Annotated in this window: 123 protein-coding genes, 2 tRNA genes and 3 pseudogenes (2 of these 128 only partly in view); 26 read left to right on the top strand and 102 right to left on the bottom strand. The window is 41.9% G+C overall.

Annotation, left to right across the window (positions count from 1 at the left end; genetic code table 11):
- From NST85_RS14125 to NST85_RS14100, 6 genes and pseudogenes are all read right to left on the bottom strand, one after another.
- A protein-coding gene (locus NST85_RS14125; RefSeq protein ID WP_341189615.1) for an LLM class flavin-dependent oxidoreductase crosses the window boundary here: on the bottom strand, window positions 1-380 show its start. 979 nt of this gene lie to the left of the window's left edge; only the first 380 of its 1,359 coding nucleotides appear in the window; the start codon lies at window positions 378-380; its stop codon lies off the left edge, out of view.
- 22 nt (window positions 381-402) lie between these two features.
- Window positions 403-1,338, bottom strand: a complete 936-nt coding sequence (locus NST85_RS14120) for an ABC transporter substrate-binding protein (protein WP_127191316.1) — start codon at window positions 1,336-1,338, stop codon at window positions 403-405.
- Between the two features lie 28 nt (window positions 1,339-1,366).
- On the bottom strand, window positions 1,367-2,017 hold the full coding sequence (locus NST85_RS14115; protein ID WP_127191317.1) for an ABC transporter permease: 651 nt from the start codon (window positions 2,015-2,017) through the stop codon (window positions 1,367-1,369).
- A gap of 48 nt (window positions 2,018-2,065) precedes the next feature.
- Window positions 2,066-2,803 (bottom strand): annotated as a pseudogene (locus NST85_RS14110) (ABC transporter ATP-binding protein); the annotation flags it as partial.
- Between the two features lie 255 nt (window positions 2,804-3,058).
- The gene (locus tag NST85_RS14105) at window positions 3,059-3,796 is read right to left on the bottom strand and encodes an IclR family transcriptional regulator (RefSeq protein WP_127191319.1); all 738 of its coding nucleotides are present in this window, start codon (window positions 3,794-3,796) and stop codon (window positions 3,059-3,061) included.
- Between the two features lie 151 nt (window positions 3,797-3,947).
- On the bottom strand, window positions 3,948-4,754 hold the full coding sequence (locus NST85_RS14100) for a DUF427 domain-containing protein (RefSeq protein WP_341189614.1): 807 nt from the start codon (window positions 4,752-4,754) through the stop codon (window positions 3,948-3,950).
- Window positions 4,755-4,972: 218 nt separating this feature from the next.
- Here NST85_RS14100 and NST85_RS14095 point away from each other — a divergent pair, with 218 nt between their 5' ends.
- Entirely contained in the window at window positions 4,973-5,335 is a 363-nt protein-coding gene (locus tag NST85_RS14095; protein WP_341189613.1) for an iron-sulfur cluster biosynthesis family protein, read from the top strand.
- Between the two features lie 125 nt (window positions 5,336-5,460).
- Here NST85_RS14095 and NST85_RS14090 read toward each other — a convergent pair whose 3' ends face one another.
- Window positions 5,461-6,489: a LacI family DNA-binding transcriptional regulator gene (locus tag NST85_RS14090; protein WP_341189612.1), complete on the bottom strand. Its 1,029-nt coding sequence runs from the start codon at window positions 6,487-6,489 to the stop codon at window positions 5,461-5,463.
- 284 nt (window positions 6,490-6,773) lie between these two features.
- Between NST85_RS14090 and NST85_RS14085 the strand changes: the two genes are divergently transcribed.
- Window positions 6,774-7,826 (top strand): 2,3-butanediol dehydrogenase, encoded by a 1,053-nt coding sequence (locus tag NST85_RS14085; protein ID WP_341189611.1) that lies wholly within the window; start codon window positions 6,774-6,776, stop codon window positions 7,824-7,826.
- Window positions 7,827-7,966: 140 nt separating this feature from the next.
- On the opposite strand, the gene NST85_RS14080 is transcribed toward NST85_RS14085, so the two are convergent.
- The 11 genes from NST85_RS14080 to NST85_RS14030 all read right to left on the bottom strand — a co-directional run bounded on the left by NST85_RS14080 (window position 7,967) and on the right by NST85_RS14030 (window position 19,198).
- Window positions 7,967-9,493, bottom strand: coding sequence for a prenyltransferase (locus tag NST85_RS14080; RefSeq protein ID WP_341189610.1), 1,527 nt, complete (start codon window positions 9,491-9,493; stop codon window positions 7,967-7,969).
- Complete coding sequence (locus NST85_RS14075; protein ID WP_246054002.1) at window positions 9,477-10,166, bottom strand: HAD family hydrolase; 690 nt, start codon at window positions 10,164-10,166, stop codon at window positions 9,477-9,479. Before NST85_RS14075 ends, NST85_RS14080 begins: the two co-directional genes overlap by 17 nt.
- Window positions 10,167-10,208: 42 nt before the next feature.
- The gene (gene msrA / locus NST85_RS14070) at window positions 10,209-10,721 is read right to left on the bottom strand and encodes a peptide-methionine (S)-S-oxide reductase MsrA (RefSeq protein ID WP_307396957.1); all 513 of its coding nucleotides are present in this window, start codon (window positions 10,719-10,721) and stop codon (window positions 10,209-10,211) included.
- A gap of 205 nt (window positions 10,722-10,926) precedes the next feature.
- Window positions 10,927-12,030: an ABC transporter permease gene (locus NST85_RS14065; protein WP_341189609.1), complete on the bottom strand. Its 1,104-nt coding sequence runs from the start codon at window positions 12,028-12,030 to the stop codon at window positions 10,927-10,929.
- The gene (locus NST85_RS14060) at window positions 12,030-13,298 is read right to left on the bottom strand and encodes an ABC transporter permease (RefSeq protein WP_341189608.1); all 1,269 of its coding nucleotides are present in this window, start codon (window positions 13,296-13,298) and stop codon (window positions 12,030-12,032) included. The genes NST85_RS14065 and NST85_RS14060 overlap by 1 nt, the downstream gene beginning before the upstream one ends.
- A 52-nt stretch (window positions 13,299-13,350) precedes the next feature.
- Window positions 13,351-14,283: an ABC transporter ATP-binding protein gene (locus NST85_RS14055; RefSeq protein WP_127191329.1), complete on the bottom strand. Its 933-nt coding sequence runs from the start codon at window positions 14,281-14,283 to the stop codon at window positions 13,351-13,353.
- Between the two features lie 118 nt (window positions 14,284-14,401).
- On the bottom strand, window positions 14,402-15,034 hold the full coding sequence (locus NST85_RS14050) for a response regulator transcription factor (protein WP_341189607.1): 633 nt from the start codon (window positions 15,032-15,034) through the stop codon (window positions 14,402-14,404).
- Window positions 15,031-16,173, bottom strand: a complete 1,143-nt coding sequence (locus tag NST85_RS14045; RefSeq protein WP_341189606.1) for a sensor histidine kinase — start codon at window positions 16,171-16,173, stop codon at window positions 15,031-15,033. The genes NST85_RS14050 and NST85_RS14045 overlap by 4 nt, the downstream gene beginning before the upstream one ends.
- Window positions 16,174-16,311: 138 nt before the next feature.
- On the bottom strand, window positions 16,312-17,151 hold the full coding sequence (locus NST85_RS14040; protein WP_127191332.1) for a DegV family protein: 840 nt from the start codon (window positions 17,149-17,151) through the stop codon (window positions 16,312-16,314).
- Window positions 17,152-17,254: 103 nt separating this feature from the next.
- Window positions 17,255-18,358 carry a hypothetical protein gene (locus tag NST85_RS14035; RefSeq protein ID WP_341189605.1) on the bottom strand — a complete coding sequence of 368 codons (1,104 nt, stop codon included), beginning with the start codon at window positions 18,356-18,358 and terminating at the stop codon, window positions 17,255-17,257.
- Window positions 18,359-18,448: 90 nt separating this feature from the next.
- Window positions 18,449-19,198: a GTP pyrophosphokinase gene (locus NST85_RS14030; RefSeq protein WP_341189604.1), complete on the bottom strand. Its 750-nt coding sequence runs from the start codon at window positions 19,196-19,198 to the stop codon at window positions 18,449-18,451.
- 195 nt (window positions 19,199-19,393) lie between these two features.
- Between NST85_RS14030 and NST85_RS14025 the strand changes: the two genes are divergently transcribed.
- From NST85_RS14025 to NST85_RS14015, 3 genes are all read left to right on the top strand, one after another.
- Window positions 19,394-19,843 (top strand): MarR family winged helix-turn-helix transcriptional regulator, encoded by a 450-nt coding sequence (locus NST85_RS14025; protein ID WP_341189603.1) that lies wholly within the window; start codon window positions 19,394-19,396, stop codon window positions 19,841-19,843.
- 76 nt (window positions 19,844-19,919) lie between these two features.
- The gene (locus NST85_RS14020; RefSeq protein ID WP_341189602.1) at window positions 19,920-20,729 is read left to right on the top strand and encodes an arsenite methyltransferase; all 810 of its coding nucleotides are present in this window, start codon (window positions 19,920-19,922) and stop codon (window positions 20,727-20,729) included.
- Window positions 20,730-20,757: 28 nt separating this feature from the next.
- On the top strand, window positions 20,758-21,258 hold the full coding sequence (locus tag NST85_RS14015) for an arsinothricin resistance N-acetyltransferase ArsN1 family A (protein WP_341189601.1): 501 nt from the start codon (window positions 20,758-20,760) through the stop codon (window positions 21,256-21,258).
- Between the two features lie 88 nt (window positions 21,259-21,346).
- Here the strand turns inward: NST85_RS14015 and NST85_RS14010 are convergent, their stop codons facing one another.
- Window positions 21,347-21,850, bottom strand: a complete 504-nt coding sequence (locus tag NST85_RS14010) for a ferritin (RefSeq protein ID WP_341189600.1) — start codon at window positions 21,848-21,850, stop codon at window positions 21,347-21,349.
- Window positions 21,851-22,043: 193 nt separating this feature from the next.
- On the opposite strand from NST85_RS14010, the gene NST85_RS14005 reads away from it, so the two are divergent.
- Complete coding sequence (locus tag NST85_RS14005; protein ID WP_341189599.1) at window positions 22,044-22,865, top strand: class I SAM-dependent methyltransferase; 822 nt, start codon at window positions 22,044-22,046, stop codon at window positions 22,863-22,865.
- A gap of 95 nt (window positions 22,866-22,960) precedes the next feature.
- On the opposite strand, the gene NST85_RS14000 is transcribed toward NST85_RS14005, so the two are convergent.
- The 9 genes from NST85_RS14000 to NST85_RS13960 form a co-directional block, all read right to left on the bottom strand.
- Window positions 22,961-24,238, bottom strand: a complete 1,278-nt coding sequence (locus NST85_RS14000; protein ID WP_341189598.1) for an ABC transporter substrate-binding protein — start codon at window positions 24,236-24,238, stop codon at window positions 22,961-22,963.
- A gap of 40 nt (window positions 24,239-24,278) precedes the next feature.
- Window positions 24,279-25,433 (bottom strand): efflux RND transporter periplasmic adaptor subunit, encoded by a 1,155-nt coding sequence (locus NST85_RS13995; RefSeq protein WP_341189597.1) that lies wholly within the window; start codon window positions 25,431-25,433, stop codon window positions 24,279-24,281.
- Between the two features lie 65 nt (window positions 25,434-25,498).
- Window positions 25,499-26,404, bottom strand: a complete 906-nt coding sequence (locus tag NST85_RS13990) for a carbohydrate ABC transporter permease (protein ID WP_445671154.1) — start codon at window positions 26,402-26,404, stop codon at window positions 25,499-25,501.
- 29 nt (window positions 26,405-26,433) lie between these two features.
- Window positions 26,434-27,300: a carbohydrate ABC transporter permease gene (locus NST85_RS13985; RefSeq protein WP_341191110.1), complete on the bottom strand. Its 867-nt coding sequence runs from the start codon at window positions 27,298-27,300 to the stop codon at window positions 26,434-26,436.
- A gap of 165 nt (window positions 27,301-27,465) precedes the next feature.
- Window positions 27,466-28,410 (bottom strand): alpha/beta hydrolase, encoded by a 945-nt coding sequence (locus tag NST85_RS13980; protein ID WP_341189596.1) that lies wholly within the window; start codon window positions 28,408-28,410, stop codon window positions 27,466-27,468.
- Between the two features lie 72 nt (window positions 28,411-28,482).
- Window positions 28,483-28,890: a MerR family transcriptional regulator gene (locus NST85_RS13975; RefSeq protein WP_127191342.1), complete on the bottom strand. Its 408-nt coding sequence runs from the start codon at window positions 28,888-28,890 to the stop codon at window positions 28,483-28,485.
- A 17-nt stretch (window positions 28,891-28,907) separates the two neighbouring features.
- Window positions 28,908-29,531: a hypothetical protein gene (locus NST85_RS13970; protein ID WP_127191343.1), complete on the bottom strand. Its 624-nt coding sequence runs from the start codon at window positions 29,529-29,531 to the stop codon at window positions 28,908-28,910.
- A 38-nt stretch (window positions 29,532-29,569) separates the two neighbouring features.
- Window positions 29,570-30,319: a hypothetical protein gene (locus NST85_RS13965; protein ID WP_341189595.1), complete on the bottom strand. Its 750-nt coding sequence runs from the start codon at window positions 30,317-30,319 to the stop codon at window positions 29,570-29,572.
- A gap of 194 nt (window positions 30,320-30,513) precedes the next feature.
- Window positions 30,514-31,926, bottom strand: a complete 1,413-nt coding sequence (locus tag NST85_RS13960) for a helix-turn-helix domain-containing protein (protein ID WP_341189594.1) — start codon at window positions 31,924-31,926, stop codon at window positions 30,514-30,516.
- 205 nt (window positions 31,927-32,131) lie between these two features.
- Between NST85_RS13960 and NST85_RS13955 the strand changes: the two genes are divergently transcribed.
- Complete coding sequence (locus NST85_RS13955) at window positions 32,132-32,488, top strand: helix-turn-helix domain-containing protein (RefSeq protein WP_341189593.1); 357 nt, start codon at window positions 32,132-32,134, stop codon at window positions 32,486-32,488.
- Window positions 32,489-32,547: 59 nt separating this feature from the next.
- Here the strand turns inward: NST85_RS13955 and NST85_RS13950 are convergent, their stop codons facing one another.
- The 10 genes from NST85_RS13950 to NST85_RS13905 all read right to left on the bottom strand — a co-directional run bounded on the left by NST85_RS13950 (window position 32,548) and on the right by NST85_RS13905 (window position 44,705).
- The gene (locus NST85_RS13950) at window positions 32,548-33,642 is read right to left on the bottom strand and encodes an MBL fold metallo-hydrolase (protein WP_341189592.1); all 1,095 of its coding nucleotides are present in this window, start codon (window positions 33,640-33,642) and stop codon (window positions 32,548-32,550) included.
- Window positions 33,643-33,884: 242 nt separating this feature from the next.
- Window positions 33,885-35,801 carry a beta-N-acetylhexosaminidase gene (locus NST85_RS13945; protein WP_341189591.1) on the bottom strand — a complete coding sequence of 639 codons (1,917 nt, stop codon included), beginning with the start codon at window positions 35,799-35,801 and terminating at the stop codon, window positions 33,885-33,887.
- Window positions 35,802-35,946: 145 nt separating this feature from the next.
- Window positions 35,947-36,327, bottom strand: a complete 381-nt coding sequence (locus NST85_RS13940) for a response regulator (protein WP_341189590.1) — start codon at window positions 36,325-36,327, stop codon at window positions 35,947-35,949.
- Between the two features lie 97 nt (window positions 36,328-36,424).
- Entirely contained in the window at window positions 36,425-37,390 is a 966-nt protein-coding gene (gene nrdF / locus NST85_RS13935; protein ID WP_307396909.1) for a class 1b ribonucleoside-diphosphate reductase subunit beta, read from the bottom strand.
- Window positions 37,391-37,615: 225 nt separating this feature from the next.
- Entirely contained in the window at window positions 37,616-39,700 is a 2,085-nt protein-coding gene (gene nrdE, locus NST85_RS13930; RefSeq protein WP_341189589.1) for a class 1b ribonucleoside-diphosphate reductase subunit alpha, read from the bottom strand.
- Entirely contained in the window at window positions 39,687-40,046 is a 360-nt protein-coding gene (gene nrdI, locus NST85_RS13925; protein WP_127191352.1) for a class Ib ribonucleoside-diphosphate reductase assembly flavoprotein NrdI, read from the bottom strand. Before nrdI ends, nrdE begins: the two co-directional genes overlap by 14 nt.
- Window positions 40,047-40,575: 529 nt before the next feature.
- Window positions 40,576-41,412: a CPBP family intramembrane glutamic endopeptidase gene (locus tag NST85_RS13920; RefSeq protein WP_341189588.1), complete on the bottom strand. Its 837-nt coding sequence runs from the start codon at window positions 41,410-41,412 to the stop codon at window positions 40,576-40,578.
- 289 nt (window positions 41,413-41,701) lie between these two features.
- The gene (locus NST85_RS13915; protein ID WP_341189587.1) at window positions 41,702-43,666 is read right to left on the bottom strand and encodes a copper amine oxidase N-terminal domain-containing protein; all 1,965 of its coding nucleotides are present in this window, start codon (window positions 43,664-43,666) and stop codon (window positions 41,702-41,704) included.
- 199 nt (window positions 43,667-43,865) lie between these two features.
- The gene (locus NST85_RS13910; RefSeq protein ID WP_341189586.1) at window positions 43,866-44,390 is read right to left on the bottom strand and encodes a hypothetical protein; all 525 of its coding nucleotides are present in this window, start codon (window positions 44,388-44,390) and stop codon (window positions 43,866-43,868) included.
- 12 nt (window positions 44,391-44,402) lie between these two features.
- Window positions 44,403-44,705, bottom strand: a complete 303-nt coding sequence (locus tag NST85_RS13905) for a DUF6509 family protein (protein WP_127191356.1) — start codon at window positions 44,703-44,705, stop codon at window positions 44,403-44,405.
- 192 nt (window positions 44,706-44,897) lie between these two features.
- Here NST85_RS13905 and NST85_RS13900 point away from each other — a divergent pair, with 192 nt between their 5' ends.
- Window positions 44,898-45,062, top strand: coding sequence for a hypothetical protein (locus tag NST85_RS13900; protein ID WP_170220145.1), 165 nt, complete (start codon window positions 44,898-44,900; stop codon window positions 45,060-45,062).
- Window positions 45,063-45,134: 72 nt separating this feature from the next.
- Here NST85_RS13900 and NST85_RS13895 read toward each other — a convergent pair whose 3' ends face one another.
- The 5 genes from NST85_RS13895 to NST85_RS13875 all read right to left on the bottom strand — a co-directional run bounded on the left by NST85_RS13895 (window position 45,135) and on the right by NST85_RS13875 (window position 48,089).
- Complete coding sequence (locus NST85_RS13895) at window positions 45,135-45,815, bottom strand: succinylglutamate desuccinylase/aspartoacylase family protein (protein ID WP_341189585.1); 681 nt, start codon at window positions 45,813-45,815, stop codon at window positions 45,135-45,137.
- Between the two features lie 90 nt (window positions 45,816-45,905).
- Window positions 45,906-46,559 carry a phosphatase PAP2 family protein gene (locus tag NST85_RS13890; RefSeq protein ID WP_341189584.1) on the bottom strand — a complete coding sequence of 218 codons (654 nt, stop codon included), beginning with the start codon at window positions 46,557-46,559 and terminating at the stop codon, window positions 45,906-45,908.
- Between the two features lie 86 nt (window positions 46,560-46,645).
- The gene (locus NST85_RS13885) at window positions 46,646-46,987 is read right to left on the bottom strand and encodes a pentapeptide repeat-containing protein (RefSeq protein ID WP_341189583.1); all 342 of its coding nucleotides are present in this window, start codon (window positions 46,985-46,987) and stop codon (window positions 46,646-46,648) included.
- Entirely contained in the window at window positions 46,984-47,250 is a 267-nt protein-coding gene (locus NST85_RS13880) for a pentapeptide repeat-containing protein (RefSeq protein ID WP_341189582.1), read from the bottom strand. Before NST85_RS13880 ends, NST85_RS13885 begins: the two co-directional genes overlap by 4 nt.
- A gap of 242 nt (window positions 47,251-47,492) precedes the next feature.
- Window positions 47,493-48,089 (bottom strand): nitroreductase family protein, encoded by a 597-nt coding sequence (locus NST85_RS13875; protein ID WP_341189581.1) that lies wholly within the window; start codon window positions 48,087-48,089, stop codon window positions 47,493-47,495.
- Between the two features lie 273 nt (window positions 48,090-48,362).
- Between NST85_RS13875 and NST85_RS13870 the strand changes: the two genes are divergently transcribed.
- Window positions 48,363-49,520, top strand: a complete 1,158-nt coding sequence (locus tag NST85_RS13870; protein ID WP_341189580.1) for a DUF4062 domain-containing protein — start codon at window positions 48,363-48,365, stop codon at window positions 49,518-49,520.
- Window positions 49,517-49,708 carry a hypothetical protein gene (locus tag NST85_RS13865; protein WP_127191362.1) on the top strand — a complete coding sequence of 64 codons (192 nt, stop codon included), beginning with the start codon at window positions 49,517-49,519 and terminating at the stop codon, window positions 49,706-49,708. Before NST85_RS13870 ends, NST85_RS13865 begins: the two co-directional genes overlap by 4 nt.
- Window positions 49,709-49,799: 91 nt before the next feature.
- Here NST85_RS13865 and NST85_RS13860 read toward each other — a convergent pair whose 3' ends face one another.
- From NST85_RS13860 to NST85_RS13850, 3 genes and pseudogenes are all read right to left on the bottom strand, one after another.
- Entirely contained in the window at window positions 49,800-52,898 is a 3,099-nt protein-coding gene (locus NST85_RS13860) for an alpha-amylase family glycosyl hydrolase (protein WP_341189579.1), read from the bottom strand.
- Between the two features lie 149 nt (window positions 52,899-53,047).
- Window positions 53,048-54,076 carry a LacI family DNA-binding transcriptional regulator gene (locus tag NST85_RS13855; RefSeq protein ID WP_341189578.1) on the bottom strand — a complete coding sequence of 343 codons (1,029 nt, stop codon included), beginning with the start codon at window positions 54,074-54,076 and terminating at the stop codon, window positions 53,048-53,050.
- Window positions 54,077-54,191: 115 nt separating this feature from the next.
- A pseudogene (locus tag NST85_RS13850) lies at window positions 54,192-54,353 on the bottom strand (ATP-binding cassette domain-containing protein); the annotation flags it as partial.
- Between the two features lie 324 nt (window positions 54,354-54,677).
- Between NST85_RS13850 and NST85_RS13845 the strand changes: the two are divergent.
- Window positions 54,678-55,355, top strand: a complete 678-nt coding sequence (locus tag NST85_RS13845; RefSeq protein ID WP_341189577.1) for a futalosine hydrolase — start codon at window positions 54,678-54,680, stop codon at window positions 55,353-55,355.
- Window positions 55,352-56,194, top strand: coding sequence for a 1,4-dihydroxy-6-naphthoate synthase (locus NST85_RS13840; protein ID WP_127191367.1), 843 nt, complete (start codon window positions 55,352-55,354; stop codon window positions 56,192-56,194). The genes NST85_RS13845 and NST85_RS13840 overlap by 4 nt, the downstream gene beginning before the upstream one ends.
- An 81-nt stretch (window positions 56,195-56,275) precedes the next feature.
- Here NST85_RS13840 and NST85_RS13835 read toward each other — a convergent pair whose 3' ends face one another.
- From NST85_RS13835 to NST85_RS13820, 4 genes are all read right to left on the bottom strand, one after another.
- Window positions 56,276-57,163 (bottom strand): radical SAM/SPASM domain-containing protein, encoded by an 888-nt coding sequence (locus NST85_RS13835; RefSeq protein ID WP_127191368.1) that lies wholly within the window; start codon window positions 57,161-57,163, stop codon window positions 56,276-56,278.
- Window positions 57,164-57,343: 180 nt separating this feature from the next.
- Entirely contained in the window at window positions 57,344-57,838 is a 495-nt protein-coding gene (locus NST85_RS13830; RefSeq protein WP_127191369.1) for a GNAT family N-acetyltransferase, read from the bottom strand.
- Window positions 57,839-57,890: 52 nt separating this feature from the next.
- The gene (fosB, locus tag NST85_RS13825) at window positions 57,891-58,310 is read right to left on the bottom strand and encodes a metallothiol transferase FosB (protein ID WP_127191370.1); all 420 of its coding nucleotides are present in this window, start codon (window positions 58,308-58,310) and stop codon (window positions 57,891-57,893) included.
- 168 nt (window positions 58,311-58,478) lie between these two features.
- A complete protein-coding gene (locus NST85_RS13820) occupies window positions 58,479-59,540 on the bottom strand; it encodes a DUF4183 domain-containing protein (protein ID WP_341189576.1) in 1,062 nt (353 codons plus the stop codon).
- Between the two features lie 278 nt (window positions 59,541-59,818).
- Between NST85_RS13820 and NST85_RS13815 the strand changes: the two genes are divergently transcribed.
- On the top strand, window positions 59,819-60,238 hold the full coding sequence (locus NST85_RS13815) for a DUF4183 domain-containing protein (protein WP_127191372.1): 420 nt from the start codon (window positions 59,819-59,821) through the stop codon (window positions 60,236-60,238).
- Between the two features lie 74 nt (window positions 60,239-60,312).
- On the opposite strand, the gene NST85_RS13810 is transcribed toward NST85_RS13815, so the two are convergent.
- A complete protein-coding gene (locus NST85_RS13810; RefSeq protein ID WP_127191373.1) occupies window positions 60,313-61,614 on the bottom strand; it encodes a voltage-gated chloride channel family protein in 1,302 nt (433 codons plus the stop codon).
- A gap of 185 nt (window positions 61,615-61,799) precedes the next feature.
- On the opposite strand from NST85_RS13810, the gene NST85_RS13805 reads away from it, so the two are divergent.
- The gene (locus NST85_RS13805; RefSeq protein WP_341189575.1) at window positions 61,800-62,900 is read left to right on the top strand and encodes a hypothetical protein; all 1,101 of its coding nucleotides are present in this window, start codon (window positions 61,800-61,802) and stop codon (window positions 62,898-62,900) included.
- A gap of 83 nt (window positions 62,901-62,983) precedes the next feature.
- On the opposite strand, the gene rpoD is transcribed toward NST85_RS13805, so the two are convergent.
- Together rpoD and NST85_RS13795 are read right to left on the bottom strand one after the other, a co-directional pair.
- Entirely contained in the window at window positions 62,984-63,877 is an 894-nt protein-coding gene (rpoD, locus tag NST85_RS13800; protein ID WP_127191375.1) for an RNA polymerase sigma factor RpoD, read from the bottom strand.
- Window positions 63,878-64,147: 270 nt separating this feature from the next.
- Window positions 64,148-64,306 (bottom strand): hypothetical protein, encoded by a 159-nt coding sequence (locus NST85_RS13795; protein WP_170220147.1) that lies wholly within the window; start codon window positions 64,304-64,306, stop codon window positions 64,148-64,150.
- Window positions 64,307-64,463: 157 nt separating this feature from the next.
- Here NST85_RS13795 and NST85_RS13790 point away from each other — a divergent pair, with 157 nt between their 5' ends.
- Window positions 64,464-65,159, top strand: coding sequence for a metal-dependent hydrolase (locus tag NST85_RS13790; protein WP_341189574.1), 696 nt, complete (start codon window positions 64,464-64,466; stop codon window positions 65,157-65,159).
- A gap of 99 nt (window positions 65,160-65,258) precedes the next feature.
- Here NST85_RS13790 and NST85_RS13785 read toward each other — a convergent pair whose 3' ends face one another.
- The 10 genes and pseudogenes from NST85_RS13785 to NST85_RS29320 all read right to left on the bottom strand — a co-directional run bounded on the left by NST85_RS13785 (window position 65,259) and on the right by NST85_RS29320 (window position 73,572).
- Window positions 65,259-66,488, bottom strand: coding sequence for an MFS transporter (locus NST85_RS13785; RefSeq protein WP_307396859.1), 1,230 nt, complete (start codon window positions 66,486-66,488; stop codon window positions 65,259-65,261).
- 37 nt (window positions 66,489-66,525) lie between these two features.
- Window positions 66,526-67,134, bottom strand: a complete 609-nt coding sequence (locus NST85_RS13780; protein ID WP_307396856.1) for a TVP38/TMEM64 family protein — start codon at window positions 67,132-67,134, stop codon at window positions 66,526-66,528.
- A gap of 39 nt (window positions 67,135-67,173) precedes the next feature.
- Window positions 67,174-67,662 carry a GNAT family N-acetyltransferase gene (locus NST85_RS13775; RefSeq protein ID WP_341189573.1) on the bottom strand — a complete coding sequence of 163 codons (489 nt, stop codon included), beginning with the start codon at window positions 67,660-67,662 and terminating at the stop codon, window positions 67,174-67,176.
- Between the two features lie 14 nt (window positions 67,663-67,676).
- Window positions 67,677-68,183, bottom strand: a complete 507-nt coding sequence (locus NST85_RS13770) for a GNAT family N-acetyltransferase (RefSeq protein ID WP_341189572.1) — start codon at window positions 68,181-68,183, stop codon at window positions 67,677-67,679.
- Window positions 68,176-68,634, bottom strand: coding sequence for a DUF5680 domain-containing protein (locus NST85_RS13765; protein ID WP_341189571.1), 459 nt, complete (start codon window positions 68,632-68,634; stop codon window positions 68,176-68,178). Before NST85_RS13765 ends, NST85_RS13770 begins: the two co-directional genes overlap by 8 nt.
- Before the next feature lie 56 nt (window positions 68,635-68,690).
- On the bottom strand, window positions 68,691-68,993 hold the full coding sequence (locus NST85_RS13760) for an antibiotic biosynthesis monooxygenase family protein (protein WP_341189570.1): 303 nt from the start codon (window positions 68,991-68,993) through the stop codon (window positions 68,691-68,693).
- Between the two features lie 201 nt (window positions 68,994-69,194).
- Window positions 69,195-69,989, bottom strand: a complete 795-nt coding sequence (locus NST85_RS13755; protein WP_127191382.1) for an ABC transporter ATP-binding protein — start codon at window positions 69,987-69,989, stop codon at window positions 69,195-69,197.
- Entirely contained in the window at window positions 69,989-70,903 is a 915-nt protein-coding gene (locus tag NST85_RS13750) for an ABC transporter permease (protein WP_341189569.1), read from the bottom strand. The genes NST85_RS13755 and NST85_RS13750 overlap by 1 nt, the downstream gene beginning before the upstream one ends.
- A gap of 31 nt (window positions 70,904-70,934) precedes the next feature.
- Window positions 70,935-71,969 carry an ABC transporter substrate-binding protein gene (locus tag NST85_RS13745; RefSeq protein WP_341189568.1) on the bottom strand — a complete coding sequence of 345 codons (1,035 nt, stop codon included), beginning with the start codon at window positions 71,967-71,969 and terminating at the stop codon, window positions 70,935-70,937.
- Window positions 71,970-72,228: 259 nt separating this feature from the next.
- Window positions 72,229-73,572, bottom strand: a pseudogene (locus NST85_RS29320) (lytic polysaccharide monooxygenase).
- A 549-nt stretch (window positions 73,573-74,121) separates the two neighbouring features.
- On the opposite strand from NST85_RS29320, the gene NST85_RS13730 reads away from it, so the two are divergent.
- Complete coding sequence (locus NST85_RS13730) at window positions 74,122-75,366, top strand: multidrug effflux MFS transporter (RefSeq protein WP_341189565.1); 1,245 nt, start codon at window positions 74,122-74,124, stop codon at window positions 75,364-75,366.
- A 28-nt stretch (window positions 75,367-75,394) separates the two neighbouring features.
- Complete coding sequence (locus NST85_RS13725; protein WP_341189564.1) at window positions 75,395-75,901, top strand: YfiT family bacillithiol transferase; 507 nt, start codon at window positions 75,395-75,397, stop codon at window positions 75,899-75,901.
- Window positions 75,902-76,009: 108 nt separating this feature from the next.
- Here NST85_RS13725 and NST85_RS13720 read toward each other — a convergent pair whose 3' ends face one another.
- The 5 genes from NST85_RS13720 to NST85_RS13700 are packed head-to-tail and all read right to left on the bottom strand — an operon-like array spanning window position 76,010 to window position 80,262.
- Window positions 76,010-76,999, bottom strand: a complete 990-nt coding sequence (locus NST85_RS13720; protein ID WP_341189563.1) for a GNAT family N-acetyltransferase — start codon at window positions 76,997-76,999, stop codon at window positions 76,010-76,012.
- Window positions 77,000-77,039: 40 nt separating this feature from the next.
- Entirely contained in the window at window positions 77,040-78,047 is a 1,008-nt protein-coding gene (locus tag NST85_RS13715) for a hypothetical protein (RefSeq protein WP_127191389.1), read from the bottom strand.
- Between the two features lie 23 nt (window positions 78,048-78,070).
- Window positions 78,071-79,075 carry a hypothetical protein gene (locus NST85_RS13710; protein WP_341189562.1) on the bottom strand — a complete coding sequence of 335 codons (1,005 nt, stop codon included), beginning with the start codon at window positions 79,073-79,075 and terminating at the stop codon, window positions 78,071-78,073.
- Between the two features lie 21 nt (window positions 79,076-79,096).
- Window positions 79,097-80,026: a helix-turn-helix transcriptional regulator gene (locus NST85_RS13705; protein ID WP_341189561.1), complete on the bottom strand. Its 930-nt coding sequence runs from the start codon at window positions 80,024-80,026 to the stop codon at window positions 79,097-79,099.
- A 47-nt stretch (window positions 80,027-80,073) separates the two neighbouring features.
- Window positions 80,074-80,262 (bottom strand): hypothetical protein, encoded by a 189-nt coding sequence (locus NST85_RS13700; protein ID WP_127191392.1) that lies wholly within the window; start codon window positions 80,260-80,262, stop codon window positions 80,074-80,076.
- A 222-nt stretch (window positions 80,263-80,484) separates the two neighbouring features.
- Between NST85_RS13700 and NST85_RS13695 the strand changes: the two genes are divergently transcribed.
- A complete protein-coding gene (locus NST85_RS13695; protein ID WP_341189560.1) occupies window positions 80,485-82,182 on the top strand; it encodes an RNA polymerase sigma factor in 1,698 nt (565 codons plus the stop codon).
- 95 nt (window positions 82,183-82,277) lie between these two features.
- Window positions 82,278-83,453: a beta-alanine-activating enzyme beta-propeller domain-containing protein gene (locus tag NST85_RS13690; RefSeq protein WP_170220149.1), complete on the top strand. Its 1,176-nt coding sequence runs from the start codon at window positions 82,278-82,280 to the stop codon at window positions 83,451-83,453.
- An 85-nt stretch (window positions 83,454-83,538) separates the two neighbouring features.
- Here the strand turns inward: NST85_RS13690 and NST85_RS13685 are convergent, their stop codons facing one another.
- Together NST85_RS13685 and NST85_RS13680 are read right to left on the bottom strand one after the other, a co-directional pair.
- Window positions 83,539-84,477: a hypothetical protein gene (locus tag NST85_RS13685; RefSeq protein WP_341189559.1), complete on the bottom strand. Its 939-nt coding sequence runs from the start codon at window positions 84,475-84,477 to the stop codon at window positions 83,539-83,541.
- Between the two features lie 45 nt (window positions 84,478-84,522).
- Window positions 84,523-85,449, bottom strand: a complete 927-nt coding sequence (locus NST85_RS13680; RefSeq protein ID WP_341189558.1) for a Gfo/Idh/MocA family protein — start codon at window positions 85,447-85,449, stop codon at window positions 84,523-84,525.
- Window positions 85,450-85,626: 177 nt separating this feature from the next.
- Here NST85_RS13680 and NST85_RS13675 point away from each other — a divergent pair, with 177 nt between their 5' ends.
- Complete coding sequence (locus tag NST85_RS13675; protein WP_127191397.1) at window positions 85,627-86,859, top strand: chromate transporter; 1,233 nt, start codon at window positions 85,627-85,629, stop codon at window positions 86,857-86,859.
- A gap of 20 nt (window positions 86,860-86,879) precedes the next feature.
- On the opposite strand, the gene NST85_RS13670 is transcribed toward NST85_RS13675, so the two are convergent.
- The 5 genes from NST85_RS13670 to NST85_RS13650 form a co-directional block, all read right to left on the bottom strand.
- Window positions 86,880-87,629: an SDR family NAD(P)-dependent oxidoreductase gene (locus NST85_RS13670; protein WP_341189557.1), complete on the bottom strand. Its 750-nt coding sequence runs from the start codon at window positions 87,627-87,629 to the stop codon at window positions 86,880-86,882.
- A gap of 85 nt (window positions 87,630-87,714) precedes the next feature.
- A complete protein-coding gene (locus NST85_RS13665) occupies window positions 87,715-88,599 on the bottom strand; it encodes an NAD-dependent epimerase/dehydratase family protein (protein WP_341189556.1) in 885 nt (294 codons plus the stop codon).
- Between the two features lie 34 nt (window positions 88,600-88,633).
- Entirely contained in the window at window positions 88,634-89,029 is a 396-nt protein-coding gene (locus NST85_RS13660) for a hypothetical protein (RefSeq protein ID WP_341189555.1), read from the bottom strand.
- 12 nt (window positions 89,030-89,041) lie between these two features.
- Complete coding sequence (locus NST85_RS13655) at window positions 89,042-89,836, bottom strand: DUF817 domain-containing protein (RefSeq protein ID WP_307396809.1); 795 nt, start codon at window positions 89,834-89,836, stop codon at window positions 89,042-89,044.
- Between the two features lie 454 nt (window positions 89,837-90,290).
- Window positions 90,291-90,372: transfer RNA gene (locus NST85_RS13650), tRNA-Leu, on the bottom strand.
- Between the two features lie 195 nt (window positions 90,373-90,567).
- Between NST85_RS13650 and NST85_RS13645 the strand changes: the two genes are divergently transcribed.
- Window positions 90,568-90,744 (top strand): YjfB family protein, encoded by a 177-nt coding sequence (locus NST85_RS13645; protein WP_127191402.1) that lies wholly within the window; start codon window positions 90,568-90,570, stop codon window positions 90,742-90,744.
- 115 nt (window positions 90,745-90,859) lie between these two features.
- Here NST85_RS13645 and NST85_RS13640 read toward each other — a convergent pair.
- The 3 genes from NST85_RS13640 to NST85_RS13630 all read right to left on the bottom strand — a co-directional run bounded on the left by NST85_RS13640 (window position 90,860) and on the right by NST85_RS13630 (window position 92,096).
- Window positions 90,860-90,940, bottom strand: a tRNA-Leu gene (locus NST85_RS13640).
- 129 nt (window positions 90,941-91,069) lie between these two features.
- On the bottom strand, window positions 91,070-91,645 hold the full coding sequence (locus NST85_RS13635) for a nucleotidyltransferase family protein (RefSeq protein ID WP_127191403.1): 576 nt from the start codon (window positions 91,643-91,645) through the stop codon (window positions 91,070-91,072).
- Window positions 91,646-91,667: 22 nt separating this feature from the next.
- The gene (locus tag NST85_RS13630; protein ID WP_211350056.1) at window positions 91,668-92,096 is read right to left on the bottom strand and encodes a GNAT family N-acetyltransferase; all 429 of its coding nucleotides are present in this window, start codon (window positions 92,094-92,096) and stop codon (window positions 91,668-91,670) included.
- Window positions 92,097-92,375: 279 nt separating this feature from the next.
- Between NST85_RS13630 and NST85_RS13625 the strand changes: the two genes are divergently transcribed.
- Entirely contained in the window at window positions 92,376-92,567 is a 192-nt protein-coding gene (locus NST85_RS13625; protein WP_341189554.1) for a hypothetical protein, read from the top strand.
- Between the two features lie 15 nt (window positions 92,568-92,582).
- Here the strand turns inward: NST85_RS13625 and NST85_RS13620 are convergent, their stop codons facing one another.
- The 14 genes from NST85_RS13620 to NST85_RS13555 form a co-directional block, all read right to left on the bottom strand.
- Complete coding sequence (locus NST85_RS13620) at window positions 92,583-93,800, bottom strand: MFS transporter (protein ID WP_127191405.1); 1,218 nt, start codon at window positions 93,798-93,800, stop codon at window positions 92,583-92,585.
- A 29-nt stretch (window positions 93,801-93,829) separates the two neighbouring features.
- Window positions 93,830-94,672 carry an aldo/keto reductase gene (locus NST85_RS13615; protein WP_127191406.1) on the bottom strand — a complete coding sequence of 281 codons (843 nt, stop codon included), beginning with the start codon at window positions 94,670-94,672 and terminating at the stop codon, window positions 93,830-93,832.
- Window positions 94,673-94,819: 147 nt separating this feature from the next.
- Window positions 94,820-95,260: a VOC family protein gene (locus NST85_RS13610; protein ID WP_127191407.1), complete on the bottom strand. Its 441-nt coding sequence runs from the start codon at window positions 95,258-95,260 to the stop codon at window positions 94,820-94,822.
- Window positions 95,261-95,410: 150 nt separating this feature from the next.
- Window positions 95,411-95,902 carry an RNA polymerase sigma factor gene (locus NST85_RS13605; protein WP_127191408.1) on the bottom strand — a complete coding sequence of 164 codons (492 nt, stop codon included), beginning with the start codon at window positions 95,900-95,902 and terminating at the stop codon, window positions 95,411-95,413.
- 90 nt (window positions 95,903-95,992) lie between these two features.
- Window positions 95,993-96,127: a hypothetical protein gene (locus NST85_RS13600; RefSeq protein WP_281278186.1), complete on the bottom strand. Its 135-nt coding sequence runs from the start codon at window positions 96,125-96,127 to the stop codon at window positions 95,993-95,995.
- A gap of 214 nt (window positions 96,128-96,341) precedes the next feature.
- A complete protein-coding gene (locus NST85_RS13595; protein ID WP_341189553.1) occupies window positions 96,342-97,436 on the bottom strand; it encodes a sensor histidine kinase in 1,095 nt (364 codons plus the stop codon).
- The gene (locus NST85_RS13590; RefSeq protein WP_127191410.1) at window positions 97,426-98,124 is read right to left on the bottom strand and encodes a response regulator transcription factor; all 699 of its coding nucleotides are present in this window, start codon (window positions 98,122-98,124) and stop codon (window positions 97,426-97,428) included. The genes NST85_RS13595 and NST85_RS13590 overlap by 11 nt, the downstream gene beginning before the upstream one ends.
- A gap of 107 nt (window positions 98,125-98,231) precedes the next feature.
- Complete coding sequence (locus NST85_RS13585) at window positions 98,232-99,305, bottom strand: sensor histidine kinase (protein WP_127191461.1); 1,074 nt, start codon at window positions 99,303-99,305, stop codon at window positions 98,232-98,234.
- A 2-nt stretch (window positions 99,306-99,307) separates the two neighbouring features.
- Window positions 99,308-99,985, bottom strand: coding sequence for a response regulator transcription factor (locus NST85_RS13580; RefSeq protein WP_127191411.1), 678 nt, complete (start codon window positions 99,983-99,985; stop codon window positions 99,308-99,310).
- A gap of 15 nt (window positions 99,986-100,000) precedes the next feature.
- Entirely contained in the window at window positions 100,001-101,722 is a 1,722-nt protein-coding gene (locus tag NST85_RS13575) for an ABC transporter ATP-binding protein (RefSeq protein WP_246054010.1), read from the bottom strand.
- Between the two features lie 163 nt (window positions 101,723-101,885).
- On the bottom strand, window positions 101,886-102,599 hold the full coding sequence (locus NST85_RS13570; protein WP_127191413.1) for an MgtC/SapB family protein: 714 nt from the start codon (window positions 102,597-102,599) through the stop codon (window positions 101,886-101,888).
- 109 nt (window positions 102,600-102,708) lie between these two features.
- Window positions 102,709-103,182, bottom strand: a complete 474-nt coding sequence (locus tag NST85_RS13565; RefSeq protein ID WP_127191414.1) for a hypothetical protein — start codon at window positions 103,180-103,182, stop codon at window positions 102,709-102,711.
- 54 nt (window positions 103,183-103,236) lie between these two features.
- Window positions 103,237-103,722, bottom strand: a complete 486-nt coding sequence (gene infC, locus NST85_RS13560) for a translation initiation factor IF-3 (protein ID WP_127191415.1) — start codon at window positions 103,720-103,722, stop codon at window positions 103,237-103,239.
- A 32-nt stretch (window positions 103,723-103,754) separates the two neighbouring features.
- Complete coding sequence (locus tag NST85_RS13555; protein ID WP_127191416.1) at window positions 103,755-104,261, bottom strand: metal-dependent hydrolase; 507 nt, start codon at window positions 104,259-104,261, stop codon at window positions 103,755-103,757.
- 118 nt (window positions 104,262-104,379) lie between these two features.
- Here NST85_RS13555 and NST85_RS13550 point away from each other — a divergent pair, with 118 nt between their 5' ends.
- Window positions 104,380-104,949 carry a hypothetical protein gene (locus NST85_RS13550; RefSeq protein ID WP_127191417.1) on the top strand — a complete coding sequence of 190 codons (570 nt, stop codon included), beginning with the start codon at window positions 104,380-104,382 and terminating at the stop codon, window positions 104,947-104,949.
- Window positions 104,950-105,045: 96 nt separating this feature from the next.
- On the opposite strand, the gene NST85_RS13545 is transcribed toward NST85_RS13550, so the two are convergent.
- Window positions 105,046-105,459, bottom strand: a complete 414-nt coding sequence (locus tag NST85_RS13545; protein ID WP_148125748.1) for a hypothetical protein — start codon at window positions 105,457-105,459, stop codon at window positions 105,046-105,048.
- A gap of 182 nt (window positions 105,460-105,641) precedes the next feature.
- Between NST85_RS13545 and NST85_RS13540 the strand changes: the two genes are divergently transcribed.
- Complete coding sequence (locus NST85_RS13540) at window positions 105,642-105,860, top strand: XRE family transcriptional regulator (RefSeq protein ID WP_211350058.1); 219 nt, start codon at window positions 105,642-105,644, stop codon at window positions 105,858-105,860.
- A gap of 257 nt (window positions 105,861-106,117) precedes the next feature.
- Here NST85_RS13540 and NST85_RS13535 read toward each other — a convergent pair whose 3' ends face one another.
- From NST85_RS13535 to pnuC, 7 genes are all read right to left on the bottom strand, one after another.
- The gene (locus tag NST85_RS13535) at window positions 106,118-106,804 is read right to left on the bottom strand and encodes a cyclase family protein (RefSeq protein WP_127191419.1); all 687 of its coding nucleotides are present in this window, start codon (window positions 106,802-106,804) and stop codon (window positions 106,118-106,120) included.
- Window positions 106,805-106,849: 45 nt separating this feature from the next.
- Complete coding sequence (locus NST85_RS13530) at window positions 106,850-107,620, bottom strand: helix-turn-helix domain-containing protein (RefSeq protein WP_127191462.1); 771 nt, start codon at window positions 107,618-107,620, stop codon at window positions 106,850-106,852.
- A gap of 25 nt (window positions 107,621-107,645) precedes the next feature.
- Window positions 107,646-108,221 carry a LysE family translocator gene (locus NST85_RS13525; protein ID WP_127191420.1) on the bottom strand — a complete coding sequence of 192 codons (576 nt, stop codon included), beginning with the start codon at window positions 108,219-108,221 and terminating at the stop codon, window positions 107,646-107,648.
- A gap of 137 nt (window positions 108,222-108,358) precedes the next feature.
- Window positions 108,359-108,910, bottom strand: a complete 552-nt coding sequence (locus NST85_RS13520) for an NADAR family protein (RefSeq protein WP_127191421.1) — start codon at window positions 108,908-108,910, stop codon at window positions 108,359-108,361.
- Complete coding sequence (locus tag NST85_RS13515; RefSeq protein ID WP_127191422.1) at window positions 108,910-109,800, bottom strand: NUDIX hydrolase; 891 nt, start codon at window positions 109,798-109,800, stop codon at window positions 108,910-108,912. The genes NST85_RS13520 and NST85_RS13515 overlap by 1 nt, the downstream gene beginning before the upstream one ends.
- 81 nt (window positions 109,801-109,881) lie before the next feature.
- Window positions 109,882-110,892, bottom strand: a complete 1,011-nt coding sequence (locus tag NST85_RS13510; protein WP_127191423.1) for an AAA family ATPase — start codon at window positions 110,890-110,892, stop codon at window positions 109,882-109,884.
- Window positions 110,889-111,614 (bottom strand): nicotinamide riboside transporter PnuC, encoded by a 726-nt coding sequence (gene pnuC, locus NST85_RS13505; RefSeq protein ID WP_341189552.1) that lies wholly within the window; start codon window positions 111,612-111,614, stop codon window positions 110,889-110,891. The genes NST85_RS13510 and pnuC overlap by 4 nt, the downstream gene beginning before the upstream one ends.
- Window positions 111,615-111,808: 194 nt before the next feature.
- Here pnuC and NST85_RS13500 point away from each other — a divergent pair, with 194 nt between their 5' ends.
- Entirely contained in the window at window positions 111,809-112,750 is a 942-nt protein-coding gene (locus NST85_RS13500; RefSeq protein ID WP_127191425.1) for a copper amine oxidase N-terminal domain-containing protein, read from the top strand.
- Window positions 112,751-112,820: 70 nt separating this feature from the next.
- On the opposite strand, the gene hprK is transcribed toward NST85_RS13500, so the two are convergent.
- Both hprK and NST85_RS13490 read right to left on the bottom strand, forming a co-directional pair.
- The gene (gene hprK / locus NST85_RS13495; protein ID WP_127191463.1) at window positions 112,821-113,735 is read right to left on the bottom strand and encodes an HPr(Ser) kinase/phosphatase; all 915 of its coding nucleotides are present in this window, start codon (window positions 113,733-113,735) and stop codon (window positions 112,821-112,823) included.
- 244 nt (window positions 113,736-113,979) lie between these two features.
- Window positions 113,980-114,528: a pyridoxamine 5'-phosphate oxidase family protein gene (locus NST85_RS13490; RefSeq protein WP_127191426.1), complete on the bottom strand. Its 549-nt coding sequence runs from the start codon at window positions 114,526-114,528 to the stop codon at window positions 113,980-113,982.
- A 216-nt stretch (window positions 114,529-114,744) separates the two neighbouring features.
- Between NST85_RS13490 and pdxR the strand changes: the two genes are divergently transcribed.
- Window positions 114,745-115,343: the 5' end (the start) of a MocR-like pyridoxine biosynthesis transcription factor PdxR gene (gene pdxR / locus NST85_RS13485; protein WP_341189551.1), read on the top strand. 832 nt of this gene lie beyond the right edge of the window; 599 of the gene's 1,431 nt are visible here — the first part of the coding sequence; its start codon is at window positions 114,745-114,747; its stop codon lies beyond the right edge, outside the window.

Here is a 115,343-nt window from a genome sequence, read left to right as displayed (position 1 = left end):
GCCCGGCCCCCACTCAAATGATCGAGTGTCGCTAGTTTGCGCGCGATATGGTACGGTTCGTTATAGGTTGTCGATACCGTTGCCGCTAGTCCAATTTTCTCCGTAACGACAGAAAGCGCCGAGAGTAAAGTAAAAGGCTCCGGACGGATACTGTTAGATTGGACGATACCGGACTCAAATCTATCCCATACATATAGTTCATCCGCATAGAAGAACATATCGAACTTGCCTCGTTCCGCTGTTTGTACGATGTGTTTATAGTAATTTAAATCAAGCAACCCAGCAGCATCCGATTCCGGATGCCGCCAGCTTGAAATATGTTCGCCTGCGGGGAAATACATCATTGCTCCAAGTGTCATTTGTCTATTATTGTTTCCCATTATGTTTCTCCCCTTCGTCTTATTACTTAATAAGGCCTTCGTTCTTCAACCATTCTCTAGCTACATCTATCGCCGGTCTTTGCTTCTGTTCTACTTCACCATTCAGTTTTTGCATTTCAACGTCATCAATTTTACCAGCCAACTTGTTAATAATATCTTTCAACTCAGGATGCTTCTTAAGTGTTTCTTCACGGATAACAGGAATCGCAAAGTATGGAACAAACACATGTTTGTCATCTTCTAAAACGATAAAATTGCTAATTGGAATTTTGCTATCCGTTGTATAAACATCGGTCACATCGATCAAACCTTGTTCAATAGCTTTGTAGCCAAGTGCATTATTCTGAATCGTTTTGATTTCTTTAAATTTAGGATCATAGACCTTCTGCACGAGCGGCCATGTATCTTCACGTTTCAGAAACTCTTGGCTTGTGCCAAATATAAGTTCCCCAGCGTTCGCAGCTAGTTCGGATGTTGTCTTGATGTTCAATTTCTCCGCAATCTCTTTGCGTAAGACGAGTGCATACGTATCGTTAAATCCGATTTGCTCAAGAACTTCGACTTGATTCTTTTCTTTCAATTTCTCTTTTACAATTTCGTATGCTTTCTGAGGATCATACTCCGGCTTCTCTTTAAGAATATTGAGTAGAGCGGTTCCCGTGTATTCCACATAGGTATCAACATCGCCCGCTTTAATCGCTTCCCATAGCAGGTTGTTATCCAGTGTAGTAATTTTAGTTGAGAGCTTCGTGTCATTCTCAATTAATAAGGCTATAGCATTTGCCAAAATATCTGATTCAGCAAAACCTTTAGTCGCTACAGTAATGGTATCGCTAGATGATGCTGATTTGCCGCAACCCGTCATAGCCAACACCAATACTAGAGATAGTCCTGCGATGATAGAACTGCGTAACCAAGCGCCAGGGCGAATCGTTGTGATCTTTTTAAATAAATTCATGAATAATTTCCCCTCTCCTCATTTACCTTTAGTTTTTTGTATGTTGACGCAAGCCTTTCGGCGTTAATACCCGATTGAGTCCTAGCAGAAGAACATTAACTATAATGACTAATAAAGAGACGGGTACAGCACCTTCCAGAATCGTTGTCGTATTAATCATCGAGATCCCGCGAGTAATAATGTCACCAAGTCCGCCGGCAGCAATATAAGTAGCAATAGTGGCTAAACTAATGGTTTGTACCGCGACCAGCCTAACACCCGCCATGATAATACTGCGAGCGATCGGGAGCTGTACCATCCATAAAATCTGCCAACGGGTCATCCCCATCCCGGTTCCCGCTTCAATGAGCGCTGGATTCACACCACTAATTCCTACGTAAGTATTTTGAAGAATGGGCAGTAACGCATACAGGGTAAGTGCGATAATTGCAGGCTTTGTACCAATACCAAGGATCGGAATCATGAATCCGAATAAAGCAAGACTAGGAATCGTCTGAATAACTGATACGGTTGTAATCACTGTATTCGCAAGTCGTTTATAGGCAGTAAGTACAATGCCAACGGGTATGGCGATCACACAGGCGATTAGCACGGAAATGAGCGATAAATTGATGTGTTCACCCGTCTTTTCAAGTATCAGCGGCCAATCCGCTTGAATGGTATTCCAAAATTGATCCATATGAAGCAGCTCCTATTCGCCCAAGAATTAAATGCTATATTGATTGAAACGCTCTACCCCGAGAAATTCACGCACAAAATCATTCGCTGGTTTATCAAGGAGTTCTGCTGGTGAACCGGTTTGAATGATCTGTCCATCCTTTAGTAACACGATCTGATCGGCTATTTTCAGTGCTTCATCAATATCATGCGTAACGAAAACAATGGTTTTCTTAACCCGTTCGTTTAGATTAATTAACTCCTTCTGGAGTTGAATGCGGCTGATGGGATCTAAAGCACTAAATGGTTCATCCATCAAAATGATCGAAGGATTCGCAGCAAGCGCACGTGCAACTCCGATTCTTTGCTGCTGACCTCCGCTTAACTCATGAGGATAACGGGAACGGAATTGCTCTGGACTGAGTCCGATTAATTGCAGCAGTTCCTCTGTACGTGCAAGTAGCTCTTTTTTCTTCTCTCCCTTAAGTCTCGGAACAATCGATATATTCTGCTCTATCGTCATGTGCGGAAATAACCCGATTTGTTGAATGACATAGCCGATATCTCGTCTTAACTCAACAGGATCTAGACCACTTACATTTTTCCCTTCGACTAGCACGGTACCGTCCTCTGGCTCAATTAATCGATTTATCATTTTAAGCAGGGTTGTTTTCCCACAACCAGAAGGTCCAATGATCGTTACGATTTTTCCGCTCTGTATGATGAGGTCAAAGTTCTGCAACACATATCCTGAACCATAGTTCTTTGAAACCTGTTTGAATTCCACTGCTGCTGCATGATCACTCATCACAATCACTCTTCTCCTGAATAATTTAACTGACTATGCACATGTTTTTAGTATGAATATATGACAAAAAAAGGCCTCATTTCCCTCGTTCAAGGAAAATGAGACCTCCATTTGTTTGGTCAGCCTCGTTTATTATTAACATTCGATAATTCAATATTGTAATGTAATATTATAGTATGAGTTTTCTTTTGTCAATCATTATTTATGAGTAAACCTATCGGAATTAATATAATACAATTTCCTCTTACTCCCTAGTCATGATCTACCTAGTTTATGTGACAATTGGTTAGCGGCTGCCACTACATAACCCGATATTTCTTGATCATAATCTGCGTTACATTTGAAATTTGGCCCAGCGATCGACAAACTAGCAACAACTAATCCATGCGCATCAAGCACTGGTGCAGCAACGGCAAAAATATCTGGATCCACTTCCCCGTGTGTAAAGCTGTAACCTCGATCCCGGATAGCCTTACATTCTTCAGTTAGAACACGTTGTTCCTCGGAAGTCTCAAGGGTATCTACAACCCGTTGAATAAATCGTTCATTCTCATAAGCAAGGATACATTTCCCTGATCCCCCTGAATTCAAAGGCAGTACTCTGCCATTCTCAACAGCAAATTGAAGAAGGCCTTGGCTGCGCACATTTTGTATACAGACACAATTCATTCCTGAACGGACGAACAAAACCGATGTTTCTCGCGTTTGCCTTGTTAATTGCTCCATAATAGGCAACGCTAGCGGTAATAACTCACGATGAGCTTGATGGCTTAAGCTTCTAGCCAAATCTAATATACGCATGCCTAGGCCAATTTGACTCTTCCCTTTCCGCTCCACAATCCCGTTCTGTTCCAGCGTTTGAATGAACCGATAGGTCGTGCTTTCTGGAATAGATACCTTCTCAGCGATTTCACTGACTGACAATGTATCATTGGCTTCAGACAGAGCAAACAATATGTCAAGCGCTCTGCTCAGCGTTTGTGTTCCATTCATATATGTACCCTCCAAATAAAACTTTTATATAACCATATATAACATGAAGTGTTCTCTTATAAACACGATATATTCTAAGTAATTTTGTTCAAATAAAAAAAAGACCTCCTGTGTTCAGGTCAGCCATACTTCATTCATGTTCTGCTTATTACTATGCTGTAACTGTCGGGATCTTAATCTCATTCGCATTAAAGAAATCCAGAGCGGAACGATACCAGGAGATTTCCCCTTCTTTTACGCCATCGATGTAGGTTTCAACACGCTCATTATAAAATGAAAGATATTCTTTAATGTTCGGAATCTCAGGGATAGGATTCAAGTAGCTCCATACGATATTCTCGTGGATTTTATCATTTACAGTCGCCGACCAATAAGAAGCCGTTCCTTTATACGGGCAACTTGTTTGAAGTGTAGTTTCGCTTAGAAGATCTTGCCTTACATCTTCCTTCGGTAAGTAGTAACGTACAGGTACACCTGTTTCAAATACAATGACAGGACGATTGCTCTCTGCGACAGTTACCCCATCAATAACCACTAGAATATGGCGTGAACTCCGCAGCGCATCCACACGTTTATAAGGATCACGGGCGTGAACAAAGATCTCTTCTTCCTCTTCAAACCAAGCATCCACCTGATCCCAATAAAATGAATAGTATCCTTTGATGGCCTCACTCCCCGCTATCGGATTCTGATAACTCCAGATTGCGTTCTCAGCCACTCGGTCACCAACCTTGATACTCCAATACGATGCCGTCCCTTTAAGTCCACATTCAGTAGAGTGATCGGATTCGACAAATAGATCTTTGCGAACATCTGATTCAGGAAAGTAGTACACCGGAAGATGGCCTCTCTCATGGAGCGTAATGACGTTCTTACTGTCGGCAATCGTTTCACCACCGAATTCCACATGCACTCTTCTTGGATTTAAATCTGCTTGAAGATTCTTCTTGTTAGACATTCAATTCCTCCTCCTTCAAAATGATATCTCAAATACAAGTAATGAATTATCGCATTCAGATAATAGCACGACAAATTACATTATTCAATATATATTACCAACTTATCCAATAAGAATAATAAAATATTATCTGTGCTTACGATCATACACCTTTTTTCATTGTGTTGTATAATTAAATTTCAAAGTAAAAACTACTCTAGAAGGGGCGAGAAATACAGATGAAAATTCAGATTGGCTCTTTGGCGAAGGAAAGATTAGTGGAAAGCTTGGGAAATCGACCTGGATTTTTCAAACTATTTTATGATACTGAAGGCTGTGGTTGTAACGGAGTGATCGTTATTCTGATTACGGATAAGCCCGATCAGTTCGATATAGAAATCGAAACAAACTTGGTTCCTTTTCTAGTCGACCCTAAACAGCAACACAACCTTGATGAGACCATGCGCCTTGAAGCTGAAGAGAATTACCCTGCCTTTAAATTGAGTAGTGACTCTAATCTCTTGAGTAGTAATATTCGCATCAGAGACATCCGCGGTGACAACCATACTTTGAATGACACAACAGAATGTCTAATCAAATAAGGCACAAAGCCAAAATCAGTGGTTGACAGAACCTATTGTGGGAAGCAGCATTATGTTTTGGAAGATGTTACCCTCACTGTTAAAGGAGGATTTCCTGAATGGACATCAGAAGGCGAAATCCTCCTTTAAAGGTGAACGCTATTACGGGTAATGGAAACACTCGATTCTCGAACAATAAGGCGGGGTTCCAACTGTACTCTTTCATATTCTCCCACCTTGTTCTCCAGAATCCGATTCAAGAGTAGTTGCGTAGCCACGCGTGCCACCTCGCTCCCCATAATGGAGACAGAACTAATCTGAGGGGTTGTTAATGTAGTCCACAAATTGTTGTCAATCCCAACAACAGCGACATCCTCTGGAACAGAAACCCCCAGTTCCTTAAATCGATTTACAATCCCGATCGCAACCATATCGTTCACCGCATAAATAGCATCCGGCATATCCTTTAGACTGTAGAAGTAATCGGCTGCTTTAACCCCCGTTTGAATGGAGAAATCTTCACCAAAATAGACCAAGGAGACGTCTAAGTGTTTGACGGATTGCTCGTACGCGAAATATCGATCTTCAATGACCTCTTTCTGCGCTCCGGCATAAGCAATTCGGGTTCTGCCGATATGTTGTAAGTGCTCCATCACGATCTTACCTTCCATTCTGGATAGACTTACGATGTCTGCCTTCACTTCATCTCCCAATCTCCTACCATAGTTAATAACGGAGACAGGAACACTGGATTTATTGATGAATTCCACGATGGTTTTCGGGTACGCTAGTGGCATGATAATGAGTCCATCTACATGTAATTTCTTAATTTCTCGAATCGTCTCCAGTTCCATTCTGGCATTTCCAGAGGTATTAATTTGAATCACACGATAATTAAATTGTTTGGCAACTTGTTCCACGGACCAAGCAATATCAGGAATAATCGCATTGCGAATATCAGGAACCGCGAGGGCAATTTGTTTGGTATGACGTACTTTCAAACTTTGAGCCGAAGTGTTTGGGGTAAATCCCATCTCTTCGATCACTTGAAGTACTAGTGTTTTTGTCTTGGCACTAATTCCACCTGTATCATTAAGGGCTCTAGATACGGTAGCGATACCTACCCCAGCCCGTTTTGCAACATCTTCGATCGTAACCTTCTTCTTGTTAGGCACAATTAACGTCCTCTCCTAATCGGAATCGTTTCCATATTGAATCTTAAATTTGAAGGATATTTATTATTGACATCATACCACAATTTTATAGCAAGTTGTAGGTATTCTCTCTTTTCTACTCTATAAACCCAGTGTTAGTGAAGGTTTTCACTATATTAAATATCACATTTTAATATATTTAGATTTGACATTCCTCTATTAATGTGACATATTTGTTACGGAAACGTTTCCCTTTCTGCGTGAATCTAACTAAGAAATCAATTCATAAACGGGAGATGGAATATATGCAAGCATTGAGATGGCATGGCGTCAAAGACCTACGGTTAGAAACGATTGAAGAACCAACTGCTTTAAACGGTAAAGTGAAAATCAAAATTGAATGGTGCGGAATTTGTGGGAGCGACTTGCACGAATATGTTGCAGGCCCTATCTTTATTCCTGAAAATACAGAACATCCACTAACAGACGAGAAAGCTCCCGTCGTGATGGGACACGAATTCTCTGGACAAATCGTCGAAATCGGGGCAGGTGTATCGAAATTAAAGGTTGGCGACCGTGTTGTCGTAGAGCCTATTTTTGCCTGTGGGGAATGTACGGCATGTCGACAAGGTAGATATAACCTTTGCGATAAGATGGGCTTCCTTGGACTCGCTGGTGGCGGAGGCGGATTCTCTGAATACGTAGCTGCTGACGAACATATGGTTCACAAAATTCCAGATAGCTTATCCTATGAACAAGGCGCGCTTGTCGAACCTTCTGCTGTTGCACTGCATGCGGTCCGCCAAAGTAAATTTAAGGTCGGTGACAAAGCGGTTGTCTTTGGTGCAGGTCCGATCGGGCTGCTTGTTATAGAGGCACTGAAAGCATCTGGTGCGTCAGAAATTTATGTGGTTGAGTTATCTGAAGAACGAAAGAGCAAAGCTGCTGAACTAGGTGGCATTGTGATTGATCCTAAACAATACGATGTAGTTGAAGAACTACAACAACGTACAAATGGCGGAGTTGATGTTGCTTTCGAAGTAACGGGGGTTCCACCGGTTCTCAAACAAGCTATTGAATCCACGAATTTGGGTGGACAAATTATGATCGTAAGTATCTTTGAGAAGGAAGCTGCACTTCACCCTAACAATATTGTTCTCAAAGAACGCAGCATGACAGGAATTATCGGCTATCGTAATGTGTTCCCTGCCGTAATTAGCCTAATGGAACAAGGTTACTTCCCTGCTGACAAATTAGTAACGAAGAAAATCCAACTTTCGGAAGTGGTCGAACATGGATTTGAAGCGCTGTTGAAGGAAAAGAATCAAGTGAAAATCCTAGTAACTCCTAAACAGTGATTTTGAATCTCAGACGTCCTACAGCGCGTTATTTATGATTAAACAACTAATCCGTATAAACAAAAGACACCAATACTGCCTTAAGGGCGGGATTGGTGTCTTTTGTTATGTTCATATTGTAAAGTTCACTTTCTCAGTGACTACCTCTTAAATGCATTACGGAAATCATTCATCACTTTCCGTTGTCTTTCAATGTAATTCCAAATCCAGAAGACGAATAAGAGCGACATGATAGAATAAACGATGGAAGCGAAGATATTTACTTCAGTCAATAGAAACGCCAAGACTAACAACAACCCGTTAAATAGATGATTGATTGCTGTATGTGCGTTACTTGGAATGAGATCTCCCGCATTTTTGTCGTAATTTTTCCAAGCGTATCGAATCGCCTGCCATGCAAACGGAAGTGAAAGGAAAGAAATATATAGTGTGTATGGTGCGTAGTTCACAAGTGGAAGTATAGCAACAATAAGGTAGCCCACGATGAAAGAGGCAATCAATACATTCCTAGCTTTACGTTTACCTATGCGAACCACTAACGTGTTCTTGCCCGTCTTCGTATCTGATTCAGCATCAGGGAACTGATTAATTAGCAGTACATTCGAGACGAATATAGCAACGGGGAGCGAGATCAGGAACACCTGTATCGAATAATGGCCTGTCAGGACATAATAAGCCCCCATGGTCATAAATACGCCGTAGGTAGTTGCAACTAATAACTCCGCTATTCCAGGTGCCATATTAAGAAAGGAGAACTTTCCTTTTTCATTCGTATAGAACATCCCCGCAATAATTCCGTACAGAATAAGTGGGATTAACCCCCATCCACTTATAAACACTAAATAAACGCCTATTAAGGTTGCTATGACAAATAACAATAGTCCAAAGAACCCCATATCCCCGCGAGATATTAATCCTAGCTGAATCATTCTTGAGCCGCCTGTAAAAGGCCGCATCCCCGTGTTATTATCACTATCCCGCTCAGCATCTTTCCAGTCATTAATCATATTTGTTCCTGCTTGAATCATTAAAGCTCCAATTAAGGTGAGCAGAAATAGTCCTGCGTTAATGGTATGCGTGATCGAAAAGGCAAGTGCTCCACCCAGTAGGATTGGAATCAGGGAAGCTGTCATGGACAGTGGACGAATAGCCTCTTTCCAAACTCTAGCTTTTGCTTTTACATCATCCCATGAGCTGAAGTTCAGCCGATTTTCTTCAAATTCAAATACCGTTGGCGGTTCACCCTGTAGAATCTCAGGAACGAAGCGATATTTAACTGTAAACGGTCTAATCACGATAAATTCCAGCCGATCTATGGCATCTATCGCCATAAATTGTGCCACAATCGGAGAACGATGTTGTAGCAAAAGCGCCGCACGTTCACGCTCCGCTTGATCACTTAACACTTCTGCTCTACCTAGAATTTCGCATTCTTCCATCTTCATAAATTCCTCACCTTGATGGATCAGAAGTGCAGTTTCAGGAATATTGCTCCATTGAATAACTTTAGGATCGCCTTTTGTACTCGTCACAAAAATATTAAAATCATCATCCACTGCAAAATGCATCATCCGTTGACGTGGTGACCCCATATTCGAGGTTCCAACAGCCACAACTTCAGAAGCCATTAGAAAATCAATGACTTGTTGTTTACTTCGTATTGCCATAACTACAATCTCCATTTCCAATATTCAATATGATTTCGCGAATTTCATCGACCTTACCTACGATATGGTCTGCCCCTGCATTTCTTAACTCTTCTTCCGAACCGTAACCGAATAAGACACCAATAGACTCTACACCGCAGCCTTTAGCTCCGATAATGTCATGCTCACGATCTCCGATCATTATGGCACTCTCTGGCGAGATTATATTCTCATCAAGTACAAATTGGATTACCTCTTGCTTCTTCGTACGTGTCCCATCAAGATTACTACCTACAATGTGCTTGAAGTAATGATCCATCTCGAAATGCTTCAAGATCTGTTCGGCGAACACTGTAGGTTTGGAAGTGGCGACATACAAGGTATAACCTTCGTCCTGCAAATATTGAAGCAACTCAGGAAATCCTGGAATGACACTATTCTCAAACATCCCCACCTCGCGAAAGCGTTCCCGATAGTAATCTACAGCCAGATGTGCATTTTCCGGAGATAATCCTCCTAGCTCTACGAAAGATTCATATAAAGGCGGCCCAATATAAGGAATAAGCTGATCGATGTGATCAACCTGGATGTCAAATTTATTCAAGGCATATTCTACACACTTTGTGATCCCCTCTTTAGGGTCGGTTAAGGTTCCATCCAAATCGAATAAAATATTGTTAATATGTCTTTCCACTGCTGTAATTCCCCCCATTTATGTTCATTGAATCATCCTTGCTTACCAATGCTTATCAATAAAACCATCTCTCCCGGACTGCTCACGATCTTCTTTATAATGTTTAGGATTCTTCTTGTGATAGTCTTGATGATATTCTTCAGCACGGTAAAAGATAGGCGCTGGAAGAATCTCTGTTACAATCGGCTCTGCAAATCTTCCACTTGCAGCAAGCTGATCCCTAGATTCAATCGCAGCGTTACGCTGTTCTTCATTATAATAAAATATAGCTGTCCGATATTGGGTCCCTCTATCTTGAAACTGTCCGTCCGCATCGGTTGGATCAATCTGAGGCCAGTATAGTTCAAGCAATTTCTCATATGGGAAAAGCGTAGCATCAAAACTGATTTGCACGACTTCATAGTGACCTGTTGTCCCAGTCTTGACTTCTTCATAGGTTGGATTCTCACTCTTTCCACCGGCATATCCGGATTCTATTCCAAGTATTCCCGGCAATTCTTCAAAGGGTGTAACCATACACCAGAAGCATCCTCCAGCAAACATTGCTTTTTCCATACTTCCCAACTCTCCTTCCACTCTACCTTTTTCTCTACCACTCCTATTAAATATGGAGCAAAACAGATACGAATTCAAGCTTTCTTCCATAACTTAACATTACAAACAGTAAAACAATAAAAGGCCGCTAAAGAAGCGACCTTGGGCAATGAATCCTCATTATGAGTAATGCATTTTATGGATAGAACAATAACGTAACGTCACGTCACGCCTTCCGACGTTCCATTAAATTGATCCCAACACCCATGCAAATTACACCAATGAATAGCAGTTTGGCTATAGGCATAGCCACATCGGTCAAACTTTCGTTGAACATCGCTACTCCGGTTAAAGCTTTCATAGCATGTGTCAGTGGAAATATTTCAGAAATCCCGAGAATAAACTTATTCGTAATTGTCCCAGGTGGGACATAAATCCCACCAAGCATAGGCATAATGGGTACGGTTGCTGACAAGAGGGAACTAAACTGTTCAGGTGTTCTCATCACACCAGCAAGTAGCATTGCAAAGGCCACCATAGTAAACATATAAGTCGCGCAGATGACCAAAATCATGTCGAAATGTTCCATCAGCTGATATCCAAACCCATAATGGAAAATGAGGAAGACAATAATAATTTGTATAAAACCAATCAAAAAGCTGTAGATCAGATGCCCTAGATACATTTCCGTCTTGCGAACCGGAGACAAAATAACTCGATTCCATACACCTGTAGTTTTCTCCATCAATACTCCAGTCACCTTAAATCCAATGGTGTAGATAACCAGAAATAAAGTAAGCCCAAAAAGAAACTGTAAGTTTATATCATACTTGACGATAGGATTACCATCCCATGCCTGTGTTTGTAAAGTTAATGCAGGTCTCTGTAGGTTATGTTCTACGTCTGCTCTAAACTGATTTTCATCTCCCGAATGCGTAGATGCTTCCCGAATCTGCATTTCCTTCGCGAACACATGGAATACATGTTGCTCTACGAGCACCACATTGGGACTTTCAATCGCTGAAATAATCTTGTAGTTATTCTCTGATAATTTAATTGCTACATCTGCCCGACCTTCACGTACCGCATCACGCGACGGCTGTTCAGCTCTCATCTTGAATTGATAAGCTTCACTTTGATTTAATAATTGTATCCATGCTGTTTCTTCCGCCGTTGTCAGTTCTGGAACACCAAACACATCTATAAGCATCTTGTTATTAGTTGTCATACTCATAAGTACAGTCCCTACAATACTTAGGCTTAAAAAGATGATGAGCATGAACGGGGAACGACGTTCTTTTCTCCATTGGGCCCAGAAAACAGTGAACATTAGATCCGCCCCCTTCTTGGAAATAACAAGCTACTCATTACAATCATTACAATACAGAGCAGTCCAAGTCTCAAGAAAGGAACAGTTAATGAAGCAAGGTTATCATGCTGGATCCAACTAATAAAGATGGATAATGACAAGCCATTAGGTGTCCATTCTCCAACGTACTTAATCCAATCAGGTAAGATGTAAATGGGTGTGAAGCTTCCTCCAGCGCAGCCAATGACCATAATAATCAGTGTTAAAATTCCAGTTGCTGCCGATTCTTTTATCCGGAAGGTTAATGATGTGAACAACATAGTTAATGCAGCCACACAAAGTGAATACAACACTAAAATGAATACCATACCAAACCAAAACTTTATGGATCGATTCGGAAATAAATCGAATATAAATTGAGATGCAACAATCAATAGTGCAAATTGCACGAACGTCACACAGAAGATTGAACCTGCCTTACCGAACAAATACCTAGCAGGATGACTACCCGTCACCAGAATGCGATTAAACACATGCTCTCTTTTCTCGGTTATCGCCTTCAAGGCTACGGTTTGAGCTAATATAAGTGAAGCGATAATACTAATCGCAAATGTATAATATTGAAAAGAGCCTAGTGGCTCGATTCCGGCAATTTGCTCCCGACCACCTAACGTTAAAGTTTGATCCGTCTTGCTATACTGATCCACTTTTGTAACCAGTGCATGATCAATCGCCGTTTGAAGATTCACCTGTTGCATGAATTCATTGACAACATCCTGTAGCACATCTACAGACATCGAACCCCGCTGATCTGCGGTCAATGTAATCTTGCCTCCGCCTTCTCCATCATCCAAGAGTATCTTATTTAACGTTGCCAGCGTGAAACCAGCAGGGATGTTTATCATTGCCGTGATCTCTTTATTTTTCAATGCTTGCATTGCTGCATCCTGATCCATCGGTATGCTTTTCACGAAATCGATACTGTCCAGTATTTGTATCAAAGACTTCGCGGGAAGTCTTTGCTCCGCTTGGAGTCCCAGCGAAGCCTGAGCTTCACTGGTTAAAGAAGATGATGCAATGGCATTCTTAAATGCAATAAGTCCTGACGGCTCATTATCCTCATTAACTATAGCAACCGTCATTTGCAGCGATTCGTTCTTCTTCTCTACCCAGCTTGATGTCGTATATCCTAGAATGATAATCATAATAAGAAATATGATCGTCATAACAAGTGTATCGTAGCGTTCTCTCCATAGAATTAAGAGATCTTTTTTGAAAAACGGTCCCAATTTAACCCCTCCTCAAACCATTCATAAGGTTAATTCTCAATGTTACCAGTGGTTAATCCCTCAATTTACGACCAGTCAGTTGCAGGAATACATCTTCTAAACTCGGTGTATAAACATTAATGTTCACGATCTGCACGCTGAGCCGTTCTGCCACTTGAACAACATGAGCAAGGATTCCGCTTTGTTTCGTGACAATCAGCTTGAGTCCTGATTCCGTTTCTTCGACTTGCCTAACCGGGTCCAATACGAGGAGCTCTTGGACTAATTCGGGAGATGGTTCATTTAGCTGGATAAGTAGTGTATCTTCTCCTGATAAAATGCGTCGCAGCTCATCTTGGGTTCCCGATGCAATAATCTGACCATGGTCCATGATGTACATCCGATTGCACAGTTGCTCAACCTCTTCCATGTAATGACTCGTGTATAGCACTGTTGTCCCCTTCTCACGGTTCAACAATCGGACCGTTTCCAAGATGTGATTACGCGACTGTGGATCGATCCCAACGGTTGGCTCATCCATAATGACGATTTGCGGGTCATGTAGTAAGGCAGCGGCGATGTTAATCCGCCGTTTCATGCCACCGGAGAATGCTTTGATTAACTCTTTCTGCCGCTCTCGCAAGCCCACCATTTCAAGCACTTCTTGAATTTTAGATTCCAGGTGGTTCCCCTTCAGCTTGTAGATTCGACCAAAGAATTTAAGATTTTCATAAGCAGACAGCTCATTATATAAGGCAATTTCCTGCGGTACCACGCCAAGAACCTTGCGAATGTCCTGCGGATTTTTCACTACACTTTTTCCATTTAAGCGAACATCTCCACTCGTAGGTAGCAAAAGGGATGAGATCATCGAAATCGTTGTAGACTTCCCAGCTCCATTTGGTCCGAGCAACCCCACGGATTCCCCCTTCTCCAAATATAAGCTCACCTCTTCAACAGCGGTTTTCCCTTTGAACACCTTACGTAACTCGATCGTTTCCAGCATATTTCATACCTCCTTAACCGATTAGCGATTATGTATAAAGTTTATATACAAAAAGACAGTGCTCCCACTGTCTTCCGTCACTTCTTTGTATGTAAACCATGACTTCAGTCATTTTTTCTCAAACCACGTTATGCCGGATGGCGTAGATCGCTAATTGTGTTCTATCGCGTAGCTCCAGCTTATCCATGATTTGACTCACATGATTTTTTACCGTTCCAAGTGATAATGCCAACTCATTAGCGATCTCCTGATTACTTCGTCCTTCTCCAACAAGCCGGATAATTACCAATTCACGTGGGGTAATCGAAGCATCGACTGAAGTTACTGCCGTCTGCTTAAGTAGCTGAGGAATCACCTTAGCTGCAACCTCCTCCTGTAAAGAAAGCCCACCAGACAGGCAACTTCTGATGGAGCGGATAAGTGCCTCAGAATCGGCATCCTTCAGCATATAACCATTAGCGCCTATCTTCAGCGCCTCCATCGCATATTGATAATCATTAAATGTAGTGAGCATAAGTACCTTACTTTGTGGCCAACGTGACCGAATCACTCTAGCTGCATCAAGCCCATTCATCTCTGGCATACGGATATCCAGTATGATGATATCGAAGGTATTTCGTTCGCATAACTCAAGGGCTTCCTTCCCATTACTGGCCTCTCCGGTAACGATCATTTCGCTATCTGTTTCGATCATCATTCTCAACCCTTGACGTACCATCGCTTGATCCTCAGTTAGTAAGATCCGGATCATATCTCAGCACCTCCCTTTTTCACCATCGATAACGTACCCCTCACAACAAATCGGTCTTTATAGGGAATGACTTCTACTTGTCCGCCTGCCGTTTCCATACGTTCTCGCATAGATCGCAATCCAAAGCCTTCACGGAAGGACTTGCTCTCAGTCAAGGCATTAGAAACCTCAAAGCGAAAAACACCACCACCAGGGGCTTCGAACAACACGTCGGCTTCCCTTGCGGTACTATGTCTCATAATATTAGTTAAAGACTCCTGAACTGCACGATAGACGGCAATGGATTGTATATTGCTAATAGGAGCTGAAAGTGCACCGTGTTTGACAGTGAAGTTCACTCGTAAGATGTTCTCCGCCTCTAACTTACGAATCAAATTTAGAATCGCAGGTAATCCACCAACCTCTTCATGCTTTAAGGTCTTAACCGCATTTCGTGTCTCTTCAAGGCTCTCTCTCGCTAAATCCTTCAAGTCCTGCACCTTGGCTGCGGCCTCGTCGTCCACTTGCATACGAAATACTTCCAATTGTAACAATAGAGCCGTTAGCTTATGTCCAACAGAATCATGAATATCTCGTCCTACTTGAGCACGTTCATCTTGCCTTACCACTTGTTCGTTTGAGATCATACGACGTTTCATTTTTCGGTACTCGCTGAGCAGTGCTTCATTCCATGCTGATACTTCAACTTCCTTTGACGACATTTTATGAAAAACGATCAAGGCCGTAGCTAGTAATAAGCTATACAATACGATAAACATTGGAGGAATGGCGGGATATCCCAAATAATATGGTCCCAACGCTCCTAGCATAAGAATAAATCCAATCACGATAGCCCGAGGGTGTGACAACCGATATACGGCTTCCCCGGCAATAATTGAATATACAAGCAGAATATAGTGATTGGGAACGCCATCTTTTGCAGGCCACAGAGTTACTATAGCAATAAGTGAAGTTACGCTTAGAATGATTGTAAGTCCAACAGAATGTTGCCGAAACAGTGGGGAGATAAAATACACAGCGAAGAACATTGCACATCCAGCGATACGCCACGGCAGTTCAACTCCACTTAGGGTCAAATTTACAAAGGCACAAAACCAAGCCATCGCTAGAAATGAAAACCAAATCCAAAAAGATCGCATAATGTTTCACCTTCCCCTCCAGACATCAAACCATATTTTAGGTAAAATATCGATACTAAAAATATTATTACATAAAAAAAAGTCGTACACAGAGGTTATGTCCCCCATGTACGACTCTCTAAAAAATATAAAATTTATTTAAAAAGCGATACCAACGCCGCCTTCTCCCGCATACGTGCCCATGATGGGTCCCATATTGGAGAATAAAACTTCTTTAAAGGGATGCTTCTCAAGAATACGATCTTTGATTTCAAGCGCCCGTTTCTCACAATTACTGTGTACGATGGCAATAACCGCTTTTTCATAGTCATGTTGTTTCTCTTCTAGACGTGCCAACAGAGCTTTCAGCGCATTTTGCATGCCCCGCGTCTTCTCGACTACTTCTACCGTGCCTTCTTCACTAATTTTCAAGAGTAATTTGATATTGAGCACGGAAGCGACTGCACCCGACAAGCGGTTCAAACGTCCGCCCTTGATGACGTTCTCCAAGGTTTCCAACGTAAAGAAGGCTTTGACCTCCTTGCATTGGTGCACAACCTTTTCTTTTAACTCCGTCAAGTTTTTACACGACTCAGCCCATTGGGCTGCCAAGCCAACAACTAAGGATAATCCCCCGGAGAAAGTCTTGGAGTCAATGATCTCTATTCGATTCGTATGTCCTTCTTCCCTGTACATGTCCAAGGCCATCATAGCTGTTTGGTACGTACTACTAATGTTAGAGGACATGCAAATTACCAAGATATCAGTGCCTTCTTCTACTTCTTTGAACTTGTCCAGGAAATCCAACGGACTTGGACTAGCTGTAGTCGGTAAAGCCTTTGATTCCCGCATTTTGTGATAAAAAGTTTCGGCGTCCATATCTCCCGGCATCTTCTCATGATTGAAATGTACCGATAAATTTACGACGGAAACATTAAACCGCTTAATGTACTCAATAGGCAAGTCGGAACCACTGTCAGTAATAATCTTGATCGCCATTCATATACGCTCCTTATGATTCAAACAATATATCGTTAATATTATCATTCATAGAACTCATGCTGCAACTAATCATCAATTTCTATCGAAATAACCATTTTAGCTATTCCTCTAATTGAAGTATCGTGCTAGCAACTTCTCTCCCGTTCACCAGTAGCACAATCTGGTGCTCACCTGGATAATGACGACGAGTCGTCAGATCCGCCCAGCGATGTGTCCGTGTTCCCTTTAGCAGAGATCCGCCGGGTACAGTCTTATCACTTAGTAAGAATGATTTACGTGATGTACGTCTTCCTGCTTTCACAAAGTCGATCCCGTACTCAATACGCAGATGCGCTTGATCTCCTTCACGGATGCGAAGTTCGTAGTGTAGCTCACAGCTCCCGCCAATCGTAAGTACAGACGGCTCCACAGTCAATGAAGCCATGGATGTAAGCGAAGTCGCACCATCCGATTCCGCATAACCAAACAACGCCATAACCTCTGGCACGGATTTGCGGATTAAGGTTCGACATCCATGTCGCACGATCCAATCGGTATGCGGATGTTCGCCTTTCCAGCGCTGAGCGATGTCCACAACAACCGAAAGGTTATCCTTCGCTATATCGTTAAGGTTGTTGGCAACACTCTTTCGGACATAAAGTGATGGATCTGCTTTCAATAACTCCAGTACGGGAAGTACTGGCGCTGGATCACGCTTGAACATCGGGAGTGCTTGTCCCCAAGGTAGACGAGGTCTTGATCCCTCACTTGCTAGACGACGTACATGCTCATCCGAATGTTTCGCCCAGATCATCATTTGTGACATCATACGCTCCGTATCTCGCAGCAGGAACGATCTTACAGCAAATTCCGCAGAGGACTTCGAAGTGAATCGTTCCAGTGCTTTCATGGAAAGTTCCCAGTGCTCTTCCGCCTGACCAAATACCTCTACGAAATCGGGAAAGAACAAATATGGAAACCCAACACAACTCTCATCAATCGCAAACAACACGTCCAGCGCCTCTTCATACCGATCCGGCAGATGTGTTCCAAGTGTCTGCGCAATCCTCCGCATCCGTGCCTTTAGCTCTAGCTCATCCCATGTATCATCCATCACCGTAGCAATGAATTTGTCCGTCTCAAAGGAACTGTAGACAGAAACTATCTTCTTGCTAAAATCCCGCAGAAACTCTTCGTTGTACATGGCCTTTAAAGGTTCCGGCATCGTTGCCCTCCTACTATTAAAGCAATTTTGTATTAAATCGAGCTAACCACACAATATTTCTATTATACAACTTGCTGCACTTTTAGTAGCTTACTTTTGTTCCACATTTAGCAATTCTAATAATTGTTTCGGTATTGAAATTTGCTGATTATTAACCAGCAACTGATTGATTTCTTTTAAGATATCTCCCTCCTCTGATTTCTCTACCTTTATGGCATTAATCTCATGATGAAGTCGTTCCATTTTTTGATCCAGGGAAGCTGCAGAATCAGCTGCCTCTTTTAGTTCTTCCAGAAAGCTTAAAGGTACCTCTTGATTAAATTTATAATAGATTTTATGTTCTAAGCTTGCCCAGAAATCCATGGCCATCGTGCGGATTTGAATCTCAACATATACTTCTTCCTGCCGATCAGACATAAATATAGGAACCTTTGCTAGAACATGCAGACTTTTGTATCCATTTGGTTTTGGATTTTTAATATAGTCTTTAACTTCTACAATGGTTAGATCACTTTGATTACTCAACATATCGCTGATCCGGTAAATGTCAGAGACAAATGAACACGTTATACGTATTCCAGCGATGTCTCTAATATTTTCTCTAATATAGGTTAGTGAAGGTTCTCCACCTTTTCTATATAATTTCTTCATAATACTCTCAAAGGATTTAACACGGGATTTACTGTTTTCAATCGGATTATAGTCATGCAAGAAATGAAATTCATCCTTTAAAATATCAATCTTAGTCTCTATTTCATTTATAGCGAATTTATACATCATCATAAACCGGGTAATTTCAGTTCTCATACCTTTTATTTTCTCGATTTGCAGCGGGTTCATTTGTTGCCTTCCTCTCAGTATGGTTCATAAACAATATATAGTAACTGTCTCGTCCTTCTATCCTATCACTATTTATCTTTGTGAAAAAAAGCATATGTTCTATTTTAAATAGAACTTGAAATGAAATCAACAGCACTGATATTTAGTTGCATTTTACAAGTAAATAGATTATAACTATTGCATGAGGTGATTTTTATGAATAACGCACGTGAACAGTTTCAATTGATGACTCGTAGGTTCGGCCTACTCAACAAAGTTTGTTGCAGTGTTGGGGGTTGCGATCTGTCCTTGGTACAAAGTCATATCCTATATGAGATAGACCAACAAACGAATCCGTCTATGCAGCAAATTGCCGAAACACTGGCCACGGATATCACAACGTTTAGCCGTCAGGTACAGTCGCTTATTAAACTGGGCTTAGTGTCCAAAACTCCGCATCCTGACGACAAAAGGGTCAATACCCTCACACTGACAACCGAAGGAAAATTTGTAGCAACGACCATTGATCAACAGATGAATACTTATCTTGATGAAGTCTTTTCTTATATGACAGAGTTTGAAAAAGAGACTGTAATGAAGTCAGTAATTTTATTGAACGAGGCTATGGCTAAATCAAGTAAGTGTTGTGCACCGTTATCGAGATAACTTTTTTTCTTCTTTTAAGATTGCATTATGCAACTTTATTTCGAAACGTATAAATATCAAATAAGGAGTGTTTCAAATGACAAAATTAACTAATGATGAGATTCGTCAAAATGTTCGGAGTCGCTATAAAGAAGTAGCCATTCAACAAATACAACCAACGGCTACATCTTCTTGTTGCTCAACGGATAGTTGCTGCGATGTACATCCTGATGCGAGTGTCGTCTCAGCGAAATTAGGATATTCAGACGAGGAATTAAGCGCTGTTCCAGATGGAGCAAATCTTGGATTAGGATGTGGTAACCCTCAAGCTATAGCTGAGTTGAAACCAGGAGAAGTTGTATTGGATCTTGGGAGTGGCGGGGGCTTTGATTGTTTCTTAGCTGCACGTCAGGTTGGTGACGAGGGATATGTTATTGGGGTAGATATGACGCCAGAGATGGTCAGTCGCGCTCGGACCAATGCACTAAAAGGTGGATATACAAATACCGACTTCCGATTAGGCGAAATAGAGTATCTTCCGCTTGCTGATCGAACTGTAAACGTCATTATATCTAATTGTGTTATCAATTTGTCGCCAGACAAAGCGCAGGTATTTAGCGAAGCATTCCGTGTACTTCAACCAGGTGGACGTCTTGCGATCTCCGACATTGTAACCACAACGGAGTTACCACCTGAGATTAAGAATGATATGAACGAGTTATATTCCGCCTGTATTTCAGGTGCTTCCTCAATAGAAGAGATTACTACTTTGCTGCAACAGAGCGGGTTTACTGACATCTCCATCGAACCTAAAGATGAGTCTAAATCTTTTATCAAAGATTGGGTTCCTGGTGCGAACGTGGACAATTACATCGTTTCTGCAGTAATTAAAGCCAAAAGACCTTAATCGAGAGCTTCGGAAGGAAGGATTTCATATGATTACAGTAACCACTCGTGAAGCTACAAATAATGATGTCGCAGCAATTCTTGAAATTTACAATCAGGGAATCATGGACCGCATAGCTACGCTAGAAACAGAGCCTAAGGATTTGCCGTATATGAACCAATGGTTTCAAGATCATCAAGCTAGATACAGTATTCTGGTAGCGGAACGAGCTGGTGTAGTCATTGGCTGGGCTTCATTAAATCCTTATTCCCACCGATGTGCTTACAATGGGGTGTCGGACCTCTCCGTCTATGTAGACCGAGAATACCGGGGTAAAGGTGTTGGCAGTGCTCTACTCTCCGCAATCGAAGCCAAAGCCATCCAGCATGACTTTCGAAAGATTGTATTGTTTACACTTCCTTTTAATGCTCTAGGTCAAGGATTATATAATAAGAAGGGTTATCGGAAGGTCGGAGTGTTCGAGAAACAAGGAGTTATTGGAAATCATTTGATTGACGTGGTCATTATGGAAAAGGTTTTGTTAAAATAGATCAAATAAACAACCCTCCCCCATCCTAAGGATGAGGGAGGGTTGTGGAGTTCTTCGTTACAACAATTATGATTAGCTACTGATTACTCTATTCCGCCGGAGGTGTGAAAGAGCGAGCGGCGAATTCCGCATCAAGCATATAGAAAGCGTTGCTGTCTTTATCAATACGTTTTAGCTTCTGAATGATACTATCGAATAGAGCCTCTTCTTCTACCTGCTCATCAATAAACCATTTCAAGAAATAAATCGTCGCATATTCACGATCATCCGTAGCTAGATCAGCCAAATGATAAAATTTCTTAGTGTTTTGCTGCTCATGTGCATAACCATGTTCAAACACATCCAGCATAGAGCTATATTCATTCTTAGGTTCCGGCATGGCTTCAAGCGTTGCACGTTGTCTACGGTCATTCAGGAACTTATATATTTTCATCGCATGAAAACGTTCCTCCTCTGCCTGAACAGTAAAGAAATTCGCGAACCCATCCAGGCTTTCACCCGAACAATATGCCGCCATCGCAAGATAGACATGAGCTGAATAAAACTCAAAATTCATCTGTTTATTTAATGCTAATGCTAATTCTTCTTTCATGGATAAGTCACCTCAGCTTCTTTAGGGTATATTTTGAATGGCAAACAAGAATTTACCAAGCATCCCTAGCGTAACACGGCACCCTCTCTTGAGCAAGGTGAGCAAGATTAGATCTGTTTAGTCCAGTAACCCTTTGTAAAAGTACTTCTTTGGTATAGTTAAGTAATACCTAACTTATTAAGGAGGTTTACACATGACCGAATCCAACCATTTGTCTAACAATGTAACGAGATTTACTGGCTACGCTAATCTGTACGATAAATATCGCCCCGAGGCCCCATTACAGGTAGTGAACTTATTAACTCAGTATGTCGGACACAAACCAACCCTTGTCCTAGATCTGGGATGTGGAACAGGCTTATCCACGATAATCTGGAAGGAACATGCGGATCAAGTTGTAGGTATAGAGCCAAATGAAGACATGAGAAATAAAGCGCTAGAAAAGTTACAACTGCTGGGCGGGACTCCATCCATTACTTTCGTTGCTGGGTATTCAGATCAAACCCCCGCCAAGTCCGCGTCTGCTGATATCGTTACATGTTCTCAATCATTCCATTGGATGGAACCCGAAAGTACACTCAAGGAAATCAATCGTATTCTTAAAAAGAATGGCGTATTTGCTGTATACGATTGTGATTGGCCACCTACCCTTCATTGGACTTTAGAGGCAGAGTATTTAAACTTGATCCAAAAAGCGGATGCAGTTATTCAACAGAATGTGGACACCTTTGATCTCGTTCATAAATGGAATAAGGACGGACATTTAGATAACTTCCGTGCAAGTGGTATATTCCGTTTCACCAAGGAAATTGTATTTCACAATATAGAAATATGTAGTGCAGAGCGTTATGTTGGGTTAGCACTTAGTCAGGGCTCGGTGCAAAACGTACTGAAACTCAATTTGAGGGATCTAGATGAGGATATCGAAGCATTTGGGCAAAATGTGGAGCGATATTTTGACAGTAGAGACTTAGATATCATGTTTAACTACAGAATGCGGCTAGGTGTTAAATGAACCGCATTCTGTATCGTCAAAGTTCATTACAGAGAAGAATATGTGAAGATCAACGGCTCTTTTTGCTCTACTAGAGTTTATCAAGACATTATAGATTATTCGTTTAAGTAGATTTTCACTCGATTCTGAATTAGCTTTGCCACTTCCTCCGCGGATTTTTGTCCACTGAAGAATGAAATGGCCTCAGATCCCATAATGGAAATCACCTTACCGTCCAGGTCAGTATAGTTATCCGCTGTATTAATGAACTGTCTGAACTGAGTAAATTCTTCGTCCGATACCGATACCTTAAGTGACCCAGAGCCTCGAAGATTGTACTTTCCATTTTTAACTTGTGTCTGAATGTCGTTCAGCTGCTTCTCATTCACAGATTTAAGCAGTGAAAACCCATCTCTATCTTGCAGGGATTGCCCATCTTCGGATAACAGGAAAGCAATAAACTTCCAAGCTTCTTCTTTAACAGGAGAGTTGGCTTGAATCGCAAATTGCGAACTAGGGATAATCCTCGGTCCACCTTTTTGTTCTGGTTTTTGCAGCAGCTTCGGATTGGAGAAAAATTGATGCGGATCATTGATAAGATCTGCCGGCGATCGCAAAACGGTAGAATAAAACAATTGCTTGCCGATATCCGCCGGTTCCGAAGTCATAACTTTATCATCGTACATTTTTTTTATTTGCTGTAGCACTCCCACGAATAAGGGAGAGTCGAACTTTGCCTTTTTCGCTGAATGATCAACGAACTCTGTGTATCTATCCAGAATAATATCTGTAAGGAGGAAATCGGGTGGGTCATTTGCTAAAGCGTAGCGGCGCTCCGTGCCTTTTTCCGCCAATTTCTTTGAAATCTCCTCAAACTCCTTCCAGGTCCAATTCTTATCGTCGATATTCGTGTTTCCAAGAATGTCCCCATCACCTACGAACGCCCGCAGCGAGAATCCGAATGGCATGGCATACATACCGCCATTCAGCTTTAATAGTTCCAATATGTTCATTTGTAAATCGTTTTTATTCAACGTTTTATCTTGTTCCATGGAATCATCCATGTTCAGGAGAAGCTTTTTGTTCACGTAATCATCGATGGGTAAGCCGCTTACTTCGAAGATATCCGGACCCTTCCCTGATAGCAGTGCTGTATTCGTCGTTTTTTGGTATTTCTCATAATCATCAGTAGTCTGAATTTGAAGATCAATATCCGGATACTTTTCTTCAAACTTTTTTTCTGCCGCCTGAAAAAATGCGCTCGGCTGTTGTACAGACAAAGTAACGACTATTTTCCCTTCTTTACTTTCCAAATCCTTACTCCCCGCAGAACCACATGCCGTCGTTGTCGTTATTAAAATACCAACACAAATCATCCACAGCCACTTTTTCATTGTATAAGTTCCTCCAATAAATTCATCTCTTATTTGCTTACTATTCCATACGAATACGGTTCCCATCTTGTAAAGGCTCACTGCTTTCCAGAATAATCAGATCATCATCATAGATGTTATCCGATTGGATCATCGTTTCTTTGTCCATCGTTTCACTGTAATGAATTTGGACTTTACGAACGAGAAAGACATTTCCTAATGCCCCTTTCTGTTCTTCAACTTTATAAACAAACATTCCGTCTCGTTCCTCATGAATAGCCACATTGGAAATGACAAATCCCTCTCGGCTTGAGCGTTTCTCGAGTTTAATCCTTGCCTGCTCACCCCCTATCAATTGAGAGTTAACAACCTTTATACGTAGGACCTTCTGAGGGATCGTTATGGTCTTGCCCGCTTCTTCATTAGTCCGCGGTCGTTCATTCGCCATTTCCTCAATCGTGCCGACAATCATACGGGTCTGTTGTTCTTGGGCAGTACCTACCTCGACCTCTATCTTCTCTCCGATCGAAATTCCTAAGCTTGACAACAGCGTTGAGTCAGCAAAAATATCCAATCGATAACCTAGGCTACTGTTGGAGACAAGAACATCCGGTTCCCCCGCAGACACCATCCCCTCAATGGCATTCAGCTTCGTAATCACACCATCAAATGGAGCTGAAATTTCCTTTTGGCTGTCCAGTCGATCCCTCAATACGTTAATTTTTCGTTCCTGCACGCCAAGATCAAGTTTATACGTTTCAATATCGCGTTTTGCAGTCCGAATGCCCATCTCATCCCCTTCTGTTGTTGATGTAATGAAACGATCTTGTATATTTTGCAGCTCAATTTTTTGCTTTTCCAGATGAGTGATTTCATCTTGCAATTCTCTTTCGGCAGATTTACTGTCATAGATAATAAGCTTTTGTCCCTTTTTCACATGATCCCCTTCTTTCACGAGAATCGTTGCTACTTTCCAATGGTCAGAATTCACTAGTTTTGCTTCTGCGATGGGCTGTAGTATTCCGTTTCCTTCAAGCGTATGTACGAGACTTCCATATACTGCATTTTCCGTCCTCACTTTTGGCAAAGTCAGAGACTGGAATGTGTTACTAAATAGTGTGAAAAGCACTAACAAAATAATAAATATACAGAATATAATTTGAATTTTTCGTTTGCGCCCTCGATCTTTAGGCACTTCTCTTAAATCTATTTCCACATCCTCTTCCCCCTAAGACTCTTGCTTTAAAGAAACTTGCATCGGAAGCATCAACTCCTCACGATCTACCCCTTGATGCCAGACAGTTGAATTCCTTCAATGAAATAGGTCTCTGCATACAGAAATAACAACACCATCGGAGTCATATAAAGCATAGATGCAGCGAAAGCAACCCCCTGCTCGCCTTCGTTAATTCTCGATAAATAAACTGAAAGTGGCTGTTTGTACGGATCATCCAGAAAAATAAGCGGTTGCTCCACCATGTTCCAATAATCGACAAACAATAGAATAACGAGTGCAGCCATGCCTGGTTTGATCATAGGGACAATAATCGTGGAGAAAATCCGTAAATGTCCGGCTCCATCAAGCTTAGCCGCTTCGATATAAGAATACGGAATAGGTAGCATAAACTGCCTGAGCATAAACACACCAAAAGCTGCGAAAATCCCAGGTAATATAATGGCATTTGGACTATTCAGCAATCCCAGCTTTTCCGCCATAATGTAATTCGGTACTAATGTCACTTGAAACGGCATGAGCATCGTCAAAAGATAGACAAGGAACAGTGCCTCCCGACCGCGAAATTGCAGTTTGGAGAACGTATATGCAGCTAGCGCCGCTACGAGCGTCTGTCCTGCAATGATTGGCACGACCATGAATACTGAATTCCAAAACATCATTAGAAACTTTGAGCTATTAACCAACACTTTGCCATACTGCTCCAACGAGACTTGATCTGGCAGTAGCTTAAAATTAGCAAACCGATTCGTATCCCCTGCAGTAACTTCGTTCATTGTTCCGATCAGCCCATAATTGATACTAATTTCTCGTTCAGTCATGATCGAATTTGTGAAAGTAATCACCATGGGGAATAATAACAGTACCGCGATGACGGTCATGACGACAGTTAACGCAAATTTTTGTAATATTCTTGTACTTTGCAATCGACCGCTCTCCCTAAAATTTTTCATAGAAAATACCTCGTATGCATAAGCATGTGCTATTCCATAAACTGCCGAAAACGGCGTTCCAACATAAACAACACGCTCACAATGAGTAGAATGCAGCCGACCATCATCGTTGCCGCCGCCGTCAGTTTCTGAATATCTAGTGACATGAACATATTGTTCATATAGTGCTGCAACATATATATACTGTCGTGCGGATAGTCACCTGCAATTAAATAGGTTTCTCGGAACACTTTAAACGAATTGAGGATGGACATGATAATGACAAAAAACATTGTCGGCGTTAAATACACGAGCGTAATATTGCCAAACTGTCGGAAGCGCCCCGCCCCTTCAACTTGGGCTGTTTCATAATAATCTTTCGGAATTTGCTGTAGCCCTGCTAAGAACAAAATAATGTTATAACCGGCGTTTTTCCATAAATAAACGATGATCACCACCGTTCTCGCTGCATCTGTCTTCATCCAATCCACACGTTCGAATCCGAAGTAGCTCAGCCAAGCATTAAGAGAACCGTTCCAATCGAGTAGTATTTGCCAGATTAGAATAATCGAGGCTACAGGAACGACAAGCGGTAGTACATAAGCAGTCCTGAGCCAACTGCGAATATATACATTTTGGTTCAGCAACATCGCCAAACCTAGTGACAGTGCAAGCATCACCGGAACACTAACTGCGGTAAAATTAAACGTATTGGATGCAGCCTTATGGAAGGATTCGCTTGCGAGCAGCTCACGGTAATTGTCCAAGCCAACAAATTGGCTGTCGATTGAACTATCCATAAAGGAATAATAAACACCCATGGCAAACGGGATAATGTAGAACAACGAAAATCCTATACCACTGGGTACTAGAAACATCAATGCCGCTGAACTATCCTTACGAAGCCATCTTTTGATTGACAAACAAAAAACCCCACTTCTTCATCTCAGTTTCCTCCTATCCTTTATTCATTAAGGATAGGGAAAACTGTTTAAAAAGAAGTGGGGGTAATTATAAAGATTTTCTTAAATTAGTTAATTTTTCGGATAATGCGATGAAATACACTCAGAGCATGGTTCGTCTTAATTGAGCCTCTTTCGTACAAATTGACCAATATGAATAATTGCCTGCTGGGCCTCAGGCAACATATAGGCTAAAAATTGAAACACGCTCCACATGTTGTCCCAAACCTCTAGAGAGACGTTAACACCTGCTGCGCTCGCTCGTTCAGCAAACCGTGTAGCGTCACTTAACAGCACTTCATGATCGCCTACTTGGATCAATAGATCCGGTAAATCACTCAAGTCCATTCTCAGCGGAGACAACAACATAGGTATTGTTCCCGAGTATTTGCCCAGATAATGAGTTAATATCTCTTGATTACCTTTCAAACTTCCTGTAGGATCAAGCTCTGCCCTACTTTTATAAGATTCACCATCTAAATTCACAAGATCACTGTGAGGTGATAGCAGAAAAGCCCCCGCCGGAAGTGTCTCCGCGTGGTCTCGTAACGATAGTAATGTCATGAGTGCGAGACTTCCTCCAACGGAATCCCCACCTATAATAACTTGTTGAGCCGAATATCCATTTTCCAGTAACCATCGGTATGCAAACAAGCAATCCTCATTGGCTGCTGGATATGGATGTTCAGGTGCAAGTCGATATTCCACCAGCAACACCTTCACTCCGCTCGCTTGCGAAATTCTGGATGCCAAATCTCGATAATAGTAACAACTGCCCGCAGTAAAGCCGCCACCGTGGAAATAAAGAATGACTTTAGGTTCCGATTCAGTCTCACAAGCGGCTTCAGAACTGTGTTGGGATATATCACCCTTTGAGCTGACCCACTCCCCACTCAAATGACCCATCTTCAACGGTTCAATTACTCTCCCTGGTAGTTGTGGTAGTTGTGATACAGCTTCATTCATTTGTTGGCGAATTTGTTCCACTGATCTACCCTCTACATTGTTACTTTGCTTCAAAAAACTCTTGATCGCTGTTAGTTGCTCTATCGGTGTTCGTTCCATGATCATTCCTCCATTCCTACTTCAAGGTTTAATAACGTAATATTAAACCCTGCAGTATAGAACAGGGTCAAGTCATGAATCCATATGGAGAATCTGCAGTACACCTTGCACCTCAGGTTGCTTATGTGTCGATTGCAGATTGTTTTTCAATTCAGCCAACATTTGCTTCGTTTGCTCTTTCGCGGCAATTTCTTGGTTGATTCCTACCACTTTTCTATCAATAAAATCAATGAATTGTTGAATACTAATACTTCCATCTGCAGAATTTGTGAGTGCCTTTTTGATCTCCTTTAGAGTAAAACCGCAAAGCTTAGCATTTTTTATGAATTCGATTCGTGTCAGTACGTCTGCCGGGTACAATCGATACCCAGATTCAGATCGTGGAGGAGATGGAATAAGTCCGTGATTCTCATAATATCTCAAAGTGGCCATGTTCACATTCGCCATCTCAGCGATTTGTCCTCGTAGATAACTTCCCATTGCGAAGCCCCCCGTATTTATTCGATAATCTCAAGATCTAAGTAGACTTCTCCTAGTGATCCTGAAACAACAACACTTTCATCTTTTTGTATTCCATTAAATTGCATGCTCATATTTAACTTGCTGTGTGTATCGAGTGAAAGTGTGTTACTTTGAAATTCAAACTGTTTAAATTCATTATTAAGCACTGGTTTAAGCGAGATTTTTTCTGCTTTACCATAGTTATAAAGTTCGAACGTGCAATCAGCGATTACTGAATTCCCCTCATCCGTTTTATAGCGACATTTCAAATCTGCAACATCAATCGAATCGATTTCATTTGAGTTATGCTTAAGTAAGTACATCGTACCTTCGGAGACATAAGGAACCACAATGAAAAATACACAACATCCAATAATGATCCGTCTTAAAATCTTAGGATATTTAGGTTTGTAAAATTTTACTGTTCCACTCGTACCCACGATTAATAAAATAATGCCAATAATTGCGGGCAAATGAAAACCTGTGTTGTTTATTTTGGTCCATGGAGAAAGCCCCACTGCTTTAAAAATACTGTCACCTAAGGAATAGCCAAGATGATGAAATGGTAATAGAAGTAGAGCTACAAGTATAGCGGCTATATAAAAATATCCTTTTTTCATTAGTGCCACTCTCCTTATAATCAAACTTCCCCGATAAGTTAATACTCCACTATTTCTCTTTTTAGGTCTTCAACACTATTGATGTTCATTATATTCTCGGACTTTAAACCTAAAATCTTTATTTTCACCGCTGTAGTATCTGAATCACTTACTTTACCTGTCCCTCTTATGATGAAATCAACTTTCAACTGTGTATTTCTGATTTCCCTAATTACAAGTAATAACTCCTGTAACAACTCGTCTGAGAATTCATTAGTGTTAAGTTTTATATCCAACATATTGCTATAATCTGAGCTTATTGGAATAAAAGCCCCCTGCTCATCCTTATCTGAACTTACACCCTTCTCTAATGGAGTTGTAAGAAAATCAGTATCAATTCTTACCGTTTCTATATCATCTAGTTTAAAAAAAGTAGGGAACTTCGCTTGTAGTTCATCCATTTTTTTCTTACCCCAATAGATTTCACTATAGTTATCTTCTAATCTTTTTCCGCTGGCTTGATTCTGTTCGTCATAAAACCTTTGTTTTTCAACACGTATTATATTTTTGGCTCCATCATTAACGTTGTACACCTTAGCTGTATAGTAATCGAATTTAAAATTAAAGGAACTTCCCGATGCTACAACATCTAGATTATACTTTTTTTTCATATATTGAACTGCTTCTTTTTTAACTGCTGCATGTTCCCAGGGTAGTCCATAAAATTCTGAACAGAAGTACGCCACTGCTAATACAAAGGGTATTAGTATTAATGGGATCACGATATACTTGAGTTTAAACTTTCTCATGTAATTCACTTCACATCCTTTGACATCAGATGTGTAAAATTATCCATTAAAAATGGTGAACTGTAAATAACCCCCTGATCAACTCTGAGGGGAAAAATAAAAAACGCCAAGCTCTAATCATGCTTGGAACGTTATAAAGACAAATTAATTCATCTATAGTTGAACAATACTAATATAATTATGGGACACACCGATCACAACGTCGACATTAGAAAATTCCAAAAAGACTCGAGAGACTCAGGTCGCTCCTCATGCGTATTATTCTGTACCCCTTTACATAGCAGATCATATACTTCTGTCTGTTCGAGGCTAGCATGCTCACGATATTTCTCAAACCAGGTCATACACAGAACCATGATACGATTATTTTTCATTTCAATGGCAACTTCTAGACTTAATAATATGTTCCTAATTCCTTCTTGATAATGGCCTCTTACGAAACAATACTCTGCATAATGATAGAAAAACTTACAAAACCGATGGCGGCTAAAAAATTTCTTGTAATAGCTTTCAGAACTATCTATATCAACGAAATCAATAGATTCAATAGATTCAATAGAAAATAACTGTAGCGTCTGATCGATAGAATAATGATATTCATTCGCCGAGATCAGCATCGTAATTAGACCCGCTACGATCTCTTGTGGATTCTCCCGAAGAAAGGATGCGTATTCAGGTATAACTTCTTGATCACCCATCTTCACTTGAACACAAAGCATATTCCCACGAGCAAACAAACTTAATCGCTCCACTTCATTACGGCCTTCATCATTTAAACCCTCAAACCAACTCAAATCGACATAACCCGCAATACATCTCATGCATTCTTTGTACATTCCCTGGTATTCATATGCAATCGATTTTAATAATAAGGCTCGTCCATAGTAATAAACCAAGGGATGGCGCAGAGAGTTTCTGAATTTCTTAGTGTTCTTAAGTTTACTTTGATATATGTCATAGGCTAATAGATGCATTTCCTCAGCATATTTCTCGACATCTTCCCATCTCTCCAACGCGGCAAAGTTCTCAGTGAGTAGCATTAAGCCATCCAACGCATATGCTTCTGGAAGACGTGCTCGAAAGGGAATAAATCGATGTGCCACATAAGGACTACCAAAGTTATGATATAGGACGATTTGAAATAGCCGATAATGACTAATGGCTGATCTCTCAAAATGACTACCTTTGTCAACATCTACAATGCTTTCAAATAATATAGTTGCTGAATTATGCTTGTCCTGGTCAAAAAATGATTCTGCTATCTCGAAAGTACCCTGTATGAATTTACTATTTTGCATAATAATACGAGATATCTTTCTCAAATCATTATACAATTCTAATTCGTCGCACCGTAAAAAGAGGGGTCTTAGCCATTTCCATCCACGATTGCATGTCATGCAGTCTTCACAATATGATTCATATAATGTTCCCACTGGCATTTCCAACGCATCCGTAATACGGTCCAATTGTTCAATCGAAATCATCTTGTTACCATATACGATTCGCCTTAATGCTCCCCGCCCAATACCACAAGCATTTGAGAACATTTCAATTGACTGATGATTCTCATCCAGATACTTCTTGATGATTATTGAAATTCTGTTCATGTGTTTCAGACTACCCCCTCCTTCCACTAAAAGTATTAGTTCTCCCAATGAAGGTAATAATGACATCATAATTATTACACACCCTCTTTAGTATCATACATACAAATAAGGTAATTTGATACAACAAAGTAAGTTTATCATAGTTTAACACGGTTAACCAATAAGTTCAACTTAACCTTTTGTGCATGTAATCCCCCTCTATTGGTTGTTACAATTTATTGAGGTGATGCAGATGGCTTTTGATTATTCGCTAATTGGCAAAAGGATTAAACTTGCTAGAGATAAACAAGGAATTACACAAGAAGTGCTGGCCGAGAAACTGGATGTCTCTAATGCCTACATAAGTAAGATTGAACGAGGGAAAACGCCTATTAACCTGGACAGGCTGTCTCAGTTGTGTGTCATTCTTGAAGAGTCACCTGAATACATTCTAAGTGGAGCCAATAGTTCCACACGTGATTACCTTAGAAATGAAATTAATCTAATGCTTGAGGATTGCTCTCCAGACAAGATCAAATTGATCATGCAAGTGATCAAGCCCATTGTAGAATTTAAAGAGTAATAACTGAAAGAAACCTCCATATGAATATGGAGGTTTTTTATATTTTTAGTACACTATTCTTATTTCCACCAAGGCGAATCAGGATACATTTTTGCATGGACCCGCACCATCTCACCGATCCTCGGGGTGGAGATTTCAACGCCTTGATCTCTAGCTGCTATCAGTACACGTTCAATCGGTTCTGTCCAATCATGAAATGCTAACGTAAATGTTCCCCAATGCATTGGAATCATGACCTTCCCTTGCACATCCAAATGCGCTTGAATGGCTTGCTCAGGATACATATGAGTCGTTGCCCAGCGCTCATCATATTGTCCACATTGCATAAGTGTAATATCAAACGGTCCATACTGCCGTCCAATTTGTTTGAAATGCGGACCATAACCACTATCCCCACTGAAATACAACTTCGTTTGCTTCCCCTTAATTACCCATGAACACCACAGCGTTGTGTTTGAATCGGACATCCCTCTTCCCGAAGTGTGAATGGCTGGAGTAGCAGCCAACATGATCCCATTCATGTTCATTTCGTCCCACCAGTCATATTCCTTAATCTGGTGTGGGTCAACGCCCCATCTCTCCAGATGGCTTCCCACCCCCAGTGGTACACAGAAGAGTTTTACCTTATCTTTCAATTTCTTTATTGAGAGTTCATCTAAATGATCATAATGATCGTGAGATATAAGAACCACATCGATATGTGGAAATTGCTCAATTTCCATAGGGAGTTTTTCATTATATCGTTTACTGCCGAACAGTGGGATTGGATAGGAGTATTTACCGAACATCGGATCTAGCAATATAGTTGTTCCATTCATAACTAATAAGAATGCAGAGTGACCAAACCATGTTAGGGTGGTTCCTTCAATGGGATTAACAAGCCGTTCGTTTAAAGACTTGATTGGGATCTCATGATCAGGCCTTAATCTAGGTTGTTTTGAGATTTTCCCCCATAAAACAGCGAACACACCTTTAATACTTTTACTCGTATCTATTGGAATTTGATTTACGAACTTTCCATTCCGAAAGTTTTGAGATTTATGAAATGTCTTTGCTTTCTCTGGCGAAGGCTTTATACCAAGAAATGAGCAGAATTTTATAATCATTATCGCTATGACTACCATCCCAATCAGAACCATTAAAATCCATTTCATCTTCAGAAATCCCCCCTTCAACCATTAGCAATAGCTATGCAAAGAAACACAGAACTGCTATGTTCGAGTTTCACTCTTTTTCTCTAAACAGTTTAGTATCTCTCATCAGCTTAACCCTGCATTCCATAAAATAAACGTGATAAAAGAGCAAAGCCATGTAATTAACCACAGCAAAAAAAACACCTCTAGTATCGTGCTTAACGATACCAGAAGGTGCCTTTTACATATTAAAGGTTACTCATTTAAAAAGGATTCATAACATGGAAGAAGACATTTGGTGACGCCATCCGATAATAGAAACTACACCAGCCGATTCCACGATTGTTGAATCGATTAGATGAGCTATATATAAGACGCTCTTGCTCCAATTCTTCTATACTTTCAATGCGACCTTCCACATAATCGAGAAGACGCATCGATGCTGTATCAAGTCTGTTAATTACACCACCATAGCGAATATCAATAACTTCCCAACCAAATGCCTTGAACATCCCGAGCCATTGTGTACGATGAGCAGCACGAAGAGCTTTAACCGCATCCGAAATTTGAGGTAACACCACTGTAGCTATTCGTCTTAGCGACTCCAAGTCCTTAGCATCATAAGCCAGCTTCAGTTCAATACCGATCTCACTCTTGAGCTTAAGTACACCGCAGAGCTTCTCAGGCACCTCGAACAAGTAATCCAGTTCTGTATCAGGTACACGTGTATTCTTGATAGTTTGCTCCAATTGCTGATAATGAGCATTCAATTCAAGACCTTCGATTTGCTTATCAAACATACCGAGTAACACATCTTGGTACAGTAGGAATTTGGATGGATTACTTTGTTTCCTGTTATTCGGCTCCTGACCTGGTGTTTCGTCCAGATCTTTGAACTTCAAGAATGCATCAGCAGACGTGCCTGTACAGAACTTCACGCGCTCCGCCAATTGTTCCCAATTCGGTTTGCCTTCCGTATAGGCATGCTCCGCATAGAGTTGTAAACCTAGAAGCGCTGCGAAGGGGTTACTTTCCATTCCATCGTCGCCCCACATTGTCGCATAAACCTCGCGAATCCCTTCCTTCTTACACACGGTAAGCGCTGTGTCAGTGGCATTAAGCGATAAGCCGTAATTAACACCGAAGGTATTGAACACCCAAACCGCACCGGCGAACACTAAATTGCAGCCGAGTGGGCGATGCTTTGCAATCAACTTCTCATAATCATCAGCATCCGTATGGGAGTAATCCCAATACACCATATCGATATCCTTCGGAATGCGCTTCGCCATTTCCTCTGGGATTTGCTCGTTCGTATTGTATTGATCCGTCCCATCGGCTGAAGCAAGCTTCATGAACATATCGCTCCACATCATCGGCTTTAAGCCGCGGCGGCGGGTAATTTCAAGTACCTTTTCTAAATGGCCTGTCATAATATCAAAGCGGCTCTGATAACCGTTTCGGTCCAGATACTTACCACGACCCAGTTCCTCTGCCTCATCCATGCCCACATGAATCTTGCGGCTGCGGAATGGAGCGCTTGCGGTTTCGATCATCTTACCAACCAAATGCTCTACCTTGTCATCCCCAACGAGGAGCGCCCCTTTGGTATCCTTATAAAACCCTACAGGCTCCCATTTCAAGAACTCCTCCAAATGAGCGAGGGTCTGAATACTTGGAAACGCCTCGATACCAAATTGATCCGCATAATCATCAATTGCTTGTAGCTCGGCTTGTGAATAACGACCTCGCATATATCCGAAGTATGGTTCTCCGCTAATCTCATAAGTATCTTCCAAATACAACATAACGGTGTTTAGGCCCATTAACGCCATTTTACGCAGCATAAACTTGAAGCTATCCAGCGTTAATACAGCATTTCTTGATAAGTCGAACATCGGTCCGATGGTGTCAAACTGCTGCTGTTCCCGAATGTTGAACGATTCACCACTGCTACCATACTGTACTAGAAGTCCGAGGCCACGGAAGAAATGATGTCTTTGTCCATAACGTATGTATGCTTGTCCTTGCTCTTGTTCAAGTCCTACTTCAAGTTCCCCATCAGAAGGTTCGACACGAACAATAATGCCATCTTCCGCTTCCGTGAACTTAAGTTCCTCTGACAACGCCCGAATACCGGGCAATAATGTAGTTAAATCCCCTTCAAAATGTAATTTCATCCTTGATTCCTCCTGGGTTTCGTACAATAACCCTATTATACTTCGAATGTAGAGGTCTTTTAAGATGATTAATCAACGATATTTGATAAAAAACAAGACACACGGCTATCGCCAGTGTGCCTCCTATATGTCTTTTTCAATCTATCTAGATTACTACTGCATCCATATGCAATAAATCACGAACTGCATCCTTCACTTCATATATGTCAAAAGGCTTAGCGAATTCCATAGTTGGTTCAAACTGATTGGTCCGTTGAACCAGTTCCAACTCTTTATACGCCGTAATAACCACAACAATTGTCTTTCTCTCTCTTTGTCCAATCATGTCTATCAGCTCTAGTCCACTTAAACCTGGCATCTTCATGTCCAGAAGCACTAAATCTGGAGCTTCCTTATCCAGCAACTGAAGGGCCTGCTCGCCGTTGCAAGCCTCGAATGTCTCATAATCTTCCGAGCGAAACATCTCTTCTAACAATTTCCGAATGGCGTACTGATCATCCACAATCAATAACTTCTTTTTTAACACGAACATCTTCCCTTTCGCCCTTTTTAGAACTCGTCTATCTCCATCTCAGAGACGTGAACAATTATGACTAGAGGGTATTGCCGTTATACATGTACTTTTAAAAATCAAACTTGAAATCTTCATCCGTCAGCGAGTCCACATGCAATGCACGTACGTAACCATTGCCTTTCTTAGAGAAAAAGTCATGTTGTTTCGTACGCGTGTTAATTCCGTTAAACACAATTGGATTCACTTCTTCTTCCTCAAACAAGGGCTCAAAGCCCAAATTCATCATCGCTTTATTGGCGTTGTAGCGGACGAAAGCCTTCACTTCATCAACCAAACCGATCGATGAATAGATTTCCTCCGTATACTTTTCTTCATTTGCATGCAGATATTGGACCATTTCTTCCAGCTTCGAATACAGTTCACGCTGCTCTTCAGGCTCTAGCTCGTTATAAATCTCTTGAGCTAGCAATCCAACATATACACCGTGGATGCTCTCATCGCGAAGAATCAAATCAATCACTTCACCACTACATGTCATCTTACCCTGACCTGCTAGATAAAGCGGGTAGAAGAACCCACTATAGAATAAGTAGCTCTCCAACAATACCGAAGCCGCCATCGCCAAATACAAATCTTTGGGTGAATTGATACCATTATAGTACTTGGATACCGTCTGCGCTTTACGTTGCAAGATCGGGTTCTCTTCAACCCAACGAAATACTTGATCAATTTCTTCCGTTGACGCTAGTGTCGTAAAAATACTGCTATAGGATTTAGCGTGAATTTGCTCCATCATCGCCATAAATCCCAGCACCGCTTTACGTTGTAAGCCGTCAACATGCTCCAGAATTTTGGGCATCCCTACGCCGCCCTGTACTGTGTCGAGCAATGTTAACCCGCCAAGCACCTTCATATAGCAATCTCTTTCCACATCACTTAAAGTGATCCATGACATTTTGTCATCGGAGAGAGGAATTTCATCATCCGTCCAAAATTGTTGAATGTTCTGATACCAGAACATATTTGTAAAATCATCATCAGGCCGATTCCAATTGACGGCTTGGATTGCACTCATATTAAAAAGTCTCCCCTCACTTACTTCACTTATAAGTTGAACTATTGAATGTGATTAGGCTACAGAGCGAAATGTTCTTACGATCGCTGTTGTCCCCCGATTTCTCACTGAATTATTTTTTAAAGGTTGAAATCGAGGACAAAGGCGAACGCTCCGCTTCTTCAGAATCATTTCGCTCTATCCGCTGGATCACTTTCAGTAATCTAACTTATAGAGTTCGTCACACTATACAGAGCAGCTAACACATTCCTCTACTGACAGGCGGTTCGTACGCGTGTAGTACAATGACTTCAAGCCTTTTCGTGCAGCATAGATATAATAACGAGCCAGTTCACGGGTTGTCACATCACTATTCACGTGTAGAACGGTGGAGACCCCTTGATCGATGTGTTGCTGAATTTCAGCGATTAAATCGAGTACTTTGAACTGATTCATCTGATAAGCCGATTTGTAATAAAAGAAATTATCCTGACTCATATACGGCATCGGATAGAACGTCGTGGAATTCGCGTACGTACGTGTCTCGATCTGCTCTACAATCGGCATGACACTTGAAGTCGCATTCTGCACATACGAGATACTTTGTGTTGGTGCGATTGCGAGCCGGTAGGCGTGATACAAGCCGTGCTTTTGCACATGATTCTTCAGTTCAGTCCATTGCTCTGGACCAGGAATATCAATTCCTTGGAACAATTCCTGTACTTTAGCCGTTACAGGGCGATAGTCGACTTCTTCATAACGCTCAAAGTAAGAACCATCCGCATAATCAGACTGCTCAAATCCTGCGAACACAGCGCCAGTCTCTTTAGCGATTTCCATACTTTTCTCAAGTGAGTGATAGTTCATCATCATGAAGAAGGTACGAGCGAAATCTTTAGCTTCTGCACTCTCATATGAGATCTTGTTCTTCGCCAGGTATCCATGTAAGTTCATAGCACCAAGTCCCACAGAATGCATCTCACGGTTTGCCTTGGCTACGCCAGGAGCATTAGCGATGTTCGTCATATCACTAACTGCAGTGAGTGCGAGCATTCCCTCATGGACGGATTCGCGAATCTTTTTAAGCTCCATTACATTCACAATATTTAGGGAAGCTAGATTACAGCAGATGTCACGGCGGATGATATCCTCTTGGCCATAATTGTTAATTTCCGAAGTTTCTTGGAGTTGGAAAATTTCCGTACATAGGTTGGACATTTTAATTGGGCCGATTTTTTTCAGCGCATGTCCCTTGTTGGCGTTACTCTTATTCATAATATAAGGATATCCAGATTCTAGCTGCACTGTAGCAATCTTGGTCAGCATATCACGTGCACTCATAATTGCTTTCTTGCGTACTCGCGGATCAGCCAATAACACATCATACATTTCGTCCAAATCCATATCATCCATATGAATGCCATAAGCTTTGTATACACTATATGGAGCGAATACATGCAGCGGTTCGTTGTTCTCCGCCAATTTATAGAACTTATCCGGAACAATGAGTCCTATGGATAAAGTTTTTAGTCGTGTTTTCTCATCAGCGTTAATTTTCTTGCTATCTAGAAATTCTAGTAGATCCCAACCGAAGATATTGTAATAACCCGCTCCAGATCCTTTGCGCTGACCCATCTGATCCGCATAGGAGAAGGCATCCTCCATCAGCTTAAGTACAGGCATAATCCCCTTAGCTGCGTCCTCAACACCCTTGATACTTTCACCGCGTCCACGTAGTTTCGATAGATTGACTGCCACACCGCCACCAATCTTGGATAACTGTAGGCAGGTACCAATGATATAGTTGATAGAGTTAAGTGAATCATCCATTTCTAACAAGAAGCAGGATACCATCTCGCCTCTACGGCTCTTTCCTGCATTAAGGAACGTTGGTGTCGCTGGCTGAAGTCGTTGATCCATCATCGAAGCCGCAAGTATACGAACGGTATCGATATTCCCTCTTCCTAAATGTAGTGCCACAACCGCCACACGATCAGAATAATGCTCCAGATAACGAGTACGATCATTACTTCTCAGCGCGTAGTCTGTATAGAATTTCGAAGCCGCCATGTACGATTGGAATTGAAAGTTATAACTCCGTGTAAATTCGAATATCTCCTCGACCTCAGACTCTGAATACCGCTCATACAAGTTTTCATAGTAATCATTATCAATCATGTGTTTGATTTGTGTAGGAATATCAGCAAAAGTCATACTTTTGCGTCCTACCTCTTCCATAAACGCTTCGACAGCTTCTTTGTCCTTCTCCAATTGGAAAAACCCGGACGAGTCTCGCTGCATCAGCAGATTGTTCAGTTCAATATGACGCAACCCGGCTCACCTCGTTCTCAAAATATAGCGCATCGCGCTTTGTTCCCGCCATCTCAAATTTACTAATCACTGGTACGTGATAACGTTCAGATATTAGATCCGCGCTTCTAGCGAATTTATTTCCCCAGTTGCGATTTCCACTAGCAGCTACTCCGAGCATATGTTGATAGTTTCGCTCTAGAAAAGAAGTGACCTTCTCCGGTACTTGACCGAATCCCGTCGTATACGTAATCAGCACAAATGGTTCATCCACCGTCATGTGATCGTCTATTTGTAGCGTTGGTAAATTCAGCTTATTTATAAACCTTTTCACGTTTCCCGTCTTAGAATCGTAAGCGATTAACATTCTTCTATTCTCCTTCAATGACAGTTCTTGATTGTATATCATAATAATTATCACATCAATATGTAGTAGTGTATTAATTAATCTATAGCAATATATAGTACTTTGTCAATCCTAGCTATTTGCCCAAAACAGAGAGCAAATAGGCTAAACTCTATCGTTAATTGCTCGTTTTAGAAGGATTTGCCCCAAAATAGCCTCTTTTAAACTTGCAAAAAAAAGACGCTTGGTATCCCTACCAAACGCCTTAAATGATCTATTTTTATTTATTGAGGCTCAATCCATAATCAAAGTTTGACTTCCTCAGACATTAATTCTAACGGAAGCAGTAGCCTTTATTTTGGGGTTTTACGGTCATTAAAAATTCTAACGGAACTGAAAGACCTTATTTCTTCGAAATGATGCTTAAAGGTATGAACAATGATGAATTAACGTCTGCTGGTTCCGTTAGAATCCAAAAACCTGGAATAAACCACATATAAGGTCGCTAAGTTCCGTTACAGAGATTCGCAATCGTCAAGCACTAGTGTAGTTATTGCCTTGATTTTCTTTTACATAAGAATAATGTTAGAAAAATAACTGAAATATAACCACATACCGCAATAATAGAAGCTTCTACGCCAAAGGCTCCACCGGTTAAAAAGAATGAATCTGAAGAAAGCTCATATGAGAAAATGGCATCCGCATTATACTCAGCATTAATATCTAGAATTCCACCTATCATTATAACATTCCAAATCCCATGCATAACGGCACTAGGCCAGATCGATCCACTTTGGTATACAATGAGTGAAAACATAATACCAACACTTGTCCCCGCAACAAACAGTAACAATAAATCAAGTATATTCATATTTGCACCGATAGCATGTACTAAACCAAAGATGACAGATGGGACAAGAATCGCTATAGGTTTTCCCCATCGACGCTCTAACGCACGCATGATTACACCTCTAAATACCATCTCCTCGACAACTCCAGCACCTAAACCAACAACAAATAAAGCAATAACAACAACATTCGAAATTTGTCCTACAGTCAAATGATTGTTTACTAAATTCCCTGGCGTACTTAATAATATTGCCGAAACGCCTACAGGTAATATTATTGCACATGCTATCCAATAAGGATTAACTTTAGGTTTGGTGATACGGCAGTCAGCCATAGTCGTATGTAACACTTTGTTGCATAATAGTTTTATTAAAAGATATGTAAATGATACATATAAGCAGCTAAATATCGCATTTGTAATCCCTTCTGGCAATGGTAGCAACTTCACTAATCCACTTGTTCCTTGTGCAAAAACAAGAATTGCAATCCCTAGAAATATAGCAAGTATTGCTTTCCATGTTGATAAACCTTTTTGCATTATAAAAACACTCACTCTCTTCTATGTAATAAATACAAATTGATAAAGTACTGTATATGTCCCTCCCCTGCTAGCTTCTGTGAACTGTTATAATAATAACGATATTGGCGGAGCCATGGAATGGACCTAAGTCAATTTATTAACTGGACTTTGGTCGAGTCTACTCATAGTCAGTTGCCCATTATGAAGCAACGGTCATCCTGTTCAGGATATTCCTACATATGGCAACCTCTTTACTCACTACAAAAAAGACGCTTGGTATCTCTACCAAACGCCTTGTAGTTAAATTTCACGTATAGCTGATTACTTTACCGTTTTTGAATGAGACGATCTCAAAATTAAAGTTCCTATCCCCATAAACCCAAACTTCTACATTTCCCTCCTTAGATCTAGCCGTTGGTGATCCCCAGGAAAATTCTACTTGCGTTGGCGTCATGCCGTAATCCACTTTTCCAGCTTTGATTTTATTCCAAGTGGATTGTGACCATTTATATTTCTGGTATGGGTTATAGTTGAAGTAATATACTGGATTATTCAGGAGATCTGTAACACTAGAGGCACTAGCACCACAATGCTCTATATATGTCTTCCCATTAGCGGTTCTGAGCTCGATATCATAGGACTTTCCGAACTTATCTTTTTTCACAATAATATCACTAATTGTTACCTTGCTAAACCGTTCTCCCTCACCCCTATGATTTACCCAGTAAGATTTGCCGATGACTCTTGCTAGATTACCAATATCTGCAGCTTTAATAATCTTGGCAGTCTCCGACGATTCGATAACCACCTTGGATCCTCCAACCAGCAATTCGGCCTGCTTCAGATCCGTATTCCAAGTAACTCCAACACTTAATTCATCGATAAGCAGGTCTGCAGGTATCACGGTCACGCCGTTGACAAGCTGAGTTTTCCCCTTAAGAGACTTAGACTCACCGTTGATTATCACAGAAGCATTATCCTTCTGTAATACAATACTCTTCTCTCCTAATTGGATCGTATACATTCCACTACTAGCAACATTAACGGTGGCTCCCAAAATCTTGAAAACAGATTGCATAGGCAAAAACACTTTACCTTCTAGCATAACTGCTCCCGTCAGATGCTCTTGCGAAGTAACGTTAATTTGCCCCTCCGCTTTAAAATTCCCAACTTGAAGTGAAATCTTCGCACTCCCGATCCCCTTCACCTTTAGCGTATCGGGTCCTTGAAGCTCAGCAACCTGAGGTTGATCCACTATGACTTCATCAGCAGAAGGTAGACGTGTAAGTTTGTATCCGTTAGAATAGGCTTCTTCTACGTTCAATTTCACCAGATCCCCCACAGCCGCGTCTGTTTGAGAGACGATCAAAGCTATGCTAATCATGCTTGGAATCGTCAATGGTGTGATCGTTCCTTTGTTGTATCCCAACCATGGTCCATCCTTCTGTTGTACGAATAACTCGGTAGGTGAATACACGATTTGTTCTACATTACTCAACCCGCTTAATTGGTTCCCTTTATATGTCCTTGCTCGATCCGTTCCCCGGTCATATCTCCATACGGTACCATCCTTCTTCACAGTAAGGAGACTCTGCGTATCACCATCCCAAGCCATTGATGTAACATTATCTACAATTTCTCTCGGCTGATCGTCAGTTTGCATATCCAACAACATAACCTTCCCTGTGTTCTGTAGAACTGCCGCGAACGAGGAATTTATCTTTAAAGAGGTAGCTCCCTGTACAGTTCCAACCTTTCGTGATTTCCCTTGATATCCTGAGTTATACCATACTTCTCCTGATGTTAAGAGCGCTGCAAAACTATGTTTATACGCATGCAGACTCCTAACCCCTGACATGTTCTCTACAAGGTCATCCCCTTGATAAACAGTTCCATCTTTCTTGAGAAATAGTGCATCCCCTACGACTTCGGCAACCCCACTATATTGTGGCAGTTCCTCAAGCTGACCTACAGCTGCTGACCATCCCATAACTTGTCCATCCTCTGTCCAGCCATAAAAGGAGGAACTGTTGTACACCGACGTTATTCCAGTAAAATTATACTGCTCATGGATAGGTCCATCTGTCACATCATAAGACCACACCGAACCGTCATCCAGCAGATAGGTATTCCGATCGATCACCGATTTAATGGATGCACCTGTATCTTCTGGGTTGGTTGGCGTTGATGCAGACACCTGTGTAGGAATAGTGATCAGTCCTAGTGCTAAGCACAAGCTTAATAACAGGCTGGTACCTTTTTTTAATTTCATCTCAAATTCCCCTTTTATGCATTCTTAGTCTTTAGTTGAGTCTCACAAGACTTTAAGAATATTCTAGATTTATCCTGAATATCCCTTTATTCTAAACCTCGCACTATCACAGCAATTGTCGAAATGGTCAACAAAAAGAAGCGATCCCACTTAATTTGCATTAAGTAGACCGCTTCAATATGAATCTGATATTATCCGTTTACTTTGTGTTCAAGCTCCAACGGTGCTGGAATTTCTCTAGTTTCGGATGAAGCCTCTCCGGTTCTGTTGACAAGACCAGTCTAAGCTTCACAATCCATTCCTCGAATGAAGAGAACGAGGCAAAGAGATTGGCCGTTTCCGGAGTCAGATATAGGAAATGTGGAGACGGATACTTCTCTGTGAGATGCCGTAGCGCCGCTTCAATCGGTGTGTATTTCTTCCGCTTTCCTTCCCATCCTTCAACCGCTACCTTGGATTGACCGTGCTCCTGTTTCCACTCGTGGAGACGGTCCTCTCTTTTGTAGAACGCACTAATCGATTCCTTAGTCATGCGCCTCACAGTTTCCTCATGCAATGGGTATAGGACAAGTTTGGTAAAAGAATGTTCCTCACCATATCGCAAAGCTGTCTCTAATTCCTCATTGGTCGTATGCTCAAACTCATCGTAGTAAATCAAAGTCCCCCTACGTTCTTGCTTTGGGGGTTCATACCCATAAGGAACTTTTTGAGGATTCCGTGCCAATATGTGTCCCTCCTATTTCTGGGGAGTTGTTCCGTTTAACAATTCTACGCAAAAATTCTCGACCTCTTTAAGTTCATCCTCTTCGAGTTCAAACTCCAAATATTGCTCGGATGATCTTTCATAAATTTCATATTTAATGATTCCTGTTTTGGTTTCAGACACACCATAAAGAACTTTTAAATATAATCCATTTTCGGAATATAACTCATCATCCTCCGGTACTTCAATGTCGAGAATGAACTCATAACGCTCACCTTCCAAAATTCCAAACGGATCTCTAATCAATTCTTTGCTGTACGCACTAATGTTTAACATATGCTTATCCTTTCCAATACAAAACTTTAATATCACTAACTATACCACATTTAGCCTATCCAAATATTCTGAATCCGAATTAGGTTAACATAACTCAATATGGTTGACTAATTTTAATGTTTTTAATTAGCTCTATTAGGTAACTATACATAAGGAACACCCACCAAATTCACATCATGAGGAGGAATCATAATGGATCACCAAACAGAAGATCAAGTACGCAATAAAGAAAATAAAGATGGCGATTCTCTGGCAGAGAGAAAAAAGATGGAGAATGGCGTAGATATCGAGCCCCAAGCTGATGACTGGGTAGCTAAAACATCTGCCTATGTAGACCCGGATTCTTCAACTAAATAAGTTCCTGTAACACCATAACTAACACAACAAATCCGCTCCGGCCAATGGCTGAGCGGATTTGTTGTGTTCCTATTATAGCAAACCGGATTTTGTTAAAAAACGGGTAATGATTTCGTATTGGTAGTTCACGCGCAGTGTACGATTAAGGCTCCAACAAGTTTCTACCGTTACGGCCTGTGCCTTCAAAATGCGAGCAACTGCCGTACGTGAAGAGCCTTTCTTTTCGCGGAGTCGAATATTGAAATGATGGGACCGGTTTTCAATAGAACTGTTCATTCGGTTGATTATATATCGTAGCTTAGGCACACATCGATTTCCGGGATTCGTGATCAAGGTTTGACCAAGTCTTTTGGGATTCTTTTGCGATAATCCGTTAGCCTCATGAAGATCCAAATACCAAGTCGGTTTATAACGCTTTGCTAATTGAAATAAGGCCGAAGATAAGGGATGTTTGGCTGATTGAGCAGAAGTCTGCGGAAAAGTCCTGTTTAAGTCTACCGAGTCCCCTCTTTTGCGCTTTAAGTAAGCTCTTTTATTAACAATTGGAACAATGATTAAAGTACCTTTATGAATATGCATTTGCTTGGCTTGGAAGGAATGAACTAGCTTTTGAGCAGCCAAAATACTTCCAAGCTCATCTCCATGTATCCCGGCAACAATCATCATATTGGGACCACTCTTCTTACCCTTTACGACATAATATGGGGTAGCATAGGACGAATCTTCGGCTAACATGAATCGCTGTATTGACATTCGCCTCACCTCCAGAGAATGCTCACGTTCTCTGGACATTATATGTCAAACGAATATCAAATTATTGGACGGTTGTCCCCATCTACCTGATCACTCATAGGTACCACGTTTCATCCAGCGTTGATACCACCAGATCGAGCACGTAAGCCAGCATCCACTCATAAGATAAGCCCCAAGTACATCACTAGGATAATGCACACCCAAATAAATACGGCTAATGCCGATAAGTAATATAAATAGAGAACTAAATATAATTAAGAGCACACGTCCCCATGTGACGGGTACATGCCTCCAGAGTAGAAATGCAAGAACCCCATAAAAACTAAAAGCAAACATGGAGTGTCCGCTTGGAAAACTATAACCTGTGGCTTCGATGATTCGATAAACCGTAGGCCGTGAACGACTGAACACAAGTTTAAGGACTGAGTTAATTAGCGCTGACCCTACTACGACCAAACTCAGAAAGATGAGCTCTTTACGATGTCGTAGAAATACATACAGAACAACCATGGTAAGTAGGGTGATCGTAGCTACCGGAATCCCTCCACCGATCCAAGTGAAAAATTTCATTAAGCTCGTTAATAAGGGTGATTCCAACCCTTGAATAAATGTGATAATCGTATGGTCAAATCCTTCAATTCTTAAGTTACCAATCGCAGTTGCTATCAAACCAAACAAGATAGCACAAACAATACTTGTTAATAATAATGCTGATACTGGGCGTGTAATTTTAGTTGTACTCATGCTGTTATAATACCTCCGTGTTGAAATTGGGTCCCAGTTCTTATTGTCCAATTAATAATTAATGTAATTAAATATCCCCCATATTTCTACTGAATCTTAACTCCGAAAGAGCGCGCAAACACAACTGCCTGAGCAACGTCCATCCGAGCACCCTTTATATCGATCGTCTGAAAATCTAAACCATCCACAGTAGCGCCACGTAAATCTGCACCAGCTAATTTGGCCTTAGCTAGCACGGCCTGAGTGAAATCCGCATCTCTAAGGTCTGCTTTCATCAAATTTGCACCGGAAAGATCTGCCTCGTTAAACTTAACTCCACGCAGGTCTTGCTTACCTAATTGTGCTTGTCTGAAATTGGTATATGACCAATCCCCTTGGAATATCGTTATCCCATCCAATTGTGATTGTGAAAAATCAGAACCTGTCATTTTGCAATGATTAAATTTAGCAACAAAAAATTAGCCTCACTGAAACGACAATTAACAAATGCGGATTCATTATGAATAGACGCATTCAAATGTGCCCCATGAAAATCACACTCGATAAATTGGCTCGAATAAGTCGTAATTTCTTCCATTGAGGTTCCTCGAAACTTACAACGCTGAAAGGTGCAACGCGTCAATTCTCCGTATCTCAAATCTTTATGGCTAAAATCTACGTCCTCATAATGCTGTTCATGATACTCGTACATATGTATGCTCCCCACTAAGTAAAATTAATATCTGCTATAAGTGCCTCGTCCTATCTTAACATGAAAAGAGATATCATCTCCAATCCACAAAGGCCATTGTTTTCAGGTCATGACTCGTATGTACAAATTATATCCTCCCTCACATTTTGCAAATAAAAACGCTAAAGAGCGCCTGACAGTTACTGTCAAGCGCTCTACTAAACATGCAATTTTGATGTTCAATGTTGATTATTTAATGAGTATTATTTGAACACTTTCAAGCGGCTATCTAGTGGAGCAAATTGCTTCTCTCCTGGCCCGGCCACAATTTTACCGAAAGGCATTTGAGCGAGCAATTTCCATGTGGAAGGGATGTTCCACTCCGCTGCTACTTGATCGTCAACCAGTGGATTGTAGTGCTGTAGGGATGCTCCAACGCCTTCAGCTGCCAATGCTGTCCAAACAACCAATTGCAACATACCAGATGATTCTAGGGACCAAATCGGGAAGTTATCGCTATAAAGAGCAAATTGCTCTTGTAGTCCTTCAACAACAGCTTGATCTTCGAAGAATAATACTGTACCACGACCATTTTGGAATGAAGCCAATTTCTCTTCAGTTGAACTGAAGTTCTCTGCTGGTACGATCTTTCTCAACGTTTCTTTCGTAATATTCCACAGTTTGTCGTGTTGCTCATTGAACAATACAACAACCCGCGCACTTTGCGAATTAAAGGAAGAAGGCGTATGGAGTACAGCTTCCCCTATAATTTCCTCGATTCGTTGATCTGAAATGACGGACTCTTTGCTAATACCGTAAATACTACGTCTTTCTTTAATTGCATTTAAAAATTGGCTCATTATGATGGCTCCTATCTGTTTTTTATTTATTTTGACCTGTTCGCTTACGAACTATGCTAAACAAGTCGATTAATTCACATTATGATACTTACTTACAATTATTCATTTAATATATATTGTACATTACATGAGTTTTATTTTAAATGCAAGTTAATCATTTCAAAATCTTAAAATATCCTGATAAGAGGCTTTCTACTATTTATATTTTCCTGAAATATCGTAAACTTTGGTTTATAATGGAAGTAATCTGGATCTTGGGAGTGTGTATTCGAATTGGCGAGAACGAACGTATTCATCAGTTCCGTGAATGAGGATGGTTTAAAACCTCTGCGTAGAAATGCATTCCAGGAACTAACGACCCTTGGTCACGAACCGCTAATGTGGGAGGTGAACCTCGGACCTTGGCCTGCAGGCGTAGACCCTGTGGTCAAATGTCTAGAAGCCGTCCAACATTGTGACATTTACTTGCTGTTCATTGGAAGTAAGGCAGGAACTTACGACAACAAGATCGCGCAAAGAACCGTAACTCACATGGAATTTATTAAAGCTTACGAACAAGGTAAGACGATTCTTGTGTTTGGTGATGTAGAGATCAAGGCGACATTCTTTGGCACAGTAAAGCCGATAATTGAGCAATTTGTTGATCGCTATATCGTGAAAGAAGAACGATTCCCTTCCCCCACACATATAATTAACACAATAAGAGCAAATCGTAACATTACCTCACATGTCGATCCGTACGTCTGGTATTTCTTGTACGATATGACAATGCGTAAAGTGTATATCGATGATCTAAGTTTGGGCGTACCGATTGATTGGCGTTCTTATCTCAGTGATTTATTAAGAAGAGGTTCCCTTCTACTCCCACTCGAGTCTTCCATTGAGCAGAATAGTTCCCGATTGGAACAGTTTGATGGAGTCTTTGATATGCTTGGGGAACTCATCCCTGAATTACGTATTAGTGGACTCCGGGATGCTGAACATTTTCTTGAACTCATCATGAATCGATTATCAGGTGGAATCATTGAGCAAAGTTACGGGCAATATATGTCCGAAAAGGTTGGTTACTACGAGGATTGCAGCGGCGCTACACTATACGTTTTTAACGAAGAGCAACTCCAAATCATCACCAACGTTGGTGATGCCACTGGGCCACCCTTTTATTTGTTAGATAATCAAAGTTCTTATGCGGTGTTGACTTACCATTTGGGTGATAATCAAGAACAGGTATTCTTCAAAGAAGCAAAGGCGACATTTTATTACTGCATTCGTATAGGGAAATATATTCTAACCCTGCATTTCCCTTCTGATCCGAACTGGGATTATAGGAAGTTCATCCACTACAAAGAATGTGCTAATCATGCTATACTGAGTAAAAATCCGCTAATTATCGAACTCATCAAATTATTCATAGGAGGGTTGAGACCATGAGAACGGGAGCATTCGTGTCCAAGAACGGTGTGGTGTCAAAAGCGGTAGGGGTTCAACCCAAAGAAGCATTGCTGTTCGCCCCTTCCAAGAAAAACTCTTCCCAGATTCTTCGTGAGCAACGTATCGCGATGAAACACAACAATAAACAAATTAAAGACCGCTTTGCTCAAGCTACAAAGCGTGCATAAGATAATAATATAAGCCGTTCGTCGATCAGAAAGCTGATCGCGAACGGCTTTATTTATGTGTAACTATTGAGCACCTATTTTGTTTATGCTCTTATCGATCCTTCCAACGTACTACCGAAGCATTCACTGTTTCCGCCCCACCTTGTATTGTATAATTGCGATTGCCGGTATCGCTGCCGTTGCTATTGGCCTCAACACTGTCCCAACTTCCACGAGTAAACTTATATTGATAATTTGTTCCTGCTGTCAATTGCAAAGTGATGATATAAGTCCCGTTAGAATTCCTTGTCATCAGGTAAGCTGAATCCGCCGCATTCCAGCTATTAAACGAACCGGAGATATAAACATTATCGCTCGCTGTCGTGTTACTAGGAACGGATAACGTGACTGTTAATCCATCTGGTTGTGGTTCACCTTGTGTGATGACCCCATTTACCAAAGTTGAGGTACCCACATTGAAATGGTAGTTGTTCGTGTTGTTATTGTCCCATGTACCATTTCCGTTATTTAGCGCAGCTGTTATTCCAGTTGCTGTTCCGATAGGTAATGTTACCTTGAAATAACCTGGTTGAGTCGCTGGGCTCATCGCAGTACCTGGCAATGTCGTCCATGTTGTAGCACCATCCACTTTATAGTGTATATAGGAGTTAGTAAATCCAGTTTTATAGTAAATAACGACCTCATTACCTTGAGGTGTAGTAACCGTTGCTGAATTACTCGCGCTAGATTCATTCAATGCTGCATCCTTCGCCTTCACTGTGTAACTGTACGTTGTACCCGCTATCAATCCTGAATCGTTGAATGACGTACTCGCTACTGAACCTACTTTTACTCCGTCTCTATAAACATCGTATCCCGTAACTCCTACATTATCAGTAGAAGCACTCCAACTTACAATTGCTGAAGTTGTTCCGTTCAAGACTGCTGTCACATTGCTTGGAATAGTTGGTGGCTCTGTGTCTAGAACAACGGCGGGTGTAGTAACTGTTGCTGCGGTACTAAAACCAGATACATTTTGCGCTGCATCTTTTGCCTTAACAGTATAACTGTAAGTTGTTCCTGCCAACAGTCCTGTATCTGTGAACGATGTACTTGTTACTGTACTTACCTTTACACCATCTCTATAAACATCATATCCCGTAACTCCTACATTATCAGTAGAGGCACTCCAACTTACAATTGCCGAAGTTGTTCCGTTCAAGACTGCTGTCACATTGCCTGGGATCGTTGGTGGCTCTGTCTCTGGAATGACGACTGGTGGGGTAACCGTTGATGCAGTACTAAACCCGGATGCATTTTGCGCTGCATCTTTTGCCTTTACTGTATAGCTATAAGTTGTTCCAGCCACCAGTCCTGTATCTGTGAATGTAGTGCTAGTTACGGTACTTACCTTTACTCCGTTTCTATAAACATCGTATCCCGTAACTCCCACATTATCAGTAGAAGCACTCCAGCTAACAATTGCCGAAGTTGTTCCGTTCAAGACTGCTGTCACATTACCTGGGATAGTAGGAGCTACTGTATCCAATGGAGCAGTAAGTTCAACAGCATATACTTTAGATGAGTTGCCACCTACATTAACCGTAATTTGCTTTCCTGTAACCCCTCCGGATTGAACCGTTACTTTCTCTGAGGTATTGAGCAGATTTGTTAGCACCGTGCCTACCGTTAATGAACTTTCCGAACGAAGCGGAATAGTCTGTGTAATCGAATTCCCTGAGTTATTAAATGCCGAAATGACTTCTTGTCCGACGTTGATACCTGAATCAACTCTACGTGAGAAGGCATATAAATTTGTCGCAGACCACATCTCCCGTTGTTTACCTGTACGCAGGGCTTGGTAATCCTGACGAAGTTTATTCAATTTAGCTACATATTGATACGTATTCGTATTTTCATTGAAGTAATCCGTTTGGACATTACCATTACTATCCCGTTTCACCATCGACCAACGGTTCCAAGTATCGGCAATCCCGCCCGTAATGATCGATCCATTTCCATTTCCTTTATTCTGCTCTGTTCCTTGAAACACAACAGGAACACCACGAACAGTGAAGATAAAGGTCAGCGCATTCTGAAGCTTCTGAACGTCACCACCAACCTCTGTAAGAAAGCGGTTACGGTCATGGTTATCAATAAAGGTAACCATATGATTCTCTGATCCATTGTAGAGCGAGTCCTGAGCTAACGTGGACTTAATATTACTTTCGAAGGATTGTCCATAAGCAAAGCTATTCAACACCGAGAAGAATAATGGGAAATCCAACATCCCCCACTCTGCGTTGCTACCCACCCAACGAGATACAAATTCAGCATTACCGTCGAAATTTTCTCCAAATGATTTTACTCCAACATATTGTTCAAGTTCTCTAATTATAGAAGGTTTTATTAATTTTGCGGCATCCACACGCATACCGTCCGCCCCTGTATAATCAAACCAACCTTTAATGGAGTCAAAAATGGCTTGTTTGGCCTGCGGGTTGTCAAAATCGATATCATCCAGACCAGCCAAATCATGATTCTCAATATAATCCTGCGCCCATTGTGTATAGTTCCCATCCACCAAAGACCAGTTGATATCACCGTTGTGATGATACCAAGAAGGATTGTTAAACGGAGCCGCAGGTTGTAATCCCGCAATGTCATAGTATGCATTCGTCCCTAACATGTAATCTCCGATATGATTAGGAACTACATCGATAATGACTTTAATGCCTAGAGCATGAGCACTGTCTACCAATTCTTTCAACTTTTCCTTTGTTCCAAAATAAGGATTAGCACTGTTAGGATCTTTAACGTTGTAACCGTGGTAAGCCGTATTTCTACCCGTACCATTATTGTCACGACTTACGACTTGCGGTTCAGCCACAGGGGAGATCCAAATTGCCGTGTATCCCATTTTTTTGATATATGACAATTTATCGATGACACCCTGCCAATCGCCGCCCTTCATGTAGCGGAAATCTTCTTCACTACTCTCCCCATAACGGATAGCAGATCCTGTTGCATTATTGGAAGTATCACCGTCATTGAATCGATCTACCATAATTTGATATATCGTATCATTCTCATCAAACCCTAGTCTAGCAGCTTCCACTCTCTGAGAAGGTGCCACAATCCCGGACAACAAGAACATAATTAGCGCTAGAATCGTCACTAAACTCAATTTTCTCTTGAAAGTACCTGCCATTAAATTTACCCTCCTTAAATAATCTTAATTTGTGGAGATAAAGTTAAATTTAGGGAACCGGTTTCCTTGGATAAAAAATACCACCTGCATAGGTGGTACGTCAATCCTACTTTAGTAATTATTTATTTTTTATCCATTTAATGCATTTTTTATCTTTTTGTGCTCGATTCTCGCACTATCAATTCTGGCATCAACCATTTTTGTTGTAGAAACTTGTCTTGATTAGCTTGACTTTCTTCTTGTATTTGCGACATGAGTAACTCCGCGGCCCCCGCTCCCAAACCAAATGTATCCATATGGAGACAAGTTAGCGCAGGTGTCGTATATGGGGCTAATGGCTCATTATCAAACGTGACGATCCCAATTTCTTGTGGTACGGAAATCCCTTTTTCCTTAAGACGTTTAAGAGCTCCAAATGCAACAAAGTTATTCATGCATACCAAAGCATCTGGTATCTCCCCATGTTCTAATATTGCAGAAACCATGTGATAACCGGCCTTCTCGGTGTTCCCATCCGGATAAATCCTTAACGGATTCCCTTCCACATCCTCTTGAAGCAATGCATCTATAACCCCTGCGGATCTAGACTCAAATAAGGGTTCATTTTCCCCCCCACCAATAAACGCCAGGTTCCGGTATCCTTGTTCTAACAGATGCTGGGTTAGCCTTGTTGCCCCGAGACGATTGTTAATATCTACACAGGGGACCATCTTTGGTCCACTCCATTCTCCGATTAGAACATAAGGGAACCCCAAATTTCTTAAATCCTCAGCCGAATCCTTCGTCAGAATTGAGTTATCTATAATGATTCCATCAGCTTTTTGGCTTAATACATATCGGGTTAAATAATCACGACTTTCTTCCCGTCCCACGTTACTAATGGTCAGTTCGTAGTTGTTAGGACCTACAACACTCTCGATCCCCCCAATAATATTATAAAAAAAGAAATTCAGAAAATCGTTTCTACGAGTTAGATCAATAATGAGTGATATGTTGTGACATTTCTGCCTAGCTAGTCCAGTCGCTAAACTACTAGGAATGTAATTCATTTGTTTCATAATTTCGCGTATTCTTACCTTAGTTGCTATTGAAATATGGGGAGAGTCATTGAGCACTTTGGATACTGTCGATTTAGCTACATTTGCAGCTTTAGCAATATCCTTAATGGTTACCTTCACGAAAGCGACCCCTTTTTGGAAGAAAATGAAATCTCTACTCGCAATATACCACAGACCTGAACCCTTATCTGGGTCAAGTCTGTCGATTACTTCATATTTTAGATCTGGTTGTCGGCTGAAGCAGACCAATCATCATCCGAATGGTAGTTGTTTTTCCGGCACCATTAGGTCCAAGAAATCCAAACAATTCACCCTGCCTTACGGAGAAGGACAAATCATCTACGGCCTTTTTGTTATTCGAGTAATACTTCGAAACCTGCTTAACATCAATCAAAATTCTGACCCTCCTTTGCGAACTTAATTGGTTAAAACATTCGCTCTTTACCCAGTTGTTCCTCCACAACATTGTGAGAATTTCATGATTAATGTGAAAATATTCACTTTTAATGATATTAAATGCTTGAAATCTATTTTTCCAATCCGGCTATAAATACGTTGCTTGTTATTAAAATACTGGCTAGACCGCCGGATTAGAATTACATCGACTGACTTGGTTTTCCTCCTCACTCACTATATAATTGAAAGTGCATACTAAGATTGGAATTCGGAATCTACATACGTAATTTGCGTGGGCTTCCTTAAGGAGATGGCTTATATATTTATGAGAGAAGAAACAAGTATAGATTCTCGTTATCCTCAAGTACTAATTATGACAGCGGTTCAGGGAGAAAAGGACGCCGTATTGCGTGGCCTGGGCGGAGCAACAGGTTTTGATGTATGTTTGGCAGGGGTTGGCCCAGCATCGGCTGCGGCACGAACAGCGGCAGCATTAGCCTGTGGTAAATACGATCTCGTGATCAGCGCCGGAATTGGCGGTGGGTTCCGAGAACGTGCGGACGTTGGATCTCTGGTGATAGCCAGTGAGATCATCGCCGCGGATCTTGGGGTAGAAACCGCTGAAGGTTTCGCTAGTGTGGACGAGCTTGGGTTTGGTTCTGCTCGTGTGACTGTCCACCCCCACCTACCTCATAAGATGCTTCAATTGTTGGAATCCTCGGGGATTCCTGCTTGCATCGGCCCCGTAGTGACTTTATCTACTGCAACGGGTACGGCCTCAACAACTACAGAGTTAGCGAGACGTATTCCTGGCGTTGCAGCTGAAGCCATGGAAGGGTATGGCGTCGCAATTGCCGCACAACAGTTGGAGTTGCCAGTCATAGAAATTAGGGCGATCTCTAACGTGGTTGGACCACGTCAGCGTGACTTATGGAAAATCGATGACGCTATGAAAACATTAGAACGAGTTTTTGCTAAATTACCGGAGGTGCTACACAAATGAATATTGCCTTTTCACCCTGTCCGAACGATACTTTTGTCTTTCATGCTTGGGCACATGGTCTGATCCCTGGCGCTCCTAAGCTTGACGTTACCTATGCGGATATCGACATTACCAATGGTCTAGCAGCCTCTGGAAAAGGTCCTGATATACTCAAAATATCCTACGCCGCACTGCCATATGTGCTTAATGAATACGCATTACTACCTTGCGGCGGTGCGCTTGGCCGTGGCTGCGGTCCACTTGTCCTTACAGCTAACGATCACACCGGGGCCGCAGGTCCAGCGGCCTTATCAGGTCGGCGAGTGGCTGTACCGAGCGAACGTTCCACTGCTTATTTGCTATTTCGCCTCTGGGCGGCAAGCACGGTGCCTGGTGGAGTTGGTGAGATCGTCGTTCTACCATTTGACGAGATTATGCCTGCGGTACAACGTGGGGAAGTAGATGCAGGGCTTGTCATCCATGAAGCCAGATTTACCTATCCATCCTATGGATTAAATCTATTGATAGATCTAGGAAGCTGGTGGGAATCCGACACGGGACTTCCAATTCCACTCGGAGCGATTGTTGCTCGCCGCACACTCGATTTAAATGCTATTGCAGGATGGATTAAACAGTCCGTGCAATATGCTTGGGCTCAACCCGAAGTTTCTGCTGAATATGTTGCGAGTCATGCTCAAGAGATGTCTCCTGAAGTGACACAAGCGCATATCGAATTATATGTCAGTTCTTATACCGAGGACCTAGGTGATGACGGCTATAATGCGGTTAAGGCATTACTTGGTCGTGCTGCACAGGAAGGACTCGTACCCCAAGTGGATTTGACTACTTTGGGTAGTTAATATTCATTTTTTCATTAGATCACTAAATTACACTCATACGCAAAAACAACCGTTCGGACATGATCCGGACGGTTGTTTCATTTATGCCATTCCACCAAAGCGCTTACGGTAGCCACATTTACGACATAACTCTTCCACTGCTTCTCTGCGCGAAAAACCATCATACAATTGATTCGCACGATCTCCGTCTACGATTTCTGAGAATGGGGTCTGATGTACGTTGCCTAGGTTGATTACCCCTTCTCCATCAAGGCAGCAAGGAATGACGGTACCATCTACTAGAATTCCTGCCTGATTACGAAGAGCATGACAGAAACCTTTTCCATCGTCCTCTTCCGCATTCAAATCTGGCCAGTCAAACTGAGCATCCTGATTCAAATAAATCCGCTCAGCTAACTTGATACCACTTCCCGGGATCACTTTCTCCTCGATATGAAAATCTAGGCCAAATTCCTTCTCGATCATCGCAAGCGTTGTACGGTTTCTACTTCGTTCCTGGTTACTCTCATTATCTCTACTCAAGTTCCAAAGCCTAAATGAGATAATCATATTAGAAGACGCTACGGCCTCCCTAACAAAAGAAAGGATATTAGTGATATATCCCTCACGGTCAATTGAGCCTTCATGTCCATCGAAACTGTGCAAGGAGAAATTCATTTGGCGAAGCGCCGGCTTGCCAAGGAGCTTCTCCCTATTCTTCGTAATTAACGTCCCATTGGTTGTGATATTCACCTTAAATCCCTTCTCATGGCTTATATCAAGTAGTTCACCAACTTTGGGATGTAGCAATGGCTCGCCTTTGACGTGAAAATAAATGTAATCCGTATGGGGTTTGATATCATCTAATATTTTCGTAAATTCCTCAACCTTGATAAACCGGTACTCCCGCTTTGTTGGTGGGCAGAAGCTACAGGCTAGATTACAAATGCTCGTCGTTTCTATATAGAATTTCTTAAACTTTTTTTTCACTTTATAGACCTACTCATCTATTTAAATTTGCGCTTATTCATCGCATGAATTTTTACAGAGCTAATCTATATTTTAAGCTATTTACAAAATCGATGGTAGTCCCTACTCATTTTTTGGCTCAAAACCAAAATCAGCGGTGGGCAGGCCCTATAGTGGGAAGCAGCGTTATACTTGTTATCTCTACATCCAGCTTGGATCACAGAGCACAACGGACGTCTCAATTTGCCGCTCGGGTATACTCCAATATGTACGAAGTAAATGTTCTTTGTCTATCGGTTCCATTAATTTAAATCCATTACGCTTATAAAAAGAGATTGCCCAAGATGCAGATGCCCATGTCCCAATCAATAATGGTTTGGCACTGGCATCCATCAAATAAACAAGCAACTTACTTCCAATACCCTTACCACGTTGATCAGTTCGAACATAAGCATGCCTGATTAAGGCAACCTCCTCTTTATCTTGGATTCCCATCACGCCTACTAAGCCATCCTCATCCTCGTATCCCCAGAAGACAACTCCATCGGCCATCTCACTTTGCAAGTGTTCCAAAGACATATAGGGCTCTACATAGCGGTCCTGAGGAATAATTCCCTTATAGGCTTGCGCCGCATCATTAATTATTTGTTGTATAATTACATCCTCGCTACCATCCATTGCACATTTTCTGATCATACTGCATTCCCCCTTAAACAATATGTCTCAATCTATGAATCCTACAATATGTCTAATCATAAAAAATCATATGGCTTTTCTCCGACCTGTAGTAGTCAAGCCTGTCCGATAGTGTCCCCGTATGAAATTCAAACATATGTCCATCGGGATCCAAGAAGTATATCGATTGCCGATCCCTGATGTCTCTGACTCTTCCTGGTAGTACCTCAACTTGCAAGCGATGTAACCGTTCCATAATAGCATCGAAATCCTCTTCGGCTATAGTAAATGCAATATGTGTATATGTACGGTTCGCCCGATCCCTTTTCAACTCTTCTTGATTCAGAGCGATCCAGATGCCTCCCATGTCGAAATAAGCTAGTTTTCTACCCTTTACGCGTAAAGTCGCCTCAAACACTTGTTCATAAAAAGCGATAGACTTCTCTAAATCTGCAACGGAGAAACAGAAGTGATTGATTCCTTGTATGTTCATATAGCCTCCCTTATTGTACTTCAGATTAATGTAATAACAAATCATTGACGATTCTTACCGTTTCCAGCGGCTACTTTAAACTCTATTTCACTTATTACGTCAACAAATTTGCTGGAGTAACTTTGTAGTATCCTTATTATAATTGCAAAGTAAGCCGCTGGAAAATGTTCAACTATAAATTACTTGGGTGTTAAATTCGACGTTCTCAATAATTATGGGAACACCTGCATAGATCGTGTCACCCTCGAGGTACAAAGTCAGAACATTGTTAGTAATGTTGTACAAGCTACTTTCCTGTAACATACCATTGATAAATACATTCGTATAACTGTTAGTACCGACTCCATCAAATAATGTACTTAAATTCCCCGCATCGTCTAGAAATTGACTACTTGGAAGTTCAACCGTAGAACTGAGATTCATTGGTGGGAAATAAAAGTATCTATAGGCGGAAGGAGTAATATTAACTTCTATTCCCCCTGTAATCCCCCCTGAACCCGGTGGTCCTGTAGGTCCAGTAACTCCTTGAGCTCCCTGATTTCCTTGTGTTCCAGTAACCCCTTGAACTCCTTGCTCACCCCGTGTGCCTTGCATACCAGTAACCCCTTGAGCTCCTTGTTCCCCCGGTATGCCTTGTGTTCCTGGGATTCCCTGAGCTCCTTGTGTACCTGGAGACCCCTGCATTCCAGTAACCCCCTGAGCTCCTTGTGTACCTGGAGGTCCTTGTGTTCCCGGGATTCCTTGAGCTCCTCTAGCTCCCTCAGGACCCACTGGCCCCAACAATCCTTGTTCCCCTTGAATTCCCTGTGGACCTTGATGACCACGTTTCCCTGGGACTCCTTGTATCCCTTGTTGCCCACGGGTACCATGCTCACCTTGAGATCCACGATAACCTTGAATTCCTTGCGCTCCTTGAGGGCCTATAATCCCTGGGATCCCTTGAGCACCTTCTGCTCCTGGTTCACCTTGTACTCCTTGTGCACCTTGTACTCCTTGCGCTCCCTGTGCTCCTTGCGCTCCCTGTGCTCCCTGTGCACCTTGTACTCCTTGCGCTCCCTGTGCTCCCTGTCTACCCGGAATACCCTGCTGACCGCGGTGGCCACGGCATCTTCTTACCTTGCGAAGTCTTTGTTTACCACCAGTTCTCTTCCACCTGCATAACGTATTACGTTGCTTTAATTTGCGCCTTCCTGTTTTACATGAGCACCTTGCGCCCTGTCGCTTTTTCAACTTCAGCTTCGTTTTCTTTGTACATTTTCTTTTTCCTAGAGAACGATGTTTCAAATTAAAGCATCTCCTTTCTCATGATCAAAACCCTATCTCATATAGTCCTATAATATGTACCTTTAACCTGTATCGGGTTGGACATATATCCCTTCTCATTAGTCTAATAAACCCAACTTATCTTTTTCTCGATCATAAGCCGTCTCAATATGTAATTTTTTTCATTAAATATAGTAAGTCGAAGCTATATTCGATTTATAAAATAATAGAAAGAAGTTGATCGCATGGCCGTCATCAAACCTGTTTATACCGCAACGTCAAGTGCGCCTCTTGCATCGGGAGGTGCTATAACTACGAACGTAACCCCTGTCGTTACCCGCTATTTAGCTATCATTACGGCAGGGATGATCAGTGAAACAATTACTACTATTCCGGCAGCAAGCTTCACTAATGACACGGATGGTGCAGTTGTCACTTTGCCTTTACTCACAGGTGAAGATTATTTCAATGTCTATCTAAATGGGACTCTTCAGCAAGGTGGGCTTTCTACCTTAACAACAGCCGACTTAGTTCTAGCAGCCGGAGCAGCAGATATAAATGCAGGTGTACCTGTTCTACTAGAAGTAGCAGACTTCCAAGACGCAACATCAACTATAACAACTCAAGTCGACATTTCAGCACCAGTTATAACGATTATTACCTAGGCTGGGAACACACAATAACAAAACGAACCGCGGCGAAGGCCACGGTTCGTTTTGATTAATTGAGGTCTCTACTATCAACGTTGATCCTTTTGATTCCTATCTTTCTGTGTAGCCATGATCACGCCACTTTTAGATACCCCAAGTTGTTGAGAAGTATAAATCCCACTATGACCAGAGAACAAATAACTTACTATGCACGCGATAAACATGAATACTGCTCCCTCACTACCGAACAATTCGATCCCCATGATAAAACAGGCAATTGGCGTATTAGCCGCACCACAGAACACAGCAATGAATCCTAACGAAGCAAGGAAAGGTCCGTATAACTGTAAGGGCCCCGCGAGAGCATTCCCTAAAGTAGAACCGATCGCAAATAACGGAGTCACTTCCCCTCCCTGAAAACCTGCACCTAAAGTTGTAGAGGTAAAAATCAGCTTCCACAGAAAGGTTAGCGGGGATACATCTTTTTCGAATGAGTCTGCGATCAGGGGTACACCTAATCCAAGGTAATCCCGTGACCCCACTAGATATACGAGCCCAATGACAATCACTCCACCAACCGCGCTCTTCAATACAGGATTTCCAAAAACACGGGTAAACCACTTTTTCAAGAAGTGAGTCAACTTGCTGAACAAAAGGCTGGTAAGACCAAACAGAATGGATGCCAGTACGACTTTGGCAAGAACACTGACGGTTAAGACGGGAATCTGTCCCACAGCGTAATGAATATGCCCGATTCCCCACAACTTAGTTGCAACCAAATTCCCTATAAAGCTTGCAATGAAACACGGGATTAATGCTTGATAGCTCATAAGACCAATCGCAATCACTTCAAGTCCAAAGATCGTGCCAGCCAGCGGAGTACCAAACACGGAACCAAATCCAGCGCTAATCCCGCACATAAGTAGAATGGTCCGATCACTTCCACCCGCTTTTACCAACTTACCGAAACCCTCTGCCAAACTTCCACCCATTTGAACGGCAGTACCTTCTCTACCTGCCGACCCTCCAAATAGATGCGTAACAAGTGTTCCGAATAAGACGAGCGGAGCCATCCGAAGCGGAATACTTTCATGACCATTCTGAATTCCCTCTATGATCAGATTATTTCCCTTCGAACTATTTTTCCCCAATTTTATATAGATGTAGCTAACTAATGCACCACCGACCGGTAGTAGAAATAACAACCACGAATGCTCTACGCGAAGGCCCGTTACATATTCCAAACTTGTTAGAAAGAACGCCGAGGCACTTCCCACGATCAAGCCGATCATTCCACCATACAACAGCCATTTGACGAGGAATCCCAGAACCGCAGCGTATGGAACCTTCTGAGTAAATGTTTGCCAATGATCCCGCGCTGTACTAAACATGACCTAACTCCCCTTTTTCGTGTAACCCTGAAATATGACGGACACAAATGGATAAAATTCGATTCACTCTATGTATCTATTGAATATATTATCATCAAGTTCAAACGATTAATATGAAATTTAGGCACGCAACCTGATCACCCATGACATAGAATGAAGCAAACTCGGAGAAAAGGTGATTCCATATGACCAATTTTCATAAAGCGTATCAAATAAAGAAGCGTCTTGCCGGAAGTATGCTGAGAAAGCGAGGGGTCCATGGCATCGGGATCGGTCTGAAAGACCCGGCTCATCCGAAGAAAGGTGCCGCGGTTGTTGTCTATGTCAATACTCTCTCCGCTGCAGGAGTTAAGAAACGTACCAAGAAAGGCCACCGCAATTCTCTTCATTTTCTTAAATTGAAATCAACAGCAGGAGTGCCCATTCGTATCGTCCGAACAGCGAAATTCCATAAGAATGGAACGCCGCCTTCTAAACAAAACTTCAAGGGTAGAATTCGGCCGTTAATTGGCGGATACAGTATCGGTACTACGGAAGAATCCGGTACTGCAGGTCTCATTGTGAGCCCAAAACGTTGCCCCCGTATTCGAAATATTCTAAGTAACAATCATGTACTTGCAAATGAAAATTCGTGTCGTAATTCTCCTACCTTGCAACCCGGGGGAGCTGATGGTGGCACATTAAAAAGAGACCTTATCGGACATATGAACCGCTTCGTCAAATTGCATAAAAGAAAAGTCAATTATTTAGACGCAGCAACTTCGAAGCCATTACGACGCAATCTCTTGAAGCCACGCTATGCCGTTTTTGGAACCGTACCCGGACACGTATGCTCTTATCGGGTCGGAGACCGCTTCAAGAAAGTAGGGCGAACGAGCGGAGTTGTAACAGGCATTGTAGACTCTATTCATACCGACATTCAAGTTGGATACGGAGGATATGGAAACTTAGGTACCATTACATTTAAGAACCAAAGTGTTATACGCGGCCAACGTCCTGTTTCACTTCCAGGAGACTCGGGTTCCGTCTGGCTGACTCGTCGAGGTAATTTAGCTGCGGCGGTAAACTTCGCCGGTTCTGGAGACGGACGTTTATCTATCTCCTACCCCGTAGAATGGTTTATGCAAGTGTTTGGAGACAGAGTTGCTCATTCTCGGAGTCGTGGTATTGTAAGACCACGTAAAAAAAGTAAGAAGAATTACCTATTCACTCGTCCTTTAAACCCTAGAATTTTATCAAAAATCAAGGTGCTACGCCCGAGTAGAAAAGGATGCAAATACAAATAACTCCCTAGACACAGAGAGATGATTGAGCAGCAATTACTGCTACTCAACCATCTTTCTGCTCCGGAAGTTATGTCTACGATATCTTATTCCATGAAATCTTTAAGTCTCTTACTGCGGCTTGGATGTCTGAGCTTCCGTAATGCTTTAGCTTCTATCTGACGAATCCGTTCACGAGTAACACCAAATTCTTTACCTACTTCTTCCAAAGTGCGTGTCCGCCCGTCATCAATCCCGAACCGAAGACGAAGTACATTCTCTTCACGCTCAGTCAACGTGTCGAGTACCTCTTCAAGCTGTTCTTTGAGAAGTTCATAAGCCGCAGCATCCGCTGGAGCCAATGCGTCCTTATCTTCAATGAAATCACCCAAATTCGAATCATTCTCTTCGCCAATTGGTGTTTCTAATGAAACGGGTTCTTGAGCTATTTTCATAATTTCTCGCACTTTTTCCGGCGAAAGTTCCATTTCCTTCGCAATCTCTTCCGGTGTAGGTTCACGGCCGATCTCTTGAAGTAACTGTCTCGAAATCCGAATCAGTTTATTAATGGTCTCCACCATATGGACTGGAATACGAATCGTTCTCGCCTGATCCGCGATCGCTCTCGTTATGGCTTGACGAATCCACCATGTTGCGTAAGTACTAAACTTAAAACCTTTGGAATAATCAAATTTCTCAACAGCCTTAATTAGACCCATATTGCCTTCTTGAATTAGATCGAGGAATACCATGCCACGACCAACATAACGCCGGGCAATACTCACTACGAGACGTAAATTAGCCTCAGCTAGTCTACGCTTGGCCTCTTCATCACCCTGTTCAATTCGTTTAGCGAGCTTTACTTCTTCTTCGCCAGACAACAATGGTACTCGACCAATCTCTTTCAAATACATACGTACTGGGTCATCGATTTTGATGCCTGGTGGCAACGTTAAGTCATCTGTATAGCTCGGTTCATCGTGTTTCAGATCTTCTGACATGAATTTGACCCCCACCCTAAAAAAATAAAAAATGCTAAAGACTCACATTTTCCTCTAACATTTGTATATTTACATTGACATTTCACTGTAATGATGCTATTATAGAGGCGATTGAGAAATAATTAATATTATAATGACTACCCGTTATTTTATCACGAACGACAATTTAATACAAGTTAATTTTATAAACTAATATATGGTACCTAAAGCTGATTCTTCTACGAGGGTCAGTTTTTTTGATTCCTTAAGTATTTCCACATTAACATATGATTAGTGGATCAACCCCAATTGCTTAGCTTGCTCTTCCGTGAGAATGAATTGTTCATTAATCCATATATCATCGCTATCCTCCGTTATACCAAACATGAGCATTATCGCCCCCCATATCCCCTTCTCAACCGCTTCACCTTGCGTGATAATGATTTTCATACATAACCAACTCCCTAGACTAATGTTTGTCCCCATATAAGGCTACCTGACCTATTTACACTATTATATGTAAGATCCAAACAATAAGTTGTGACTTAAACACATTAAAATCCGCTATACTTAAATATAATGACCACTTTTACTTGGGAGGATACTAATGAAACTAACTTATCTAGGACATTCTTCAATACACATCAATACAGGTGAATTTCAATTGATTATTGATCCGTTCTTAAGTGGTAATCCAAATGCAGCACTTCAACCCGATGAGATCAAGGCCGATTATATTCTGCTGACTCATGGTCACTCCGACCATATTGGTGATACAGAGGAAATCGCCAAACGGAACGGTGCGACGATTATTGCCGTAGTTGAATTAGCCTATTATTTCGAGAGCAAGGGTCTTCAGACTATTGGAATGAACCTGGGCGGTTCTTGCACCTTCCCCTTCGGGAAGCTACAATTCACTCCAGCTCTACACAGTTCTTCCGTACAAATAGATGGGGTAAATGTATATTTGGGTTCTCCGGCAGGAATCTTGCTGCATTTAGACGGGCATACCCTTTACCATTCCGGGGATACCGCGCTCTTCAGCGATCTAAAATTAATAGGAGATCGAAATTCAATTGATCTTGCTCTGCTCCCCATTGGTGATTTCTTCACTATGGGGCCCGAAGATGCCTTACTTGCAGCAGAATGGTTGAAGGCAAGACATGTAATTCCAGTACATTATAATACGTTTCCACCCATTAATCAGGATGGCGAACAATTTGTAGCTAATTTGCAACCACTCGGAATTACAGGACATGCTCTAAAGCCAGGAGAATATCTCAATCTGAATGAGTTAAATTAAATCTATTATGAAGTACAAGCCTTAGCCTCCATTCACTCTAAACTCATGAGGAACGGAGGCTCTTTTTTCAAGGCGATTTTAATTCATGCCATTAATAATTCAGTCTATTAATTCCTTGCCTTTAGTCTCCGTACCCAGTACCAGCACGGCTATAACCCCTACTATTATCGTAACGAAGAAGATCCAGAAGATCGAACCAATCGCGACATCTCGCCCCACCAGGATACCTACTAGAAGGGGAGCAATTACGCCACCTATTCTCCCGAAGGAAGCTGCTAAACCAACACCCGTTGAACGAATACTTGTTGGGTAGAGCTCTGGTGTATAGGCGTACATTCCACCCCATGCTCCTAAGTTAAAGAAGGATAAGCAAATACCTGCAGCAATCAACATACCTTCTGTAGAAGCGTTCCCGAACCAAGCCGCACTAACTGCCGTTAAGAGCAGATACACAATTAATACAAACTTCCGGCCGAACTTCTCAATGAAATAAGCAGCTGTAAAGTATCCTGGAAGCTGAGCTAAAGTCATAATCAACACATATTGAAAGCTTCTTACCAAGCTGAATCCTTTAAGGACCATTACGGAAGGTAACCATAGAAACATACCATAATAGGAGAACACGACCGTGAACCAAAGGATCCATAACATGATTGTCGAACGTCGATGTGGTTTAGCCCATAAGGTGCGAAATCTGTCCCGCAAGGAGATGGGTTGTACCTTTGTTTGCAATGCTTGATTAGTAAATCGCGGAGAGTCATCTATAGCTTTCCGTAAATAGAGTGCATAGAAAACTGGAAGAGCCCCAATAAGGAACGCAATTTGCCAACCGTATTTCGGAATTACAAAATAGGCAATCAATGCGGCAACAATCCAACCAGCAGCCCAGAAACTTTCCAAGAGTACGACTGCCCTTCCCCGGTCTTTGGAAGCTACGGATTCAGACACTAATGTTGAGGCGACGGGCAGTTCTCCCCCTAGTCCAAATCCGGCAATAAAGCGCAATACGCACAATACCGCAAAACCAGTCGCCGCCGCAGACAACCCGCTCGCAATTGAGAAAATAAGTAACGTCCAGAGTAACACAGCTTTTCGACCAAATTTATCAGCCATTATCCCAGCAACAGCTGCACCAACCGCCATACCCACTAAATTGATACTATTGAAAAATCCAACTTGGAGCGGCGTTAGACTCCATTTCAGTGTAAGATCAGCTACTACAAAGGAAATAATGCCGACATCCATAGCATCAAACATCCAACTAAATCCAGCGCTCATCAGTAATTTTCGTTGTTTTGGACTACGTACAATTTCAGGCACTTTCACCATGTTCTCCCCTTAATATCCATTTGATTCTCATCTCTATCTATTTACTTAACTCGCGCTCTTTTTTCGTCATTTTACGGTGTCTGATAATAAAGGCAACCATAAGGATGAACAAAAATACCACGTATGGCACAATTAGCTTACTCAAATTCACACCTGGAAATACAATCGGGGCACTAAGGATACCAAATAACCAAATGCTAGATAAATTTCCGACCATATTCGCCCAAGCATAAGAAATATTTTTCATTTTAGATATGGCGGACATGAAAGAAATAACATTGTTAGGTATGATCGGAATCGTACGTAGAAAAATAACTGCCCAAACCCCGTAACGATCAATACTTTCTTGCCACTTATGATATTTCTTTATTTTTTTAAACCATTTACGATTAAACCAATCGGCTAGAAAATATTCGCAAAGCAGGTAGACCACCATTCCCGCTACGGTTCCGACGATCCAACTAGCGAATAAACCCTTTGCAATGCCAAGAACTGAAAGATGGAGCATAAGTAGAGTGGCAAACGGAAAAATGCCAAACACGCCTTGAATAATTGCAAGTGGAATCGTGAGTAGTAAAATTGAAAAGCCGTCAAGTTGTGTTATCTCAACTAACCATTCTGTAATATGCTGTATCCATTCGTTCACGATCCGCTTCCCCATTCTTTATAATTACTTGTTGATATCTCATAGATTGTAATGAAGAAGATATTGAGGCCCCGATTTCCCTTCTCGAGTAGTCCCCGTATCTATAAAACCTGATTCTAAATACATCATTTTAGCAACGGTATTTCGATAATTAACAGCAAGCACAATTTCTCGGATATCCGGAAAATACAACTCCACAAACGCAGGCACTAACATCATCGCTCGCTTGGCGACTCCTTTTCCCTGATAGGGGGAATCTACTGATAATGATCGAAGCAGCATTACCTCTGGAATGGGAGAATATTCACTGATATCTCTACCACAATGTAATACAAAAAATCCCACTGGAATTTCATCACATGTGATTACAACAGGGTAACGATTTCTATCATCCGTCGCTTCCTTCAGCGCTACCTTCGGAAGTAACGTAAACGCTAATTGTTCATCCGTTAGATGAAATTTTTCAAGGATCTCCTGATCACTCGGGTTCCAAAATTTCAAAGCAACATTTGGCTCTCTATGATCCATAGGTTCCTCCTAGATTAAGATTCTATTCTTCTCCCCAAAATAACTAAGTCTCGCTCTACCCCGTCTAAATTTGCAACCTTGGGTAGATGTGCCCATTGATCAAAACTAAACTTCCGCAAAAGAGCTAGGCTAGGTTCGTTATGCGCAAACACGAAACCAAGTAAGGTGCTGATCGATAGTCCCGGGCACGCGGCTATAGCTCTCTCAATTAACAAACGTCCGATACCACAAGCACGATAATCACTGGATATATAGATACTAATTTCTGCAGTTGCATTGTACGCAGGTCTACCGTAAAAAGATTGAAAACTAAGCCACGCGATGATATTGTCACCCGATTTCATCACCCACAAAGGACGGAGTTCCGGGGAATGTTCATGAAACCAAGGTTTTTTGCTCTCTACAGTTACTGGTTCCAAATCGGCCGTGACCATCCGGCTTGCAACCGTCTCATTGTATATTTCTACTATTCGCTCTAAATCGTCGATACGTGCATCTTCAATAATGTAGGATTCAATCATATGCAATTTCTCCACCGTGAAAAAAGAGATGATAAATCTCCTCTCCCTTATACATAATCCGCTCTTCACCGCTAAATTGTACTAAATCCCCATTCCATGAACATTCATATTCGAAGTCCTTATTTCGATGGCTGGCAGGTCCTCGGTAGGGTGCATCTTGACAAACCAACATTAAACACTCTAACAGAAATTCCGGAAATCTCTGTACTGGATTCGCTGTTCTGCCATGATAATTCATTCCCCATACGGCCGTCTCGTTCAGCCTAACAATCTCTTGTCCGGAAAAATGTAACCCTCCAAAATAACTATCTAGATAACTGTAATTTCCTTTTGTATAGAGGATATCCTTCGTTCCAGGTCTGCTAGAAGCAACTCCATTATTACCAGAAGCATATGAATTACGTTTAGCTTCAACTAGGAAATCCCTAAACTCCTTCTCATTGTGCATCATAACGTTTTCCCCCAAATTCAACTTACTTGGAACTACCTCATCCATATCTTTATCAATTAATCTGTTTCATGCCTGATCTGCACGTAATGTTCCACAATCGGGAAAGGTTCATAGAAGTGATGGAGCAACGCCTTCCATTCTTTATACTGTGGTGACTGACGAAAGCCAATTTCATGATCCGTTAGCGTTCTCCATTTGACGAGTAGAATATATTTATTCTCGGTCTCAACACATTTATGTAGCTCGTGTTCCATATAACCACGCATTTGCGAAATGATCTTGGATGCCTTTCTGAAGTTGCTCTCAAAGTCATTAATTGTACCTGGTTTAACATGTAATTCGGCTACTTCAAGTATCATCTTCTATCCTCACCTTCCTTGTCCGTATATTCATTTATATTGCATCTATACACCAAATCTAATTTTATAATTATACCATTCTAGCCGACTGAACAACAAGAACAAATGTTCTATATCTCAATTAAATGAAAAAACCTATTACAGAGAGGGATTTCTTTCTCCACAATAGGCTTATGATTACTAGCACAATATGATGATTATTTAACCGAGCATAACGCGATCATCTGAGAGCTTATGACCACTGATCACTTCAAACTCTCCAAGCAGCTGTTCCATGGTCAAATGACCTTTTCTATCCTCATTTACATCGAGGATAATACGTCCATTATCCATCATGATTAAGCGATTGCCTAGACGAATAGCTTGTTCCATGTTGTGGGTGACCATCAAAGTCGTCAATTTCAACTCGCTCACAATGTTCTGTGTAAGCTGTGTTACAAGTTCAGCACGGGCTGGATCTAGAGCCGCGGTATGCTCATCAAGTAGCAATATTTGAGGCTCGGTAAAACTTGCCATAAGTAAACTGAGCGCCTGACGTTCCCCGCCGGACAACGTACCTACTTTGGCACGAAGACGATCTTCAAGACCAATTCCAAGACGGCTAAGTTGCTCACGGAACAGCGAACGACGCTGAGACGTAACCCCTATGCGTAATCCGCGACCTTTGCCACGAGTGTAGGCCATGGCCAAGTTCTCTTCGATCGTCATATGCGGTGCAGTTCCAGCCATCGGATCCTGAAAGACACGACCAATCCAGCGGCTTCGCTTATACTCCGGCAGGTGACCTACATCATTTCCGTCGATAATAATTTGACCAACATCCGGTCTAAGAACACCGGAGATCATGTTCATCAACGTTGATTTTCCTGCTCCATTACTTCCAATCACGGTTACGAAATCCCCAGGTTGCAGTGTTAGATTCACATCTACCAGTGCAATCTTCTCATCTGGTGATCCGGGGTGGAACAACTTAGTTACATGTAAGAGTTGTAACATTAGAGTTCGCCCCCCAGACTTGTATGATCGGTTCCAGTAGTAATTTCACTTGAGCGTTTTTGCGCCATTGACTTCGCCTTACGGGACCTTTGCATCGTAGGAAGCACCAATGCCGCCACAACGATAACAGCTGTGATTAGCTTCAAATCGGTCTGCTCGATCCATTCAATCCGCAACGCAAGTGCATAGATGAAGCGGTAAACTATCGCACCAAGTACCACAGCAAGGGTAGCAAAGATTACATTTCTTGCTCCGAAGATCGCTTCACCGATAATAACAGAGGCCAGTCCAATCACAATCATCCCTATACCGGAGGAGATATCCGCGAATCCAGAACTCTGGGCAATTAACCCACCGGACAGTGCAACCAGACCGTTAGAGAGACTAAGACCAAGGATAATTGTATGATCGGTATGTGCACCGAAACTACGGATCATCCGCTGATTGTCACCCGTTGCTCGGAGTGCTAAACCAAGATCTGTATGGAAGAATAAATCCAGTAATAGCTTCACAATGATTACAATAAACGGCATCAATAGTAGTTCAGATACCGAGCTGAATAACGTATTTTCCCCTAATAAAGATACATTGGGCTTGCCCATAATCCTCATATTAATGGAATACAGTGCGATCATCATTACAATCCCTGATAATAGACCGTTGATCCGACCTTTCGTATGAAGAAGCCCAGTAATCGCGCCTGCTACCATCCCACCACCAAATGCAGCAATTGTGGCAATCCAAGGCGCTACGCCACCTGTAATCATAACAGCAGCAATAGCACCACCCGTTGTAAAGCTACCGTCCACAGTCAGATCTGGGAAATCTAATATTCGAAATGTGATATATACCCCTAACGCCATTAGGGCATAGATCATTCCCGATTCAAGCGCTCCGATTAACGAGTTCATCATGATGCATACCTCCTAAATGTTGGTGGATACGCTATTCCAGAATGTTGTTCTCTTTGTCATTAACTTGATCTTTCATTGCGTCCGTCACTTCTATTCCTTGTTCGGCAGCCGCCTTCAAATTAAGAATCAAATCGAGTTTCTCTGGTACAGTTACTTTCATATCTCCTACTTTTTTACCGTTCTTCAGCACTTCAACAGCCATTTGACCAACTTGGTAACCATGATCATAGTATTTGAATCCTACTGTGGCAAAAGCACCCTTCTCTACTGAATCCCGATCACTGGAGAAGAAAGGCAGATCATTTTCATTCGCCACTTGAATAATTGTACTTACAGCTTCTACAACTGTGTTGTCTAAAGTAATATAAATTGCATCTACACGTCCTACCAAAGACTCTGCTGCTTGCTTTACTTCCGATGTATTCGTTACAGATGCCTTCACAAGCTTAATACCATGTTTTTCGAGAGCTTTCTCAGCATAATCAGCCATAATCACTGCATTGGGTTCGCCTTGGTTTAACACGATACCTACATTCTTTACGTCTTTGACATTCTCGGCTAGGAAATCCATCAACTTCGAGATAGCCTCTGGATTCGTATCCGAAGCTCCGGAAATATTACCACCTGGTTTGTCTAAATTATCAATTAACTTCGCATCGATTGGATCAGTAACAGCCGCAAATAGGATCGGTGAATCTTTAACATTCTGAACAATTGCCTGAGCCGTTGGTGTAGCAATGGCAAGAACCAGATCGTATTTCTCACCGGCGATTTTTTGAGCAATTGTATTATTATTGTTCTGATCACCTTGTGCATTGTTATAATCTAGCGTTAGATTTTCTTTCTCTATGATACCGGCTTCTTTAAGCGCTGCTAGAAAACCTTCACGTGTCGCATCTAGTGAGGGATGCTCCACAATCTGCGAGACAGCAATTTTATAAGAATCCTTCTCTGCTGCGCTTCCCCCATCACCACTACCACTACTTTTGTTATTGTTGTTGCCACATCCTACAACACTGATCAACATCGCTGATACCGCTAACAGTAAACCGATATTCTTCTTCATTTGAAATGCCCCCCTTAAAAGTATCAACTCTATTATTTCAAAATAGAGCACAGTCGCTTTAACGCTTTTATTCGTTAAAGCATATACATGTGAGTTTGCCCCACATCTTCTCATTCGATATGTTATTCCTATATTAAATGGTGGTTAATTATCCGTCAATCGGAATTATTGAGTTCGTGCTTAATATAGGAATAAAGAAAGATGACTCCTATATGAAATCAGAAGTCATCTATTTAATAACGGCAAAGGATATCAGAATCTATGGAATTACTTTCCAAACATCGGCCCCAGTTGAACCAGGCGTTTCACCTAGTGTCCACCATTTAGCTTCGTAGTTAACTCCGTTATGCGTCACCTTGTTGCCACCCACATAGACCGTAGACACGTTCCATGCTGTATAAGTGGTAGGAGCTGCTGGTGTTGTAACATTTAACGTATTACTCGCTATTGATACATTACCCGCGGCATCAACTGCTTTTACTGTAAAGGCATAGGCCGTACTAGGCGTTAGATTGGTAACGGAATAGGCAAGGATCGACCCAGATACCGTATCAATGAGCGTGGTCCCGCGATAAATTTGATAAGAGGTCACTGCAATGTTGTCACTTGAAGCGTTCCACATCAAAGGTACCGTAGTCGAGGTTGTACTACCCATTACATGCAGGCTCGTTGGGGCTGATGGAGGATCAACATCCGGTCCTGTGACAACAAGGGTTGTGAAGGAGGTCGTATTGCTCGCAGCGGATACGTTGCCAGCATCATCGACTGCTTTTACCGTTATATTATAAGCTGTATTAGAGGTCAGGCCGGTCAAATTGTAACTTAGAGCTCCATTAGTGGAAGCAATCTGTGTTGAACCATTGAAGATCCGGTAGCTAGTTACACCAACGTTGTCCGTGGCTGCCGTCTAGGTAACTGTAGCACTTGTCGTTGCGATATTAGATACGACCAGACCTGTAGGAGCTGTTGGAGCTACAGTATCGAGATTGCCAGGAAAATTAACATCGATGACATTATAGAATGCGTTGGCTGTATCTGCTATTTCCCACACTGCCAGTATGACTTGATATCCCGTTCTATTAGGAACATTACAAGTGTCAGAATAAGTATTGCCAGGTGTTCCGCTATAGGAAACGCTGCAAAATGGTGTTAAATCGAATGAAGCACGTGTAAGCGGAGCATTTGGATTCCAGTCTTGCTTGGTCATGTAATACTTCCAACTTGATGTAGAGTGTGGAACTTTTATATTCCAGTTGAACGTAGTCGTACCCGGGCTGATGTTTACCTTTGTCCAACGGGTCGCCGATTGCTCATCAAGTGCGGCGAATGCACCGTTGGCGCTGGCAATTTTACCATCAGCCGGACCTGCTGCAGGAAACCCTTTCAGTGCCTCAAGACTATATGGCTCATAAATGATGAGACCACAATTGTTATTAATTCCACTGGCACATAGCGCTGCACGGCTAGATGGATTGTTAACATAACCATGAGCTGTGGCTTTCCCCTCGAACACAAAGAGCATAGCGATAGTCAACATAAGCATCATACCGCCGGCGACTAGTACTTTTATCATTCGTGATTGAGTTAAACGTAGAGTTGTCATTATAAACCCCCTCCTTTTAGTGGTAAAAGTTAGAGCTAAGTTACCTCCACATGTTAGCAGCAAATACCCAAGCACGACCTCCCTTCATCTTCGCAGTCCATGATCAACCTAAGAACCAATATCCTTGTGACACCCGCCCTACCCTCCTTCAGTAAGATTGTGTATATAAACTCTCAGTGAGTTTATACTAAAATGACAAATCACCTAATTGTAAGCGATTACATAAGTGGTTAGTGCTTGAAACTATATGTAAACCTTTCACATGTAATTACGAAAAAGACTCCTAAACTCGTATCATTTGTCACACATATATTAACATTATATGTCATATTTAACAACCTATTTATAGATATTTTTTACATTTATTCCTCGTGGAACCAAATAATCCGTATGGATTGTAACCAATCTATAAACCTCCTAATCAAATGATAGATAACTCAATTCATCTCCAAAAAAATCGAATGTACACTTACCTCTTCAGCACCCTGTATAGTATAATGTTCAAATCTGCGTCAGACTGTGATCCAAGTAGAAAGGATGTTTCAACGTATGAGCTCAAACACTAGTAATCCTCCTAACTTAAAAAGTCCAATATCTTCTTCAAAGCGTATGAAGTCAGCGCTTATTCTTGGTAGTCTATCTGCCTTCGGACCGCTCTGTCTGGACATGTATCTACCTGCTTTGCCAAATTTAGCGAACGAACTAAATACCAGCGCCTCCATGGCACAGCTAAGCCTAACCGCTTGCTTGCTCGGACTAGCTCTCGGCCAGCTAGTCGCAGGTCCTCTAAGTGATGTGCGCGGACGACGCACACCGCTAATCGTAGCGTTGATCATCTATGCTATTAGTTCACTTCTCTGCGTCTTCGCCCCTTCCGCATGGTTCCTAATTGGGTTTCGATTCATTCAGGGCTTAGCAGGAGCTGCGGGGATCGTTATCTCACGTGCGGTCGTTCGTGACATGTATTCAGGCACGGAGCTCACGAATTTCTTCTCGCTCCTAATGCTAGTCAATGGGGCGGCTCCGATCCTGGCCCCGTTATTTGGCGGTCAACTGCTGAATTTCGTTTCATGGCGTGGTGTATTCGTCGTCCTCAGTCTGATCGGCGTAGCGATGCTACTGGCTGTCCTATTAGGTCTTCCCGAGACTTTACCTAAGGAACGGCGCCAATCTGGTGGTATGCATGAGACATTATCAACCTTCCGGCGTTTGCTAAGAGATCGAGTATTTATTGGGTACTGTTTAGCCCAAGGACTCGTATCTGCAGCGATGTTTGGATATATTTCAGGATCTTCCTTTGTGCTTCAAAATATATTTCATGTATCAGAGCAAATGTATAGTCTCATCTTCGCTATCAACGGGGTCGGCATTATCATTGCCAGTCAAACAACTGGCCGACTTGCTGGAAGATTCAAAGAATCTTCCCTACTTGCTTTTGGTCTAGGGCTAGCCGGTGTATCCTCTATCGCCTTGCTTACCGTCATATTGACGGGTGGTGGTTTAATAGCCATTCTGATCCCATTATTCTTCATCGTATCTTGCGTCGGTATCGTAGGAACTTCAACCTTCGCCTTAGCGATGAATAGTCAAAGTAAATCAGCAGGCAGTGCGTCAGCCCTGCTTGGCTTGCTTCCTTATATTCTTGGTGCTGCAGTCGCCCCACTCGTTGGTCTTGGTGGCGACAAAACGGCAGTCCCAATGGGTATCGTCATTACTGTAGCTAACCTCAGTGCGGTTATATGCTACTTGTTTGTTGTTCGTAGAGCTCAGGTTAAATTAAAAGCCGCTTCATAATTTGATTAAATTGGGAGGGACATACCGAATGAATGATAGATACCCGATTGGTGAGTTTAAGTGTTCAGAAATAATTTCACATGAAGAAGTAACAGATTGGATTAATGAAATACGCGAATTTCCTAGTAGGCTTGTAGAGGTAGTAAGTAATTTAACAGATGTTGAGCTAAATAAAACCTATCGCGTGAATGGTTGGACGATATGTCAAGTTGTACATCATATAGCTGATAGCCATATGAACGCTTTTATTAGGTTTAAGTTAGCCTTAACCGAAGACAATCCAACGATTAAACCATATGATCAAGATGAATGGGCCAAATCAGCAGATTGTAAACTTCCAATTGAAGCATCTCTTAGCATCATTGAAAGTTTGCATGAACGCTGGAGTTATTTGCTTCAAAGTCTGTCTGAAGAGCAACTAAATAGAACCTTTCATCATCCCGATTCCGGATTAGTCCCTGTTAAAAGAAACATTGGCATTTACGCTTGGCATGGCAATCATCATTTAGCACATATAAAAAATGCTCTAGAGTAAAGCTTGTACCATGTTACTCTAGTGATGCAACTGAACAGAACAGGAGCTTGCCATATTTGTGGCAAGCTCCTGTTTTTGATTAAATATTACTACTACTTTAAGAAGATATTATATATTTTTTGCTAATACATACAGTCCAGGAACTGCTCTAAAACCCAGATAGTCTCTGTTAATTATCAACATCGGGGTATTCATCGAATCATTATTCGTTCGCATATATCGAGACTGCTTCTCCAAAGCGGCTTCAATACTCTTAATTTTTAGTGCTTGGGCAATACCACGGCCCCTATGTGAACTTCTCACTCCCGTAAATTCATGGTAGAAGCTAGAGGTAGCCCCCTTATAAAGTACATGGGCAACTCCTACCCATTGATTATTCTCTATCGCAATAAAGAGATAAATAGGGCTTGAACCCGGAAGTTCCAATGTCCACTTTTTCCATTCTTGCAGATCAAAATATTCACCACTAAAACCAGGAATATCATAACTTGTGTCTCTGTACAACTCATACAGTGCCTGCTCTTTCAGAGCGATTTCTCCATCCAGTTTATCCAGAGAAGTTATAACCACTCCAGTCTCTTCTACCTTTGAAATACCAGGAAGATATTCCTCCAACTTGAATGTCGATAAATCCAGGACAGATTCAAATACATGTCTATTGATCTTAAATCCAAGTTGAGTTGCAAACTGAAGGGCAGAATTATCTTCATCCCGTATTTCATAATTCAATTTACTTGCACCAATCGAATGTGCCCATTGCTCCAAATGGCGGTACACCTCTTGCCCTATCCCCATATGACGATAGCGTGGATCAACAACAAGCCGATGATTTAGTTCACCATGAGCCGTCCACGGCGCTCTCCACGATATACCATACGCAATAGGAATATCAGCAGCATTAACAGCTACAATAACATACCGATCAAAACCAGCTAACAACTTATTCTCATCCCGATACAAATGCCCTTGTGATGGAATTTTGGAGTCATCTAGTTCTAGATCTTGGGCAGTTATGGGTTCCGGCAGACATGTATTCAATACTTCTGCAATATAAGGATAATCCTGTGGTAACTTTACTTTTCGCACAACAACCTGCATAATTCACCCCGATAATCCTTCATTTATTACAACAAAAATTCTACCTCAGACCAATGTCATGGAAACGATTATCAAGAGATTCACGCATCCACCATCTAAGTTTCTCTATGGCATTCGCTTCTTTTTCTTTAGCTTCTTGGACAAGAGCAACTAGTAGAGTTACTTGAGGATGATTGTTTAACGCAATATCGCTAATTTCTTGTCGCCATTCAACTAACAAACATGCTACCTCTGTAAAAATAGCTGCAACTCGACCATATTCCTCTGCTGCTTGAACAATCTCTGGCCACATTCGAGATAGTTCCCTTATGTATAAACTGATATCCCGCTTAGCTCCTGCATAATACCCAATAACAGACGCTCCATCTTTAGCGATGTAATCACCTGTCTGTATTGCAGAAATGATCGCATCATACGCCAACCGACCGCAAGCATATTCTCCTTCAGGAAGCATGGGATCATGTGTCTCCCATTTATAAATCGCTTGTATAAGTGACTCTCTGTAAATCTCTATCTCTTCTAGCTCAATCTTATTTTCGAAAAATTGATAATACCAATACGGTGTTTCATTACGGCCAAAATCATCATAAGCCAAACTCTTTAATCCATCATGAATCCCCTGCTCGTTGCCTTCACCATCAGAGTAATATAATACTTGCTTATCGTCATCATACCCCGCGACCACAACAAATCTGTCCTTCCAAACGACAACCCCAATTCCGTTATCTATGGACTCCTTGATCATCCCAACTGCTTGTTTCTGATAGAGTGGGAATGTACTTTCAAAATTAAATCCAGCTCCTTGAGAAGCAGCAATCCCAATAAAATCAGCAGCGATAAAATTCTCTGCCATCCAGTTATATGCTGTAGTAGACTCCACCTGTAAAGAGCGTTGTACTGTAAAACGAAACCCGGCTACAGTCATCCCCGTTAGCATAGATTTTGAGCAAGTGATCCATCCCCGGTGTGACAATATGGCGTGCATGGCATCAATATATGATTGTGTGGCATTGGTCATCCTCAGACCATCCAACAAGACAGCTGGCATTTCATTCACTCCTTCCGCCAACCCTAACGCGCCGAATGTGTTCCCCATCTAGGTAGGGTTGTACGTTTTGGGTCAGGGAATCCGGCTGAAATTTGCTTGAATATTCCCATGGCCTGGTCCTCAAGCAACCTTGCTGATTCAAGTGACTGAATAAACAATTGAAGGAATGTGGGATCAATTCTCCGTGCCTCCCTATCCTTAACAATACAAGTCGCTGCGATTTCCATGTGCTGGAGTAGTTGCTCAAAGAGCCCCACAACATCCTTTAATCCTGCCCATGTCCCCTGAATATATTGCAAATAGTTTCTAATCTCCGTCCGGGAAACAATGTGCGAATCCAAAATATACATCGCCCCACCAGCATCGTAATCACCACTATTAAGTGCATTAATCCAATAAGTATAAGCCTCTTTACCATTGGCTACTTCCTTACCCGGTAGTAACTTAAAAGGAGTGTCCCAATCATGAATAGCCAGCCGCAATGACTCCAGAATGGATTGCTCTATCGGAATATCTACCTTCTCCCCAATGGTTTGATAATACCAGAAAGAGGTAAAATTCAATCCAAAGTTGTCATACAAGATAATCTGGTCGTCACTTGATATTCCATCCTTAGCAAAAAACACACGATCCACATCATCATACCCATGAATGACACCAAACTCTGGAATCCAGTATATAACACCCATTCCTTGATCAAGGTTTTGTCTAGTATCTTGAATGGCAGCTTGCTGGAAATGCCGGAATGTTGAATGTCTGACACGCCCTGAATCTGTAATTGTTAAATAGCCCAAATTATCAACTGCAGGCTGATGCTCAGTCCCCCATTGTCCGTAGGCTGTCACCGACATCGGTAGCAGGCGTTCATGTATACTCAACTTAAAGGCCATACCTGTTAGCCCAGAAAGCAGATACTTAGGTCCGTCAAATTGACCCGCAGCGCTTAGCACTGCATACAAACTATCAATAAAAGATTTTGATTCCCGCTTCATCACGAGCTTCTCCAGATAAATACTGGACAATTTCATGCCTCCCCAAATTGTATTACTCTAGGATTTTGATTCATCTTGGTTAGTTGTTGATATGTCCAAAGAAGCCAACGTTCGGTGGCATCTTGCAGATAGTTGGTTTCTCAGCCAATGCGGTGACAGTAGCGCTTCCCACTCTGAGATCAGCAAATGTTGAAGAAAAGAAGCCGTATCATAGAATTCAACATCAATATAACTACCTTCTCTGGAAATAATGCGATATCCCATCCACGTCTCTTGATTTACCTCATGTTGTAGCTTAAGCTTAGCCACAAAAGGCTGAAGAAGAGGTGATTTCCCACGCTCTATTTCGACCTCCATATCAGCTGTACGTTCAAACCGAATTACAGTAACTCTTACATGCAAGATATCATCCAGTCGAAAAGAAAGTTGCTTATCCTGCTGATCACAATAGGCAATCACATAGTCACTGTTATACCGGGACGTCATTTGCAATGGGCAGATATAATATTCCTTCTCCCCCTCACGATTCCGGTATGTGATATAAACGGTATTACACTCCTCAATAGCGTGGGATAATAACTCCATGTTATGAATCGTTAAAGGCAGAACATCAAACACAGGCAACCGCTCATTTACCTTTTCATCCCCAGATTCGGAGAAATGCTCCAATAAATGCGCCACCCGTCTAATTGAACGACTACTCTCATATTGATGATTACGATAACGGTGAGCTAGGTATTTAAGTATCTTCTGCTCCTCTTCTGTGATATAGACATTTGGTAATACATAAGTATCATCTTCATAGCAATATCCTCGCTTCTTTGCTACATAGAATAATGGAGCATGCATAGACATCTCCATGTACTCTATATCCCGTTGTGCCTGTCGTTTGGAAATCTCAAATTTCTTCGCAATGAGAGTACTATTAGGATAATTCTCCGCTCTGATCTGTTGATCAATCCATTGAATTCGATGCAAGCTACTCACAGGTTAAAACTCCTTTATCGTTCCCTTTTCGTACGGTTCAAGCCATCTTATGTAGTTAGAGCATCTACTTTGACCTGATCCGCCTTTGAACATCTCTTACATACTTTTACCACAGAACCATCTGATTTGGCACAGGAATATAACAATTTTATTCTAGTACTATTACAAATCGGACAAGTTCCCCGTCCACGTGAAGGAAGATTCCATATTGCATGCCCTCTTTTTGTTTTTGCCACAGTTTTTATTCTCCTTTGTCCTCGTTGATATGTTACAAGGACAATTATAAAACACCTGCTACGACATATAATGTCGTAGCAGGTGAAGCTAACAATTAAGTATCCATATATCCATGTGCCCCTTGGATTATGGAGAATTTTCTTAACTTACGAAATACATAAAGTATTGGAACTTAGTACTAATTACGAGTGTTATAATAGTTGTAAGGAGCGATGCGATATATGGATCAAGATTCTGTTGATGTAAATTCACTTACAGACGATATGCTGGTGCTTCAAGCTCGAGATGGTCAGAGCCAAGCGTTTAATGAATTAATGACCCGTCATCGAAAGAAGGCACTCCACATAGCAACAAAAATAACGAATGATCCCCATTTAGCAGAGGATGTCGTACAAGAAGCTTTGATGAATGCATTTCTGCACCTCGGATCACTTGAACATATCGAACGATTTGTTCCATGGTTTCAGCGTATTATTACAAATCAAGCCTTGATGCACGTCAGACGTGGTGGTCCCTATGCTAAAGAGAAACCTTTCTCCGCCTACACTATGTGTTCTGATCAAGATAATCACAATCAAGGAGATGATTTTCCGATAGACCTTATCTTGAATACTTTAGCTAGAAACGCTAATCTATTACGACATGAGGACGAAGATCCCATAGACTCAGCTATAAGACTAGAGACAAATGACATGTTACGAAGCTTACTTCATTGCCTAAACCCTAAGGAACGCGAAATGTTCGAAGCCCACTTTTTCAAGCAATATTCACCTCAGGAAATCGCAGCTATGTGTTCCACCTCCTCCAGCAATGTTTATACAACACTATCCCGCTCCAGACGGAAAATTCAACAGACACAATTCCAAAGTAACCTGACACGTTATTTACATACACGCAGTAATCATCCTTTTAGCATTAATAATGAACTTCAAGACCACGGCATTTACATAGGAGAAATATGGGATACCTATTCGCTATGTGTGATGCATGCATTACAATACAGCACCCACCACCAAGACTCACAATTTTCGATGGCCGAGATCATGGGTCTGACTGGGCAAGCCTTCCGCATTCAAATTCATCGTAATCAATTGGATCTAGCAGGAGTAACCACATATAATTGGCGAAATACGTTTAGCAAAGGATTGTTGAATCTCGGTTATGCACCACGCTCACTTGGTGAAGGACTGCGGATTCCCCAAACGAACGAGCTTCTAATCGATGCATTTTCGTTTGTCCACGAGTCTATAGATCAAGGAAATCCTGTTATTGTATGGGGCATTCAACAGCCCTTTTTCAGTTTGATTTATGGGTATGACGATCGACAGAGATCATTTCGAATCAAAGGATTCTTCCAACAAAAGACTATTGATTATGAACAATTTGGACGGGAATGGAGTGCCGATTTGTTCGTATTGACGCTAGGAACTGCGTATGAGATCAAACCTATCGATTCTTTACGCGGGGCATTAAGTATGATTATTACGCACGCTGAAGGTGCTGAACGAAGTATCCATCCCGAATATATCCAAGGAGTTCCCGCCTATGATGCTTGGATTTCCGCGCTCTCTCAAGGACATATTGATCACCTTGCAAATGCATATAATGTTTGGTTTATATCTAATGCTCGTTCTTTTGCAGTGGAATTTCTCAACACCATCGCCGAGCACCATGATGATGATGTATACGGATCATTAGGGCTGGAGCTTTCTACTCTTGCGACCCAAGCCTCTTCCCATTATGTCGTGGCCTTACAAGCACTTTATGAGTTACGCAAACTATTTCCTTTTCCTAACGGTGGAAATCCCCACTTAACGAATAATAGAGATGCTGGTATTAAACTGCTTAAGCAAGTAAAAATGTCAGAACAACAAGGGCTTAACACACTAAAAAGCATGCTACAAATCTTATGTCGTTAACCTGAATATAAATTGTTGTAAGATTTTCCTGACCGTTGGCATCGATACTAATGGAGGCTGTAAAGAGTCAATCCATAAACAACGGAGGGGTAAAAATGAAAAATCGTTTGTTGATGAGTTTCACTTGTATGGCGATAGTTTTTGTGGGTTGTAATGTGGTTACAGAGGAAAATTTTCAAGGGGTGACTCCATTCCGTGGGGATCTTCACAATACAGGTGTTTCTGTCACCCAAGGATTGCCTGAACTTACCGGAGAAAAGTGGAAGATACAGATCCCTGGAGAAATTCATAGCTCTCTAGTGTTGGCAGATGGGACTTTATATTTTGGAACCGAGGAAGGACACTTTTATGCGGTTAATGCCACCGATGGAGAGATCGTCTGGGATGTCATTTTCGATGGAAAAATAAGATCAAGCGCTGCTATTTACGAAAATATGCTCTATTTTACAGATACAACCTCCACTCTGTATGCATTAGATCAAGAAGATGGAAGCGTGAAATGGAAGCAGAAACTCGATGATAGTTTCAGTAATGGAGACAAAAGCGATGAATGGGATTATTTCATTGGTTCACCAACCGTCGATCAGGATATCATTTATGTAGGTGGTGAAGGACCATTCTTCTATGCTGTTAACCGCCAAGACGGAACCATCAAATGGGAATTTAAGACTTCGTCTTTCGTTCATGGGAAGGCTGCAATAGCTGACGGCAAGGTTTATTTTGCTGATATGTCAGGCTCTGTGGTCTCTCTAGATCAACAAACCGGGGAACAAATATGGTTACAGAATTACGGCGTTATTCAATCAAGTCTGGCATTTAAGGACGACGTCTTATATTTTGGATCACGTGATAACTATGTCTATGCACTCGATGCCAAAACAGGTGAAATAAAATGGACTCACCTTACTCCAAGAGGCTCATGGGTCACATCTTCTGCCGCGGTCAACGATCAGTATGTCGCTATAGGTTCATCCGATTCCTATTTACTACATGTCTTCGACAGCCAAAGTGGTAAAAATCTTTTCGATTTCGAATTAATTAGCCGAGTGTTCTCCTCGCCTGTCATAGTTGATCAAATTGCATATTTCGGTACTGGTCATACAAATGGTGGTGGAAGGGAAAGGGACGCCTTCTTTGCTTTAAACTTGGAGACAGGGCAGGAGCTATGGCGCTTTGAAGGAACAAAAACACCGATTCTCTCAAGTCCCGTTGTTGCGGATGGGGTCGTATTTTTTGCTACAAAAGACGGTATCGTATACGCTTTGCATTGAGATATACAAAATGACAAAGAAAATGGAGTGCCAACTGGCAACAGTTATGACACTCCGCTTTTTGTGTCCTACTCTATCATGTAGATTAGCTATATAATTCAACCACTTGTACATACTTTCTCTCTACGGTAGCAAGTTCAGATTCTACCTTACGTTTTGCAGATTCGAGTCCAGACTGCACTATATTAATCTTGGATTTCTTCTCTCTCACCTGGTCTAATGTATCATTAATCCGCCCCTGAACAAGCCAATCCGTAATCAGTCCATCAAAGAAATAATCACCGAATTTTAGCGCCCCACTAATCTCCATATCCACTGGCAAATGCTCGCCCACATCACCTAGTTCTTTCTGGAAACGACGAAGACTATTCTGTGCAGTATAGATATGTTCCATAGCCTCATCAACGCGGCTGTGTTTAATATGCGTGGAGATCATCCCACCTCCGAGCATATCATAGGTTCCCCAGTTCTTGGCGGAACTCAGGTCGTCTTCAGCACGACCCAAATCATAAATCACCGACTGACCCGCCTGTACAGCTTCGTTTAGCTCCTTGTATTGGACTTTCAAATCTGCTTGGCGTTCAGTTAATTCCTTAAGCTCTACATTATCCCGAACAAACTGCTCCTCTTTAGTCCGGAATAATTGATCATAATCCATCTTCCAGAATCGAACTTCCTTCAATTGAAGCTCTAAATGATTGATTTGCTCAAGTGTATCTGTAACTGCACGTTCGGCTTCTCCGTATTTAAGCTTAGCCTCAAATAATTCCCGTTGTTCTTGATCAAGTTTTTCTTCTTTTTTACCAAGAATCGTATAGAAAAAATAAGTCAGTGACATGCCTGATAGCTTCTCAACATCCTTCTCCTCAGAAATAAGTCTGTTTTGCCACATATCCCTTTTAGACTCCAACTCGGCAAGCTCCTCCTGAAGTTGACCCAGGCGAGTCTCCCACTTCTCTTTCTTACGTCCAAGTTCCTTAAGCTCGATCAAACGTGCGTTCAGATCCTCAAACAAAACAATCACTCCTCTCTCAACTATGTTATGGTGAAACGATCAGGACATAACTATTTAATCACCCCAGACTAGGGCACCTTTCTCTTCTACCTGCTGTACAACGTATTCACACAAGCGGTGACTTTCTAGCGCATCACGTGCAGAGATCATCGGTTGTATATTATCCCTGATACAGGAGATAAAATGAGTAATCATTTGTTCGAACCCTCGGCGATATAACACGGGATCCCAATCCTTAAATGTAAGCCTACCTTCTGCTCCCCCAGTAAAATGAGCCTCCCGATTCAGCCCTTCAATGACCCATTTATTGCCTGGATTCATCACTTCCAATGTTTCTTCATTCGTTCCCGAATCACGATTCATCAGTCCTGTGAAGGTAAATCCATCACCTTGTAATTGAAGCATAACATAATGGAGCTTGCCTTCCTGAATATAGGAGGAAACGGATGTTTCCTTAATCTCTCCAGGAACCAGAAAGCGAATCGTATCGACTACATGAATGAAATCATCCAATACAAAGCGGCGAGCAAAATCTGGAGAAGCCATTCTATTCTTCTGTAAATGAACTAACCGTAGGTCATCCTTCTCTTTCATTGCCGCATACATCGGTGCAAATCGTCGATTAAATCCAACCATGAGCGTGACGCCATACTCTTCCGCTAATTCAACAATTCTCTTCGATTCTTCATAATGGTATGAGATCGGCTTATCTACAAACACATGAATTCCGTTCTTGATCAACTGTTCCGCAATCTCCACATGTGAATCTGTGCTCGTATGAATAAATGCGGCATCAACCCCAGCTTGAATAAGTTCTTCAACACTTTCCACCGTTTCCTTCACACGATACTTGTTCGCTAATTGTTCCAACTTTTCACGGTTCCGGGTACAAAATACAAGTTCAATATGTTCAACTTCTGTAATCACCGGCAAATAAGCCTTGCAAGCAATACTTCCGAGTCCTATAATTCCAATTCGCATTTTACATCCTCCTAGGATCGTTATTAATATAACGTTACCATTCATTATATAGGGTTATGGACAAACTGACGACTTTCAGAATATCCATCTTCTAATTCTCTCTTTACAATCTTATGTTAATCTAAGGAAGTTTTTATAGACGTTTATTAGAGTATCACGAAGTGAGGAGATCCTAATTTGGATACATCGAAACCGCTCAATAAGCCAATACAAAAGAGTAGATTTCTACAGACAGTAGAAATATTAGGCGTGTCAGCCAAACTTGGTATGACCTCATTCGGTGGCCCTATCGCCCATCTTGGTTACTATCATGAAGAATACGTGAGTCGGCGCAAATGGTTGGATGAACGAAGTTATGCCGATCTTGTGGCTCTGTGTCAATTCCTACCCGGTCCAGCCAGTAGTCAGGTCGGCATTGGTATTGGTCTTAGTCGTGGCGGAGTTCTGGGCGCCATTGCTGCATGGCTAGGATTTACGTTACCTTCTGCCATTGTGCTTATTGTCTTTGCCCTATTCATGCAAGGGATGGATGTCGGAAGCGCCTTTTGGCTTCATGGACTGAAACTTACAGCCGTATCCATCGTAGCTCAGGCGGTATGGAGCATGGGACGAAAGCTCGCGACGGGGCGCAGTCGGGCCACGATCGCGATACTTGCAGCCGCAATCTCCCTCATCTGGCCAAACGCCTTCATACAGGTGTTCGTCATTGCCATCGCTGGTATAGTCGGCTTATGGTTGTATCGTAAATCAACTGATTCCCAGGCCGAATCTACTTTCTTCGTCCCTATTTCTCGGAAATGGTCGGTCGTTTGTTTGGTGCTCTATTTCGGCCTTCTTCTAATCCTTCCGCTGCTAGTTCGTATATTTGGCGGCGGCGGAACGACAAACGGACTGTTGCTGTTTGATAGCTTCTATCGAACGGGTTCGCTCGTCTTTGGAGGCGGTCATGTTGTTCTCCCCCTACTTCAAGGTGAAGTTATTCATACCGGATGGGTTACGGAGTCTGATTTTCTTGCCGGATACGGGCTGGTCCAAGCTGTCCCCGGACCTCTCTTCACATTCGCATCTTACTTGGGAGTACTAATTAGCGGCATTCCTGGCGCTATTATTGCTACAATTGCCATTTTCCTGCCCGCATTCCTACTCATTGTTGGCGTTCTCCCGTTCTGGAACAGTTTGCGACACAATAACAATGTACAGGGTGCATTACAAGGTGTTAATGCCGCAGTTGTCGGCATCCTGCTAGCCGCTCTATATAATCCAATCTGGACGACTTCCGTCAACACTGCCTTGGACTTCGTTCTAGTACTACTATTGTTTGGCATGCTAATCTACTGGAAGCTTCCCTCTTGGAGCGTTGTCTTAGCGGGTGCTGCTGGAGGAGTACTCCTAGGAATATTGGGTAGTTAATTCTATTCGAACTAAGAATATTAAGGCTCATAGATCATTTTTCGAGTCATTCCACCATCAATAACCAAATTAGCCCCCGTCACAAACGTATTATCGGGATGGGTTAGATAAAGACAGGCTTCTGCAATATCAGAAGGCCTCCCTACTCGTCCCGCCGGATGCTGACGGTGGTCAATCTCTGTAAGAACACTATAGTCACCTGTCTCGATCCAGCCTGGGCTAATACAATTCACCGTAATGCCATCGCTACCAAGTGACACTGCGAGCGCATGGCTTAAGGATACGATGGCTCCTTTTGAAGCAGCATACGCCTCAGATCCGGGTTCTGACATGAGAGCACGTGTGGATGAAATGTTAACGATGGCGCCCCTGTTCTTGTTCTTCTTCATATATTTAGCAGCTTCCTTAGAAGCTAGAAAGCAACTTCGTACGTTGGTGTTTAACACATCATCCCATTCATCTATCGTTAGTTCATATGGAGATTTGAAGCGAGATACACCCGCATTATTAATTAAAATATCAATACTCCCGAATTTCTCATAGGTAGTTGAAATAACATTTGTGATGTCAGCTTCCTTTCTGACATCACAAGGTACAAAAATAACCTCTCCACCCATCTGACTTATCTCGTTAGCAGCCTGTTCACCATTTAGTGTATTGATATCTGCTAACACAACAGATGCCCCTCGGCGAGCATAGGCTTCCGCCACTCCTCTGCCTATACCATTTCCAGCCCCTGTAACGATTACCGTATGATGTTCGAACGACATGCGCATTACCTCCCTAACGGATTAAAGTTCGAGTTGAAAATTTAGCTATGCTTAACGCGATTCTATCCTAACAATGATCACGACATTACGCTCGTTCTGCCACAAGGAGCTGGATTAATTCAGGGAGCCAATCATCGATAGCATCGAATTGATATCCAGCCCGCTCCGCTTTGGACGTATCCATGAACCAAGACGACGGTACGCCGAACGGTGACATATTCGCCTGTTCCGTCTCCGGCTGAATAACTGCAGCAACTCCTGCCTCTCTTTCAATCAAGGAAATGATCTCCCTAATGGTAAGTTTCCCGTTTGAGCAGGCATTAACCGGCCCTGTTATAGGTGAGCTTCCCAGCCAATTCAGAAAAGATGCCGCCCCCGCAGAAGTGATCAATGAGATGGCCGCTTCCGGATTTGGTATGCCAATTGGAGTCTCATTCAGTACTCGTTCAACATGAAAATGGAGCCTTTTGGTATAATCATCTGGACCAAGAACAATGGGAATCCGCATAGCACACACTGGAAAGCTTGCCCTCTGGAAGAAAGTAGCTTCAGCTAGGCGTTTGCCTTCTCCATAATCAAAATCCTCTCTATTACCTGTACGTAAAGGGTAATCATATGGATCGAAAGCAGACTCTGTTGTCGCAATCTCAGAGAAATCATAGACGGATAACGTAGAGGTTAATATGTATTGGCCAACTCGACCTTCAAAGGCATCTATAGCAGCCAACGCTTCATTAGGCGAATAACAGATGTTGTCGTAAATAACATCCCATGGGCCGGCTTCGGCGGCTTTTTTTAAATCTTGCACATCCGTACGGTTCAGGGTGAGACTTCGAACAGGTCCATCAAAACTTACTTCAGTTAAACCACGCGTCGCAACGGTCACTTCGTGTTTCCCTTCTCGAAGCAACAAATTGACTAACCTTTTCCCAAAATAACGAGACCCACCTAACACTAAAATTTTACTCATCACATCAACCTCAATTCATATATTTACCCGCAGATTATTTAGTTATAAACAGACTTTTCATAAAAGCGAGCCCAGTAAGTAAACCAAAGAAGAAGTAGCCGCTCCATTTAGCCATGTGCTCGTTATAAAGTGAATAGTACGGTAAGGTAACATATTGCGAAATAACAGGGTATATCAGCAGCAGAAAACACGGCAAGAATACGAAGAAAAACAGCGGTCTATAAAACTTGCGTCGGTTTGGCACCCCATTCAGCAGGCTCAAATAGATTCCAAATACAAATGCATAAACGATATGACCAATTAAGGTGTAGTCCACTTTGCCCAGAGAGTCATTTTTTCTCGCCATCATATCCATAAATTGATTACCGTAATAAACAAGCAGTAACGCACCAACAATCCACAAGAAGTAATAAAAATATCCTTTTTTCATATCCTAACTCCCCTAGTATTTAATATGGTTAACTTGTTTTACAGCTTTGTCACCGGATTTAACATGCTTAAGCTGAGCAACGATAATTATGGTGATGACGACCAGTAGAAACCACGAGCTAATTTTACCGAGATGGACCAAACGCCAAACATGCTCTTGATCCGGATAGCGCCAGGCTCCAAGAAAAGTTGAGATGTTCTCAGCAATCCAGATGAAGAAGCCAATCAGCAAAAATGCTAATGTGAGTGGCATCCGATAAGTAGTGCCTGAAATGGTGAAGTGAACCCACGTTCGGATAAACACGATCAACAGTAACCCAATCAGCACCCAGCGGTAGTCACCTATGAAATGATGCGTGAAGAAGTTGAGGTAAATCCCCGTACTCAGTGCGACCGCAAATATCGTTCTCGGCCAACCTGTAATATGCAGATCGAATCTGCGCCAAGACTGACATATATAACTTGCCACACTGGCATACATGAACCCACTATATAGTGGCACCCCAAATACTTTAATCCACCCTTCCTCAGGATATGACCATGACCCCATATGTACTTTGAATATTTCCAAAGCTAGGCCAATCACATGAAACATACAGATCACTTTGAGTTCATCAATGGTCTCCAGCTTAAACAGCACCATACCCACTTGTGCTAACAGACAAATAATAAGAATTAGATCATATCTCGGCAATCCTGGTATTCCAACTACTTTAGTTAACGCGAGTGTCAAGAAGATTATAACTGGAAAAATACACGATAACGCCTCTAGCCAACCGAATAGTAACAATTTACGTACAAACGTCATGTTTCCCTCCACTGTAAGTAACCGGACAGATGCCGGATATTCAGCACCTTACTAGCGCGCCGTGATTCATTCAGATTTTACCATAAAGTGACCTGAAGGTAGGGACATTTTTGTATCCAACTTGTTACTTGAACCATGGAACTAGTGATAGATATGAGCTTAGATTCCTGTCGATAGAGCCTTTTTTAATAATAAAAACCCACTCTGCCTTGCTCATACAATTGCATTACGCTGGTCCATACGTGAAGTTTTGTTACTATTGTAATTCTTGTCTTCATATGAAAAGTCTCCTTAATCTTGATAGATACCAATATAAAGGCTAAACCTCTCACCTGAAATTGCGAAACATTAACTCAACATTAAACTGAAGGGAATATCACCAATTAAAAACGGAGGATAACAAAGAAAACCCACTGGATGAACCAGTGGGTTTCTTCGTTATTACCTATTCTTATGCGCGTAGAGGGACTTGAACCCCCACGTCGTGAAACGCCAGATCCTAAGTCTGGTGCGTCTGCCAATTCCGCCATACGCGCGCATGATTACGGCGTTCTCACCGTATCTGTCCTAGATGCATAATGCAGCAGCGACAATTAATATATTAACAAATCCGGACTACGAAAGTCAAGGTTTATTTTCGAATAATAATTATCGCGATTGCCCCTGACTTATCATTCAATAACATCTTACCGATAAAATATATGTAGTTAACTTATTAGGAGGTAGACACCATGGATATTGTTGCACTTTCAACTAGAATGGCACAAACCAACTTACAGCAAGAGGTAAGTATCTCTGTTGTTAAAATGTCAAAAGATCAAGCTGTCATCGAAGGCCAAGCCCTCATCAAAATGATGGAGCAAAGCGTTCTGCCTAATCTAGGTGGCAATCTCGACATCAAATTGTAGCATGCACAAGCTTGGAGAGGCTCTCAGCCTCTCCACTCTTTCAGGTAGTTAATTTATGTGAATAATCATGAATAAACAACAAAAAAAACCTTGATATCCAAGGCTTTCTTCTTGATGCGCGTGAAGGGACTTGAACCCCCACGTCGTGAAACGCCAGATCCTAAGTCTGGTGCGTCTGCCATTCCGCCACACGCGCGTGTACTCTGTATCGCATCAGCGACAAGATATATCTTATCATGTTGCTATATCATGCGTCAAGCTTTTTTTAAAAAAATATCAACTGTACGTAATTTAGAAAACCAATTCGAATTTGTAGTGCAAGCCACTAAATAACATCCTCAACCACAAGTAGCTGCGGCCAAATTCGTAACCATTCTTTCTGAGCTATCCTTCTCATAAATAACTCATTATCTCGACAATAAGGACTTTGACGTACCCTTAGAGAGAACAAATCATCCAGTCCATGAGGCGCAATGAGTTCGACCTCTCCGTTCCTATTCAAACGTACACCAACTGCCGTGGCGGTCTCTGGCCAACGCAACATGGCATCCTCTACAGAACAATGAGGTGACTCACCACTCTTCATGTGCATCCGCGCTTGATTTTTGACAGACCAATTATGTGTAGGATTTAATTCCCTCAATTTGGCCTCATACTCTTTCTCAACCTCTTCCTCCAAACATGAAGGGTCATAATATAGGACGTCGACATCGTTATAAGGAGTTCTAAGCTCATATCCGTGTAGGATGTCCCAGACATAATTACGTAGATATCCTGCAGCTATACATGCTTGTGGTAACGATAGTAAAGACACTGACTCCAAATCGGCCATCATGTCAGAATTCTCTCTAATCATATGAAGCAATCCCTCGGCATCCAATCGTATTGCTCTTGTATTCATACTCACCAGTCCCCTACTCTACCTATAAATACTTCTTAAACGCTTTGCTAGATTCGCCATCAAAACCAAGTGCCGAATAAAAACGGTGTGCATCTACTCTTGCTGAGCCGCTTGTTAACATCAACTTAACACAACTGCGCTCCTTAGCTAATTCCTCAGCAAACTTCATCATCTGGTTCCCTATGCCCTTACCTCGCTGTTCGGAAGAAACAACAACACGCTCAATAACTCCGAATGGTCGATCCCCACTAAGCGCATCAAGACAAATATGTAAGTGTAGTGTACCTAGTATGCACCCGTCCTCCTCATAAACTAACAAGAAACTATCAGCACTTTCTCTAACCTGTTGAATTCGCTCGGGCCAGACAGCAATCTCTTGATTATTGGGCAAAAGCACCCGGTATAATTCCTCAATCACCGCCGCATCATGAATCTCCGCTTCTCTTATCATTATTCCCCCACCCTTACTGGTTAATATGAAGATAAGTTCTTCAACTTTAATTAGAATTGCTAATTAAGGTTCCAATCGTAATCTATCAAGTTAGCAACACATGGACTAATAAGCGACACTTCGAGTGCTAACGGGATTTACTCCTGCTAAATGTGTGTTCATACTCATGATACCTAAATTAACTGGAAAAACCGGAGCTAATCCACCATATAAGCCTCATTTAGGCGCAATGTAGGTAAATTAGCTGGAGGTTTTCCAGTTATTTGAAGCGAGTATGAATTGACCTGCAAATTAGATGGAGTAATTCCAACTAAGTGTACAGGTCTGGGTCTGGGTCTGGGTCTGGGTCTGGGTCTGGGTCTGGGTCTGGGTCTGGGTCTGGATTTGGGTTTCGATCTAGATGCATATCTAGATCCACATCTACATCGAGAATTGCATCCAGGTCCGAAATTATCATCTACAAGTATGTAATAACCAATTCATTACTCAATTATTTCGTAAAGCTTCATCCTTCGGCAATAGAACGGTCAATAATCCGATCAATGGGAGAAAAGCACAGATCTTCATAATATAGAAGATTCCCATTTGGTCTGCGAAGTTCCCGAGGAAAGCTGAACCTAGTCCCCCGAGCCCAAAAGAAAGTCCAAAGAACAACCCCGATACAAGTCCCACTTTACCAGGTAATAATTCTTGAGCATAGACCACGATAATGGAGAAAGCTGAGGACATGATGAAACCTGCCACAACGACAAGTATCCCCGACCAGAACAAGTTCGCATAAGGAAGTAAAAGTGAGAAAGGCGCTGTACCGAGTATTGACACCCAAATAATATTTCGGCGACCAAATCGATCGGCAAGTGGTCCCCCGAAGAATGTCCCCACCGCAGCAGCAGCTAAGAATGCAAATACATAATACTGAGCCACTTCTTTAGCTACTCCGTAGTGGTCCATGAGAAAGAATGCGTAGAAGTTAGAAATGCTTATCGAATATACATTTTTAGAGAATAAAAGTAGCACCAATATAGTAATCGCAAGACCGATCTTTCCCTTGCTAAGGGAAGGTCTATTCAGTTGATCAGCTCCAACAGAGGTACGCTTCTTGCGAGGCTGTATTACTTGCGAACCGTACCATTTCGCAACGTAGAACTGAATAACGATAGCCACAATCGCAGCTAGTGCGAACCAAGCAACACTGGTTTGTCCCAGTGGGATGAAGATTAATGCCGACATTAGTGGGCCAAGTGAGGTCCCAACATTCCCGCCAACCTGAAAGATCGATTGGGCCAGCCCACGTCGGTCACCTGCCGCTAAATAAGCAACGCGTGACGACTCTGGATGAAACACCGAAGAACCCAGGCCTACGGAAGTCACGGCAAGTAGGATAATACCGTAGGTCGGTGCGTATGCGAGCAAGAGCACGCCAATTAGTGTAAAGAAAACACCCACTGGAAGGATATACGGTCTTGGACGTTTATCTGAATATAATCCGACGAGCGGCTGGAATACCGATGCCGTCATATTCATGGCAAAAGCAATCCATCCAATTTGTCCGTAACTTAGGGATAATGATTCACGAAGTACTGGAAATAGTGCAGGAATAGCAGACTGCATCGTATCATTTAGCAAATGTACCATACTGATCGCAAATAAAATGGGGTACACAGTTTTTGCCGGTGAAGCTGCTTTTGTAGCAGTTTGATTCATTTATCTCTCTCCATCCATCTCTGTTATGATCAGAAGTTGAAATTGTCTGGATCCGATCCATATCGTAAATCCTGATTCAGAGCTTCAATAGCAGCTAGATCTTCAATATCCAATTGAAAATCAAAAACATTCGCATTTTGAACAATTCGTCCTTCATTTACTGATTTAGGTATCGTAACAACACCTACTTGTAAATCCCAACGCAGAATGACTTGAGCAACATTCTTACCATGTTTTGCTGCGATGGCCTTCAGTGTTTCATTTTCGAGCAGTTTTCCCTGTCCAAGCGGTGACCAAGCTTCGAGTTGAATCCCTTTATCTTGATTAAACTGGAGTAACTCTTTTTGGAACAAATGTGGGTGAAACTCAACTTGGTTGACTGCAGGAACGACTTCAGCATCGGCAAATAGATCCTCTAAATGATGGATATTAAAATTGCTGACCCCGATTGCACGAACTTTACCTTCTCTATATATTTTCTCTAAAGCTCGCCAAGTATCCTTATATTTTCCTTTCACTGGCCAGTGAATCAGAAATAAATCAAGATAATCAACATTTAATTTACGCAGACTCGTATCAAATGCTTCCAGTGTGGTCTCATATCCTTGCATACTGTTCCATACTTTCGACGTGATGAATATATCTTCACGAGCCAGCCCGTTCTCAAGTATTGCTTCTGCAACAGCCTGACCAACGCCTTCTTCATTATTGTAAGCAGCAGCCGTATCGATACTACGATACCCGTGGCGAATTGCAGTTTTGACAGCAGATACAACTTCTTCGCCCTCTTGTGCTTTATACACGCCTAGGCCGAGCCACGGCATCTTAACTCCATTGTTAAGTGTTACAGTATCCTGTAGATGGTTTAGCATAGTTTATATCCTCCTCAAAATTATATTTTACTATTCTATTATGAAGGACCGATCGGTATTTTAAAAGAGAACACGAATTTAAAGACGACCGGAGAATGACTCCGGCCGCCAACATATTAATAGTGCAAATTCTACAACCACACGTTTTTAAAACGAAATCATCGCCCCGGTCTCATCAAATACAGCCGAGGGATTCCAAGCAATCTCCCAAACATTATATTCAGGATCTGCAAAATAAGCCGTACGACCTCCCCAGAATGCTTCTTCTGGTTCCCTAAGAATCAAAGCCCCGGCTTCCCTAGCTTTCTCAATTGCATCATCTACCAGTTCCGGTTCTTCCACATTCACCGCCAGCGTTATTCCTCGAAAGGAGGGTTTCGTATCGCTCACAACCTGCTCATCCAGGCCTGCATCCTTTACTAATTCATGATAAGGAAACAAGCTAAGCAGCACTCCCGCGGTCGTAAAAACACAATATTCATCCGTACTTGTGGGCGTGTCTTCCCAGCCTAATCTTTTGTAGAAAGATCTTAAACTGGGTAAATCCAGTGCACCTAAAGTGACCAACGTGACTCGTTGCGGTATCATACGTTTTTTCCCTCCCAAATCGTATTTGTAAATACAGAATGCAAGGTAACCCGGTATGAAAATTACTTTTTATGGTATTATATATCCTACATGAAAAATACAAAAATGACCAGAAAAGTGTTGATAAATACACTCTGGTCATTAAGCGCCTTAGGCGGTCTCTCTAGATTGACGGAGTCTTTGTCTCGCACGATAGAGGATAATTTTAAAGTGTGATAACGTGATTCCCATGAGCTCGGCTGATTCTTGATAAGAGAATCCTTGCACATCATATAATAAAACCGCATGTTGCTGATTCGGTTGTAGTAAGGACAACATTCCATATAGCTCATTTCGATTCTCTTGCGTGATCACATTTGACTCTGGAGTCTCCTCACTAGCAAAGTCAATAAAGAAATCATTATCATAAATGGATGAACGACTCTCCTTACGAATCAAGTCAATATACGCGTTATGGGCGACCCGTAGTAACCACGATTTCGCCTGCTTACCATCCAATGCATCTACATGTTTCAATGCCCGGCAGAACACTTCCTGCGTTAAGTCCTCAGATGTATGATGATTTCGACTCAAATAGAGTAAATAGCGGTACACATCTTTACTATAATTACGATATATAATGTCTATTCCATTCGTCTTCATTTTGATAATCCCCCTTAAAATAAGCTATGCTTGCCTTAGTCTCATCTGCTCACCAGAATCCATATTGGCTATGTAAACAGCACCCTTTTGTTAGCGCCATTTTAATTCGATTTGATTTAATGCCAGAGCAGCTTGTTTCCGCAGTGTACTGATCTGAGATTTGTCGCTAATTAGTAGTAGCAGCAGAACAATGAGGGCAAGCAATATCCATTTTTTTCTATTCATTTGGATAGCCCTCCATCTTAAACTTATTAACCTAAATTCATTATGAGGGGGAGAGTTTAAGTCCCCACTAAGAAAACCTTAAGATTCTATTAAGATTTGCCTTAAACAACAATATTTTAGGATTGTAGGATAAAAAAACGCGTTATTCCATCAAAAGGAATAACGCGTATTCTTCTTAATAATTTACACTTTTTTAAAAAATAGTTCTTATTCCCTAATTATAGTTGCGTCCAAGACGAACCGTAAATACCGTCCGGTATTCATCACTATCTGCTCCAATACTCCCATGATGCAGATCAACGATATGCTTGGCAATGGCCAAACCAATCCCCGAACCACCTGTATTCTTAGCGCGTGATTTCTCTACACGATAGAAACGATCAAACAAATGAGGTAAGTCTGACTTAGGAATAGGTTCTCCATAATTGACCACATCCGTAACCACCTCTTGCCCATCGACACGTGCACGAATATCTAAATATTTACCATCATGACCGTAGCGAATGGCATTTGAAATCAGGTTCTCGTACACCCGTCTCAGTTTATCACCATCTGCCATCACATACAGTTGCTGTTCTTCCATTAAGAGTCGGCATTCCATACCACTCTCTTGGAATTGCCAGGCGAAATGTGCAGCGATTTGATGTAACATCTCCACTAAATTAATTTTGCTTATATAGAGTTTCATTTCCTTATCTTGGAGTCTAGTATATTCAAACAAATCCTGTAACAACTGCTTTAATCGGATCGATTCCTCATATGCCATATTAACATAGTATCGCAGCTCTACTTCATCCCTATAGCGATCCTGTTCAATCAAACCTAGATATCCTGTAATGGAAGTCAGTGGTGTTCGCAAATCATGAGAAACGTTAGTGACGAGTTCGTTTTTCGTTCGTTCAGCACGCCGCTCTTCCTCCATCGAAGTCCTAAGCCTGTCCACCATTCGATTAATATCCGTAGCTAATTGACCTAATTGACCTACATTTTCCACCGGAATTCTATTCGCAGAGTCTTCTTCCATGTTATGAACTTCTTCAATTAATAATTTCAAATACTTCTCTTCGTGACGTCTGACGCTCCGCCTATAGAAGTATAATGCGAATAACAGCAGGATCGGTACCCCAACTATGTAATAAGCCGTCGGATAGCCAATATTCAAGTTGATCCATGCCATGACTGTATATAAGGATACACTTGGGTAAAATTTATAGAACAGCTTACTTAAGAGCACAAGAAACAACAGCGAGACAACCGTAGTTATAATCGTCCAGAACAACCAAGCCAGAAAACGTAAACTAGCTTTCAAGTTTGTAGCCTACCCCCCATACCGTGTGGATCAGCTTTTCCCCATCCATTTCCTTCTCTAGCTTTTCGCGTAACCGGCTAATATGCACTGTAACTGAATTATTGCTCTCGAAATACTTGTCCTTCCATATTAGCTCAAAAATTTCCTCCGAGCCAAATACTCGGCCTGGATGACTAGCAAGCAAGAACAAAATTCCAAATTCAATAGGTGTCAACTTTACGGGGCGCCCATCAATGGTTGTAGTATGTGTTTCTTTATCAATTTGTAGTGAACCAAATTTAATGATGTGATCTTGGGTAGTATGCGCTGATTGAGTCGCAGCATAAGAGGAGCGCCGCAGTAACGATTTAACCCGTGCAACCAGCTCCAGTGGATTAAACGGTTTCACCATATAATCGTCTGCACCGGTCATTAGCCCCGTAATTTTATCCATATCTCCATCTTTAGCGCTGAGCATCAGAATAGGTGTTGTCCGTGTCTCACGTATCTTTAAACAAACAGAAATACCATCCAATCCGGGCATCATCACATCAAGAATGATTAAATCAATTTCTTCCTGCTCCATCATATCCAAAGCCAATAGTCCGTTATCCGCTTTAAAGACAATATATCCTTCATTATGAAGATAAATCTCTATTAATTTAGCTATTTTATCGTCATCATCCACAATTAAAATTTGTTTACTCATAAGGTTGATCATCCTTTTATTTAGAGGCTAGTATGCACACCATTCTATCATAGCATGATAGATACAACCATTTACTAAGAAAAAGTTAAAAAAGGATTACGATCTTATCATTCTTGTTGAAAAGAATACGGCATAGAGATGACGAACCGAGTTCCTTGCCCTACTCGAGACTCCGCTGAAATATCACCTTGATGTATATCCACGATCTTCTTCACTATCGACAAGCCGAGACCACTGCCTCCAGCAGTACGGTTTCTAGATTTATCCGCTTTATAGAAACGTTCAAATATATGAACGAGATCCTCTTCTTTAATCCCAATTCCTGTATCTTCTATGGTCACTTCTGCACCATGCTCAGTAGCAATTAGTCTTAACGAGATCTCTCCATCTACAGGCGTGAATTTGATACTATTATGAAGTAGATTTACCCACACTTGATTCAATAATTCTTCAACCGCAACGATCTCAATTTCCTGCAAATCTAGATCTACTTGGATTCCTTTGGCAAGCCACTGTGGTTCACCCGCCAACACAACGGTGCGTAACTGATTATCCAACCTAAAGCGACATGTTTCAAAGGACGGTTTGTCCGACTCCAAATAAGACAACTTTAAGAGATTGTCGCTCATTTGTGATAATCTCCGGCTCTCCCCTTCAATGATTTCCAGATAATGTTCTCGCTTCTCCTCCGAAAGATCCCGATTACGTAGCGCCTTAGCAAATCCGCGGATTGACGTTAGTGGAGATTGTATCTCATGCGATACATTGGAAATAAAATCTTGCCTCATACTCTCGAGCTGACCCAACTCACCGGCCATATCATTAATGCTTTGAATTATTTTATCGAATTCGTTTCTACCCTTCCCATTCGTATCCAGTTTTACTTTGAAATCGCCTTTTGCTATCCGTCGCATCGCATCAATGATTGACGTCATCATAGCGATTTGCCTCGGCCGGATAAATAGACCAAGGACCATCATCGCTAGAATAAAGAGAATAACCCCTAACAGTGCATCGATCATTTGCACTAGGTAGGGGGAAGATGGAGTACCATAAACCTTATAAAGTGTCTTCGTCAAGAAATTGGCTGCCATCCAGGAGAGTGCCACAAAGGCCAGGACACCAATAGATTGCAATACATGGAGTAGCACAAACCATATCTTCTTCCAAACCTCTCTCATCTTCAACGTTCACAAACCTCCAGACGATAACCGAGACCTCGGATTGTAGTAATTTTGAAATCAAATTTATCTTCTGGAAAACGCTCCCTGAGTCGATTAATATGCACGTCGAGTGTACGCTCGTTTCCTTCGAAATCATATCCCCAAATATCTTCAATCAATTGTTCTCTTGTAAGCGTCCTCCCCGGATAACTACCGAGTTTAAATAAAAGCTCGAACTCCTTAAGTGGTAGTGTGAAGCTCTCGTCTGATGTGGAAGCTTCGTAGGTTTTGCGATTCATACTTATTTGTCCAATACTGACCATTTGAGATACAGCAACTTGATAGCGTTTAAGTAAAGCCTTTACCCTAGCCACCAGTTCAGCGGGTTCAAATGGTTTAACTAGATAATCATCTGTACCCAGCTCAAAACCTTTCAGGATTTGCTTGGTTTCACCTTTGGCGGTAAGCATTAGGAGTGGCATATCATAATCTCGCTGCAGTTCATGACACAACTCCCAGCCATCCATGTTCGGCATCATAATGTCCATGATTACTAGATCAGCTCGCTCCTCAGCCAGTATGGACAGCGCTTCAAGCCCATCAGCGGCTTCAAGCACCTCCATTCCTGCTTCTTCGAGGAACACTCTGATCAGTTCGCGAATATGCATATCGTCGTCAACTACAAGTATTTTAGCCATCGTAATTAGATTCTCCTATTTATACGTATCTTCATCTTCTACAGCACCCGCAATCTGTAATTGTTGCGCTGCAAATTCACGATACATGTCATGGTTCTCTAACAGTTCTTCGTGACGACCTCTTCCTGTAACCTGACCCTTCTCGATGAAAATAATTTGATCTGCCCCCACAACGGTAGACAGTCTATGGGCAATAACAATCGTTGTCCGGCCTTCCATCAAATTCTTCAGTGCCTTCTGAACCACAACTTCGGAACGGCTATCCAAACTTGAAGTCGCTTCATCCAACATCAGGATCTTGGGATCACGCAGCAATGCTCTAGCTATAGCAATCCGCTGCCGTTGTCCCCCTGACAACTTCACACCACGTTCTCCAACATCCGTATTGTAGCCATCGGGTAATTCGGCGATGAATTCGTCCGCATAAGCCATCTTAGCCGCATTTATCAGTTCAGCCCTGCTAACTTCACGCTGAACTCCATAACATAGATTCTCCGAGATCGTTCCAGCAATCATGGGACTTTCTTGGGAGACATAACCGATCATTCCCCGCCAGGAGCGGAGTGCAAAGGCATCAATCGGCTCTTCTCCAAGTGAAATGACACCTTCTTGTGGGAGGTAAAAACGTTCTAGTATCGAGAACAGGGTAGTTTTACCGCCGCCACTTGGACCAACCACAGCCGTAATCGTTCCCGGATCCATCCGAAAGCTGACATTTTGTAATACGGGTTCATCAGGTTTGTAACCGAAAGATACATTATCAAGCACTACGGGCTGATTCGAATTGGAGACTTCCACACCAGAGCCAAAAGCTTCTTCTTCAGCATCCAGTGTTTCCATGATCCGCTCCGTTGCTCCCTTAGCTTTTTGCAATTGCGTAAAGAAGGTAGTCAGTTGCGTCATCGGCATCACAATCTGGATCAAATACAGAATAAAAGCAACCAACTCACCCGCCGTCAATCCACCTGAGGATACTTGCATCCCACCATAACCAATTACAATGACTAGCAGCATCATCAGTACAAAGGACATAATCGGACTGATCCACGCCATCACTTTACCTTCGCGTATCCCGAAATTTAGCAAGTTACGTATACCTGTACTTCCGTTCTCGTATTCCTTGTGCTCCGCATTGGAGGATTTCACGAGCCGGATTTCTGATAATACTTGGGTTAGTGTTGAAGTAAAAGTTGCCGTTTCATCTTGCATGCCTACAGAAATTTTATACATCTTCCGCCCGAGCGGAACGAGGATCAAAGCCGCTATAGGAATCACCGTGAACATAATGAGTGTCATTTTCCAGTTCAAATAGAACAGAACTACGATTGAACCTACAATCGAGATGATCCCGCTGAAGAAACTAGCCACATGTTCTGAAATGAGACTCTTAATGACTCCGGTATCATTCGTCATACGACTGACAGACTCCCCAGTACGATTATTATCGAAATAGGGAACTGGTAGAACGAGCATCTTCTTCCACAATCGATCACGCAGGCCAGCAACCATTTTTTGACCCACATAGTTCAATAAATAGATAGAGACACCCGCTGCGATAGTTTGGCTGATAAATGCAGCCCCAATTGCAATGATCTGAGAACTATTAATTGAGGATAAAGAAAATCCGTCCACCAGACTTTTCGTAAACATGGGTATTACAAGGCCAACTAATGTGGACACAATACTGAGTAATATAGCTACACTCAACATCCAAATGGATGGCTTTGTTTCTCGCATTAAAGTAAAGAACGTCCCGGTACTCGTCTTTGCTCCGGTTGGTTTATTAGAGTTATTTAAATTCATGGTTCCTCTTCCCCTTTTCTACTTAGAAAGCTTCGACTTCCTTTGCTAAGTAAAGAATAAACCAAGATTTTAAACTGAAGTTAAACAGACACCAGAATTATAGATTTTCAACTTCTACACTGATGACATGGTCAATATCACGGAGAAAATGATAAATTTCCGTCGTATATTCCTTCTCAGATGCAGCTATGACCATATCCACCCGTTGACGGCCTTCGTCCAAGTCCTTTATTTTCAATCGACGGATGTGATGTCGTTGCTGCTTAGCCCCCGGTCCCATCGCCTCCTTACGCTCAATAACGCGTATCAGTTCCGTTACATTGCCGTGGTCAGCCATCACAATCTTAATAGAAACATCGCGTTGGTTAAGCTTATACGGTCCAATCCATTTAATAATGTAGGGAACAAAGTTCACTGCAATAATTAGCAAAATAACAGTAAGTGACGCCTCAACAAAGAATCCCGCTCCGATTGCGATCCCAATCCCTGATGCCGCCCAAATCATCGCAGCAGAGGTCAATCCGGATATTCCTTCATTATTTCTACGTAGAATGGCACCCGCACCTAGAAAACCAATCCCACTAACGACCTGTGCCGCAAGACGCATGGGGTCCATATTAGGATGGTCAGGTCCAGAAAATTTCTCGAACGCTTCAATCGATACAATCGTCACTAGGCAGCTCGCAATACAGATAACCATACTTGTCTTGATGCCAAGAGGCTTCTGTTTCAATTGACGGTCAATACCAATAAACAATCCAAATAATAAAGCCGCACTTAATTTGAATACCATAATCAAATCAATTTCCATAGTAGTCTCTCTCTCCTTATTGCATATAGAGTGAGTATATTTTAACCACTGATTTTGTGCAAATAGAAAAATGGCGACCTCATTGGCCACCATTCCATCTGTTTCGTATTTATTTAACTTCGACGGAGAACAAATAATCGGAATGCCCTTGATCCAAGAACCAATCACATTCAATTTTGTACAAATATACTCCTTTATCCATGGGCACGAAATAAGGATCTTCGTTATCTAAATCTTGATTTGTGTTTATTAATGAAAATTCTTTGATTCTTTTAGGCGCTTTAATGTTTATCTGTGCACCCGCAGGGACAAGGGTCGAAGGTATCTCGGACAAAGACATATCCACACTTTCACAACTAGATTCGTTACCCAATGATGAGGAACACCAAGTGTAACTACCTTGAACGACTTTAATTGCCACACCATCAATATCTATCTCTGGTAGAGGTGGTTTCCCATCCTTTATCCATTTTGATTGAATAGTATTGTCTGAGTTGTGCTTAATACCCACTGTATATCCTATATAGAACGTTATCGCAAGCAAAACTAACATTAGCAAGGATATCCATGATTTCTTTCTCACCCCAACTCCCCCTCTACATCCTAGACGGCGATAATAGATAGGAAGTTGCGAAAGTTATTTGGCACGCAGAATCGCAATCACTTGCTTCCCACTAACCTGAATTCCTTTATCCTGCTTACCGCAATGCTCTAGATCGCGAATGAGGCGTTCCACCAACTGTTTGGCCGGATCGGTTTTCTTCTTATCAACAAGTACCGTTAATTGCACATCATTTCCCGCAGTTAGAATTCGTTCGGCTTGCCGTTTCTTTGTATCATAATCATGCTCTTCGATCAGCGAAGTAAGTCTGATTTCCTTTAACTTCGTTCCGGTTGATGCCTTGCGTTCTTGTTGTTGAGCCTTATTCTTTTCCATTTTGGATGCACCTTTACCCGCCAGTTTACATGGAGGGGGACTGGACATAAGCGATGTACATACCAAATCTACTTTGAGCGACTTCGCCATTTGCAGCGCTTCTTTGGTGGGCACCACTCCCAAGTTCTCTCCATTTACACCCGTCAAAAGCACCTCTGTCGCTCTTATTTGTTCATTCGTAATCATTCGATTTATTCACCCCAGATTAATTTTACTTACTATAAAATACCTTCAGGCAGCATATAAAAGATCGGAAGCATGACCATTACAACCAATAAAACGAGTCGGAATGAATCTTCCGCATTGGAACCCGTTTTAATCGAAAATATGCTGGGTAACAACCGAAACTTCTTTTTCCATGGCCAAAATAATGCAATCCCCTGCTCATTAAACATATCGATTAACGGATGCGACGCATAAGCTAGTAAAAAGCTCCAGAAGAAAAATAAAGGTAACGGAGTTAGTAATGCAGCCAATCCCGCAAGGAAAAACAAGGAGTGCGTAAATGTCCGATGCTTCACTCTAAGTAATTGAAGGATAAAAGAAATAGGCAAAAAGATCTTCGCCATGGTCGATCCCTTCTTATCAACGTCGGCGAGTGGCCCTGCCAGACACCCAATAAGCAGCGCTGCACCTGATTCCCATGATAGCAGCGGTTGATGATAATGCATAATAACAGTTTCCACAGCCACAATACCAGCGATGCTATGAGTCTTTTGAAGCATAATAAATCCTCCGAATTTCTCTAAGTTGTCCATGCTATTATAGCAAAGATAAGAAGGATTACTTTGTTTTATCTCGAAATTAATTACAGCAACTATAAACAGATAGACGGAGGCTCACATGAAAGTAAAAGTACTAGTATCGACCCTTATCTTCATATGTTTTGTATCTTGGTCAAATTTTTCAATTTCAAATGCCCAATCTTTAAAGCCACAAGATATCTTAAACAAGAAATATCCTAATGAAATTATTAAAATTATCAAAACCGCGGATGTTAATTCAGATAAGAAAATGGAATCTTTTATTATCACAGAATCAGGAAATTTTTATTTGATTAATGCTAAGAGAACGGTTGTTTTAATTAATACCGGTTTTTCAGCCGACGGAGGTTTTGATGAAGTAGACATTCAAATTTACGCTGTAAATAGTAAAGAAAAACATATCGCTGTTAAAGGTTACTATCTACCATCAAATACTCAACTGTACGTTTATCGACTTAAAGATGGAACTTTGAAGCAGGTTCTAGAACTAATGGGTGATGTAGATGTTCAAATTGACAAAAAAGGTAGAGTTCATCAGCTCTGGAAAAACTATAAGCTCGAAGGTGGATGGGATCTTGCTGAAGGCATCATGACGTGGAATCCAAAAACTAATAAATATAAGGGATCCGGAGACTATGTGTTGAACTAAAAAGTATATAAATGCTAAGTCAAAGCGGCAGATCAAGAGACGTTAACAAAGTCCTTGACTGCCGCTTTAATGATTAAACTAGCGTGTAACCAGAGTTTATTCATTATACTTATCATAATTGACGCTTAAAGCTACACGATACATTCCTTGCAGGTCATTTGATGTAACATACATTAAAGTGTCGTTAGCTTCTTCTTCCCAATCGGGACCATATAACAGTAAATAGTCTGCGAAATCTACGAAGACACTAAAATCTTTCGGCTCAATCTTTAATAACCTTTGATATATTTTAAACATTGTATCTATAGGCATAAAAAACTGTTCTATTTCTAGACGAATTATCCTATCTAATGGTTCTCTTTTCATTACTGTACTTAAACAACTCTCCAGTTGCCGTTTTAGACTGTCAAAGTTTCGATTTAATGATTTCTGTTCGTTTTCATCAAAATCCAGCCAATTTAGTTGTCTGATTTTGTGAATCTCTTGAACATACCATGAAATATCCTTCAAATCGTAACACCAAATGTTTAGTAATACCCGGGCGCTGGACGAAGAGGTATCCATCAAGAGTGCCTGGGCGAGCACGCTGTTTACGCTCACGATTCACGAGATCCAACCCGAGGATAAAGCTAAAGCGGAAAGGAAATCATAAGATTCGTTGGACGATTTTTTCTGAGAGGGGCATATGCATATTGAAGTACGAACTTGGCCGTTGCCTGCTAGAGGAAAGACTTCAGGAAGCAGGCATGCCGCTGGAACGGCTGGCGCTGGAACTGCGTGTGAGACGGGAGCGGCTGGATGACTTTATCGACAATAAAAGAGTGATGTCTCTTAAGCTCGCGATTTCGATCGCCGATACGCTTCAGTGCGAGGTGCGCAGCCTGTACGAATTAACTCCTTCCGATGTTTAATTATTGGCGGTTTTTCTTTTGGCAAATAACCAACAATCAAGGATAACAAAACCTAAGTCCTGCCCGTTAACGTATTGATTCAACAGAGTTTCTAACTTTAAACTCTTACTATCCTCATCGTCTGATATCAAAAGTTTCCTTTTCAAAAAGTAAAAGGACAGACTGTACTTCTTGTCCTGTCCTCAAATCCCCTTTTCCAGATGATATTACAACAGGTTCTCCTTAGTTCGTTTACTAAACATGTCAAGAACAACCTTTTATTCTTCAATTTCAACGATGACATTAACGACAGATGCATCGTGGTTTTTAATGCGGAGTGGTGCTGTGAAAGCAGAAATGAGCTTTTTTCCAACCAATGGTGCTGGATTAATGTCTTCATAAACGAGCATTGTCGGCTCTTCATACTTTTCGTGGTCTAAGAAGGCATGGTGGACAAAATATCCGTTTCCTTTTGCTTCTGTCAAATTCTCAATGCTCAAGGTATCAATGGCCACTGCTTTGCAGTTTGGCAACTTCGTACGGATGTATACTGCAGCTTCTGGAGAGACAGCTGGGAAATTATTAGCGTATTTCTCGAAATTCGTTTCCCGGTGTTTCCAATGGCCCGTATTAAAGATCAGAATATCCGCTTCATACAGGTCTTCATATTCCTCGAGCGTTTCGATGGTGATAAAGCCGTTCGGGCCAACCGGGCAGTTGATTAATAGCGGCTTTCGATAGATGAAGTCTTCAATTGGAACTGCATCTATTCCCTTACCGTTATTCATATGATGCCATGGGGCATCGACATGGGTACCAGCATGAAGATACATGCTTAACACACTTCCGTTCCAGTCATCCCCTTTGTCCAAACGCTCTCTAGGCTCTATTTTCACTTCTGGCAATCCTGGATAAACAGGCATTCCTTCATAAATTGGGTAACCGATTTCTACGTATTTTGGCATACTAAGACGCTCCTCCCTGAGTATAACTACAAGCTCAGTAATATATTAAATGTGACTATATCCAAATGCTGTTGTTCCATATACGCTTTTAAAGTGTTTATTTAAATGAGTCAAATCAACAAAACCACATTCAACTACAGCTGAATAGATATCTCCATTTTTGTCTATTAACTGCTTTGCGCGTTCTATCTTGCAGTTAAGAAAGTATTGGTAAGGTGAAATTCCAGTATGTGCCTTGAATAATCTGATAAACTGAAATTTCGATAAATTAAGCTCCTTACTTATATCGTCAAGTTTAAGTACATTTCCTAAGTTGCTGTGAAGCATATCCTTTGCTTTTTTAATTATAGTGTTATCTTTCTTATAGTCTGTTGAGAGATTAGTTTGAATAAGGATCTCTGTGAGTGATAAGAGTAATTCACTACACAAAGCCTCATCTTGTTCGCTCAATATTGCATTAGACAGACTTAATATTCTTTGTTTAAGTTTATTGTCATACACTATCGGGGTTGAAAAACGAACTATCTCCTTTTTCTCAATAACCTCTAAAAACAATTGTGGCTCAATATATAGCATAATATAGTCAAGTCCTGCCTCATCATGTGCCCTTCCGTCATGTGCCTGTTCTGGATTAAAAAGCATAACACCATTTTGATAGGATAATTGTGAACTGCCATCCAAGTTATACTCTTGAATACCACGCAATGTTACACCCATAGCATACTCCTGGTGGGAGTGCTTTTTATAAGTAAAGTCAGTAATACTTGCTGACAAGGCAGTAATACCTGCCAATTTTTTATATATAAATTTTTCTATGTTACTCACCTCTTAATTAGCTTAACTATATCCATATCATTACTGCTGCATAAGCTAAAAATAATGCCATCATGACATTAACAGTCTTTTTATGCTTTAGTAAAAACTCCTTGAATACTGTACCGAAAAGAACCCATGTAGCAAATGCTAAAAAACCAACAAGCGTAATAACTATAACACTAACTGTTACTGCAGACTTTGTGAAATAGTGAGGCATAATAAAACTAGGAATTACAGTCATCGTAAATACTAACACCTTTGGATTTATAAACTGCATAATGAAGCCTGACATAAAGCTAGCAGTTTGGTATACAGTTGGTTTTGAACTATCCATTTTGTAGATTTGATAAGCAAGATAGAACATATAAAAACTTCCGATGATCTGCATTGCAAATAATATTTTTGGCATTATCGTTATTAGCATAGTATTTAACATAGCAGAAATAGCAAGTAATAAAGCAAAAGCTATGGTTGCACCATACGTATATTCCATTGCCTTTTTTGTCCCAAATTTTTGTACTGTAGATAATATAACGATATTAGTAGGTCCTGGAGTGAAAGTTACAATAAAACAGTACAATAAAAAAGATGTAATATTCATGAGGAAACTCCCTTTCAAGGTAATCTCATAGAAATATACATCTTAAATTTAAGGGTATATAGTATATTATTGCGCTTTGCTTAGGTCACTATTTATTAGTTGAGCAGAACTTACCCATAGTTCACGGCTTGCAAAAGCTAATCCCGCAGCAACTCTTCCCTGACTTCGGTCAGCGCGAATCCCAGCAAGTTCCTGCCCCGCCATTTCACAGGATTCTCGGCATCCGGATTGGACTGGACCATACCAATCCCCCATATGCGATCCTGTGGGCTGGCTTCGACGAGAATACGGTTTTTCGTCGACTTGAGATAGTCGCCAAGCTTCGAGTCTTGTGAAAATTTGGCCATGCTGCCTCTTTTGACGATGTCGTAGCATTCCTTATCCCAAATGTCATTGTTGAAGTTTCGAACCGCGCGTCCATAGGCTTTCATCTCCTTAGGGTGTTTGGCCTTAAGGATTGCATCCAGCATTTCGTAATCTCCGAACAGCCTTGCCTTTTCCGCCATTATAAACTGCTCGGCACATGAGTATTCCGTCCCCTCTACCTCGAATGGGCTCATCCACCATTGGCTGAAGCAGCTTTTGTCGACTCCGCCGTCCTTTGGTGGCGTATGGCCCCAAAAGAACATATACTTAAATGTTTTTCCCGCGTTATATGCTTTTCTTAGCTCCTCAATATTATATATCATCAGTATTCCTCCAAATTTCTCCGATACAAGCGAGAAGGACGGTGCCCCGCATTTTCGGTGTAATGATCGGTTTCCGTTACGAGATCAGCCACTTTACGCCGGAAAGCAGCCTTCAACAGCTCTTTGTCCAGGATCACCTCGTAAACCTGCTGCAGCTCTGTCAATGTAAACAGCTGTGGCATCAAGTGCAACGCAATATCGGTATAATTCACTTTTCCCCGTAGCCGCTCGATAGCGCAGGCTATTATCTTCGCATGATCAAATGCCAATCCGTCATTCGATACGATCGAGTAGGCGGTTGATGTCGAAGTCGCCTTTGCTGTCACCGTCCGATCTACAATCGCCGTAAGTTCTTCCTCTTCGCAACTGAGCTTAAGCTCATATTCCAATGTCTTGATGTATCCATTTTCGATCAGTTCTTTCCGTTCCCGTAGAAGTCGATAGGAAACCTTGAACCAGGCGGCGTCGGCAGCGTCGTCTCCGGCCTGCAACTGTACCTGATCGCTATTGATCAAAGCCATATAGCTGCAGCTTATGACCCAGGTACGGGGATCCCGTCCAACATCGCTGAAGGTGTACAATTGCTCCAAATAAACATCTTCCACGCCGGTCTCTTCACATAACTCCCGAGCCGCGGCCTGCTCCGTTGTCTCGTCTGGGCGGGCAAATCCGCCCGGCAGTGCCCATTTGCCCAGGAAAGGGTGTCCTCCCCGGCGAATGAGCAGCATCCGCAGCTCTTTTTCCGGTAACTTGCGGTAGCTATCCGCCTCCGCGTCCGTCACGGTGAAAATGATCATGTCCGTCGCCACCGAAGGCCGCTCGAAATCCCCAACCCGGTACTGATCCAAAAATTCGCTTTCTGTAAGTCCATCACGATCCAACAAGTCCATCAGTTTCGCCTCCTTGATTCTTTATTCTAAGCACAAATGTCGCTGCCTGTACGTAAAATGTTCCCACTATTGCATCTCATTCTAGCCGTTCAATTCCCCGAAATAGTTCCGGTAGGGCTCGAACTTCGCCAATACCTCTTCTACCTTGCGCATTCGTTCCTCCAAGTTGCCCCGCAGCGTGATAAAGGGAATCCGTCGCTCATGCAAGTCCGCGATGATCTGCTTATGAAAAACTTGTCGTTTCTGATCCCCGCTGCGGTCCCACGTATCATCGTAAGGAATATCGTCGTCGCACAGAAAAAATAGATCGTATCGCTGCGCGTTTTCCAAGGCAATCCGGGTTAAGAGCTCGGGGGCTCGGCCGTGGTAATCCAATGCGAACATATAAGTTGTAATCGCATTGGTATCCACAAAAAGATAACGGTTCGCTTCCAGAACAACCTGCTCCTCCCGCTCAATATGCCCCACCGCGATTTCGTCGAACGCTTCCAGGCCGATTCTGCGGTCCACCTGATGCTCGGTCCAATAATCCCGTCCGTATTCACTCGCAAAGGTCGTACGATAACGATCCGCCAACGCTTTGGCGATCGTGGATTTGCCGGTCGACATCGCTCCCACAAAAACCACTTTCGTGATCAAATCCGGGTACACGATATCACTTACAAACTCCCGGTACTTATAAGGATCGGAACGGACCATCGTCGCCGAGATCGGAACCCGCTCGCGAGCTTCATCTACTCGACGGTCCATAGCACCCAAAGCGATGCTCATATGCTCCCCGTAAAACTCGCTGGAGTAGAAATGGGTCACTTGCTCTCCCTCTAGCAACCCCAGAATATACTGCTCTTCCCGGATCTCATGTTCTCGGTCGTTCGAATACCCGTCCGGACCGTCCCAGGCTTCGATCACCCGTATCATCGGATAGAGCTTGCGAATCCAGTTCGCCCGAATATGAAGCGGAATTGGGGTGACCGTCGTCTCGTAGATCACCACAATCAATTCGTCAACCTCTTGCAGTGCTGTCTCGAACATGAACTGATGCCCTTTATGCAGCGGGGCGAACTTCCCCAGTGTTAATCCAAGCGTCTTCATGCGGACACCTCCTTGGCCCCTTTGTTCCAGTTGTAATAGCCGTATACCGCATTAACCAAATACGCGCTCCACATGACGATCATCAGCAAACCTTCGCCGCTACCTTCGAACATCCGAATCGCCCACAGCAGCACCGTGAACATATTCAGCACGATATAGACCAACCATTGTTCCTTGAACCTTCTGACCATTAAAAGAGTAGCCACGATGGATAACACCGTTGTAATAGCATCGATGTAAGGCGAGTTCTGCCCCGGAATGAACGAAAGTCCCAGCCCCAGCAGCAGGCAGCCCAATACACATATTACCCCCACGAGGACCAGACTCTTAACCTGCATTTGGCGCATGGACAGTTTGCCACCCTGAAGGTTATTTTTCCACATGTAGAAGCCGATGACATTCATAGGTACAAAGAAAAGTAGATTTAGCATCACCTCTCCAAACAAACCGTTGACATAAGCCAAATATGCGTAGCCTACAGTATTGTACATACCGAAAACATAGCTCATCAGGTTTCCTTTCGCCGCGAGCACCACACATAGCACCCCGGTGATAAAGACCGTAAAACCGAATAAAGAATCCTTAGAAATCACCGTAAAACCGATAGCAATCGAGGTAAACAAAACTAACCAGACTATCTCGAACAAGTTCCAATCATTCGCATACTTCTTCACCTTGTATCCCCTCAGCTTTCTCCACTCATTTTCAGAGTGCAACCTCAAATGCCACTTAGTAACTTTGTGATAATAACATTTTGTTACTATCAAAAATAACAGAGTTACCGACAGATGTAAAGTGAATTTTTGGAATAAAAAAATGTCGACATTTGTTAAATTTTGGATTAATCAATAGGACCAACTATGTTATATTGAAGAAAATAATTCTATTATTTTGAAATCAAATCAAAGGAGATATTATGAAAAAAATAGTTTATTTAATGCTTATAGGGTGTCTTGTTATCTTCACTGGCCTTTTTTCTTTCGCTTCCTCAACATCCGCCGCTGCTTCCGTTTCTTACACACTCTATATTGACGGCAAGGTTTCGCCGGCAAAATTCCCAATCGTAATGGAGAATAACAGCACTCTAGTTCCAATGAAATCGGTTCTAACCGAACTAAACTACACTACCACCGTCAATAACCAGACGAAGGCGATTACAGCTAAAAATTCAGCTGGCTCCATTATAATCGTGAAGGTTGGAAGCAAAAAAGCCAAAATCAACGGGTCTGATATGCTCCTCCCCGCATCGGTCAAGACGATGAACGGAACCACGTACATACCTTTATCGGCAATCAAACAATTAACTGGAAAATCTATCGGCGTAGATGCCTCTCAGGGTATGGCCTGGATTGGGGAAAAGCCGACAGTAGCTGACCCTATTCAGATTTGGGGAGTAACCCCTGACGAAGTTAAAGCCGCTGCTGGTCAGAATCTGCCTATCGATGAGGGAGGACAAGGCGATATTTATCTCCTAATGTACCAAGATTCTACTAAAGGTGCTGAAGAATTATATATATTTCACAAAAACAAACTTGCCAAATTGGTATTTACTCCGATTATTACAGGCAATGAAGATAACGAAACCTTCTTACTCGGTGTTTACTCCGGCATGTTCAATACTGTAGTTAAAGCTTACGGGGAACCAACCAAAGGTTCCGTTGATATTAATAAGGAGACACTTGATCAATATCTTACGCTCCTTTCCAACGAAGGCTACATTTCGAGTGAGTGGAAGGTTGGAGACACCAAAATCAAGACTTTAATAAAAGAAACGGATAGCAGTTACACCATAAGCATGCAATATGTAAATACTTCCGTAGAAACACAACTCAATGCTGCCTTGGATGCTATTAAATAATCAAATAAAGAAGGAGCCGGCGATGATACCGGCTCCTTCTTTATAGTTAAATACTTGTTTAAGTCGCTCCCTACTGCATCTCATTTTCGATCCGCTGCATGAACTCTTCGGCTGCGCTGTAGCCGAGCTGCTTGAGATACCAATTGTTGGCCGCTGCCTCGATTAAACCGGCTACGTCGCGTCCAGGCTGAAGCTGGACTTCGATATGTGGAATTTGGACGCCGAGATATTCTGTGAATTGAGGAACAACCTCCAACTCGTTGTTCAGAGAGTTATCCTGCCACGGGGCCAGTTCAATATCGAGCACAATTCTTGTCTCGTCCTGAAATGCCTTGCGTCCATATTGGCGTACAACATTGATCAGACCAATACTACGCAGTGCGAGGAACTCGCGTGTTGTCTCATTATGCGTGCCGAGAAGTGTCGTCGGACCAAGCTTCTTGAGCACCACTATATCATCCGCTACGAACCGGTGACCTCTTCGAATGAGCGTATGGGCCGTCTCGCTTTTTCCAATCCCAGATTTTCCTCTAAGCAGAACCCCAATGCCCGATACATTCACGCATACCCCATGGATTGACAGTTCTGGAGCCAGACTCTTTACTAGATATCTATCCAGCTTGGCGATAAACTCCGTGGTCGTCTCTTCCGTCCGCAATAGCGGAATGCCCTCTTGATTGCAGAACAGGATCAGATAGGGAATCTCTTGCTGCCCCGACGTCACAATAAAGCACGGCGGATGATATTTGACAATGTTTCCGATATGCAGCTTGCGTTCTTCTACGCTTAGCGTCAATAAATAGTTAATTTCCTTGCGGCCGAGCACTTGCACCCGCTCCATAGGAAAAAAATCAAAATACCCTACGAACTCCAGCCCCGGTCTGTGCGTCCGTGGACGGGTAATCACATGATCCATGTGGCTGGCTCCCGCAAGCACTTCTAATTTGAACGTCTCCACAAGACTTTGAACGGTAATCACCTTCATGTAGTTCTCCTCCTGCACTAAGGCGTACCCGGAATACGCCTGATATTCAATACTGCGGTTACTGATATATTCCACGACAGATAGATCTATTCCTGCAATTGAGAGGTCTTCAGCAGGGTCAGTTAGCTTTAGTATTATATCTCCACTAAGTAACTCAGGCAAAATAATTATAATTAATAACGAAAAAATGCCCAATACTATATTACATAGTCATAGGGCATTCGCTTGTAACGTTAACTTTTATTTAAATTCCTCGTTCGACATTCGAGTTCGTTTTATACATTTTCTCCGCTTCAATAGGGCTTTCTTTTGCTGTCACCTGGTGCGGAATTACTCGGCAAACTTGAACCGGTCCACCGAATACAGCCGACCTATACTTGTCCACATGCTGCTTCGACAAGGGGCGGTTATGATAGCCGGGTACATATTTATTCATCATTTCCTGAAGTACATGAGTGGCTTCGTCCAAATCTGTGATTGGCTCTGCTTTTCCAAATATCATTACGCTCATATAAGCCGTATCCGTTTTGGCAGGTACCGGATCCGTGATGGTTCCGTATTCCTCACATACCGTAAAACATACCTCTGGATTTTCACTCATTACCTGATTACGTCTTCCATCTCCAGCCCCGTGAAAATAGAGCTTCCCATCAGTCCATACATAATTAAGCGGTACAACATAGGGGCGGTTTCCATCAACCAACCCAAGATACCCAATTCTCGATCGGTGAAGGAAACTTTCAATCTTCACTTGATCCTGGCACTCCCTGATCTTGTAACGAACTCTATCCATTTCGAAATCTCTCCTTCATTCATAAAATATTCATCACACTCCAATTGTCTTAACTCCGATAGTCTTCTAGAGTGCGGCAACGACTAGATTGCAAATACTAGCGTTGTTACGGTAGTATATCAATGATTGGATTGCGTTAAAACATCCAAATAATACATTTTTGAACAATCCATAATTTAATTTTATAGTTGGAACTTCTATTTGGAGGTGTGTACGATGATGAAAGTAATTCGTAATGATAAAAGACCCATCTGGCAGCAATTGCTTGATCAAGCCATTCATAATATTACTAGTGGAATCTGGGCGCCAGGAGAGTTGCTGATCCCTACCCGTGAACTTGCTCACATGGTAGGTGTCTCTCGCTCAACTATACAGATCGTCTATGAGGAATTGCTAAGTCGAGGTTATACAGTTACATCTCGCCGAGGAGGAACGCGAGTTAGTAGATGGAAGCAAGTCACGGAGTCAAAGAAGGAAATCATAAAAGATGGCCCCCTCCCCCCCTCACTTCCATTGTTAAACTCGGCTGTCGATCAATTACATGACTGGTTCAGAGGGAAAGAACAACGTGAGGTCGATATTGATTTTAGTCCCCATGAACCTTATTTGGATGGACAATTTCAAAAGAACTGGCGACAATCGCTTCTCCACGCATCCGCTGAAATGGATTTATCAAGCTGGGCTTACAGTAATCCCTATGGTTTCACACCACTACGTGAGGAAATTCAGCGTTATTTATCACTTGAACGAGGCATCCATATCCAAACCAATCAGATTTTATTGACCTCGGGAGCTCAGCATAGTATCGACTTAAT

Source organism: Paenibacillus sp. FSL K6-2524 (genome assembly GCF_038005525.1).
Lineage (GTDB): Bacteria > Bacillota > Bacilli > Paenibacillales > Paenibacillaceae > Fontibacillus > Fontibacillus anaericanus.
This window is presented reverse-complemented; position numbering and strand designations above follow the sequence as displayed.

What these genes read in the sequence shown, in the direction of transcription:
- NST85_RS14120 (WP_127191316.1), bottom strand. Translation starts at nt 1,338, where the DNA reads ATGAATTTATTTAAAAAGATCACAACGATTCGCCCTGGCGCTTGGTTA.
- NST85_RS14115 (WP_127191317.1), bottom strand. Translation starts at nt 2,017, where the DNA reads ATGGATCAATTTTGGAATACCATTCAAGCGGATTGGCCGCTGATACTT.
- NST85_RS14105 (WP_127191319.1), bottom strand. Translation starts at nt 3,796, where the DNA reads ATGAATGGAACACAAACGCTGAGCAGAGCGCTTGACATATTGTTTGCT.
- NST85_RS14100 (WP_341189614.1), bottom strand. Translation starts at nt 4,754, where the DNA reads ATGTCTAACAAGAAGAATCTTCAAGCAGATTTAAATCCAAGAAGAGTG.
- NST85_RS14095 (WP_341189613.1), top strand. Translation starts at nt 4,973, where the DNA reads ATGAAAATTCAGATTGGCTCTTTGGCGAAGGAAAGATTAGTGGAAAGC.
- NST85_RS14085 (WP_341189611.1), top strand. Translation starts at nt 6,774, where the DNA reads ATGCAAGCATTGAGATGGCATGGCGTCAAAGACCTACGGTTAGAAACG.
- NST85_RS14080 (WP_341189610.1), bottom strand. Translation starts at nt 9,493, where the DNA reads ATGGCAATACGAAGTAAACAACAAGTCATTGATTTTCTAATGGCTTCT.
- msrA (WP_307396957.1), bottom strand. Translation starts at nt 10,721, where the DNA reads ATGGAAAAAGCAATGTTTGCTGGAGGATGCTTCTGGTGTATGGTTACA.
- NST85_RS14065 (WP_341189609.1), bottom strand. Translation starts at nt 12,030, where the DNA reads ATGTTCACTGTTTTCTGGGCCCAATGGAGAAAAGAACGTCGTTCCCCG.
- NST85_RS14055 (WP_127191329.1), bottom strand. Translation starts at nt 14,283, where the DNA reads ATGCTGGAAACGATCGAGTTACGTAAGGTGTTCAAAGGGAAAACCGCT.
- NST85_RS14050 (WP_341189607.1), bottom strand. Translation starts at nt 15,034, where the DNA reads ATGATCCGGATCTTACTAACTGAGGATCAAGCGATGGTACGTCAAGGG.
- NST85_RS14045 (WP_341189606.1), bottom strand. Translation starts at nt 16,173, where the DNA reads ATGCGATCTTTTTGGATTTGGTTTTCATTTCTAGCGATGGCTTGGTTT.
- NST85_RS14040 (WP_127191332.1), bottom strand. Translation starts at nt 17,151, where the DNA reads ATGGCGATCAAGATTATTACTGACAGTGGTTCCGACTTGCCTATTGAG.
- NST85_RS14035 (WP_341189605.1), bottom strand. Translation starts at nt 18,358, where the DNA reads ATGCCGGAACCTTTAAAGGCCATGTACAACGAAGAGTTTCTGCGGGAT.
- NST85_RS14030 (WP_341189604.1), bottom strand. Translation starts at nt 19,198, where the DNA reads ATGAACCCGCTGCAAATCGAGAAAATAAAAGGTATGAGAACTGAAATT.
- NST85_RS14025 (WP_341189603.1), top strand. Translation starts at nt 19,394, where the DNA reads ATGAATAACGCACGTGAACAGTTTCAATTGATGACTCGTAGGTTCGGC.
- NST85_RS14020 (WP_341189602.1), top strand. Translation starts at nt 19,920, where the DNA reads ATGACAAAATTAACTAATGATGAGATTCGTCAAAATGTTCGGAGTCGC.
- NST85_RS14015 (WP_341189601.1), top strand. Translation starts at nt 20,758, where the DNA reads ATGATTACAGTAACCACTCGTGAAGCTACAAATAATGATGTCGCAGCA.
- NST85_RS14010 (WP_341189600.1), bottom strand. Translation starts at nt 21,850, where the DNA reads ATGAAAGAAGAATTAGCATTAGCATTAAATAAACAGATGAATTTTGAG.
- NST85_RS14005 (WP_341189599.1), top strand. Translation starts at nt 22,044, where the DNA reads ATGACCGAATCCAACCATTTGTCTAACAATGTAACGAGATTTACTGGC.
- NST85_RS14000 (WP_341189598.1), bottom strand. Translation starts at nt 24,238, where the DNA reads ATGAAAAAGTGGCTGTGGATGATTTGTGTTGGTATTTTAATAACGACA.
- NST85_RS13990 (WP_445671154.1), bottom strand. Translation starts at nt 26,404, where the DNA reads ATGAAAAATTTTAGGGAGAGCGGTCGATTGCAAAGTACAAGAATATTA.
- NST85_RS13980 (WP_341189596.1), bottom strand. Translation starts at nt 28,410, where the DNA reads ATGGAACGAACACCGATAGAGCAACTAACAGCGATCAAGAGTTTTTTG.
- NST85_RS13975 (WP_127191342.1), bottom strand. Translation starts at nt 28,890, where the DNA reads ATGGGAAGTTATCTACGAGGACAAATCGCTGAGATGGCGAATGTGAAC.
- NST85_RS13970 (WP_127191343.1), bottom strand. Translation starts at nt 29,531, where the DNA reads ATGAAAAAAGGATATTTTTATATAGCCGCTATACTTGTAGCTCTACTT.
- NST85_RS13965 (WP_341189595.1), bottom strand. Translation starts at nt 30,319, where the DNA reads ATGAGAAAGTTTAAACTCAAGTATATCGTGATCCCATTAATACTAATA.
- NST85_RS13960 (WP_341189594.1), bottom strand. Translation starts at nt 31,926, where the DNA reads ATGAACAGAATTTCAATAATCATCAAGAAGTATCTGGATGAGAATCAT.
- NST85_RS13950 (WP_341189592.1), bottom strand. Translation starts at nt 33,642, where the DNA reads ATGAAATGGATTTTAATGGTTCTGATTGGGATGGTAGTCATAGCGATA.
- NST85_RS13945 (WP_341189591.1), bottom strand. Translation starts at nt 35,801, where the DNA reads ATGAAATTACATTTTGAAGGGGATTTAACTACATTATTGCCCGGTATT.
- nrdF (WP_307396909.1), bottom strand. Translation starts at nt 37,390, where the DNA reads ATGAGTGCAATCCAAGCCGTCAATTGGAATCGGCCTGATGATGATTTT.
- nrdI (WP_127191352.1), bottom strand. Translation starts at nt 40,046, where the DNA reads ATGTTAATCGCTTACGATTCTAAGACGGGAAACGTGAAAAGGTTTATA.
- NST85_RS13920 (WP_341189588.1), bottom strand. Translation starts at nt 41,412, where the DNA reads ATGCAAAAAGGTTTATCAACATGGAAAGCAATACTTGCTATATTTCTA.
- NST85_RS13915 (WP_341189587.1), bottom strand. Translation starts at nt 43,666, where the DNA reads ATGAAATTAAAAAAAGGTACCAGCCTGTTATTAAGCTTGTGCTTAGCA.
- NST85_RS13905 (WP_127191356.1), bottom strand. Translation starts at nt 44,705, where the DNA reads ATGTTAAACATTAGTGCGTACAGCAAAGAATTGATTAGAGATCCGTTT.
- NST85_RS13900 (WP_170220145.1), top strand. Translation starts at nt 44,898, where the DNA reads ATGGATCACCAAACAGAAGATCAAGTACGCAATAAAGAAAATAAAGAT.
- NST85_RS13895 (WP_341189585.1), bottom strand. Translation starts at nt 45,815, where the DNA reads ATGTCAATACAGCGATTCATGTTAGCCGAAGATTCGTCCTATGCTACC.
- NST85_RS13890 (WP_341189584.1), bottom strand. Translation starts at nt 46,559, where the DNA reads ATGAGTACAACTAAAATTACACGCCCAGTATCAGCATTATTATTAACA.
- NST85_RS13885 (WP_341189583.1), bottom strand. Translation starts at nt 46,987, where the DNA reads ATGACAGGTTCTGATTTTTCACAATCACAATTGGATGGGATAACGATA.
- NST85_RS13880 (WP_341189582.1), bottom strand. Translation starts at nt 47,250, where the DNA reads ATGTACGAGTATCATGAACAGCATTATGAGGACGTAGATTTTAGCCAT.
- NST85_RS13875 (WP_341189581.1), bottom strand. Translation starts at nt 48,089, where the DNA reads ATGAGCCAATTTTTAAATGCAATTAAAGAAAGACGTAGTATTTACGGT.
- NST85_RS13865 (WP_127191362.1), top strand. Translation starts at nt 49,517, where the DNA reads ATGAGAACGGGAGCATTCGTGTCCAAGAACGGTGTGGTGTCAAAAGCG.
- NST85_RS13860 (WP_341189579.1), bottom strand. Translation starts at nt 52,898, where the DNA reads ATGGCAGGTACTTTCAAGAGAAAATTGAGTTTAGTGACGATTCTAGCG.
- NST85_RS13845 (WP_341189577.1), top strand. Translation starts at nt 54,678, where the DNA reads ATGAGAGAAGAAACAAGTATAGATTCTCGTTATCCTCAAGTACTAATT.
- NST85_RS13840 (WP_127191367.1), top strand. Translation starts at nt 55,352, where the DNA reads ATGAATATTGCCTTTTCACCCTGTCCGAACGATACTTTTGTCTTTCAT.
- NST85_RS13830 (WP_127191369.1), bottom strand. Translation starts at nt 57,838, where the DNA reads ATGATCAGAAAATGTGCAATGGATGGTAGCGAGGATGTAATTATACAA.
- fosB (WP_127191370.1), bottom strand. Translation starts at nt 58,310, where the DNA reads ATGAACATACAAGGAATCAATCACTTCTGTTTCTCCGTTGCAGATTTA.
- NST85_RS13815 (WP_127191372.1), top strand. Translation starts at nt 59,819, where the DNA reads ATGGCCGTCATCAAACCTGTTTATACCGCAACGTCAAGTGCGCCTCTT.
- NST85_RS13810 (WP_127191373.1), bottom strand. Translation starts at nt 61,614, where the DNA reads ATGTTTAGTACAGCGCGGGATCATTGGCAAACATTTACTCAGAAGGTT.
- NST85_RS13805 (WP_341189575.1), top strand. Translation starts at nt 61,800, where the DNA reads ATGACCAATTTTCATAAAGCGTATCAAATAAAGAAGCGTCTTGCCGGA.
- rpoD (WP_127191375.1), bottom strand. Translation starts at nt 63,877, where the DNA reads ATGTCAGAAGATCTGAAACACGATGAACCGAGCTATACAGATGACTTA.
- NST85_RS13795 (WP_170220147.1), bottom strand. Translation starts at nt 64,306, where the DNA reads ATGAAAATCATTATCACGCAAGGTGAAGCGGTTGAGAAGGGGATATGG.
- NST85_RS13790 (WP_341189574.1), top strand. Translation starts at nt 64,464, where the DNA reads ATGAAACTAACTTATCTAGGACATTCTTCAATACACATCAATACAGGT.
- NST85_RS13785 (WP_307396859.1), bottom strand. Translation starts at nt 66,488, where the DNA reads ATGGTGAAAGTGCCTGAAATTGTACGTAGTCCAAAACAACGAAAATTA.
- NST85_RS13775 (WP_341189573.1), bottom strand. Translation starts at nt 67,662, where the DNA reads ATGGATCATAGAGAGCCAAATGTTGCTTTGAAATTTTGGAACCCGAGT.
- NST85_RS13770 (WP_341189572.1), bottom strand. Translation starts at nt 68,183, where the DNA reads ATGATTGAATCCTACATTATTGAAGATGCACGTATCGACGATTTAGAG.
- NST85_RS13765 (WP_341189571.1), bottom strand. Translation starts at nt 68,634, where the DNA reads ATGATGCACAATGAGAAGGAGTTTAGGGATTTCCTAGTTGAAGCTAAA.
- NST85_RS13760 (WP_341189570.1), bottom strand. Translation starts at nt 68,993, where the DNA reads ATGATACTTGAAGTAGCCGAATTACATGTTAAACCAGGTACAATTAAT.
- NST85_RS13755 (WP_127191382.1), bottom strand. Translation starts at nt 69,989, where the DNA reads ATGTTACAACTCTTACATGTAACTAAGTTGTTCCACCCCGGATCACCA.
- NST85_RS13750 (WP_341189569.1), bottom strand. Translation starts at nt 70,903, where the DNA reads ATGATGAACTCGTTAATCGGAGCGCTTGAATCGGGAATGATCTATGCC.
- NST85_RS13745 (WP_341189568.1), bottom strand. Translation starts at nt 71,969, where the DNA reads ATGAAGAAGAATATCGGTTTACTGTTAGCGGTATCAGCGATGTTGATC.
- NST85_RS13730 (WP_341189565.1), top strand. Translation starts at nt 74,122, where the DNA reads ATGAGCTCAAACACTAGTAATCCTCCTAACTTAAAAAGTCCAATATCT.
- NST85_RS13725 (WP_341189564.1), top strand. Translation starts at nt 75,395, where the DNA reads ATGAATGATAGATACCCGATTGGTGAGTTTAAGTGTTCAGAAATAATT.
- NST85_RS13720 (WP_341189563.1), bottom strand. Translation starts at nt 76,999, where the DNA reads ATGCAGGTTGTTGTGCGAAAAGTAAAGTTACCACAGGATTATCCTTAT.
- NST85_RS13715 (WP_127191389.1), bottom strand. Translation starts at nt 78,047, where the DNA reads ATGCCAGCTGTCTTGTTGGATGGTCTGAGGATGACCAATGCCACACAA.
- NST85_RS13710 (WP_341189562.1), bottom strand. Translation starts at nt 79,075, where the DNA reads ATGAAATTGTCCAGTATTTATCTGGAGAAGCTCGTGATGAAGCGGGAA.
- NST85_RS13695 (WP_341189560.1), top strand. Translation starts at nt 80,485, where the DNA reads ATGGATCAAGATTCTGTTGATGTAAATTCACTTACAGACGATATGCTG.
- NST85_RS13690 (WP_170220149.1), top strand. Translation starts at nt 82,278, where the DNA reads ATGAAAAATCGTTTGTTGATGAGTTTCACTTGTATGGCGATAGTTTTT.
- NST85_RS13680 (WP_341189558.1), bottom strand. Translation starts at nt 85,449, where the DNA reads ATGCGAATTGGAATTATAGGACTCGGAAGTATTGCTTGCAAGGCTTAT.
- NST85_RS13670 (WP_341189557.1), bottom strand. Translation starts at nt 87,629, where the DNA reads ATGTCGTTCGAACATCATACGGTAATCGTTACAGGGGCTGGAAATGGT.
- NST85_RS13665 (WP_341189556.1), bottom strand. Translation starts at nt 88,599, where the DNA reads ATGAGTAAAATTTTAGTGTTAGGTGGGTCTCGTTATTTTGGGAAAAGG.
- NST85_RS13660 (WP_341189555.1), bottom strand. Translation starts at nt 89,029, where the DNA reads ATGAAAAAAGGATATTTTTATTACTTCTTGTGGATTGTTGGTGCGTTA.
- NST85_RS13655 (WP_307396809.1), bottom strand. Translation starts at nt 89,836, where the DNA reads ATGACGTTTGTACGTAAATTGTTACTATTCGGTTGGCTAGAGGCGTTA.
- NST85_RS13645 (WP_127191402.1), top strand. Translation starts at nt 90,568, where the DNA reads ATGGATATTGTTGCACTTTCAACTAGAATGGCACAAACCAACTTACAG.
- NST85_RS13635 (WP_127191403.1), bottom strand. Translation starts at nt 91,645, where the DNA reads ATGAATACAAGAGCAATACGATTGGATGCCGAGGGATTGCTTCATATG.
- NST85_RS13630 (WP_211350056.1), bottom strand. Translation starts at nt 92,096, where the DNA reads ATGATAAGAGAAGCGGAGATTCATGATGCGGCGGTGATTGAGGAATTA.
- NST85_RS13620 (WP_127191405.1), bottom strand. Translation starts at nt 93,800, where the DNA reads ATGAATCAAACTGCTACAAAAGCAGCTTCACCGGCAAAAACTGTGTAC.
- NST85_RS13615 (WP_127191406.1), bottom strand. Translation starts at nt 94,672, where the DNA reads ATGCTAAACCATCTACAGGATACTGTAACACTTAACAATGGAGTTAAG.
- NST85_RS13610 (WP_127191407.1), bottom strand. Translation starts at nt 95,260, where the DNA reads ATGATACCGCAACGAGTCACGTTGGTCACTTTAGGTGCACTGGATTTA.
- NST85_RS13605 (WP_127191408.1), bottom strand. Translation starts at nt 95,902, where the DNA reads ATGAAGACGAATGGAATAGACATTATATATCGTAATTATAGTAAAGAT.
- NST85_RS13600 (WP_281278186.1), bottom strand. Translation starts at nt 96,127, where the DNA reads ATGAATAGAAAAAAATGGATATTGCTTGCCCTCATTGTTCTGCTGCTA.
- NST85_RS13590 (WP_127191410.1), bottom strand. Translation starts at nt 98,124, where the DNA reads ATGAGTAAACAAATTTTAATTGTGGATGATGACGATAAAATAGCTAAA.
- NST85_RS13585 (WP_127191461.1), bottom strand. Translation starts at nt 99,305, where the DNA reads ATGAGAGAGGTTTGGAAGAAGATATGGTTTGTGCTACTCCATGTATTG.
- NST85_RS13580 (WP_127191411.1), bottom strand. Translation starts at nt 99,985, where the DNA reads ATGGCTAAAATACTTGTAGTTGACGACGATATGCATATTCGCGAACTG.
- NST85_RS13575 (WP_246054010.1), bottom strand. Translation starts at nt 101,722, where the DNA reads ATGCGAGAAACAAAGCCATCCATTTGGATGTTGAGTGTAGCTATATTA.
- NST85_RS13570 (WP_127191413.1), bottom strand. Translation starts at nt 102,599, where the DNA reads ATGGAAATTGATTTGATTATGGTATTCAAATTAAGTGCGGCTTTATTA.
- infC (WP_127191415.1), bottom strand. Translation starts at nt 103,722, where the DNA reads ATGATTACGAATGAACAAATAAGAGCGACAGAGGTGCTTTTGACGGGT.
- NST85_RS13555 (WP_127191416.1), bottom strand. Translation starts at nt 104,261, where the DNA reads ATGCTTCAAAAGACTCATAGCATCGCTGGTATTGTGGCTGTGGAAACT.
- NST85_RS13550 (WP_127191417.1), top strand. Translation starts at nt 104,380, where the DNA reads ATGAAAGTAAAAGTACTAGTATCGACCCTTATCTTCATATGTTTTGTA.
- NST85_RS13535 (WP_127191419.1), bottom strand. Translation starts at nt 106,804, where the DNA reads ATGCCAAAATACGTAGAAATCGGTTACCCAATTTATGAAGGAATGCCT.
- NST85_RS13525 (WP_127191420.1), bottom strand. Translation starts at nt 108,221, where the DNA reads ATGAATATTACATCTTTTTTATTGTACTGTTTTATTGTAACTTTCACT.
- NST85_RS13520 (WP_127191421.1), bottom strand. Translation starts at nt 108,910, where the DNA reads ATGATATATAATATTGAGGAGCTAAGAAAAGCATATAACGCGGGAAAA.
- NST85_RS13515 (WP_127191422.1), bottom strand. Translation starts at nt 109,800, where the DNA reads ATGGACTTGTTGGATCGTGATGGACTTACAGAAAGCGAATTTTTGGAT.
- NST85_RS13510 (WP_127191423.1), bottom strand. Translation starts at nt 110,892, where the DNA reads ATGAAGACGCTTGGATTAACACTGGGGAAGTTCGCCCCGCTGCATAAA.
- NST85_RS13500 (WP_127191425.1), top strand. Translation starts at nt 111,809, where the DNA reads ATGAAAAAAATAGTTTATTTAATGCTTATAGGGTGTCTTGTTATCTTC.
- hprK (WP_127191463.1), bottom strand. Translation starts at nt 113,735, where the DNA reads ATGAAGGTGATTACCGTTCAAAGTCTTGTGGAGACGTTCAAATTAGAA.
- NST85_RS13490 (WP_127191426.1), bottom strand. Translation starts at nt 114,528, where the DNA reads ATGGATAGAGTTCGTTACAAGATCAGGGAGTGCCAGGATCAAGTGAAG.